94 protein-coding genes, 2 tRNA genes and 1 pseudogene (1 of these 97 running past the window's edge) are annotated in these 115,343 nt (G+C 48.7%); 38 read left to right on the top strand and 59 right to left on the bottom strand.

Features of this window, described 5'->3' with window-relative positions; genetic code table 11:
* The 3 genes from WJT86_RS11240 to ftsE form a co-directional block, all read right to left on the bottom strand.
* Positions 1-689, bottom strand: the 5' portion of a protein-coding gene (locus WJT86_RS11240) for a YdcF family protein (protein ID WP_346337670.1). Its footprint begins 55 nt before the window's first position; the window shows 689 of its 744 coding nt (coding positions 1-689); its start codon is at positions 687-689; its stop codon lies beyond the left edge, outside the window.
* Positions 690-813: 124 nt separating this feature from the next.
* Entirely contained in the window at positions 814-1,815 is a 1,002-nt protein-coding gene (locus WJT86_RS11235; RefSeq protein WP_346337669.1) for a cell division protein FtsX, read from the bottom strand.
* Positions 1,816-1,820: 5 nt separating this feature from the next.
* Positions 1,821-2,492 carry a cell division ATP-binding protein FtsE gene (ftsE, locus tag WJT86_RS11230; RefSeq protein ID WP_346337668.1) on the bottom strand — a complete coding sequence of 224 codons (672 nt, stop codon included), beginning with the start codon at positions 2,490-2,492 and terminating at the stop codon, positions 1,821-1,823.
* A gap of 317 nt (positions 2,493-2,809) precedes the next feature.
* Here ftsE and hpt point away from each other — a divergent pair, with 317 nt between their 5' ends.
* The 3 genes from hpt to WJT86_RS11215 all read left to right on the top strand — a co-directional run bounded on the left by hpt (position 2,810) and on the right by WJT86_RS11215 (position 5,016).
* Positions 2,810-3,376 carry a hypoxanthine phosphoribosyltransferase gene (gene hpt / locus WJT86_RS11225; RefSeq protein ID WP_346337667.1) on the top strand — a complete coding sequence of 189 codons (567 nt, stop codon included), beginning with the start codon at positions 2,810-2,812 and terminating at the stop codon, positions 3,374-3,376.
* Between the two features lies 1 nt (position 3,377).
* Positions 3,378-3,740, top strand: coding sequence for a response regulator (locus WJT86_RS11220; protein WP_346337666.1), 363 nt, complete (start codon positions 3,378-3,380; stop codon positions 3,738-3,740).
* 76 nt (positions 3,741-3,816) lie between these two features.
* The gene (locus WJT86_RS11215) at positions 3,817-5,016 is read left to right on the top strand and encodes a trans-sulfuration enzyme family protein (RefSeq protein WP_346337665.1); all 1,200 of its coding nucleotides are present in this window, start codon (positions 3,817-3,819) and stop codon (positions 5,014-5,016) included.
* A gap of 8 nt (positions 5,017-5,024) precedes the next feature.
* Here the strand turns inward: WJT86_RS11215 and WJT86_RS11210 are convergent, their stop codons facing one another.
* The gene (locus tag WJT86_RS11210; RefSeq protein WP_346337664.1) at positions 5,025-5,870 is read right to left on the bottom strand and encodes a YihY/virulence factor BrkB family protein; all 846 of its coding nucleotides are present in this window, start codon (positions 5,868-5,870) and stop codon (positions 5,025-5,027) included.
* 225 nt (positions 5,871-6,095) lie between these two features.
* Between WJT86_RS11210 and WJT86_RS11205 the strand changes: the two genes are divergently transcribed.
* Complete coding sequence (locus WJT86_RS11205; RefSeq protein ID WP_346337663.1) at positions 6,096-6,980, top strand: DMT family transporter; 885 nt, start codon at positions 6,096-6,098, stop codon at positions 6,978-6,980.
* Between the two features lie 45 nt (positions 6,981-7,025).
* On the opposite strand, the gene clpB is transcribed toward WJT86_RS11205, so the two are convergent.
* From clpB to purU, 6 genes are all read right to left on the bottom strand, one after another.
* A complete protein-coding gene (gene clpB, locus WJT86_RS11200; RefSeq protein ID WP_346337662.1) occupies positions 7,026-9,647 on the bottom strand; it encodes an ATP-dependent chaperone ClpB in 2,622 nt (873 codons plus the stop codon).
* A gap of 181 nt (positions 9,648-9,828) precedes the next feature.
* On the bottom strand, positions 9,829-10,824 hold the full coding sequence (locus WJT86_RS11195; protein WP_346337661.1) for a CobW family GTP-binding protein: 996 nt from the start codon (positions 10,822-10,824) through the stop codon (positions 9,829-9,831).
* 77 nt (positions 10,825-10,901) lie between these two features.
* A complete protein-coding gene (locus tag WJT86_RS11190; protein ID WP_346337660.1) occupies positions 10,902-11,099 on the bottom strand; it encodes a YbdD/YjiX family protein in 198 nt (65 codons plus the stop codon).
* A gap of 57 nt (positions 11,100-11,156) precedes the next feature.
* Positions 11,157-13,232, bottom strand: coding sequence for a carbon starvation CstA family protein (locus WJT86_RS11185; RefSeq protein WP_346337659.1), 2,076 nt, complete (start codon positions 13,230-13,232; stop codon positions 11,157-11,159).
* Between the two features lie 276 nt (positions 13,233-13,508).
* The gene (locus tag WJT86_RS11180) at positions 13,509-14,246 is read right to left on the bottom strand and encodes an outer membrane protein (protein WP_346337658.1); all 738 of its coding nucleotides are present in this window, start codon (positions 14,244-14,246) and stop codon (positions 13,509-13,511) included.
* Between the two features lie 263 nt (positions 14,247-14,509).
* Positions 14,510-15,367 (bottom strand): formyltetrahydrofolate deformylase, encoded by an 858-nt coding sequence (gene purU, locus WJT86_RS11175; protein WP_346337657.1) that lies wholly within the window; start codon positions 15,365-15,367, stop codon positions 14,510-14,512.
* A 195-nt stretch (positions 15,368-15,562) separates the two neighbouring features.
* On the opposite strand from purU, the gene msrP reads away from it, so the two are divergent.
* The 4 genes from msrP to WJT86_RS11155 all read left to right on the top strand — a co-directional run bounded on the left by msrP (position 15,563) and on the right by WJT86_RS11155 (position 19,004).
* Positions 15,563-16,510: a protein-methionine-sulfoxide reductase catalytic subunit MsrP gene (gene msrP / locus WJT86_RS11170; protein ID WP_346337656.1), complete on the top strand. Its 948-nt coding sequence runs from the start codon at positions 15,563-15,565 to the stop codon at positions 16,508-16,510.
* A 14-nt stretch (positions 16,511-16,524) separates the two neighbouring features.
* Positions 16,525-17,151: a protein-methionine-sulfoxide reductase heme-binding subunit MsrQ gene (locus WJT86_RS11165; RefSeq protein ID WP_346337655.1), complete on the top strand. Its 627-nt coding sequence runs from the start codon at positions 16,525-16,527 to the stop codon at positions 17,149-17,151.
* A 294-nt stretch (positions 17,152-17,445) separates the two neighbouring features.
* Positions 17,446-18,219 carry a L,D-transpeptidase gene (locus tag WJT86_RS11160; protein WP_346337654.1) on the top strand — a complete coding sequence of 258 codons (774 nt, stop codon included), beginning with the start codon at positions 17,446-17,448 and terminating at the stop codon, positions 18,217-18,219.
* Between the two features lie 254 nt (positions 18,220-18,473).
* Positions 18,474-19,004: a hypothetical protein gene (locus WJT86_RS11155; protein ID WP_346337653.1), complete on the top strand. Its 531-nt coding sequence runs from the start codon at positions 18,474-18,476 to the stop codon at positions 19,002-19,004.
* 47 nt (positions 19,005-19,051) lie between these two features.
* On the opposite strand, the gene WJT86_RS11150 is transcribed toward WJT86_RS11155, so the two are convergent.
* The 4 genes from WJT86_RS11150 to WJT86_RS11135 form a co-directional block, all read right to left on the bottom strand.
* Positions 19,052-19,474, bottom strand: coding sequence for a HutP family protein (locus WJT86_RS11150; protein ID WP_346337652.1), 423 nt, complete (start codon positions 19,472-19,474; stop codon positions 19,052-19,054).
* 387 nt (positions 19,475-19,861) lie between these two features.
* A complete protein-coding gene (gene madM / locus WJT86_RS11145; protein ID WP_346337651.1) occupies positions 19,862-20,632 on the bottom strand; it encodes a malonate transporter subunit MadM in 771 nt (256 codons plus the stop codon).
* Positions 20,633-20,635: 3 nt separating this feature from the next.
* A complete protein-coding gene (gene madL, locus WJT86_RS11140; RefSeq protein ID WP_346337650.1) occupies positions 20,636-21,010 on the bottom strand; it encodes a malonate transporter subunit MadL in 375 nt (124 codons plus the stop codon).
* 66 nt (positions 21,011-21,076) lie between these two features.
* The gene (locus WJT86_RS11135; protein ID WP_346337649.1) at positions 21,077-21,283 is read right to left on the bottom strand and encodes a biotin/lipoyl-containing protein; all 207 of its coding nucleotides are present in this window, start codon (positions 21,281-21,283) and stop codon (positions 21,077-21,079) included.
* A gap of 856 nt (positions 21,284-22,139) precedes the next feature.
* Between WJT86_RS11135 and WJT86_RS11130 the strand changes: the two genes are divergently transcribed.
* The 12 genes from WJT86_RS11130 to WJT86_RS11075 all read left to right on the top strand — a co-directional run bounded on the left by WJT86_RS11130 (position 22,140) and on the right by WJT86_RS11075 (position 42,277).
* The gene (locus WJT86_RS11130) at positions 22,140-23,075 is read left to right on the top strand and encodes a triphosphoribosyl-dephospho-CoA synthase (protein WP_346337648.1); all 936 of its coding nucleotides are present in this window, start codon (positions 22,140-22,142) and stop codon (positions 23,073-23,075) included.
* 183 nt (positions 23,076-23,258) lie between these two features.
* Positions 23,259-24,476 carry a Na+-transporting malonate decarboxylase, carboxybiotin decarboxylase subunit gene (madB, locus tag WJT86_RS11125; protein ID WP_346337647.1) on the top strand — a complete coding sequence of 406 codons (1,218 nt, stop codon included), beginning with the start codon at positions 23,259-23,261 and terminating at the stop codon, positions 24,474-24,476.
* Between the two features lie 78 nt (positions 24,477-24,554).
* Positions 24,555-25,331 (top strand): biotin--[acetyl-CoA-carboxylase] ligase, encoded by a 777-nt coding sequence (locus WJT86_RS11120; RefSeq protein WP_346337646.1) that lies wholly within the window; start codon positions 24,555-24,557, stop codon positions 25,329-25,331.
* Between the two features lie 12 nt (positions 25,332-25,343).
* Complete coding sequence (gene mdcA, locus WJT86_RS11115) at positions 25,344-27,011, top strand: malonate decarboxylase subunit alpha (protein ID WP_346337645.1); 1,668 nt, start codon at positions 25,344-25,346, stop codon at positions 27,009-27,011.
* A 14-nt stretch (positions 27,012-27,025) separates the two neighbouring features.
* Positions 27,026-27,346 (top strand): malonate decarboxylase acyl carrier protein, encoded by a 321-nt coding sequence (gene mdcC / locus WJT86_RS11110; protein ID WP_346337644.1) that lies wholly within the window; start codon positions 27,026-27,028, stop codon positions 27,344-27,346.
* A 17-nt stretch (positions 27,347-27,363) separates the two neighbouring features.
* Positions 27,364-28,326, top strand: a complete 963-nt coding sequence (locus WJT86_RS11105) for a biotin-independent malonate decarboxylase subunit beta (protein WP_346337643.1) — start codon at positions 27,364-27,366, stop codon at positions 28,324-28,326.
* Between the two features lie 12 nt (positions 28,327-28,338).
* Positions 28,339-29,226, top strand: a complete 888-nt coding sequence (mdcE, locus tag WJT86_RS11100; protein WP_346337642.1) for a biotin-independent malonate decarboxylase subunit gamma — start codon at positions 28,339-28,341, stop codon at positions 29,224-29,226.
* Positions 29,227-29,310: 84 nt separating this feature from the next.
* A complete protein-coding gene (locus WJT86_RS11095; protein ID WP_346337641.1) occupies positions 29,311-30,411 on the top strand; it encodes an acyl carrier protein in 1,101 nt (366 codons plus the stop codon).
* Positions 30,411-31,106, top strand: coding sequence for a malonate decarboxylase holo-[acyl-carrier-protein] synthase (gene mdcG, locus WJT86_RS11090; protein ID WP_346337640.1), 696 nt, complete (start codon positions 30,411-30,413; stop codon positions 31,104-31,106). Before WJT86_RS11095 ends, mdcG begins: the two co-directional genes overlap by 1 nt.
* Before the next feature lie 165 nt (positions 31,107-31,271).
* Complete coding sequence (locus WJT86_RS11085) at positions 31,272-34,406, top strand: autotransporter outer membrane beta-barrel domain-containing protein (protein WP_346337639.1); 3,135 nt, start codon at positions 31,272-31,274, stop codon at positions 34,404-34,406.
* Positions 34,407-34,699: 293 nt separating this feature from the next.
* Positions 34,700-38,134, top strand: a complete 3,435-nt coding sequence (locus tag WJT86_RS11080; RefSeq protein WP_346337637.1) for an autotransporter outer membrane beta-barrel domain-containing protein — start codon at positions 34,700-34,702, stop codon at positions 38,132-38,134.
* Between the two features lie 474 nt (positions 38,135-38,608).
* Entirely contained in the window at positions 38,609-42,277 is a 3,669-nt protein-coding gene (locus tag WJT86_RS11075; RefSeq protein ID WP_346337636.1) for an autotransporter outer membrane beta-barrel domain-containing protein, read from the top strand.
* 84 nt (positions 42,278-42,361) lie between these two features.
* Here the strand turns inward: WJT86_RS11075 and fghA are convergent, their stop codons facing one another.
* The 5 genes from fghA to WJT86_RS11050 all read right to left on the bottom strand — a co-directional run bounded on the left by fghA (position 42,362) and on the right by WJT86_RS11050 (position 46,350).
* A complete protein-coding gene (gene fghA, locus WJT86_RS11070) occupies positions 42,362-43,198 on the bottom strand; it encodes an S-formylglutathione hydrolase (protein ID WP_346337635.1) in 837 nt (278 codons plus the stop codon).
* A 10-nt stretch (positions 43,199-43,208) separates the two neighbouring features.
* The gene (locus tag WJT86_RS11065; protein WP_346337634.1) at positions 43,209-44,321 is read right to left on the bottom strand and encodes an S-(hydroxymethyl)glutathione dehydrogenase/class III alcohol dehydrogenase; all 1,113 of its coding nucleotides are present in this window, start codon (positions 44,319-44,321) and stop codon (positions 43,209-43,211) included.
* Positions 44,322-44,351: 30 nt separating this feature from the next.
* Positions 44,352-44,633: a metal-sensing transcriptional repressor gene (locus tag WJT86_RS11060; RefSeq protein ID WP_346337633.1), complete on the bottom strand. Its 282-nt coding sequence runs from the start codon at positions 44,631-44,633 to the stop codon at positions 44,352-44,354.
* Between the two features lie 148 nt (positions 44,634-44,781).
* Entirely contained in the window at positions 44,782-45,924 is a 1,143-nt protein-coding gene (locus WJT86_RS11055) for a vWA domain-containing protein (RefSeq protein ID WP_346337632.1), read from the bottom strand.
* Between the two features lie 349 nt (positions 45,925-46,273).
* Positions 46,274-46,350: transfer RNA gene (locus WJT86_RS11050), tRNA-Arg, on the bottom strand.
* 191 nt (positions 46,351-46,541) lie between these two features.
* Here WJT86_RS11050 and ilvD point away from each other — a divergent pair.
* From ilvD to WJT86_RS11035, 3 genes are all read left to right on the top strand, one after another.
* Complete coding sequence (ilvD, locus tag WJT86_RS11045; RefSeq protein WP_346337631.1) at positions 46,542-48,383, top strand: dihydroxy-acid dehydratase; 1,842 nt, start codon at positions 46,542-46,544, stop codon at positions 48,381-48,383.
* A 72-nt stretch (positions 48,384-48,455) separates the two neighbouring features.
* Positions 48,456-49,214 carry a thermonuclease family protein gene (locus WJT86_RS11040; RefSeq protein WP_346337630.1) on the top strand — a complete coding sequence of 253 codons (759 nt, stop codon included), beginning with the start codon at positions 48,456-48,458 and terminating at the stop codon, positions 49,212-49,214.
* A 123-nt stretch (positions 49,215-49,337) separates the two neighbouring features.
* Positions 49,338-50,855 carry a M48 family metalloprotease gene (locus WJT86_RS11035; protein ID WP_346337629.1) on the top strand — a complete coding sequence of 506 codons (1,518 nt, stop codon included), beginning with the start codon at positions 49,338-49,340 and terminating at the stop codon, positions 50,853-50,855.
* Between the two features lie 63 nt (positions 50,856-50,918).
* Here WJT86_RS11035 and WJT86_RS11030 read toward each other — a convergent pair whose 3' ends face one another.
* From WJT86_RS11030 to WJT86_RS11010, 5 genes are all read right to left on the bottom strand, one after another.
* Positions 50,919-51,791 (bottom strand): RNA polymerase factor sigma-32, encoded by an 873-nt coding sequence (locus tag WJT86_RS11030; RefSeq protein WP_346337628.1) that lies wholly within the window; start codon positions 51,789-51,791, stop codon positions 50,919-50,921.
* 342 nt (positions 51,792-52,133) lie between these two features.
* On the bottom strand, positions 52,134-52,715 hold the full coding sequence (locus tag WJT86_RS11025; RefSeq protein WP_346337627.1) for a CarD family transcriptional regulator: 582 nt from the start codon (positions 52,713-52,715) through the stop codon (positions 52,134-52,136).
* Between the two features lie 359 nt (positions 52,716-53,074).
* Positions 53,075-53,410, bottom strand: a complete 336-nt coding sequence (gene fdxA / locus WJT86_RS11020) for a ferredoxin FdxA (protein WP_346337626.1) — start codon at positions 53,408-53,410, stop codon at positions 53,075-53,077.
* A 195-nt stretch (positions 53,411-53,605) separates the two neighbouring features.
* Positions 53,606-53,866, bottom strand: a complete 261-nt coding sequence (locus tag WJT86_RS11015; RefSeq protein WP_346337625.1) for an RNA-binding S4 domain-containing protein — start codon at positions 53,864-53,866, stop codon at positions 53,606-53,608.
* Positions 53,867-53,879: 13 nt separating this feature from the next.
* Positions 53,880-56,843: a helicase-related protein gene (locus WJT86_RS11010; RefSeq protein ID WP_407066958.1), complete on the bottom strand. Its 2,964-nt coding sequence runs from the start codon at positions 56,841-56,843 to the stop codon at positions 53,880-53,882.
* 454 nt (positions 56,844-57,297) lie between these two features.
* Here WJT86_RS11010 and WJT86_RS11005 point away from each other — a divergent pair, with 454 nt between their 5' ends.
* Positions 57,298-60,363 (top strand): autotransporter family protein, encoded by a 3,066-nt coding sequence (locus WJT86_RS11005; RefSeq protein WP_346337624.1) that lies wholly within the window; start codon positions 57,298-57,300, stop codon positions 60,361-60,363.
* An 80-nt stretch (positions 60,364-60,443) separates the two neighbouring features.
* Here the strand turns inward: WJT86_RS11005 and WJT86_RS11000 are convergent, their stop codons facing one another.
* Positions 60,444-61,262, bottom strand: a complete 819-nt coding sequence (locus tag WJT86_RS11000; protein WP_346337623.1) for a DUF3108 domain-containing protein — start codon at positions 61,260-61,262, stop codon at positions 60,444-60,446.
* A gap of 237 nt (positions 61,263-61,499) precedes the next feature.
* Here WJT86_RS11000 and rpmB point away from each other — a divergent pair, with 237 nt between their 5' ends.
* Both rpmB and WJT86_RS10990 read left to right on the top strand, forming a co-directional pair.
* Positions 61,500-61,790: a 50S ribosomal protein L28 gene (rpmB, locus tag WJT86_RS10995; RefSeq protein ID WP_346337622.1), complete on the top strand. Its 291-nt coding sequence runs from the start codon at positions 61,500-61,502 to the stop codon at positions 61,788-61,790.
* Between the two features lie 78 nt (positions 61,791-61,868).
* The gene (locus WJT86_RS10990) at positions 61,869-62,519 is read left to right on the top strand and encodes a queuosine precursor transporter (RefSeq protein ID WP_346337621.1); all 651 of its coding nucleotides are present in this window, start codon (positions 61,869-61,871) and stop codon (positions 62,517-62,519) included.
* 5 nt (positions 62,520-62,524) lie between these two features.
* Here the strand turns inward: WJT86_RS10990 and cobT are convergent, their stop codons facing one another.
* The 3 genes from cobT to WJT86_RS10975 form a co-directional block, all read right to left on the bottom strand.
* Positions 62,525-64,414 (bottom strand): cobaltochelatase subunit CobT, encoded by a 1,890-nt coding sequence (gene cobT / locus WJT86_RS10985; RefSeq protein WP_346337620.1) that lies wholly within the window; start codon positions 64,412-64,414, stop codon positions 62,525-62,527.
* An 8-nt stretch (positions 64,415-64,422) separates the two neighbouring features.
* A complete protein-coding gene (cobS, locus tag WJT86_RS10980) occupies positions 64,423-65,409 on the bottom strand; it encodes a cobaltochelatase subunit CobS (protein WP_346337619.1) in 987 nt (328 codons plus the stop codon).
* Between the two features lie 134 nt (positions 65,410-65,543).
* Positions 65,544-66,173: a J domain-containing protein gene (locus WJT86_RS10975; protein WP_346337618.1), complete on the bottom strand. Its 630-nt coding sequence runs from the start codon at positions 66,171-66,173 to the stop codon at positions 65,544-65,546.
* Positions 66,174-66,307: 134 nt separating this feature from the next.
* Here WJT86_RS10975 and WJT86_RS10970 point away from each other — a divergent pair, with 134 nt between their 5' ends.
* The 5 genes from WJT86_RS10970 to putA all read left to right on the top strand — a co-directional run bounded on the left by WJT86_RS10970 (position 66,308) and on the right by putA (position 73,065).
* On the top strand, positions 66,308-66,586 hold the full coding sequence (locus tag WJT86_RS10970; RefSeq protein ID WP_346337617.1) for a BolA family protein: 279 nt from the start codon (positions 66,308-66,310) through the stop codon (positions 66,584-66,586).
* 164 nt (positions 66,587-66,750) lie between these two features.
* A complete protein-coding gene (locus WJT86_RS10965; protein WP_346337616.1) occupies positions 66,751-67,983 on the top strand; it encodes a D-alanyl-D-alanine carboxypeptidase family protein in 1,233 nt (410 codons plus the stop codon).
* Positions 67,984-68,033: 50 nt separating this feature from the next.
* Positions 68,034-69,197 (top strand): CobW family GTP-binding protein, encoded by a 1,164-nt coding sequence (locus WJT86_RS10960; protein ID WP_346337615.1) that lies wholly within the window; start codon positions 68,034-68,036, stop codon positions 69,195-69,197.
* 3 nt (positions 69,198-69,200) lie between these two features.
* Positions 69,201-69,821 (top strand): LysE family translocator, encoded by a 621-nt coding sequence (locus WJT86_RS10955; protein WP_346337613.1) that lies wholly within the window; start codon positions 69,201-69,203, stop codon positions 69,819-69,821.
* A gap of 115 nt (positions 69,822-69,936) precedes the next feature.
* A complete protein-coding gene (gene putA, locus WJT86_RS10950) occupies positions 69,937-73,065 on the top strand; it encodes a bifunctional proline dehydrogenase/L-glutamate gamma-semialdehyde dehydrogenase PutA (RefSeq protein WP_407066957.1) in 3,129 nt (1,042 codons plus the stop codon).
* Positions 73,066-73,122: 57 nt separating this feature from the next.
* On the opposite strand, the gene WJT86_RS10945 is transcribed toward putA, so the two are convergent.
* Positions 73,123-75,111, bottom strand: coding sequence for a YgiQ family radical SAM protein (locus WJT86_RS10945; protein ID WP_346337759.1), 1,989 nt, complete (start codon positions 75,109-75,111; stop codon positions 73,123-73,125).
* A gap of 252 nt (positions 75,112-75,363) precedes the next feature.
* Here WJT86_RS10945 and WJT86_RS10940 point away from each other — a divergent pair, with 252 nt between their 5' ends.
* Both WJT86_RS10940 and WJT86_RS10935 read left to right on the top strand, forming a co-directional pair.
* Positions 75,364-75,861, top strand: a complete 498-nt coding sequence (locus WJT86_RS10940; RefSeq protein WP_346337611.1) for a GFA family protein — start codon at positions 75,364-75,366, stop codon at positions 75,859-75,861.
* Between the two features lie 81 nt (positions 75,862-75,942).
* Positions 75,943-76,719 (top strand): acyl-CoA thioesterase, encoded by a 777-nt coding sequence (locus WJT86_RS10935; RefSeq protein ID WP_346337610.1) that lies wholly within the window; start codon positions 75,943-75,945, stop codon positions 76,717-76,719.
* A gap of 46 nt (positions 76,720-76,765) precedes the next feature.
* Here the strand turns inward: WJT86_RS10935 and WJT86_RS10930 are convergent, their stop codons facing one another.
* The 6 genes from WJT86_RS10930 to WJT86_RS10905 form a co-directional block, all read right to left on the bottom strand.
* Entirely contained in the window at positions 76,766-77,158 is a 393-nt protein-coding gene (locus tag WJT86_RS10930) for a F0F1 ATP synthase subunit epsilon (protein WP_346337609.1), read from the bottom strand.
* A 57-nt stretch (positions 77,159-77,215) separates the two neighbouring features.
* Positions 77,216-78,685, bottom strand: a complete 1,470-nt coding sequence (gene atpD / locus WJT86_RS10925) for a F0F1 ATP synthase subunit beta (protein ID WP_346337608.1) — start codon at positions 78,683-78,685, stop codon at positions 77,216-77,218.
* 23 nt (positions 78,686-78,708) lie between these two features.
* Positions 78,709-79,596, bottom strand: a complete 888-nt coding sequence (locus tag WJT86_RS10920; RefSeq protein WP_346337607.1) for a F0F1 ATP synthase subunit gamma — start codon at positions 79,594-79,596, stop codon at positions 78,709-78,711.
* Positions 79,597-79,627: 31 nt separating this feature from the next.
* Positions 79,628-81,157 (bottom strand): F0F1 ATP synthase subunit alpha, encoded by a 1,530-nt coding sequence (atpA, locus tag WJT86_RS10915; RefSeq protein WP_346337606.1) that lies wholly within the window; start codon positions 81,155-81,157, stop codon positions 79,628-79,630.
* On the bottom strand, positions 81,157-81,729 hold the full coding sequence (locus tag WJT86_RS10910) for a F0F1 ATP synthase subunit delta (protein ID WP_346337605.1): 573 nt from the start codon (positions 81,727-81,729) through the stop codon (positions 81,157-81,159). The genes atpA and WJT86_RS10910 overlap by 1 nt, the downstream gene beginning before the upstream one ends.
* 485 nt (positions 81,730-82,214) lie before the next feature.
* On the bottom strand, positions 82,215-84,377 hold the full coding sequence (locus WJT86_RS10905; protein WP_346337604.1) for a primosomal protein N': 2,163 nt from the start codon (positions 84,375-84,377) through the stop codon (positions 82,215-82,217).
* A gap of 89 nt (positions 84,378-84,466) precedes the next feature.
* Here WJT86_RS10905 and WJT86_RS10900 point away from each other — a divergent pair, with 89 nt between their 5' ends.
* Complete coding sequence (locus WJT86_RS10900) at positions 84,467-85,453, top strand: tyrosine recombinase XerC (protein WP_407066956.1); 987 nt, start codon at positions 84,467-84,469, stop codon at positions 85,451-85,453.
* Positions 85,454-85,596: 143 nt separating this feature from the next.
* Here the strand turns inward: WJT86_RS10900 and WJT86_RS10895 are convergent, their stop codons facing one another.
* From WJT86_RS10895 to WJT86_RS10855, 9 genes are all read right to left on the bottom strand, one after another.
* On the bottom strand, positions 85,597-85,986 hold the full coding sequence (locus WJT86_RS10895) for a hypothetical protein (RefSeq protein WP_346337603.1): 390 nt from the start codon (positions 85,984-85,986) through the stop codon (positions 85,597-85,599).
* A gap of 136 nt (positions 85,987-86,122) precedes the next feature.
* Positions 86,123-87,523, bottom strand: a complete 1,401-nt coding sequence (lpdA, locus tag WJT86_RS10890; protein ID WP_346337602.1) for a dihydrolipoyl dehydrogenase — start codon at positions 87,521-87,523, stop codon at positions 86,123-86,125.
* Between the two features lie 93 nt (positions 87,524-87,616).
* The gene (gene odhB, locus WJT86_RS10885) at positions 87,617-88,834 is read right to left on the bottom strand and encodes a 2-oxoglutarate dehydrogenase complex dihydrolipoyllysine-residue succinyltransferase (protein WP_346337601.1); all 1,218 of its coding nucleotides are present in this window, start codon (positions 88,832-88,834) and stop codon (positions 87,617-87,619) included.
* A gap of 78 nt (positions 88,835-88,912) precedes the next feature.
* On the bottom strand, positions 88,913-91,876 hold the full coding sequence (locus WJT86_RS10880) for a 2-oxoglutarate dehydrogenase E1 component (protein WP_346337600.1): 2,964 nt from the start codon (positions 91,874-91,876) through the stop codon (positions 88,913-88,915).
* Between the two features lie 140 nt (positions 91,877-92,016).
* The gene (gene sucD, locus WJT86_RS10875) at positions 92,017-92,901 is read right to left on the bottom strand and encodes a succinate--CoA ligase subunit alpha (RefSeq protein WP_346337599.1); all 885 of its coding nucleotides are present in this window, start codon (positions 92,899-92,901) and stop codon (positions 92,017-92,019) included.
* An 11-nt stretch (positions 92,902-92,912) separates the two neighbouring features.
* Positions 92,913-94,112, bottom strand: coding sequence for an ADP-forming succinate--CoA ligase subunit beta (sucC, locus tag WJT86_RS10870; protein WP_346337598.1), 1,200 nt, complete (start codon positions 94,110-94,112; stop codon positions 92,913-92,915).
* Between the two features lie 80 nt (positions 94,113-94,192).
* On the bottom strand, positions 94,193-95,155 hold the full coding sequence (mdh, locus tag WJT86_RS10865; protein ID WP_346337597.1) for a malate dehydrogenase: 963 nt from the start codon (positions 95,153-95,155) through the stop codon (positions 94,193-94,195).
* 357 nt (positions 95,156-95,512) lie between these two features.
* Positions 95,513-96,952: an MFS transporter gene (locus tag WJT86_RS10860; RefSeq protein ID WP_346337596.1), complete on the bottom strand. Its 1,440-nt coding sequence runs from the start codon at positions 96,950-96,952 to the stop codon at positions 95,513-95,515.
* Between the two features lie 67 nt (positions 96,953-97,019).
* A complete protein-coding gene (locus WJT86_RS10855; protein WP_346337595.1) occupies positions 97,020-98,189 on the bottom strand; it encodes a M20 aminoacylase family protein in 1,170 nt (389 codons plus the stop codon).
* 144 nt (positions 98,190-98,333) lie between these two features.
* Here WJT86_RS10855 and WJT86_RS10850 point away from each other — a divergent pair, with 144 nt between their 5' ends.
* Together WJT86_RS10850 and WJT86_RS10845 are read left to right on the top strand one after the other, a co-directional pair.
* Positions 98,334-100,751 carry a helix-turn-helix transcriptional regulator gene (locus WJT86_RS10850; RefSeq protein ID WP_346337594.1) on the top strand — a complete coding sequence of 806 codons (2,418 nt, stop codon included), beginning with the start codon at positions 98,334-98,336 and terminating at the stop codon, positions 100,749-100,751.
* A gap of 110 nt (positions 100,752-100,861) precedes the next feature.
* Positions 100,862-101,587 carry an META domain-containing protein gene (locus WJT86_RS10845; protein WP_346337593.1) on the top strand — a complete coding sequence of 242 codons (726 nt, stop codon included), beginning with the start codon at positions 100,862-100,864 and terminating at the stop codon, positions 101,585-101,587.
* An 11-nt stretch (positions 101,588-101,598) separates the two neighbouring features.
* On the opposite strand, the gene WJT86_RS10840 is transcribed toward WJT86_RS10845, so the two are convergent.
* The 12 genes from WJT86_RS10840 to WJT86_RS10785 all read right to left on the bottom strand — a co-directional run bounded on the left by WJT86_RS10840 (position 101,599) and on the right by WJT86_RS10785 (position 111,368).
* A complete protein-coding gene (locus WJT86_RS10840; RefSeq protein ID WP_346337592.1) occupies positions 101,599-102,252 on the bottom strand; it encodes a TetR/AcrR family transcriptional regulator in 654 nt (217 codons plus the stop codon).
* The gene (gene zapE, locus WJT86_RS10835) at positions 102,249-103,469 is read right to left on the bottom strand and encodes a cell division protein ZapE (protein WP_346337591.1); all 1,221 of its coding nucleotides are present in this window, start codon (positions 103,467-103,469) and stop codon (positions 102,249-102,251) included. The genes WJT86_RS10840 and zapE overlap by 4 nt, the downstream gene beginning before the upstream one ends.
* A 21-nt stretch (positions 103,470-103,490) precedes the next feature.
* A complete protein-coding gene (locus WJT86_RS10830; RefSeq protein ID WP_346337590.1) occupies positions 103,491-104,081 on the bottom strand; it encodes an AprI/Inh family metalloprotease inhibitor in 591 nt (196 codons plus the stop codon).
* A gap of 92 nt (positions 104,082-104,173) precedes the next feature.
* On the bottom strand, positions 104,174-104,701 hold the full coding sequence (locus tag WJT86_RS10825) for a hypothetical protein (RefSeq protein WP_346337589.1): 528 nt from the start codon (positions 104,699-104,701) through the stop codon (positions 104,174-104,176).
* Between the two features lie 171 nt (positions 104,702-104,872).
* A complete protein-coding gene (locus WJT86_RS10820; protein ID WP_346337588.1) occupies positions 104,873-105,664 on the bottom strand; it encodes a succinate dehydrogenase iron-sulfur subunit in 792 nt (263 codons plus the stop codon).
* A gap of 71 nt (positions 105,665-105,735) precedes the next feature.
* Positions 105,736-107,562, bottom strand: coding sequence for a succinate dehydrogenase flavoprotein subunit (gene sdhA, locus WJT86_RS10815; protein ID WP_346337587.1), 1,827 nt, complete (start codon positions 107,560-107,562; stop codon positions 105,736-105,738).
* Between the two features lie 10 nt (positions 107,563-107,572).
* A complete protein-coding gene (gene sdhD / locus WJT86_RS10810) occupies positions 107,573-108,004 on the bottom strand; it encodes a succinate dehydrogenase, hydrophobic membrane anchor protein (protein ID WP_346337586.1) in 432 nt (143 codons plus the stop codon).
* 11 nt (positions 108,005-108,015) lie between these two features.
* Complete coding sequence (sdhC, locus tag WJT86_RS10805; RefSeq protein ID WP_346337585.1) at positions 108,016-108,420, bottom strand: succinate dehydrogenase, cytochrome b556 subunit; 405 nt, start codon at positions 108,418-108,420, stop codon at positions 108,016-108,018.
* 360 nt (positions 108,421-108,780) lie between these two features.
* The gene (locus tag WJT86_RS10800; protein ID WP_346337584.1) at positions 108,781-109,803 is read right to left on the bottom strand and encodes a TraB/GumN family protein; all 1,023 of its coding nucleotides are present in this window, start codon (positions 109,801-109,803) and stop codon (positions 108,781-108,783) included.
* Between the two features lie 20 nt (positions 109,804-109,823).
* Entirely contained in the window at positions 109,824-110,714 is an 891-nt protein-coding gene (gene folD, locus WJT86_RS10795; protein WP_346337583.1) for a bifunctional methylenetetrahydrofolate dehydrogenase/methenyltetrahydrofolate cyclohydrolase FolD, read from the bottom strand.
* Positions 110,715-110,744: 30 nt separating this feature from the next.
* Positions 110,745-111,068 carry a DUF167 family protein gene (locus WJT86_RS10790; RefSeq protein WP_346337582.1) on the bottom strand — a complete coding sequence of 108 codons (324 nt, stop codon included), beginning with the start codon at positions 111,066-111,068 and terminating at the stop codon, positions 110,745-110,747.
* Between the two features lie 9 nt (positions 111,069-111,077).
* The gene (locus WJT86_RS10785; protein WP_346337581.1) at positions 111,078-111,368 is read right to left on the bottom strand and encodes a YggT family protein; all 291 of its coding nucleotides are present in this window, start codon (positions 111,366-111,368) and stop codon (positions 111,078-111,080) included.
* A gap of 227 nt (positions 111,369-111,595) precedes the next feature.
* Between WJT86_RS10785 and WJT86_RS10780 the strand changes: the two genes are divergently transcribed.
* Positions 111,596-111,671 (top strand) — tRNA-Ala (locus WJT86_RS10780).
* Positions 111,672-111,872: 201 nt separating this feature from the next.
* Here the strand turns inward: WJT86_RS10780 and WJT86_RS10775 are convergent.
* Entirely contained in the window at positions 111,873-112,502 is a 630-nt protein-coding gene (locus tag WJT86_RS10775) for a hypothetical protein (protein WP_346337580.1), read from the bottom strand.
* Between the two features lie 508 nt (positions 112,503-113,010).
* On the opposite strand from WJT86_RS10775, the pseudogene WJT86_RS10770 reads away from it, so the two are divergent.
* Positions 113,011-113,124: pseudogene (locus WJT86_RS10770) on the top strand (IS6 family transposase); the annotation flags it as partial.
* A gap of 158 nt (positions 113,125-113,282) precedes the next feature.
* On the opposite strand, the gene WJT86_RS10765 reads toward WJT86_RS10770, so the two are convergent.
* Together WJT86_RS10765 and WJT86_RS10760 are read right to left on the bottom strand one after the other, a co-directional pair.
* Entirely contained in the window at positions 113,283-113,624 is a 342-nt protein-coding gene (locus tag WJT86_RS10765) for a hypothetical protein (RefSeq protein WP_346337579.1), read from the bottom strand.
* A gap of 1 nt (position 113,625) precedes the next feature.
* Positions 113,626-115,343: hypothetical protein (locus WJT86_RS10760; RefSeq protein WP_407066955.1), on the bottom strand; the 1,718-nt coding region annotated here is incomplete at its 5' end.

Raw genomic sequence — 115,343 nt, 5'->3', positions numbered from 1 at the left:
GGTGATCTTTCAGGGTCTTTTTCAATCTTCGTTCGTCCCCATGCCACCAGATACTTCAGGTACTCACTGACGAGCAGACGCATGGTTGTCGCATCAGACCACCACCCTTCAGTCTTGATACTACCCGCCGCAACAGCATAAGGGATTTTTTCAAGCTTGGGCATTACATGACCAAGCTCCACCAATGTGCGTGGCATGTGATAGTTTGATGTTACGATAATCAGTGTTTTAAAACCATGCTCATTGGCCCAGTAACGCGCCTGAATTGCATTACCAATCGTATTGCGGGCACGGTAGTCCAGATCAACGCAACAAAGGAAAAGCGATGCATAAGACGGGTTCAGGCGGATAATCTCATCACGGGTCGTCTGCTCGTTAACACCGGAAATAAGCATACGTTTTGCGCCGCCACGCGCTAATATCTGCAAGGCCTCATCGATACGCTGCGCACCGCCCGTGAGGGTCACAACCGCATCACCTCTGACATCAGTATGCATATTGTAGCTTTGAACGGTACGGACATAGCCAAAAAAGCCAGCCACAATACCTATGAAAGCAATTGCAATAAGGGCAAGAAAAATACGCTTCAGCCAACGCATGATGTGCCATTGCCGTCGCCGCGGCGGGAGCCAGTGGGCACGCCATGACCAGCCAATAGGCTCGGTTGTCGAATGTTTATCTGAAAACATGACTGCCCTTAACGCTATCTCTCATAATGAATCTTAGATTAACAATAATTACGGCAACTCGTAGGCGTTAATTGTGAGTTATTCAAAAGAGACTGATACCTTTGTTAAAATTTTAGCTTCAATCTCAATTGGATGCAGTAAGGAAGTGCCGAACAGTTGCCCGTGACACCACAGCTGTAATACCAGAAACAATCAGGGCAACAATAATAATCGCCAAAATTCCCTGCCAGCCAAAGTCAAATGAACCGAAGAGAGCTTCAAGCTGTTCACCGGTTGCACTTGCCCGCCATATACTGCTGAGAAGACTGAAGCAAAGAACCATCACAATTGCTGCCACAGCCCCCATGGCGCTCCCCTTAAGAGACATTTTGAAAAAGCGCCGCTGGAATTCCCTGGCGATAAAATCGTCATTGGCTCCAACAAGATGGAGTACCTCCACAACCTCACGGTTCCCTGCCATTGTCCCGCGTGTCGCAAAGGCAACCGCAAGCCCAACCGCTCCAAGCACCAGAACCACCAGCATGATTCCGACACCAATGACCGTATTTGCCATTGTCGACAGTCGAGACATCCAAAGCGCATGATCATCAAGGGTTGTACCCGGTATCTGCTCCTGAAGCTGTTGGCGCAAATTCGTGAAATCCGGCGGGGCTCCACCGGCAAGTTCAAGAACAATCAGACGCGGAATAGGCAGATCATTGAAATCCAGACCAGTACCAAGCCAAGGCTCGAGCAGCCGCTCAGATTCCTCTTTTGTGAACGCTTGTGCTTTCTTAATACCCGGATACTGTGCCGCCAGATTTGTTGCAATCTGGACATCAGCATCAATATCACGCTGCGGAGCCGGCCGCACCTGAATGGTGACTTCACGAGATACCGCTGCACGCCATTCACTGGAGTTGGATGCAACGATCTGTGCCCCACCTGCACAAAGGGCAGCCAGAAATGTCATGATGGCAATAACAGCCATTAAAGCCCGACTACCAGCACTATCCACCGGCACTAAAGGTGCCCCACGACCAAGTGCAGGCCCGATTGGTTTTTCCCAGTCAGGACGCTTGTCCTTCTTGGGGTTACCTTCATCTGTGGTGGTTGTATTTCGATAGCGGGATCGGCGAAAATTCATGTCTTTCACCCGTCTATATGCAAATAACCATCGCCAAGCACAAGGCGACGGGCATCAACAAGATCCATCAACCCAAGATCATGGGTTGCAATAACAATTGATGTTCCCTGACGATTGAGCTCAACAAACAGCCGTAACAGACGTCGGGCCAGTGATGGATCAACGTTACCGGTTGGCTCATCGGCCAGAAGCATAGCAGGGCGAACAATCAAGGCACGCGCAATAGCAGCTCGCTGCTTCTCACCACCAGAGAGAACAGGCGGGAGAACATGCATTCTGTCCCCAAGACCAACCCAATGAAGAAGCTCAACAACCTCATTGCGGTAACTGGCTTCATCCTTACCCTGCACCCTTAAGGGCAGAGAAACATTCTCATAGGTTGTCAGATGATCCAGCAGCCTGAATTCCTGAAACACGACCCCCATTTTGCGCCTGACATCTGTCAGCTCATCATTGGAGATACGGGAAACATCTTTACCAAAGACGGAGATCAACCCACGGGTTGGCTTGATAGAGAGAAGAATCAAACGCAGAAGGGTTGTCTTGCCAGCGCCGGACGGCCCCGTCAGAAACTGGAATGAGTTGGGCGGAATTGAGAAACTCAGGTCACGCAGAACCTCGGGGCCCATACCATAACGTATGCCCACATTTTCAAATTGTACCGCTGGAGGTACCATTTTGAATTGATTCTCTTTGTAATCAGCCAACTCTTGTGCCAACCCATTTCTTTACCGAGCAAGGCTTAAACCCTGCCAAGCGTACTCAGATAACACGCACCCTATAATGAAAACCTTAACCATGGGTAACGTGTCTATTCGCTATAATATGCATATTGCCAGTAGATCATTAACGATTAGCCAACTATCATGCGATCTGTCGGCCAATATTCTGTTATCGACATCAAGGTTTTTCACCCAATCCTGTCTATTTCGTGGTAAGGAGCGGGCGGATTAGTTCCAAAACGATCTATCAGTAATTGCAGTGTGGAAAATTCATGACTTCGACTCCCCGTATCCGCGTTCTGTTTGATGAAGCAACTCTTGCAAAGCGCAATGATGAGCTTGCAAAGGAAATTGCTGCTGTTGAGCCGAAAGACCTTCTGGTTGTGGCTATTCTCAAGGGCAGCTTTATGTTCGCATCAGACCTGCTGCGCTCGCTGCACCGAGTCGGCTTGATGCCACAGGTCGAATTCGTTCACCTTTCAAGCTATCGTGATGGCACCACTTCATCTGGTCAGGTTGAGATTTTGCGTGACGTCCAAAGTTCTGTGAAGGGTCGTGACGTTCTGCTCGTCGATGACATTCTCGAATCTGGCCGGACACTGGTTTTTGCCAAAGATCTTCTGATGGCTCGCGGCGCAAACCGAGTCTTCTCAACTGTCCTGCTTGAAAAGCCAAATAAACGCGCCGTCAGCATTGGGGCAGATTTTGTCGGCTTCACCTGCCCTGATCTTTTCGTTGTCGGCTATGGCATGGATATCGCCCATTATTATCGGGAACTTCCATTCGTTGGCGTCGTTGATCACGTAGATCAAGAACCGGATATGTTCGGAGGAGCCTGAAATGGCACGCATCCTCCTGGTGGAGGATGAAGACCCGGTACGGGCCTTCGTCAAAAGAGCGCTTGAAACGGATGGCCATACGGTCCTTGAAGCTTCAGACGGAGAGGACGGTATAGACCTGTTCATCGCAGAAGGGGGGAAATTTGACCTCCTTCTGACAGATATCCGTATGCCTATTATGGACGGCATTGAGCTTGCACATATGGTTCGCCAGCAGAATGCACAAATTCCTATTCTGCTGATGACCGGCTTTGCCGAGCAAAGAGAACGTGCATCTTCCCTTTCCGGCATTGTAACCGATGTCCTGACAAAACCTTTTACACTGGTTGATTTGAAAAAGACGGTAAGCCTAATTCTGGGGTGACTTTTGTCACTGTTTCCGAGACGGGCTTTTCATACCTGTCATAGACAAGCTCCACAAACTCTCCTGGGAGAAATAAATGAGCCCTAAAGGAAACGATCAGAATAAACCCGAGCATCCCTTTCCAACAGAACGACCGGAAAAATGGTCAAAACGCTCCCTTGCAGCACAGGCGCTCGGCTCCATAGATCCAATTACCAAGGGCATTACTCCACCTATTCATCTATCCACGACCTATATCCGCGATGAGGACAATGGCTATTCCTCAGGATACGTTTATGGTCGCCCGGATAATGCAACCGTTCATGAGGCTGAAGCCGTTCTTGCAATGCTCGAAGATGCTGATGCGGGTGCAATATTATTCTCATCAGGCATGGCCGCAGCAACGGCAGTTTTTCAGGCACTTGAACCGGGAGACCACATCATTGCCCCCAAGGTGATGTATTGGGCTTTACGCCACTGGCTGGCAACAGAGGCGAAACGCTGGGGGCTTCTTGTTGACTTCGTGGATGTCGAGAATACTGACGCAGTCAAAGCAGCTATCCTTCCCAACAAGACAAAACTGATCTGGATTGAAACACCATCAAATCCGCTTTGGGGTATTACTGATATCGCAGCAACTGCGGATATCGCCCATAAAGCAGGAGCCAGACTTGCTGTCGATTCCACAACAGCTTCCCCCTATCATACCCGACCTCTCAACCTTGGTGCTGATATTGTCATGCACGCCGCGACAAAGGTTCTGAACGGGCACTCAGATGTCGTGGCCGGTGTCATTGCAGGAAAAGTGGCAGATACCTTTTTCGAGCGGATTAAAATGATCCGTAAAAGTCAGGGGGCGATTATCGGTCCCTTTGAGGCTTATCTGCTTTTACGCGGCATGCGCACCCTGCACGTCCGGCAGGCAACACAATCCATGAATGCAATGGTTCTCGCACAGAGGCTTGAACAGGACGCGGATATTGCAGTTGTACTGTACCCAGGCCTGCATTCCCATCCGGGGCATGAGGTTGCCCGAAAGCAGATGGAAAATGGCTTTGGCTATATGCTGTCCATTCGCCTGAAAGGTGGTGAACAGGCCGCTATAAAAACAGCAGCCCGTGTGCAGTTATGGAAACGCGCCACATCTTTAGGCGGCGTTGAAAGCCTGATTGAACATCGCGCATCCATTGAAGGTGCTGGCAGCCCCTGCCCACCAGACCTGTTACGCCTGTCTGTCGGTATTGAATCAGTTGATGATCTTTATACCGATCTGATCAGCGCAATACGGGCTAAATAAAACAACCCTTAATCCTGCTTTCGCGTGATATACGTTTTACGTGAAAGCAGCCCATTAATCTCACCACCAAAAATGAAAATAGCCGCGAGCATATTGACGAAAACCAGAACAACCATCGCTGTCGCAAGACTGCCATAGGTCGAGCTATAGGCTCCTGGATACAGGCTGAGATACCACCCAAACCCTATTCCAGCACAAAGCCATAAAACAAAGGTTGTGATAATTCCGGGCACAACGGAAAGAATACTCCTGTAACCTGCCGGAATAACCTTATGCGCCACAATCAAAGCCAGAATGATAATACCGGTGGCTGCCAAAAGGCGCGGACCAGCGTTCCATTGCGGTATAAAATCAGCAGCCTTCGGCCAGATATCTTCAATTGCCAACCAAAGTCGAGGCCCCATAACCAGTAAGAATGCAACAACAAGGAGCAGAACGGCACCTGCCAGCACATAACCGATTGATTCAAGACGAACCAGCCACCATGCCCGTTTCTCACGAACTCCATAGGCGCGGTTCATTCCAATACGCAGGGCTTCAACACCACTTGATGCAAAATAGATGGCAAAGATCACACCAAAAGTAACAACCCCAGCCCTGCTACCTGTCATGATGGCATGAATTTCATGAAGAATAGGCTCTGAGACAGCCTGAGGCCAGCCATCCATCATCAGGTCAATGGCCTGTGTTGCAAGCATTGTCTGCCCCACCAGACTGGCAATAGCTGTCAGCACGATCAGGAATGGAAATAAAGCCATCAGCAATGAAAGCGAAATATGGCTGGCGATCGCCCAGCCATCATGGCGATTAAACCGCAGAAAAGACAGCCAGATAATTGTCAGGATGCTGCGCATGATCTCCTCCATGGCGGCATCAGAAAAAACCAACCACTTACAAAATACTCATATAACAGGCAGTCTTAACGAACTGCATAATTGCAATATGCTATACATCTAGCGCAGTATTTTCAAACACTAGCCATGTTGCGGTGTATAAACCCCATCTCTTAAATCTTTTAGCTAGTATGCAGAACGATAAATCTGTTTCTACACTCCCTCATCATTCATGAGTGAACAAACATGCAATCTTCCGGGCCCGTCAAAGCTCTGGCTATGCCAATTCTCTTTGTAATCATCTGGGCCACAGGCTTTATTGTCGCCCGTCTGGTCGCACCACATATTGAGCCCCTGACCTTCATGCTCGGGCGCTATATGGGAGCAGGCATCGTTCTGGCAATCATTGCTATTATTCTTAAAGCCCCCTGGCCGGATAACAGACGCGATATACGCAACAGTATGATTGCGGGTATTCTGTTGCATGGCATTTATCTGGGAGGCGTTTTCTGGGCGGTAAAACACGGCATGCCCAGTGGCATTGCGGCCCTTGTTGCCGGGCTTCAGCCCATCGCAACAGCTGCTCTCGTCGGTCCGTTACTTGGCGAAAAAGTATCACGTAAGCAATGGTCGGGTGTTCTGATTGGATTATGTGGAGCCTGCCTCGTGATTGTTCCCAAACTGGGGGGACAAAATGGCTTTACATTCTCAGCATTGATTGTGTGCCTATGTGCAATGTTCTCAATTACTTTTGGTACGATCTGGCAGAAGAAAAACGGTGCCTCCATAAACCTTGTTACCAACACAGTCGTACAATATATAGCCGCATTCATTGTTACGTTACCTGTCGCCCTCATGACAGAAACCATGCAGTTTGAAATCACGACCGACCTTTTCCTTGGCTGGTTCTGGTCCGTATTCGGATTATCAATCGGGGCTATTCTGCTATTGCTGACCATGATCCGTAAAGGCGCAGTCGCAAGTGTGGCCAGCATCATTTATCTTGTACCACCAACATCAGCTCTCATGGCTTACTTTATTTTTAGAGAAGAGCTTTTACCGCTACAGATCGTCGGAATGGCAATTGCTGCAACAGGGGTTGCAATCGCCCTTAAAGGGCAGGCCAGGTAATAGAAAAATCCCCCAGCCGGTTGGTGGGGGATCTTTTTAACTCACTCAGTTAAGCATGGCATCAGAGGGCCGTTTCTCTCCAGAAACACCAACATTGCCAACCATCAGACCATCTTCACCGGCATGAACCTTAACAGTTGAGCCATCATAAACTGTTCCGGCCAATATCTGTTCAGCCAGTGGGTTCTGGACATACTTCTGAACGACACGTTTCAGTGGACGTGCGCCATAGGCAGGGTCATACCCTTTATCAGCGAGCCAGTTACGGCCACTCTCGTCAATATCAAGAATGATTTTGCGGTCATCAAGAAGACGCTGGAGGCGGGCAATCTGAATGTCGACAATCGCACCCATCTGCTCACGCTGCAGGCGGTGGAACAGGATGATGTCATCAACACGGTTAAGGAACTCTGGCCGGAAGTGCGAACGCACCACAGACATAACCTCTTCACGCACAACTTCAGAATCCTGACCTTCAGGCTGGTTCACAAGGTATTCAGCACCAAGGTTGGATGTCATGATGATCAGCGTATTGCGGAAGTCTACCGTTCTGCCCTGCCCGTCTGTCAGACGGCCATCATCAAGAACCTGTAACAAGACATTGAAGACATCAGGGTGCGCCTTCTCAATCTCGTCAAACAGTACAACCTGATACGGGCGACGCCGTACAGCTTCTGTCAGCGCTCCACCTTCTTCGTAACCCACATAACCGGGAGGTGCACCAATCAGACGCGCAACAGAATGCTTCTCCATATACTCCGACATGTCCATGCGGATCAGTGCTGTCTCGTCATCAAACAGGAAGGTTGCCAGCGCCTTGGTCAGCTCTGTCTTACCAACACCTGTCGGTCCGAGGAACATGAATGATCCGATTGGGCGATGCGGGTCTTGCAGACCAGCCCGGGCACGGCGCACCGCTGTCGAGACAGCCTCAACAGCCTCTTTCTGACCAATCACCCGTTTAGACAGACTATCTTCCATATGCAGAAGCTTTTCACGCTCACCTTCGAGCATCTTGTCAACCGGTACACCCGTCCAGCGTGAGACAACCTGCGCAATATCATCAGGTGTGACGGCAACTTCCATCATGCCACCTTTGCCTTCAGCCTGCTCTTCAAGCGTCTTCAGCTCTTTTTCCATGTCCGGAATAGCGCCGTAAGCCAGCTCGCCTGCCTTCTGGTACTGACCAAGACGCTGGGCCTGAGCCAGTTCATTACGTGCATCATCAAGCTTCTTTTTCAGCTCTGCAACACGTCCAAGAGCATCTTTCTCCGCAGTCCAGCGAGAGGTGATAGCCGCAGATTTTTCTTCCAGATCGGCCAGCTCTTTTTCAAGCTTTTGCAGACGATCCTTGGATGCAACATCATTCTCTTTTTTGAGGGCTTCACCTTCGATTTTTAGGCGGATGATGTCGCGATCGAGACTATCCAGTTCTTCCGGCTTTGAATCCACCTGCATCCGCAAACGTGAGGAAGCCTCATCAACAAGGTCGATCGCTTTATCCGGAAGGAAGCGGTCGGTAATATAGCGATTGGAAAGCGTTGCTGCAGCAACAAGCGCGCTGTCCGCAATACGGACACCGTGATGCTGTTCATACTTTTCCTTGATACCGCGCAGGATAGAAACCGTATCCTCAACGGTTGGCTCACTGACGAACACAGGCTGGAAACGACGTGCCAAGGCGGCGTCTTTCTCAACATGCTTGCGGTATTCATCCAGAGTTGTTGCACCGACGCAATGTAACTCACCACGGGCAAGTGCGGGCTTCAGAAGGTTCGATGCATCCATCGCGCCATCTGTTTTACCAGCACCCACCAGTGTGTGCATTTCATCAATGAAAAGGATGATATCACCATTGGCAGCCGTAACCTCCGAGAGAATGGCTTTCAAACGCTCTTCAAATTCACCCCGGTATTTGGCACCGGCAATCAGCGCACCCATATCCAGCGCAAGCAGCTGCTTATCACGCAGGCTTTCAGGCACGTCACCATTGATGATGCGTAAGGCCAGCCCTTCGACAATAGCCGTTTTACCAACGCCTGGCTCACCAATAAGTACGGGATTATTTTTTGTACGGCGGGAGAGAACCTGCACCGTGCGGCGGATTTCTTCATCACGACCGATGACAGGATCAAGCTTACCCTCACGGGCAGCTTCCGTCAGATCGCGGGCATATTTCTTCAACGCATCATAAGAGCTTTCAGCAGATGCGTTATCTGCCGTTCTGCCTTTACGCAGGGCATTGATAGCCGAGTTAAGGTTCTGCGGTGTAACACCGACAGCACTGAGAATACGGCCAGCCTCACTTTCCTTCTCCATCACCAGAGCCAGCAGAATGCGCTCAACAGTGACATAGGAATCGCCAGCCTTGTCAGCCAGTTTTTCAGCTGCATCGAACAGTTTTATCAGATCACGGCTTGCCTGCGGCTGTGAGGCGGCACCAGAAGCACTTGGCTGTTTCGCCAGCCACTCATTAATACTGTTCAGTGCCTGTCGGGATTGGCCACCAGCACGGTCAATCAAACCGGCCGCCAAACCTTCCGGATCATCAAGTAAAACTTTCAGAACATGTCCCGGTGTCAGTTGCGGATGTCCTTCACGTGAAGCAAGCATCTGAGCAGACTGAATGAACCCCTGAGCGCGTTCAGTATATTTTTCAAAATTCATAATTTCTTCCTTCCCAGTGCAAACCACGTCCCCACGGGCCCATAATCTGCATCTGTAGCAACAGACCTTATTCAAAGCGTCTGTACTAGAGATGGTCATTCGCTCTTCCCTCAACAAGAGGCAGAACGGATGAAATCAGGAATTTTTTGTTATACTTGGCACCTGCAAAAACGACTGAAAACTAGTGATCTTCGCAGGCGCGAAATCCTTCCCGGATATCCTTAACTGGCAGCTCGCGGCCGATGATAACCAGAGTTGAGCCACGTGTCTCTTCCGGTTGCCACTCTGAGCCATAATCGAAGCCAACCACCTTATGAACTCCTTGAACAATCAGACGGCGTGGCTCTCCGGCAATCGCGAAGATTCCTTTATAGCGCAGCATATCATTGCCAAAGCGTTCAATCGTTTCTTCCATGAAGTTGCCAATCAGACCGATATCCAGTTCACCAGCCTGATAAACCCGCGACTGAATGTTATCTTCCCATGAGTGCTCATTCTCATCATCCTGCGGTTTCTCAAGAAACGACGGGTCAACTTTCAGGGCATCATCCAGATTGAAGGCTGCCACATCAATCCAAGCGGCACGCGGCAAACGTCCATGATCTGCCTCGATAATTTCAGCACGGGCATTGATCTTGCGAAGACGTTCAACAAGCTTGGTTTTTGCCGCAGCATCTACGCGATCCACCTTTGTCAGAATAAGGCGATCTGCAAATCCAACCTGCGAAACAGCCACACGGTTTTCATCCATTTGCCGATTGGCGTGTTCGCAATCAACCAATGTCACAACAGCATCAAGTGCAATACGTTCACGCAGCTGCTCATCAACAAAGAAGGTCTGAACAACCGGCGCGGGATCGGCCAGACCCGTTGTTTCCAAAATCAGGCGATCAAACTTGAGTGTTCCCTGATCCCGGCGGCTCAAAAGGTCATGAAGTGCTTCCGTCAGCTCTCCTCTGACAGAACAGCAGATGCAACCACTCGAGAGTTCAATAATTTCAACACCAGTCTGTGGCTTAAGCAATGCGCTATCAATATTGACGGCACCAAACTCGTTCTCGACAATCGCAATCTTTTCTTCCGGGTGTTGCTCAAGAAGATAGTTGATCAATGTCGTTTTACCTGAACCAAGAAACCCGGTCAGAACAGTTACAGGTACGAGTTGCATGTCTGTCATCAGTTTATCCAAATAAAAAGGTGGCCTTTAACGGCCACCTTGAAAAACACGGGGTGACCCTTGCGGGATGCACCTGATCAGCAGCAGCGGCCGCCGTTTTTGCCACCATAACGCGCTTCCTGACGTTCGCGGAAAAACTCTTCATAAGTCATGTAAGGTTTATCCGGATGCTTAAGACGCATATGCTGAACATAGGTATCATAATCTGGAACCCCGACCATGAGACGGGCTGTCTGTCCGAGATAGCGTCCTGCTTTTGCAAGATTCTGGAACATTGCCTGTTACCTTCTAAGAGACGAGGGACCGGCATAACTGCCGGTCCCGGATTTAGTTTAAGAAATAGCCTTGGCACCTTCTGGCAGACGCTCATAAGGAACTTCTGCAGCGGTTGGCTTATTCTCTTTGTTGGCCTTCATAATAGCCAGAATACCATAGACTGTCACGCTCAGAACAATGAACATGAATACCAGCGTCAAGCCAGCATCAAGACGATTGTTGAAGATGATACGTTCCATATCGCCAGCATTCTTGGCCAGACCCATGACCTTACCTTCAGCCATCAAAGCTTTTGCGGCATCGGCAACGGCAAGGAAGCCAATCTTGGCATCTGCAGAAAAGACCTTGAGCCAGCCGGCAGACATCGTGGTGATAAGCAGCCAGGCTGTTGGAACCAGAGCGACCCAGACGTACTTAGCGCGTTTCATCTTAACGATAACAACCGCACAAAGGACGAGTGCCATAGCGGCAAGCATCTGGTTGGCAATACCGAACAATGGCCACAAGGTGTTAATACCACCAAGCGGATCAACCACACCCTGATACAGGAAGTAGCCCCATGCAGCCACGCAAAGGCCGGTTGCAAGAAGGTTCGCACCAAGGTTGTCTGTCTTCTTCAGAGCTGGAACGAAGGTACCCAGAAGATCCTGCAGCATAAAGCGGCCAGAACGTGTACCGGCATCCACAGCCGTCAGGATGAAGAGTGCTTCGAACAGAATGGCGAAGTGATACCAGAAGGCCATCATACCTTCACCAGCAATCACCTGATGCATGATATGCGCCATACCAACAGCAAGTGTTGGCGCACCACCGGCACGGGAGATGATGGAGTTTTCACCAACATCCTTAGCCATCTGTGTCAGCATGTCCGGTGTCAGCACAAAGCCCCAGCCGTTGATAACCTGGGCTACACTTTCCGGTGTTGTACCGATGAGTGCACCCGGGCTGTTCATGGCGAAGTAGATGCCTGGCTGAATAACCGAAGCAGCGACAAGAGCCATGATCGCAACGAAGGATTCCATGAGCATGCCGCCATAACCGATGAAACGGGCATGGGTTTCATTCTCAAGCATCTTCGGTGTTGTACCGGAAGAAATCAGAGCATGGAAACCAGAGACCGCACCACAGGCGATGGTGATGAACAGGAACGGGAACATGCTGCCTGTCCATGCCGGACCATGTGCGCTGGAAGCGAACTGTGTCAGAGCAGGCATTTCAAGGTTCGGACGAACAATCAGAATACCGATGGCCAGACCAACAATCGTACCAATCTTGAGGAAGGTCGACAGGTAGTCACGTGGGGCCAGCAGCAGCCAGACTGGTAGAACGGCGGCAACAAAGCCATAGCCGATCAGAATCCATGTCAGCTGAACACCGTTAAAGTGGAAGACCTGGCTCCATTCGGCACTATCATGCACCCAGCCACCAACGATAATGGCAGCAAGCAGCATAACCAGACCAATGAGCGATACTTCACCAATACGGCCCTGTCGAATGTAACGGGTATAGATACCCATAAACAGAGCTATCGGGATTGTGGCCATAACCGTGAATGTACCCCATGGGCTGTCGGCAAGAGCCTTAACAACAATCAGGGCAAGAACGGCCAGAATGATGATCATGATCATGAATGCACCGAACAGTGCAAGTACACCCGGGATAAAACCGAGTTCCATCTTCACAAGATCACCCAAGGAGCGACCATCACGACGCATGGAAACGAACAGAACCATGAAGTCCTGTACCGCACCGGCAAGCACAACACCGGCAATCAGCCAGAGCATGCCAGGAAGGTAACCCATCTGCGCTGCTAGCACAGGACCGACAAGCGGACCAGCACCGGCAATAGCGGCAAAGTGGTGACCGAACAAAACGTTTTTATTTGTTGGAACATAGTCAAGGCCGTCATTATGGCGCCAGGCCGGCGTCATACGCGTTGGATCAAGACCCATGACATTTTTTGCGATGTATAAACTGTAATAACGATAGGCGACGAGATAGATAGAAACTGCTGCGACGACAATCCAAAGAGCATTGATCGTCTCACCCCTATTTAATGCAACATAGCCAAGAGCAAAAGCTCCGACTACTGCAAGTAGGGCCCAACCGATATGGGATGCTATACGACCCATACTTACCCCTCCTAGTTACTGACCTGAAGAAATCCCCCCAGAAGACAATCACTTCCAACTGCAGAAGACCCTGCCAGAAGACAAGCAAGACAATTCAAATTTTTGAATATGCGCAAGTTATCATCTCCGAACAGGTTATTGTCAGAGTTACATATAGCCTGACATTCAAAAAGGTGCAAATAGCGCTAAGATATAAGTAAATATAAGATATTCAGAAAACCAAAAGCGGCGGGAATGACCCCACCGCTCTTGAAAATCATATATTTTGATTCTGGCTCAGAACTTGTAGTTCACACCAGCACGCAGAACCTGAAAACTCGGAGAGTCTTTAACAGTCATTGCGTTAAAGTTTGTACGGCCCTGCCATGTATGGCTTTTGTCAGAAAGGTCGATATAAGCATATTCGCCCTTAATGGTCAGGTTATTGGTAATGGCATATTCAACACCTGCGCCAAGGGTCCAGCCCCAACGCATGTCATCATTATTGCCACCAAGCTGATAAAAACCTGTCTGATATTCACTGTTCAGCTTAACCTTACCGTAAGCCAGACCACCAGTTGCAAAAACCAGGAACCGATCCGTTACAGCAAAACCGAGACGTGGGCGGATTGTACCGAACCAGCTTGTCTTGCTGGAAACAGAATATGTTTCAGCCTTGCCGGTATAGTTTCCGAAACCGGAGTCACGGCGTCTGAGGTTGGCCATATTCAGGTCAGCTTCAAGACCATAGACAATGCTACCGGACTGGAAGTTATAACCAATCTGCAGACCACCGGTAAAACCGTCGCTTTTCTTGCTTCCGCCGTAAGAAAGCGTACCGAAATGGTCGTTAATCTTGTTATCATCGCTGGTGTTCCAGCCATAGCCGGCATTCAGACCTGCGTAGAAACCAGCCCATGTAAAGGACTGTGCCGGAGCATAGTAATTGTTGTTGCTGCCGTATGGCAGGTCAGATGCGAATGCTGCGCTGCTCAGACCTGTTGCGGCAAGAAGAGTAACAAGCAAGCGTTTCATATCGCGGCTCCTTCTTTATCCTGTTGTACCATCTTCGATCTGGCAACCAGCCTTTTAGAGCATGGATATCAGCATTTGATATCCTTGATTGCGAGATCCATTCCAGCATTTGCCGGAATGAACGAAATCAAATCCCACTCACGGGTATACAGCCAAGATAAATGCCCTACCGGTAAACAGCGCCTTAACAGGACAGAGGAACTGACGCTTAAAGTTAATAGTTGGTTAATAAAGAAAGCCCCCGAAAACGGGGGCTCTTTGGATCAGGAAGAGAAGACAACCGTCTTTCGGCCATTCAGCAGAACCCTGCTCTCAACATGGTTTTTGACGGCACGAGCCAATACACGGCTCTCAATATCGCGTCCTGTTGCCAGAAGATCATCAGCACTCATGGCATGAGTCACACGCTGCGTTTCCTGTTCGATAATCGGCCCTTCATCAAGATCAGCCGTTACATAATGGGCCGTGGCACCAATCAGTTTCACACCACGGTCATAGGCCTGATGATAAGGCTTTGCCCCCTTGAAACTCGGCAGGAATGAATGATGAATATTAATCACCCGGCCAGAGAGTATGCGCGACAGATCATCAGAAAGAACCTGCATATAGCGTGCCAGAACCACAAGTTCGGCACCACTCTGCTCGATAATTTCCAGAAGCTTTGCTTCCTGTACCCTCTTGGTTTCAGCTTTCACGGGTAACAGATAATACGGAATGCCATTAAGCTCGGCAGTTGCGCGGCTGTCATCATGGTTGGAGACAATTGCGACGACCTCAGCCCCCAGCCAGCCAACCTTAATTTGGTAGAGAAGATGCAACATAGCATGGTCAAACTTTGAAACCATGATCAGTATCTTTGGCTTACGGGCACCGTTAATCAACTTGGTGGTCATGCCAAAATGTTGGGATGGCTGCGCGAGAGCACGCTCTATTTCCTCGTATGTAACACTTGGCGGGCATGTGAATGCAATACGCATGAAGAACTGGTTTGTCTGACGATCCCAGAACTGATTACTCTCGGCAATATTGGCGCCAATCTTGAATAGCTCTGTTGTAACGGCCGAAACAATTCCTGGCCGATCTTCACAAGAGAGTGTAAAAACAAAACTGTTATCGAACATTCTTATTCCCCAGAGCCCATAAACTGGCTTTTCTATAATCCAGAAGTCACTCTTAAACGTAAAAACCTACAGGGTGACTTGTTATGCTGTCGCACATAACTTGTCTATTGACCAAGTCTTTATGTTTGATGTCATTGATATATATTTCTAAAGAACATCGAAAATCTTAATTTTTAAATATGGATTGAGAAGATCATGGCCCACTTCAAAGACCATATACCGTCATCGGAAATTACACCGAAAGATATCTTCCTTAACAGGCGTTCCTTTATGGCAGCTGCAGGAGGTACTCTGGCAGCGGCAAGCATGGGCCTGTCTCCAAAACAGCTACATGCTGCTCAGATTGATGGAACATTACCCGCAACGCGCAATAAAGATTTTAGCGTAGATGTAACACCAACGGCCAAGAATATTATCAGTACCTATAATAATTATTACGAATTCGGGACGGATAAATCATCTCCGTCACGCTACGCGGAACGACTGGTGACACGACCATGGACTGTTGAGGTTACTGGCGAAGTTGAGACACCCAGAATATTTGACATTGATGACTTGCTGAAACTCCCGCTACAGGAGCGTGTCTATCGGTTCCGTTGTGTTGAGGCATGGTCAATGGTTGTACCGTGGATTGGTTTCGAATTCCGGGAACTTGCCAAGCTTGTGAACCCGACAAGCAAGGCAAAATACGTTGAATTCACAACTGTTGTCCAAAAAGAGAATATGACCGGCCTCCGCTATCCCATCATCGACTGGCCATACAAGGAAGGCCTGCGGATAGATGAAGCCATGCATCCCCTGACACTGCTCACCGTAGGCTTGTATGGTGATCTGCTTCCCAATCAGAATGGAGCACCTATTCGCCTGATCGTGCCTTGGAAATATGGGTTCAAAGGTGCGAAATCTATTGTTCGTATTGCATTCGTTGAGAAACAGCCCAAAACATCATGGGTGGAAATTCAGCCGCAGGAATATGGGTTTTATGCCAATGTGAACCCCGCCGTCAGTCATCCGCGCTGGAGCCAGCAATACGAACGGGCACTCCCTAATCTGTTTGCCTCGCAACCCACTCTGCCATTTAATGGATATGCTGATCAGGTAGCATCGCTTTATACAGGCATGGATTTATCAAAATATTATTGAGCATATCACCGAACATGAAGAAACCGGACATTATCGGAGTAACCAAACCAGTTGTCTTTCTTCTGGCATTACTTCCAGCCTTGAAGCTTGCAACAGAGTTGATATCTGCGTTCTACTTTCAAGCCCCACTTGATCTGGGTGCAAATCCTGCCCAGACAATTGAACATATCACTGGAGATTGGTGTATCAATTTTCTGATGCTCACGCTCCTTATCACGCCAGCAAGACGCCTGACCCACTGGAACTGGCTCATCAGATACAGGCGTATGTTTGGATTATTTGCCTTCTTTTATGGCGTACTTCATATCTTGGCTTATCTGGCTTTTGATAAGGTATTCCGTTTCAACGACATTATTCAGGATATTTTTCAACGTCCCTATATCACAGTCGGTATGGCCGCATTACTGCTGATGCTCCCGCTTGCCATCACCTCAACACGTGGCTGGATCAGACGTCTTGGGAAACAATGGACCAATCTGCACAAACTGGTTTATGTCAGTGCTACGCTGGGCGTTGTACATTACTGGTGGCTGGTTAAACGCGATATCACATGGCCCTTAATCTATGCGCTGATTCTCTTCATTTTACTTGGTAGTCGCTTCTGGTTTCATTTGCACAAGGCATCAAGAAAACAACAATAAACCATTTAATTATTTGATTTTATTTACAAATTAAGAAGCAGAATAAACCAAATTAACGATTAGCAAAATGTTTAGAAATAGAGACTAGACCGAAGACTAAGTTTTTGAATGCATTTCATTTAGATGACAAGCTTGAGCGAAATGCATTGTAACATATTTTTGTAAGCACGGGATGACCAGCCTTAGTGTAACAAGTCTGCTACACCACTAGGAATGATTAATTTCTTGCCACAGAAAAAACATGAATGGCTCTTAGCCAGCCATATTCTGCCAGTCGGCAGAGGGATGAAACAGATGTGTGAATTTAAGGAGACTGAGGTGACAGTCGCAACGTGTAAAACAAGTTCAATAAAAACGGTATTCCAGCGCCTCGTCGTTGCGGTTGGGTTACCTCTTCTTGCCGCTGCCTGTGCCTCTCCATCCCAGCAAACCGACCCTAACATGGTCAATGCTGATATGGCCCACCTTTATGCTGCGGTTCATGATAATGGCGTTGATGTCCCTGCAATTAATGTTGCAGAAATCAAGCGTCGTAATCTCCGTCAGATGGTTGATTACGAAACACGTGAGCCAACTGGCACCATTATCGTCGACCCACGTGCCCGCTTCCTCTACCTTGTTATGGGTGAAGGTAAAGCCATGCGTTATGGTATCGGCGTCGCTAAAGCTGGCCTGGCTTTTGAGGGCCGTGCCTATGTTGGCCGTAAGGCAACCTGGCCATCATGGACCCCAACCGCTGCAATGATCAAACGTGAGCCAAAACGCTATGGCCCGTATGCAGGTGGTCTCAAGGGTGGTATCGCCAATCCACTCGGTGCTCGTGCACTTTACCTCTACAAGGGTGGTTCAGACACCCTCTACCGTATCCACGGTACAAATGAGCCATGGTCAATTGGTGAACGTGTCTCCTCTGGCTGTATCCGTCTGTTCAATCAGGATATCCTTGATCTGTTCAGCCGCGTCCCAACCGGTACACGTGTCGTCGTTCTCGGCGCCGGCCCGGATGAGCCTGATGATGCAGAAGGTCACTATGTTGACGGCGGTATCTCTGAGACAGAAGCTCAGTAATATTGCATCAGCATAAAAAGGATAAAGAGCGGCCTTTCGGCCGCTTTTATTTTTTCAGAACAGTCATTTGATACCATAAAACTAATAATACCGGATCGAAGCTTGTTTTATAAGGGATAAACCTGTATAGGTTTTATTGTGAACTTGTGCTCAAGTATTATTCTTCAAGGTTACCGATTGTGATTATGTGACATGGTGAGCGGTAGGAGGAAACTTCTATGCTGGCTATGACTATCCGATCCGACGCAGTCCAAATGAATGATTGCGATGGTTGGGCTGAAGATTCAACACGTCCATCTCAGGATATTTTCCAGACAAGCAAAGATACACCGCGGCGTATTATCGTTGCGCTGACGAGTGGTGCCTATGGGAAAGCTGCCATTCTTGATGCCGTCATTATGGCAAAGGAAATTTCCGCAGAGCTCGTAGGAATTGCAACCATTGATGCCAAACGGCTCGACAATGTCGGGTTTATTCCGGCCGGTGGTAATTACTATGCTGCCAAACTCCGGTCTCAACTGCTTGAGCGCGCGAAGCTTGCCCTGGAAGAGACAGTCCAGTTTTTTAAGGAAACTGCGGCTCAGGCTCAGGTGAATTACTCCCTTTGCCGCCAGAATGGTGAGCCAACAGATATCCTGCAGAATTTTCAGCGCAAGGAAGATATGATTCTGGTTGGGCGCTTTGGCTGGTTTGACCACGGCGTATCACAGCAGAAGATTGATCCTATGCCCTTACTGGCAAAGAAAAATATCTTTCCGATTTTCTGCTCACCTCAACAGGGCTGATCATAACAAAAAAGCCGCTGACTAATCTGCAGCGGCTTTAAAATGCATCAAAGATGCATGATACCAAAACCACATCGCTCATGGTTGGTAAACGGTGACACGGCAGAGTCACCATAAGCTGCAACAGCAAGCCAGACCCCATCTGTGCAGATCGCAACTTTAACCTTTACACTGCTTGAGACAGAGGTTGTCTGCGGTGTGACCCCCTGCAAAGCTTCAAGAGCAGCATGTAAAACGGCATGCATTTGCCCTGGTGTCTTGCGGATGACGTTATTCTGGATAGCGGCATTCAGAATGTTACGCGTGAAGGTTTCATTGATCTTACCGCGCGTACCGGAAATAAATGTAACAGCAAGGCGGATATTATTGTTCCCGGCAAGGACATCTGCCTTAATTGTTTCTTCTTCACTCTCATCACTGAGTGCCGCAAGAATTGCAATTTTCCCGATACGTGTAAGCTTTATTTCCATCGCGTGCCCTTTCCGCGTTATGGGCGATTATTGCTGTGTTGTCGCAGGTGCCGGTATAATTGATTGACCCGTATATTTTTGATACGCAAGGCTGGCGAGGAAGCCCAAAAGAAGCAGAATAAGCAAAAACTTTTTATTGGCACGGCTAAAACTCCGATAAACCGGAGTACCCTGAACACTGAGTTTTCTCGTCTTCTTCGTCATATTTTCGCCGTTCCTACAAACGCTTGCCATTTCATTCGGCACAGACCCTATATGTAACTATAAATGAACTTCACACCTAAAACAATCGGATGCAACGCCACACCTTAGGCGCACAAATAACAAAAAAACTCTGGTAGCGAACTTAATCGCTACCAGAGTTTCAATTATCAGTTGTGGTATCTGTTAACCCATAATCGCCTTTGTAGCGAAGTAGAGAACAGATGGTACTAACAAGCAACCAAAGCCGGTATAGAAGGTTGCAACCACAGCACCATATGGAACCAGACGTGGATCCGTTGCAGCAAGACCTGCAGCCGTACCACTGGTTGTTCCCATCAGACCACCATAAACAATAGCTGTCTGAGGATTGTTGAGGCCAACAAGCGGAGCAACAAGAGGTGTCACAATCATGACCAGAATGGACTTGACCACACCAGCTGCAATGCTCATGGCAACAATATCAGAACCAACACCAAGTGCGGCGCCTGTTACAGGGCCAACGATGAAGGTAGCTGCGCCACCGCCAATTGTAGCCATTTCTTCTGCTGAGGTGTAACCGAACGCATAAGAAACAACAGCACCAACAACATAGGCAAGGATAATACCGATGAACAGAGCAAGGATGCCTGCCAGACCAGCCTTTTTAATTTCCGAGAGCTTGGCACCAAAAGCAGTAGAAATAATTGCGTAGTCACGCAACATGCTACCACCCATGACACCAACGCCACCGAACATGGCAACGTCTGCAAGACCCTTCTTACCGCCAGTGATTTCACCACCGATGTAAGCAAGAGCCAGACCAACGGCAATCGCAATAGCCGAGCCGTGAATACGGCCCTTCAGAACGATGTCGGAAAACTTGTAGCAAAGCCACATGACAACACCGACAAAGATGAAGGCCATTACAAGGCCATTGCTGATTAGAATTTTCTGAGCAATATTGATAAGTTCCATGATTTAGCCCTCCCAATCTTCTGATGGCTTAACCATCGCAGCAAGCGGGCGGACCAAAGCGAACATTACAACAACAGCACCAATGCCAGCGAGAATAGCACATGGGCCGCCTTTAATAGCAGCGACAACATTCTGGTTCATGGCCATAGCAACCACGATTGGAATGTACATGGCACTCCAGAACTTAATGCCAGAGTTTGCAGCATCAGTCATCCAGCCTTTTTTGTCAGCGTATTCTGACGCCAACATCAGGACAACCATGGCAAAACCGACACCACCAACGTCCGATGGCAGTCCAAGGGCATAGCCCAGTGTACTACCAATCCAGACACCGATGAACATACATGCACTTAATAGTGCTACCCCATAAATAGCCATTATCATCCTCCCAAGATGAAATGCCAAAAACTTGTGGGCCTGAAATCAGGCCCACAAGGTCAGAAATTATTCAATAACAGCGAGAACGTCGCCAGCACTGACGCGGTCACCAGCTGCCTTAATTTCCTTAACTGTACCAGCCTGAGGAGCACCAACTGGTGTCTTCATCTTCATGGCTTCAACGATCATGAGAACGGAGTTCTGCTCAACAGCATCACCGACCTTCACCTTAACTTCGTCAACTTTACCAGGCATACGAGCTTTGACTTCCATAGTCTTTCTCCTTAGTTCAAAAGGCTTTCGCCTCGTTTAATGGCAACAAGCCAATTCGAGTATCTTTGATACCCACGATCCGCCCCCACTGAAGGGAGACTGATATTTCAATATTTAGAGCAAACATAATCTTTGCACCCAAGAATGCAATAAACCGATCCAAACCGGAAAACGCATTAAGAAGCAAATTCTTATTGGGTACGAACTGACTGGAATGATTGGTATTGAGAACAGGCTTCCTATCCACAGTCGACAATGAAGAAAAAGAAACTCCTTCGACCAAACGGCATACCGAATGGGGGCTCTTTAACGTCAGAAAGCTTGGATACCGTAAGTCTCTGATACTATAAAGCACAGGAACCTCACGTCCTGCTGCTCACTTAATCACTATATCACAATCAGCACAAAACTTAATTTCACACGATCACAGGTACACAATATGCCTCTATTTGAATTTAGGCAATTACCTCCCGCTATGTAACCCAGAATTGGACGTGTGACAAATTAGCACACAAATAAACACTAAGAAAACACAATGTAACTATTTGATATTAAATGTTTTCCACCCCAAAATTCCCTTCAAAATTTACATTTTTATTTTGAAGAAAAAAATTCTAAATTAATTCTTAACCTACTGAAAAATAAAGGACATATTGTATGTGGCATATGTATCCACTGCTTTTCTTAAAAGCCAGATACTCGTTCAAAAAAAGACCGGACCTCTACAGCAGAATACTTGCTTTAAAAGTATTTAAAGGTCTATGATAGGAACGTGAATTAAAAGTGGTTCAGTGATCCTTATCTAGCTGCCGATTGTGATTATAGTGACATGGTGATGCGGTAGGAGAGTTCTCCTATGCTAACTATGCGGACAGAAAGTGCTTTAGGAAATATGGGCGAGCATCCAGCGTGCAACCGCCTTCTTTCTGTTGGCGAAGCCTTTCTCAGCGGTGTTCTACTTGAAGCCGGCACACATCCAAAGCCTGGCCTTGTTACACCCCGCTCCAATGGTGCACACAACGATATGACCCACATGACATTCATGGTTGGGTCTGCAGCTATTTCTCAGGCATTTTACTGTTGTGCAGATGCCGGATTCACCCACACAGCAGATTTCCCCACGCTCCTCCCCACGCTCCGCACAATCGGAAAGAGTTTTGAGAAGCACCTCTTAAACAAAACAAAGAACGTAAATACCCAAAGAGGCGCACTCTTTTTGGGAGGTTTGCTTTCAGGTGTTTCCGGGAAGTTGTTCCAGACAACCGAGAGCTCAACTCTTTCTCACCTAGACGTCTGTGCTGGCCTTTCAACCATGTGTGAAGGACTGGTAGAAAGAGAGCTTTCATCTCTGGAAGAAAACGTCGAACGCAAAGAAACTGCAGGCGAACAACTTTATAAACGTTATGGTGCACGGGGTGTTCGCGGCGAGGTTGAAGACGGCCTGCCCTCAATTATCAATGCAGGCATGCCTGCTCTCGTAAATGCCCTGGACAATGGACTATCATTGAATGATGCTTTTGCCCATACACTGATCAGCCTGCTGACAATGGTTGAAGACACCACAATTCTTTGGCGCCGTGGACCTGATTTCCTAAAATCAGCTCAGCAGGCGGCACAATCTGCTTTATCGCAGGGAGGCATGTTGACAGAAGCGGGAAGAAATACAGTTAGACAAATGGATATGAAGTTCTCGGCAGATAATTTCAGCCCGGGGGGCTGTGCCGATTTACTGGCTATGACAATAGCCTTGTACCTTCTCGAAAAAGGTAATTTTCCAAGAAAAATAATGTGATCAAGTAAAACATAAGAGTAGCAGAAATTAAAGACTAAGAGGAAAAAAATGGGACCTATTGAATATGCAGCCGTAACCTACGGCATGACCATCGTGATTTCCTTCGGGGTTATCGCGATCATTATTGGGATCAATAAAGTAGTTGGAAAATAACTACAGAAATTGCCGTAGAGGGCTATAAAAATGACAGATCAACTTGTTCAAATCTTTCCGGGAATAGCCACGCTATTCTATCAATCTCCAGTCATCGCATGTACGCGCGTTGGCTTGATTATTTTTGGGCTTATTCTTGCATATTATGGGTTTAAGAAAGTTCTTGAGCCACTTATCATGATCCCTATGGGTCTTGGTATGATTGCAATTAATGCTGGCGTTCTTTTCATGGACGCAAATGATCTCTCCAAGATCGGCAATATTATCCTTGATCCAATGGTGTCTGACCCAAGTGACTTGGTTAACATCATGCAGATCAACTTCCTGCAGCCAATTTACACATTGTCATTCAGTAATGCACTGATCGCCTGTATCGTGTTCATGGGTATCGGCGTGCTCAGCGAAATCAGCTTTATTCTGGTTCGCCCATGGGCATGTATGACAATCGCTCTCTTCGGTGAGCTTGGTACCTTCTTCGCTCTCGTCGTTGGTAAATGGATGGGCCTGAGCTCTGGTGCGGCTATCTCTGCTGCCATCATCGGTGGTGCCGACGGCCCAATGGTTCTCTTTGCATCTCTTATGCTTGCAAAAGACCTGTTCGTGCCGATCGCCGTTATTGCTTACCTGTACCTCTCCCTCACCTATGTCGGGTACCCATACCTGATTAAGATGATGGTTCCAGCCAAGTATCGTGGCGTTGACATGGAATTTGATGTTCCTGATGTCTCTAAGAAGACAAAGTTCCTGATGACTGTCATTCTGTGCGCTTTGCTTTGCCTTCTTCTGCCAGTTGCTTCTCCTTTGATCCTTTCATTCTTCATTGGCGTAGCTATCAAAGAAGCTGAAATTGAGCCTCTGCAGAACCTGCTTGAATCCACATTGCTCTATGGCGCAACCTTCTTCATGGGTCTGCTCCTCGGTGTTCTCTGTGATGCAAGCACACTCCTGAACGACACAGTCTTCAAGCTCGTCATCATCGGTGTTGTTGCTCTGGCAGTATCTGGTGTTGGTGGCCTGGTCGGTGGCTGGATCTTCTATTGGCTCACAAAGGGTAAATTTAACCCACTTGTTGGTATTGCCGGCGTTTCCTGTATGCCAACAACACCAAAGATTGCACAGAAGATCGCTATGGAGAACAACCCATACTGCATCATCATGCCAATCGCCATGGGCACATCCATCTGTGGTGTTATCACGACAGCCATCATCACCGGCGTGATGATCGCTACAAATGGCTGGCTGCTCTGATCAGCCCAGAGATTGACTAAAAGTGGTGCCCTACGGGGCCCCACTCCACCCCGCTGAATTATTCAGTTTGGATTAAAAATGAAGATCATTCGACATCAAGTTATTGATTCAACGAACCGGGAGGCAGCCAGATTGATTGCCACTGGTCAGTCGGGTGATTCAGTGATTGTTTCGGAGCGTCAGACAGCTGGACAGGGGCGCTATGATCGCAGATGGGAATCCCGCTCAAATCTGGGGTTACTGTTCTCTGCAATCCGTACAGTCAAAATCAATCTGGAAAATTTACCTCAAGCAACGCTGGTTGCCGCCGTTGCTGTCGCCGATGGTATTGAAGCCACCACAGGGCTGGCTCCCAAGGTGAAATGGCCAAATGATCTGCTGATCAATGGCCGAAAAATCTGCGGCATTCTGGTTGAGAACCCGGTTGGTTATTCGAATAACCGTGACGATGTTCACACCCTTGTTTTCGGTGTCGGCATCAATGTCTCCCAGCAAACAACGGATTTCTCTTCCGAACTGACAGATCGTGCAACCTCTCTCGCAATAGCGCTAGAAGGAAAAGAGATCGACAAGGTTCTCCTACTCGAAGCTGTCGTTCAGAAGCTTGATGAATGGTTAGCAGTTTGGTCCACTCAGGGTTTCACATCCATTCGTGATGCCTGGCTGAGCCGAAACTGTACTATTGGACAACGCATCCTCCTGTCAGATGCTGCAACCGCCGAATACGGTGAGGCCATTGGCCTTACACCCGACGGTGGCCTCAGCATCCGTTTTGACAGTGGCATTGTTCAGAATGTGGACGCGGGCGAAATCTCTTTTGCCCGTCAAGATGATCTCTCCGCCCCATTGAGATGAAGGGAAGTGAAGATGAGTAAAGTAAAAAGGAAATGGGATACTCTCAGAACTGAATACGAAGAGCGCATGAAAGATGCCATTCCTCTGCGTCGCAGAGGAAAGGAAATCGATGCTGCTGATACTGTTCAGCTTCTGGAAGCTGTCATCAGAGCTGGTGATAAGGTCAATCTGGAAGGTAACAACCAGAAGCAGGCTGACTTTCTTGCCGAATGCCTATCGAAAGTTGATATCTCCAAGATCAACGACCTTCACATGGTTCAGTCGGCTGCTCCGCTGCCGGTCTTCCTCGAACTCTTCGAGAAGGGCATCGCCAGCAAGCTCGACTTCGCCTATGCTGGCCCGATGGGTGGTAAGGTTGCTGAGTTTATCAACGAAGGTAAACTTAAGCTGGGTGCTATTCACACCTATCTCGAGCTTTTTGCCCGTTACTTCATCGACCTGACACCACGCGTGTCCATGGTCTGTGCCTATCAGGCTGACCGTGAAGGTAACCTCTACACAGGTTTCAACACCGAAGACACTCCGGTTGTTGTCGAGGCTGCCAAGTTCCGTCAGGGTATCGTTATTGCTCAGGCTAACGAAATCGTTGACAAACTGCCACGTGTTGACATTCCAGGCGACTGGGTCGACTTCGTTGTTGAATCTCCGAAGCCTTTCTATGTTGAGCCACTGTTTACACGTGATCCAGCTGCGATCACCGATTCCCAGATCCTGATGGCCATGATGGCTCTGAAAGGTATCTATAAGGAATATGGCATTCAGCGTCTCAACCACGGTATCGGCTTCTATACAGCTGCTATCGAACTTCTTCTGCCGACATACGGTGAAGAGCTGGGCCTAAAGGGTAAGATTTGTAACCACTTCGCCCTGAACCCCCACCCAACACTTATTCCAGCTATTGAATCTGGTTGGGTTGACTCAATTCACAGCTTCGGCGGTGAGCTTGGTATGGCCGATTATTGTGCCGCCCGTTCCGATGTCTTCTTCATCGGTCCAGATGGAACAATGCGTTCAAACCGCGCCTACAGCCAGACAGCTGGTCACTATGCCATCGACATGTTCATCGGCGGTACGCTCCAGATCGATAAATACGGTAACAGTAGTGCTGCTACAGCTACCCGTGTTGCCGGTTTCGGTGGCGCTCCAAACATGGGCTGTGATGCCAAGGGTCGTCGTCACGCAACGCCAGCATGGCTGAAGTGTGGTGAAGAATTTGGTCAGCAGGAAGAATACATCGGTACGATGCCACGCGGTAAGCGTCTCGTCGTTCAGATGGCAGAAACCTTCCTTGAGAAGATGCAGCCTGCATACGTTGATGAACTCGACGCTGTTAAGTTGCAGAAGAACGCTGGCCTCGATATGCCGCCAATCATGGTCTACTCCGATGACGTGACGCACATCATTTCTGAAGAAGGTATTGCCTTCCTTCATAAGTGCCGCGGCCTCGAAGAGCGCATGAACGCCATCCGTGGTGTTGCTGGTTACACAGAGATCGGTCTGCAGGCCAATCCGAAGATCACAAAAGACCTTCGCGAACGTGGCATTATCCAGACACCGGAAGATCTCGGTATCGATCGTGGCAGAGCCAACCGCTCGCTGCTCGCAGCTAAGAACGTGAAGGAACTGGTTGAGTGGTCTGATGGCCTCTACAACCCACCTGCACGCTTCAGAAATTGGTAAGCTAGAGGTTTGAAATGGCTAAACAGTTATTAACATTCAACTTTGAATATAAAGCCGACAATCCGAAAGGTCTGCCGGTTGGTCAGTCGCACTATGGTGTCGTCGGTTCCGGCGATATGGAAGTGCTCATTGAAAAGAAGGATCAGGGCGGAAAGGCCACCTTCACAGTCGTAACTCCGGTTTCTGGCTTTGAAGAAGTCTGGAAGCGCGTTCTTGAGCGTTTCGTGATGGACACACAGATTGGTGACGTCCACTTCGAAATCAATGACAACAACGCCACACCGGTTGTCGTGTCAATGCGTATGCGTCAGGCATTGGCCGAGATTTCAGGCTAAGCGTGAAAGGTTTGACAATGAAAAATTGGAAAGAACTACAGGAACGCAGCTTCTTCGATTCCAATGCACGTACCCGTGCTTATGGTCTCGTAGATGAAGGCACCTTCACAGAGCTCGCTGGCCCGTTTGATCGTCTCAGCAGCCCTCACCTGCCTCTGATGGGCGAAGCCATCGAAGCTGATGATGGTATCGTTACAGGCGTTGGCCTCATCGGCAAGCGTCCGGTTTTCGTTGCCTCCCAGGAAGGCAAGTTCATCGGTGGTGCTGTTGGTGAAGTCCACGGTGCCAAGCTCGTCAACACAATCCGCCTTGCGCTTGAAAGCTACGAGAAGATCGCAGCTAAGCATGGTGGAACATGCCCAGAAGACAAGCGCCCTGCTGCTGTCATCTCCTTTGAAACAGGTGGTGTCCGTCTGCATGAATCTAACGCCGGTCTTCTCGCTCACGCTGAGCTTATGGATCAAATCCAGGCTTGCCGTGGCAAGGTTCCAGTGATTGCCGTTATCGGCAGCCGCGTTGGTGCCTTCGGTGGTATGGGCTTCGTAGCAGCTGCAACAGACGTCATCATCATGAGCCAGTTCGGTCGTATTGGTCTGACAGGACCAGAAGTTATCGAACAAGAAATGGGTAAAGACGAGTTTGACTCTTCTGACCGTGCTCTCGTTTACCGCACAACAGGCGGCAAGCATAAGTACATCATGGGTGATGCAAACTTCCTCGTTGAAGACTCAATCGGCGCATTCCATACGCAGCTTGCTGATGTATTGGCTCAGCCATACTCCAGCATTCCTGCCATGGAACGCATCGGCACCCTGCCACTGATCGAGAAGCAGCTGAAGGGCGTTGCCCTTTCTGTCGAACTGAAGCCAAAGGATTCGAAAGACGTATGGAAATACGCCGGTAACGAAAATCCAGACGCTCTGATCGATATGAACGTCAGCGACTTCTTGAAGAACGTCAAACGTCTGCAGCTCGGCTGAGGAGATTAAGTTATGGAATTGGAAACAATGATGGGTCAAGGGCGTCTCGCCATTGACATGATTTTGGATCCGGGTTCATTCACCGAGAATACTGTCGGCGCATGGACCAACACTGATCCTGAGTTCGGCCCTGGTGCCGTTGTTGGAACAGCAAAGCTTGATGGTGAAACTGTAACGGTTATCGCCAGCGATGCTATGGCTGCCAACATGAAGTTCCCGGTTGTTTACGCTGGTATTATTGGTCTTGAGGAAGGTTATAAGATGGCTAAGGCTGTCTATAACACAATCGAAGCCGATAAAGACAAGCCTCTTGACCAGAAGCGTCCGCTTGTTCTCATCGTCGACACCCCCGGTAACGGTCCTGGCAAGCAGGAAGAAATCTTCGGAATGAACAAGTCCACCGGTGCCTATCAGCTGGCACTGGCAGAAGCCCGTCGCGTCGGTCATCCGATTGTCGCTATCGTGGTTGGACGCGCCATTTCCGGTGCCTTCCTTTGCCATGGTCTTCAGGCTGACCACATCATCTCGCTGTCAAGCAAGTACCACACAATGATCCACGTTATGCCGATCACCAGTGTGGCACGTATTACACGTCTCGACATCGAGTTCTTGGAATCGCTTGCTAAAGACAATCCTGTCTTTGCTGCAGGTCCAGAGTTCTTCTACCGCCTCGGTGGTGTTGAAGAAATCGTGGAAAATATTCCAGACATGCGTGACGCTGTTATCAAGCACGTCAAGGAAGTCCGCGCGCTTAAGCTCGCTGGCAAAAATGACGAGCTCGGCCCATGGGGTCGTGGCAAGCTTGGTGCAGAGCGCAATGGCCGTCCAGCCCGCGCTAAGGCAATCGAAGTGATGAATAAAGAATTCGCTTCGGTCGAAGACAAATATCTGTCTGCATGATATGAATAAACATCCGGCCCCAACACGGGGCCGGATGCCTTTTAAGCGACCTCAGTAGAGTAAAACCCGATTAAGGAGCGCAGAATGTCCAAACAGTTAGAAGAGCTTGAACAGTTCGTTGATGAGTTTGGAACCGCCCCAACTCTCCCAGAGGTTCCGCGCCGTACCCTTGCCGATAAAGGCATTGCCGGGCCAACAGCGGCCCATATTATTGAAGAATTACACACCCCATTCAATCTCGCCTATCTGACCTTCACAACAGGTTCGACTGCCTTCCAGAATATCGTTGGTGTAACGCATGCCGAGATTGAATCACGGGTTAAAGCCGCTCTAAAAGCTTTTGAGCTCGCAGGGCTGCCGAAAGGCGCTCGCGCTCTTATCACCTATGCTCCACTTGTGAATGTTTTCCCTGTCCATTCCTTACGCGAACACGAAATGGAATGGGACTTCCTGAAACGTTCCAGTCGTGATGCCTTTGTTGTTTCACTTTGCAAGGACAAACCAAAGCTTGTCGTTGGAGAGTCCAGCTTTATCCGTGCAGCTCTGACAGATGCCAAGAACCTTGGTTTTGAATCTGAAATTCCACGTGACGTCATTGTCTTTGCCGCTGGCACACCTCTTGATCTGGACCTGATTGAGACCGCCCAGCCTTATGGCTGGCAGATTCACGACATCTACGGCTGTCAGGAGTTTGGCTGGCTGACCCTTGATGGTGTCCCGCTGCGCAATGACATTACATTCGCCCCTTCTCCTGCCGGCGAACAGTTCAAGGAACTGGTTGTTGGTGGCCTGCCACTGGCTGACAGTTTCCCTGTCGGAACAAGTGGCCACGTGTGTAATCAGGAAGGCAAGATCATTACCTATCGCCGTGAGCGCACAAATCCGGAATATGAAGTCTACATCAAGGCAACGACACTTGCCTCAGCCGTCTCCATTGACCGTGTTGCCCGCACGATCCTGCGCATTAAGAGCCGTGTTGTGAAAGTTGACCCGAATGTTCAGGTCAATGCACCTCACACCATTTTGGAACTGGTACCGAGCATTACAAAGCGGGATGAAGTGCCACCTGTTGTCATGACGATTGAAGGGCCGGAGAAAACAGAATTCTTTGATCTGATGGTCAAGGCTCAGCTTGACCTGCAACAGACCGCGAAGACTGATCCGACATGGGTCAAGCAGCGCTAATGACAGACTATGCACGGCATACATTAATTGATGTAACGGATGCGGGAAGAGAACGTATCTTACGTGAGCTCCTCCCCAATCCGGAAACCCGTGCGACCCTTGCGCAGCTTGAAGAAACACTGCTGCCATCCCAAAATGGCACACGTATTCCAGGGATTGTCCGCCGTGATCCAGAGGCTCTGGCTCAAAGGTTTGTGCCCATCGGCTTTTCATCCTGTACGCGTTATAATGGCGACCGTTTACGCCTCGCCGCCGCGGTTAGACCCGATGAAATACTGAAGGTCACGACACCTTTTGAAATTCCACCATCAACAACACCAAGAACAGCCGCTCTCGCGGCTTATCAGGCTCTTTATAATGAGGCACAGCAGCAGCATGTGCGCTTGGGGTTATGGGGCTCAACGGCAATGGAACTTTATACCGGCCTGCCCTATTCCAAAGAAGACTCTGATCTTGATCTCCTGATCAGCCTTGCTCCGCTTTCTATTCTTAATGATATGCTGGAACAGGCTAAAACCACGGAAGAGAGATTTAGCCTTCGTATTGATTTTGAACTCTCCCTCCCAAACGGCTATGGTATTCACCTGAAAGAACTATTGCTCACCGAGAATAAAGGACTAGTCGGCAAGGGAATGAATGACGTAGCAATTATTAAAAGAGAAGAAATTCTGGCACTACTAAATAGCCAAAAATAAATACAAAAATTCAAATTAACTTCAAATAATTATAATAAAATCAAAAAAAATATTCATATCTGAAATCATCCATGTTAAAATTATGGAAATAAGTAGGATAGTTTTCTAATGAAAATTATAATCACAATAATAATAAAATTTATAACCATTATTAAAGAGGGGGATATGCTTATTTCTAAACGTTGCTATTTATATGCAAGTATTGCTGCTATCGCTATAATGGCAGGTTCATCTTCACTGCATGCTCAAGTCTATGTTGATACTGATGAGACAGTTCCTGGAACTCACAGTTCACCATGGAACATCGGCAACACGCTTTCTATCGGTTACACCTCTACTGGATCGATGATGGTTTTGGGTAGCGGTAAAGTTTCAAATACAGATGGGTATATCGGTCACAATGCAGGCTCAGCGGGGGCGGTTACGGTCACAGGAACCGGTTCTCAGTGGACCAATTACGGCAGGCTTTTTATCGGATATTCCGGCACAGCTTCTCTGACCATCTCCGATAGCGCTATGGTCTCAGCAGGAACGCTCGTGGAAATCGCGACAGATGCAACTTCTAGTGGGACAGTTAAAGTCATCGGCAGCGGTTCCCAATTAGTCAGTGGGGGTGTCATATTGGTCGGACGCTTCGGCAAGGGAACACTGACTATCTCTGATGGCGCGCTAGCCTCAGGCACGCAGGCGACTATCGCAGCAGAAACAGGCTCCAGTGGCAGTGCCATTGAAGTCACCGGATCCGGCTCGCAACTGATTCTCAGCAAAGAATTATTTGTCGGAGTAAATGGTAATGCTCATCTGACAATCTCCGTTGGTGGGCTGGTTTCAAATACAATTGGGTATATCGGTGGAAATCCCGGCTCTAACAGTATTGCTGAAGTTACCGGAACTGGCTCACAGTGGCTCAATAGCAATGAAATTTATGTCGGACGCATGGGTAATGGATCCCTGACTATCTCCAATGGCGGGGTAGTCTCAAATGTATTTGGTTTTATTTCATATGAAACCGGTTCTTCCGGCAATGTTATTGTTACCGGAGCCGGCGCCCAGTGGATCAACAGTAATGCCTTATATGTCGGGCGCTCCGGTATAGGAAATCTAACAATTGCTAACGGTGGGCTGGTCTCAAATTTATACGGATACATCGGAACATTTGCCGGCTCCAGCGGGACTGTTATCGTCACCGGCGCAGGATCACAATGGATTAACAGTGATAATCTCGCTGTCGGGCAGTTCAGTAACGGGTATGTAAATATCTCTGATGGTGGCCTTGTTTCAAATGCAATCGGTTATATTGGATCATTTGTCAGTTCAAACAGTAGCGTTGAAGTCACAGGTGCAGGTTCGCAATGGATCAATAGCGGCACCTTATATGTTGGCCTTTCCGGTACAGGATCTCTGACTATCTCCGATGGTAGCACTGTCAAGACAACAGAGGCCCATCTTGCTGAGTATGCAGGCTCTTCAGGTGTGATCAATATTGGTGCGGAAGCAGGTATTCCAGCTCTTGCGCCGGGATCTCTTGATACACCTTCCCTTGTCTTCGGCGATGGTGATGGCACCCTTGTCTTCAATCACACCGATACCTCTGGCAGTTATCATTTTGCAGCAGCCATCAGTGGCACAGGGCAGGTTGACCACTACAGCGGTACAACCATTATGGATGGAGCAACCACCTACGCAGGGCCAACAACGCTCTATGGCGGGATAATGGTTGCTGGAAACACTAATGTCTTCAGCCCGAACTCGGATTATAATGTCTACAGTGGCGCTGCTCTGGACTTCGCTGGACACAATCAGACTATTCTTAGTCTGACCAATACCGGAATTATCCGGATGAATGGTTCCCCTGGCACAGTGCTGACTGTAACAGATACCTACACCAGCAATGGCGGATCCATTCTGATGAACACAGTACTCGGTGCTGATAACTCAGTAACTGATCGTCTTGTTGCAGGCAGCGTTGTCATGGGCAGCGGCGCAACCAGCCTTTTCATTAGCAATGTGGGCGGCCTTGGAGCCCTGACAACGGGTAACGGCATTATGCTGGTCAAGGTACAGGATGCAAGCAACTCTGCTGCTGATGCGTTCCAGCTTGGAAACCGTGCTGCAGCCGGAGCCTATGAGTATACCTTGCATCACAATGGCATCGAAACAGATAATAGTGACGGGAACTGGTACCTGCGCAGTACAATGTCTAATAGTTCTGGCGGACATGATGGAACAGTAGAAGTCCCGAACTACCGTCCGGAGGTACCACTGGCCGCCTCTGTCCCACCGGTTGCCATCGAATATGGCTACGCCATGCTCGGCACCATGCATGAGCGCATCGGCGATGGTTTTGCCGTACGACCAGAACCGGTTTTTGAAGAGCGTATCGTCCGCGGCAAGAACGGCAAACGTCAAGTCATCAGAACTGAGATCCGGCAGTCTGCCAATAACCAGAAGTGGTTTGGCGGCGCCTGGGGCCGTCTGATCGGAGATCGCGGTTTTCGTGATGCCGGCAGTTTTGAACGCCACGGCCCAAGCTACAACTACACCTTCTCGGGTCTTCAGGCTGGTCTTGATATCTATGGCCGGGAAACAGAAGCAGGAACAGACAAGGTTGGTATCTACTTCGGCTACGGCAATATTGACACCCATGTGAAGGGTGCCTACGGCGGTAAGGCTGGTAACGTGGATATGGATGCCTATACCATCGGTGCCTACTGGACCCACAGAGCCACTCAGGGCTGGTACACGGATGCCGTCATTCAGGGTACCTGGTATTCAGCCGATGCCACATCTGTTTATGGCCAGAAGCTCACACCAGACGGCTTCGGTTTCATCGCCTCACTTGAGGGTGGCTACAGCTTCAACCTTGGTAATGGCCTGACGATTGAGCCACAGGCTCAGCTGGCCTATCAGACAATGTCATTCGACAATATCTCGGATGCTTATGGCCGGTTCTATCTCGATAACAGTGACAGCCTGCGCGGGCGTTTGGGTGTACGCATCGCCAAAGACTGGGATACATCCGGCACAACCTCATTGCAGTCCCTCACCACCTGGGTCAGAGCCAATGTGTGGCATGAGTTTATGGGGAACAGCAAGACCACAACAACGGATGCCTATGGGCTAAACGGTGTGACGATCCCGTCTAACCTCGGTGGAACATGGGCAGAGATTGGTGCCGGTATCACGGCACAGTTTACAGACAACGTCTCGCTGTTTGCCACAGGTGCCTACAGCCATTCACTGGACAACAAGGGCCGGGAAGCATGGAACGGACGTCTTGGCATCAATGTGAAGTGGTAAGATATTAGAGTGCGTATTCATATGCTTTGACGAACGATTCATTGAATATAAAAAGACATAAATTTTATAAATAATAACAAAAATATGACCCTTCCTTCAATCTGAAAGGAAGGGTTTATTTTTTTAAAAAACAATCACTTAAACAATAAAATCATTAAAGAATTAGATATTTTTTAAATTTAAAAATTTAATATTATAAAAAATTATTATACTTTCATAAAATAATTGTTTTATAACATTACATACGAATTTATAACATCACTGAAATACAGAGAATTCTTCAGGAGTGGGGTATGAAAATTTTCAATCATCGTGGCTGGTATACAGGAATTGCTATTGCCGCAATACTAGCCGGATCATCTTCTTTACAGGCTCAGGTTTACATCAATACTGATGAGACAGTTCCAGGAACACAGACTTCCCCACTACATATTGGCAACTGGCTTTATATTGGGCATACGGCAAATGGTTCATTAACAATTTCAAATGCTGCTATTGTTACCGATACTTGGGGTTCTATTGGTCACAATACAGGCACTTCAGGTACTGTTACTATCACAGGAGCCGGGTCCCAATGGATTAACAGTGATGGCGTTTATGTTGGGTTTAATGGTGATGGAAATCTGACAGTTTCCAATGGCGCCAAGGTTTCAAATACAGGTGGATATATAGGTTACAATGCAGGTTCTTCGGGCACCGCAACCGTTACTGGCACAGGGTCCCAGTGGGTTAATGACGGCATTTTGTATGTCGGTCTTTATGGTGATGGATATCTGACAGTTTCTAACGGTGGTTCAGTCACAAATCACAATGGCACTATTGGAGCGGATTCAGGCTCCACAGGTAAAGCTATTGTAACGGGTGTCGGTTCCCAATGGGTAAGTAGCGGGAATTTATCCGCCGGTCTTTATGGAGAAGGTCACCTGACAGTCTCGGCTGGTGGTCTGGTTTCAAGTGACGTGGGGTATGTTGGTAGAGATGGTGGCTCATCGGGCATAGTTGAAGTAACCGGCAGTGGCTCCACATGGAACAATATATATGGTCTGTATACAGGACTTACCGGAACTGGCTCTCTGACTATTTCTGATGGCGGTCTGGTCACAAATGCACATGGGTATATTGGCCACGATGCCGGATCATCAGGATCTGTCTCTGTAACTGGCCCCGGATCTCAGTGGCTTAATAATAATAGTTTGACTGTCGGACGTTCCGGTTCCGGATCACTAGTCATATCCGCGGGGGGACAGGTCTCAAATACATACGGGATCATTGGCCACGATGCCGGATCATCAGGATCTGTCTCAGTAATCGGCCCTGGCTCTCAATGGTCTATCAGTCTCTATTCTTTTATCGGATCTTCCGGTACAGGCTCTCTGAGCATCTCTGATGGCGGTCTGGTTACATCAAATACAACATTTACGTATATCGGAGCTCAGGCAGGCTCCATCGGAACCGTTGAAATTAAAGGAAACGGTTCGACATGGACGTCAAGCGGCACAATAGATGTCGGCCAGTACGGTACTGGATCTATGACTATTTCAGATGGTGGCTTACTTTCATCGAATGTATATTCGAATATCGGAACTTATTCCGGTGCCCACGGTACGGTCAGAGTTACCGGAAACGGTTCCCAGTGGCTCAATAATGGTGGCTTGTTCGTTGGATATTTCGGGACCGGCAATATGATTGTATCAGATGGCGGTTTGGTCTCAAATACATTCGTACGCATGGGGGCGAACCCATCCAGCGCAAGCACGGTTCTGGTCACTGGCATGAACTCTCGCTGGATTAATAGTGGCAACCTGTCTGTTGGATTTTCTGGATCAGCAAGCCTTACTGTTTCCAATAGTGGTGCTGTCAGCGCAACAACCGTTTATGTTGCCGAAGATAGTGGGTCATCAGGCATCATCAATATTGGTGCGGCAGCAGGTATTCCAGCTGTTGCTCCGGGGGCCCTTGATACACCTTCTCTTGTTTTCGGTAATGGTGATGGCACTCTTGTTTTCAACCACACTGATACTTCTGGCAGCTATCATTTTAGCCCTGTTATCAGCGGAGCTGGTCAGGTTAATCATTATAACGGTACAACCGTTATGGATGGTGCAAGTACCTATGCAGGGCCTACAATAGTTTATGGCGGCACAATAGTGGCCAATAATACCAATGTTTTCAGCCTAAACTCAGACTACGACATTCGTGACGGTGCAATTCTTAATCTTGCAGGTTATGATCAGACAATTCTAAGTATGGCAAATGCTGGTATCATTCAGATCAAAGGTATTCCCGGTACAACCCTTACTGTAACAAATACCTACACCAGCAATGGCGGCTCCATTCTCATGAACACAGTACTCGGTGCTGATAACTCAGTAACTGATCGTCTTGTTGCAGGCAGCGTTGTCATGGGCAGCGGCGCAACCAGCCTCCTGATTACCAATCTGGGTGGGCTTGGTGCATTGACTACTGGTAATGGTATCAAGGTTGTTGAAGTACTTGATGCAAGTAACTCTCCGTCAGGCGCCTTCCAGCTTGGCAGTCGTGCAGCTACCGGCGCTTATGAGTATACCCTTCATCAGAATGGCAAAGGTGCCGATAGCAGCGATGGCAACTGGTACCTGCGCAGTACGGTAACAATTCCTGGTGACAATGGTGGAACAGTAGAAGTCCCGAACTACCGTCCGGAGGTACCACTGGCCGCCTCTGTCCCACCGGTTGCCATTGAATATGGTTATGCCATGCTCGGCACCATGCATGAGCGTATCGGCGATGGTCTTACCGTACGACCAGAACCGGTTTTTGAAGAGCGTATCGTCCGCGGCAAGAACGGCAAACGTCAGGTCATCAGAACTGAGGCCCGGCAGTCTGCCAATAACCAGAAGTGGTTTGGCGGCGCCTGGGGCCGTCTGATCGGAGATCGCGGTTTTCGTGATGCCGGCAGCTTTGAACGCCACGGCCCAAGCTACAACTATACCTTCTCGGGTCTTCAGGCCGGCCTCGATATCTATGGCCGGGAAACAGAGGCAGGAACAGATAAGGTTGGTATCTACTTCGGCTACGGCAATATTGACGCCCATGTGAAGGGTGCCTACGGCGGTAAGGCTGGTAACGTGGATATGGATGCCTATACCATCGGTGCCTACTGGACCCACAAAGCCACTCAGGGCTGGTACACGGATGCCGTCATTCAGGGTACCTGGTATTCAGCCGATGCCACATCTGTTTATGGACAGAAGCTCAAGCCAGACGGCTTCGGCTTCATCGCCTCACTTGAAGGTGGCTACAGCTTCAACCTTGGTAATGGCCTCACGATTGAGCCACAGGCTCAGCTGGCCTATCAGACAATGTCATTCGACAATATCTCGGATGCTTATGGCCGGTTCTATCTCGATAACAGTGATAGCCTGCGCGGGCGTTTAGGCGTACGCATCGCCAAAAACTGGGATACATCCGGCACAGCCTCATTGCAGTCCCTCACCACCTGGGTCAGAGCCAATGTGTGGCATGAGTTTATGGGGAACAGCAAGACCACAACAACTGATGCCTATGGGCTAAACGGTGTGACAATCCCGTCTAACCTTGGTGGAACATGGGCAGAGATTGGTGCCGGTATCACGGCACAGTTTACGGACAACGTCTCGCTGTTTGCCACAGGTGCCTACAGCCATTCACTGGACAACAAGGGCCGGGAAGCATGGAACGGACGTCTTGGCATCAATGTGAAGTGGTAACCGGACAGCTGAATATCCTTTAGTCAGCTGTTCCATATGTTTCAAAAAGTAATGATCTGACCCAGCAACGGATAGATTCTGATGGGTCAGGTCAGACGGCAAACTCATAAAAATCGAGACCATTAAGTGGAAGCTTATCACCGTCTAAAGCAGGCGGTAGCAATGGTTATGGGAACAAATGGCAAGCCATCTTTGAACAAAGTGGGTCAATCAAGGTATTCACTACGCAGGGCTAATAAGGTCAAACCCACCTCTAAACCTGAATTCAAAACTGAACCCCTAAAGAAATCATTCTCCTGTCTATATGCAGACTAATCCATAATTTATAATATACATTGCAATTAATAAAATTAATACAATTTCATCTTGTATAGAAGATTATAAATACAATTGAAATGCAAGTAATTCTCTGCTAACCCAACGTCAGCAAATATAGTCAAAATTTCCTATACCAATTTAAATTGGGGGCACATTATGAATATGGTAAAACCTGAAAAGGTTCATTCTAGCGCACGTTTTTTTGATTCGCGTGGAAAGCTCGCTATAAGTACAACCGCTTTGGCAACTTACCTGCTTTGCGGTATGGCAATGCCTGCATCCGCTCAACAGTACGTCTGTAACGGTGTAACGACAGCCTTAACCGATGCTCAGTCCTGCGCATCAACCGGTAATGTGACGGCTTCAGTTGATAATATTACCATAACTGCAAATGGAGCAACATTTCTGTATGTCAGATCATCCGATGCCGATGCAACTCTGACGGTAAACAACACGAATTTAACAACAGATGGCTCATCACATGGGTACTATGTGGTTGCTAATGGTACTGTCGGAGATACATCTCTCTACCTGACCGGAACGAATAATATTGTTCTTGGGACATCAAAAGATACAGCAGTTCTTGTATCTAACTCCAGCGGAACGGCACCAACAGGTGACCTCTTGCTGAATGTAACCGGTACCTTGAACATTACAAACAATGGGGCCATCAGCAATGTCGAAATGGACGGGATGGAAATCTCAAATGGTGGCTCAGGCAATGCATACCTTTCCCATACGGGAAATGGCATAATCCAGACCTATCGGGGAAGTGCTGTCCTACTTAAATTAACGGCAACAAGCTCTGGAAACGGCACAATCCTGCTTGGCAAAGACGTTCGGCTGAAAGTTGATAATACCGGCACGACTAATGGCAACAATTCCGGTATTCGTGCGAGTGCATTAAGCACGGGCAACATAGATATTAACAGTGCTGCTACAATTGATACGACAGGCACTGGTTCTCACGGTATCTATGCAACCTCTACAATTGCTGGCGGTGGGAAACTTAACATTCTTAATACTGGTAACATAACTGTTTCCGGCGATAGTTCCCATAATATCCGTGCAACCACCGTTGATGGCAATGTTACTATCGAAGCTCATGGAGTGCTCATCAACAACGGCCAATCAACAGGAAACAGCGCCGGTGTGCGCAATTCCGGTATTAATGCCGAATCGAGCGGTGCCGGGAATATACTAATCAAGGGTGATGCGACAATCTCCCTAACCAGCGAAGATGGTCCTAATTTATCAGCTGGTATTACCGCATATTCATACCAGTCAGGAAATGTTGACGTTATTTATTCAGGCAACATCTCTTCTCAATCGAAATATGACAGTAGCGGAATACGTGTCCATGCAGTTGATGGTTCTACCAATATTGAATATACGGGCGGTACTATTCACGTAAAGGGTGACAATGGCGATGCTCTTTATGCAAGTGCCTTTGGAGCTGGAGCAGCTTCTGTTACTGCAAAAAACAGTACGCTGATCACTGAGGCGAATAATGGACAGGGTGGATCTGCATTCGCTATTGCAGCAAGCACCAATTTCAGTGACGCCACCGTAACCGTTATAAATTCCACTCTTGAAGTTGATGGCGCTTCATATGCCATTTTCGCACACGGCAATTATCAGGCTCTTTCCGGTGGCGGCATCGGCAAAGTTACGGTCGACGTTGATAGTGGATCAACACTGACCTCAAACGGCTCATCAGGCGGCGGCATCCGTGCAATCAATACCACTGGTGCAATCGATATTGTTCATAACGGAACCACAACCGTATATGGCGGAGGTGTAGGAGCAGGTATTTCAGCAACAGGTACTGGCCAGATTGAAATTGCCAATGGTGGTACGATCCATGGTGGCTGGGCCAATTTACAGGCAAACAATGCGGCTGTTATAATGGATGGTGGAGAGCAGACACTCTCAAACACCGGAACGCTTGATGCTCTGGCAGATCGGGCCGTCCGCAGTACTGCGGCCAATACATTCTCCTTAGACAACAGCGGTACCATGATCGGTACGGTTAATGTCTTACAGAATGCTGCTGCAGCACCTGCAACAGTCAACTTTGCCAACTCCGGCACATGGGATATGCGCAGTTTCGCAGATACTGATGGTGATCTGGTCCGTGACAGCTATGCTGTTGCTGTCAGCAATCTCGGTGAAAGCGGCATCAACACCGTTACCAATACAGGTACAATCCGTGTTCTCGGTGATGAAGGTCTCGCAGCAACTGTCGATACAGCAAACATGTATCTGCCAGAAGCAAACGGCTTTAACACTGTTGCCACTGGTGGCCCTGCTCAGGCTCATATTCTGGGTGTTGCTGACTTCACCAACAATGGCATCATTGACCTCACTGCCAATGGAGTTGCCGGTGATGTTCTCGTCATCTCCGGTGGTCAGACAGCTGGCGTCAACGGCAACGGTAACTTCGTGACCGGCGGCTCACTCAACATCAACACGGTTCTAAACGAAGGCGGGGCAAACTCACAGTCTGACGTTCTCGTCGTTGATAACGTCGTCAACAGCGGCTCTGCCACCGTCGTCAATGTCACGGCAACAGGTAATGGCGCTGAGACAATCGGCAATGGTATCCTTGTTGTAGATGTTCTCGGTACACGTTCTGATGCTGATGCATTCGTGCTTGGCAACCGTGTTGTTGGTGGCCTGTATGAATATGGCCTTAAGCAGGCAGGCTCTAACTGGTACCTCCAGAACGATGGTCTGCGTGATGAAGTTGTTGTCACAACAGAAACACCACGTAGCATCATTGAGCTTGGTTCTTCGATGATTGCGTCAGCCTCTGTTCGTGCCAGCAGCATGACATTCCGTGGCCCATATAATCTCTATGGCGGCTTCAGCCCTTACAGCTCATGCTGGAATGCTGATCCGGAAGACAAGCTGAAGCGCAAGTCTGGCAAGAAGGACCTCAATGACTGGTGTCACCGCGTTGAAGAGAACCAGAAGGGTCACTTCAACAGCGTATGGGCTCGTGCCTTCGGTGCAACCGGCAAGCAGGGTTCTTACAACTATGACAAGAACGGCGCCCGGACAAACTGGAGCCAGCAGGGTATGCAGGTCGGTGTTGACCTCTACGGTGTTGAGCGCAAGGACGGCTCTGGCGACATTCTCGGTGTCTACTTCAGCTATGGCCGGAATGACACCAACGTAAAGAACGTCAATGGCAAGTTCGGCCAGATCGGTTCTGTTGACTTCCAGGCCTATTCTGTTGGCGCTTACTGGACACACCTTAGCGCTTCCGGCTGGTATGTCGATACCGTCCTTCAGGGCACGATCTACGATCTGGACCAGAGCGTAACCCGCGGTCGTCAGGCCTCAACAAATGGTTATGGCTTTGCAGCATCGCTTGAAGGTGGCTACAAGTTTGATCTGGGCAATGGCTTCGTACTAGAGCCACAGGCACAGGCCATCTGGCAGTTCATCAGCCTTGATAGCTTCAATGATGGCTATGGCATCACAGCGATGGACGACATCAATGACTTCCGCGCCCGTATTGGTGCAAAGCTTGGTTATACATTCAAAGGCGAAACACCAATCACCGTCTGGGGCCTGGCAAACATCTGGAAGGACTTCTCTTCCAAGAGCAGCACAGCCTTCTACAACTATAATGGCTCACTTCAGGGCATCGTGAAGGCTCCACTGGATGACAGCTGGTTTGAACTCGGTCTGGGCGTTTCCGGCCAGATCACCAAGGATCTCAGCCTGACAGCAGAGGGTTCTTACAATCAGGGCCTCAACAACTCTGACCGCACATCATGGCAGGGCTCTATCGGTGTTCGCTACACCTGGTAAACCTGCTAGCGGTAATCGCTAAAAAACAAAGCCTCTGGAGATAAAAATCTCCAGAGGCTTTTTTATTAGGTTAGCTTAAAATAATTAAGCCAGACGCTCGGCATGCCATTTTATGTGGTCAGCCATAAAGGTTGAAATAAACAGGTAAGAGTGATCATAGCCCTCACGCATATTGAGCGTCAGAGGAATATCGGCTTTCTGGCATGCCTCTTCAAGCAACCATGGTTTCAGACCATTCTCAAGAAACGGATCAGCGCTTCCCTGATCAACCAGTAACTCATTTACCCGGAAACCATCTTCAATCAGCAAAGTTGCATCATATGCGCGCCAGAAGGCCTCATCAGCCCCCAGATATTTTTCAAAGGCAGGACGTGACCAGTCAGCAGTTGAAGGCTGTACGATAGGGGCAAAAGCTGAAACTGAGCCAAAATGTCCCGGATTTTTCAGGGCAAGCGTTATGGCACCATGACCACCCATAGAATGCCCAAATATGCCCTGCCTTTCAAAGTCGAGAGCAAATCCGCCCGCTTTCAGGACTTCAGGCAGTTCTGACAATATGTAGCGTTGCATATTGTAATTGCGCGCGAATGGCTGTTCGGTTGCATCAAGATAAAAGCCTGCGCCCTGACCGAACTGCCAGTTATCCTTTTCATCAGGAATGGCATCTCCACGGGGGCTGGTATCTGGACAGACAAGCGCCACACCAAGTTCAGCAGCGATATGTCTGTATTCACCTTTATCCATGACATTCTGATGCGTGCATGTCAGACCTGACAGATACCACAGAACCGGAACTTTTCTCGTCTCCGCCTGAGGTGGCAGAAAGATTGCAAAGGTCATGTCACAGTGACATGCCTGTGAGGGATGCGAATAAACATATTGCATCCCTCCAAAGGCTTTGACGGCAGAAATTTTCTTCATTCTGGAAGCCTCAATAGACAATAACAGATCGGATGGACTTACCTTCATGCATCAGGTCAAACGCCGTATTAATGTCTTCAAGACCCATCGTATGCGTAATCAGATCATCAATATTGATCTTGCCATCCATGTACCAGTCAACAATCTTCGGCACATCCGTACGTCCACGGGCACCACCAAAGGCAGACCCTTTCCAGACCCGGCCTGTGACAAGCTGGAATGGACGTGTTGCAATTTCCTTGCCAGCTTCCGCAACACCGATGATGATGGATTCACCCCAGCCACGATGACAGCATTCAAGCGCCTGACGCATCACATCAACATTTCCCGTAGCATCAAATGAGTAATCGGCGCCGCCATCTGTTAAATCCTGAACAGCCTGCACAACCTTATCGCTACCAATCTCAAGCGGATTAATAAAATCCGTCATGCCGAATTTTTTGGCGATCTCCACTTTGGCCGGATTAATATCAATACCGATAATTTTATCAGCCCCGACCATCCGGGCGCCCTGAATAACGTTTAGCCCAATACCACCTAAGCCAAACACCACCACATTCGAGCCCGGGCGAACTTTGGCCGTATATAAGACGGCACCTATTCCCGTTGTTACGCCACAGCCAATGTAGCAGATCTTATCAAACGGCGCATCTTCCCGAACCTTCGCAAGAGCAATTTCCGGCAGAACCGTAAAATTGGAAAACGTGGAGCAGCCCATGTAGTGGAAGATTTCACCGTTATCACATGAGAAACGGGTTGTTCTGTCAGGCATCAGGCCCTGCCCCTGTGTTGTTCTGATCGACGTACACAGGTTGGACCGTTGCGAAAGGCATGTTTTACATTGGCGGCATTCAGGTGTGTAAAGCGGAATAACGTGATCACCAACCTTGAGAGATGTCACACCAGCCCCAACTTCACGCACAATACCGGCACCCTCATGGCCAAGAATAGCAGGAAACTTGCCTTCAGAATCCAGACCGGCGAGTGTGTAAGCATCAGTATGGCAAACGCCTGTCGCCATAATCTCTACGAGAACTTCACCGGCCTTCGGGCCACCAATCTCAATAGTCTCAATGGATAAAGGCTGGTTTGCCGCCCATGCGACTGCTGCTTTGGTTTTCATTATGGTGTTTCCTTTATCATTCAGAACTGATTACTTCAGATAGGCCCGCAGGATTTTAACGATATCATCCATCTGGTCATCCATGACGGATGGATGTGCTGGATCCTGCTGAGATGTTACGGTTTCACGTAAATGTATTTCGAGCACTTCTGCCATCAAGCCACCAGCGGCACCGCGCATGGCTGCAATCTGCTGCAGAAGAAGCCGACATTCCGTCCCTGCTTCAACAGCCCGTTCCAGCGCCTCGATCTGACCTTTAATACGGCGAAGCCGCACAACCGTGCGCTTCTTATCTTCAACTGAGTATGGCATTTACTCTCCTCATACCTCTACTCACATACTGGTGGGAGTATGTCAATATACTGGTAGGAGTATATGGAACTTCAAGAATACTGATAAGTGGAATTGCATAAAATAAAGCCTCTGGAGATATTCTTTCCTGAGGCTTTATCTTGGCTGCTTATTTGCCTTTAATCTGCTCTGAAAGCATCTTCTCGACAACCGTATCAAAGCTGTCCTTTGTTTTACCAGCTTTCTGCATTTTGGCCTTTTGTTCAAGGACATAAGCATCGCGCTTTTCAACTTTTTCCTTCAGCGTCTTTGCTAATTCAATACGCTTGGCATTCTGTTCCTGAATAAAGATAGCACGCTTCTCGACATCCATCTTTTGCATCACTTCCGGCAGTTCCTGTTCCGGAATGGTTTCAAGTTTGAGACCTTTATTCATGTCTGCAACAAGATCACCTTTACCCGTTACAACAGCGGCTCCTTTACTGCTTTTATTGACGTATTTTGACATCTCAGCAGCAGATGATTTGGTAGCGGCACGATAGGCATCCTTTTTATTCTCAACGGCCACTTTCCGCGTTTTTGTACCATAAGCAAGAACCGTATTATTGAGAGCAGCCTGTACCTGAATAATCTCATCATCATAAGGCGTTTCAATATCGACAACCTTACCACCATCTTGCGGAATTGCGATGTATTTGCCATTGCCAAGCTTAGCAATTTCTTTCCAGTAGCGGGTTGTTTCTGTTGTGCCATCAACTTGAATGGCATTAACGATAATCCCCTTCTGGGTCGCGTCTTTTAATACAACCGGGTACTTGCGATCATGCTTGTAATCCATATGGGGTGGCTCATCACCAACAAGAAAGATTATGCGTTTGACATTCTGCTGACTACTCTCGCTCGTCCAATCCTGCTTGGTAACAGCAACATCAAGCGCTTCATTGACAGATTCAGGAGCATCACCTCCCCCATCAGCTTCAAAAGTGAGGAGGTTTGCATAAATACCCTGAATGTCAGTCGTCAGATTAAATGACTTGGTGACATAGTCATCACCAATATCCCGATAAGCCACTAATCCCATTTTGATTTTTGCATCAGGGTTTTGATCAACAATCGTATTGGCAATCGACCAGATCTTACGCTTGGCGCCTTCAATCAGCCCATTCATTGAGCCTGTCGTATCAAGTACAAATACGACTTCAACGCCATTAACCTGAGCAGAATTGTTAGCAGGTTCAGAATGCGCTGGACCTGAGAGAATAACACTGCCAGTCAGCACGGATAAAAGATAAACCTTCTTGATAAATTGCATATATTTTGCCTCCACATGATCCGTTCTTATGGGAATAAGATTGAGCTGAATTGTAGCAGAAAATTATTTTCCAGTATTTTTTCACAAAAATTAAAAGTAAATTAATCCCGCATTCAAGATATTTTGTCATTGTAGGTCGTAATTTCTTTTTCTGATGGTCAACAGAGGAATTGCAGGAATTTGCACAAGAGCAAGATACTCCGTCATTTTGGCAATTTTTCCGTGAGCCATCCTTCATATGTCTAATCTGATATGCCGCCATAATGCGTGAGGGCGGTTCTTCATTTTGTCTTCTCTTAATGAAATCCGTGACTGTCTCAAAGAAAATTTAGCCAATATTCTGTAAAATTGGCGATCCCGGGAAGACTCGAACTTCCGACCTTCGGTTTAGGAAACCGCTGCTCTGTCCTGCTGAGCTACGGGACCGCATAAGCGGCAAGAGGCACGCCCCCGGCACGAACCGGATGAGAAAGCGTCTAGCACGACATAAACCCTCATGCCAATAGCTTCAGCTATTGCGACGATTAATTACAGGAAACGCCGTAATCAGGCCTGACAGTCGTCACAAAATTGTGTAGAAAGGGTCCAATCAAGAATTTTTATTTCAAGAGATGATTATGCCACAATATCGTTCACGTACTTCCACCCACGGTCGTAATATGGCTGGTGCCCGCGGTCTCTGGCGCGCCACTGGCATGAAGAATGAGGATTTTGGCAAGCCGATTATTGCCATTGCGAACTCCTTCACCCAGTTCGTGCCCGGCCATGTTCATCTCAAGGATATGGGCCAGCTTGTTGCCCGTGAAGTTGAAAAGGCCGGTGGTGTTGCCAAGGAATTCAATACCATTGCTGTCGATGACGGCATCGCCATGGGCCATGACGGCATGCTCTACAGCCTGCCATCCCGCGAGATCATTGCTGACTCTGTCGAATATATGGTCAATGCCCATTGTGCTGACGCCCTGATCTGTATTTCCAACTGTGACAAGATCACACCCGGCATGCTGATGGCCTCACTGCGCCTCAATATTCCAACGATCTTCGTCTCAGGCGGCCCGATGGAAGCCGGTAAGGTCAACTGGCGCGGCAAAACCCGTGCCGTCGATTTGATTGATGCCATGGTTGCCGCAGCCGATGACAGCGTCTCGGATGAAGAAGTTCAGGAAATGGAGGCGAATGCCTGTCCAACCTGCGGTTCCTGCTCCGGTATGTTTACCGCCAATTCCATGAACTGCCTGACAGAAGCGCTTGGCCTTGCCCTTCCCGGCAACGGCACTGTTGTTGCAACCCATGCTGACCGTAAGCGTCTGTTTGTGGAAGCCGGCCATCTGATCGTTGATCTGGCCCGCCGTTATTATGAGCAGGATGATACATCCGTACTGCCCCGTTCGATTGCCACATTTGCAGCTTTTGAAAACGCCATGGCACTTGACATTTCCATGGGTGGTTCAACCAATACGGTTCTCCATCTGCTGGCAGCAGCTCACGAAGGTGAAGTCGACTTCACAATGAAGGATATCGACCGCCTGTCACGTAAAGTTCCCGTACTCTGCAAAGTCGCCCCTGCGGTTGCAAACGTCCACGTGGAAGATGTTCACCGTGCAGGTGGCATCATGGGTATTCTGGGCGAGCTGGATCGTGCAGGATTGCTTGATACATCTGTACCAACAGTCCATGAAAAAACCATGCGCGATGCCCTGAACCGCTGGGATGTCAAACTGACAAACAGCGAAACAGTCGGCACTTTCTTCCGCGCCGCACCCGGAGGCATCCGCACTACGGTCGCTTTTAGTCAGGAACGTCGTTATGACGAGCTCGATACTGACCGCACAAAAGGTGTAATCCGCAGTAAAGAGCATGCCTTCTCGCAAGATGGCGGCCTCGCAGTTCTGTACGGCAATCTGGCCGAAGATGGCTGTATTGTTAAAACAGCGGGTGTTGATGACAGCATTCTCACCTTCAACGGCCCTGCCCGGGTCTTTGAAAGTCAGGATGCAGCTGTCAAAGCCATTCTCGGAAATGAAATCAAGGCTGGTGACATTGTCGTCATCATCTACGAAGGCCCACGTGGCGGCCCGGGTATGCAGGAAATGCTTTACCCAACCAGTTACCTGAAATCCAAAGGACTTGGTAAAGCCTGTGCTCTCATCACAGATGGTCGTTTCTCAGGCGGATCTTCCGGGCTCTCAATCGGCCACGTCTCACCGGAGGCTGCTGAAGGTGGCCTGATTGGTCTCGTGAAAGATGGTGACGAGATTGAGATTGATATTCCACGCCGTGTCATCAATCTCAATGTCGCGAAAGATGAACTTGATCGTCGCCAGGCTGAAATGGAAGCGCGCGGCAAACAGGCATGGAAGCCTGAGAAGCGTGACCGCAAAGTCTCAACAGCTCTGAAAGCCTATGCTGCCATGACAACCAGTGCAGCCAAGGGCGCTGTCCGTATTGTTCCGGAGTGAGCATTGTCCGACAGGTTTAAAGTAATCTCAAAATCCGCGCCGAAGTCCTTTTTGACGCGGATTTTTATTGGAATGATCGGGCTTATTCTGACAGCCCAGTCTGCCTTTGCGGCAACCCAGATCAGGAATAACAAGGCCTGCTTTGACAAGGAAATAACCACTCAGGTTGTTGGCTGGAATAAATACGGCGACTTAATGCTCTCCTCAGGACAGACTGTGTATCTGGCCGATGTCATTATTCCACAATGGAAAGGCCGGAATAACCGCAGGTTTCAGGAGATCAGCAAGCTGTTTGGAAAAACAGTTATTGTTAAACTGCAAAGCAAGCCTGATCGGTGGAAACGATACATGGCAGCCGTTTCCCATAATAACGATGACATCGCCCATAAACTTGTCAGAAAAGGGCAGGCCATTGTTTCAGCACGCGAGAAAACGCGCCTGTGTACACCACAGCTGCTTGAGTCAGAGAAGGAAGCCAGGGAAGGCAAGTTTGGCCTCTGGGCGACAAACAGCTTCACACCGATTGCAGCAACAGACATCCAGACTCTAAAGGAAAAAAACGGCCAGTTTGTTTTGGTATACGGCACCATCATCAATATCGGTGAACGTAAAAACTGGACCTATCTGAATTTTGGCACCAACTGGAAAAATGATCTGGCCGCCATGATACCCGCCGGAATATGGGGCAAGCTGAAAGAAACCGGCCTATCTGTAAATGAGATAAAAGGCAGAACAGTTTTGTTACGGGGAACTGTAAAATTTTCTGATCATTGGGGCCCCTCAATCGAGATTCAGGCAACTGAGCTGTTACAACTGGATGGCGGCGTGTAAAATCACACAAAAAATGAGATAAAAGCGCAACTATTTTAATGTTTGTATACAGGTCATATATTATAGCCAGAATGAAGGTGGAGATGGTATGAATTATGTTCCATTATCCAGCTTATGCCCTATATGGGTATTCTAGGGATTTCTGATTTCTCAGATAATTCAATAGTGATCATCGGGAAGAAACAGTCGGGCGCGTTGTTAGTCGGTATGGTTGGTGTTCTGAAAACGACATTCAAGTATGGCGTATCAGCACTTGTGCTGTGTCTTTTGGCTGCCTGCTCTACTAATGGCAAAATATCTTTGCCAGCAAATACCCCACGCACGCTTGGAGCTTTCTCAGACAGTTCCAGAGATCATGCACGACTTGTTGCAGCCTTCGGAGGTGAGTATAATTATCCACCTGCCAAACGTATGCTGGAAAATATTGTCCAGCGGCTTGTACGTGCCTCAGACAGACCCGACAGATCCTATAAAGTTACAATTCTGAATTCTCCTATTGCCAACGCCTTTGCGCTGCCATCCGGGCATCTTTATGTAACCCGGGGCCTCTTAAGCGTTGCCAATAATTCCTCTGAAATTGCAGCCGTCCTCTCTCATGAGATGGCCCATGTCACACTGAACCACGCTGAAGCACGGACTGAACTGCAGGCACGCTCTTCTCTGGTACAGCGGGTCAACACAGAAGTATTAAGCGACCCGGCAGCAGGCCGCATGGTCAAGACACGCAGTAAAGTCAGTCTCGCAAGCTTTTCCCGGTCTCAGGAAATTGAGGCGGATGAAGTTGGGATCAAGACACTGGCTGCAGCAGGTTTTGACCCTTATGGTGCAGCAGGCTTTCTGGCGAATCTCAGCCGTTCAGTAAACAGTACGGCTAAATCCAAAACTTCACCTGACATGCTTGCGACCCACCCAAGCACGGCAGATCGTATTCGGCGTGCTTTGACAGAAGCCAAAAAATTCTCAAGTCCACGTGCACAGGGGACAGATCGTTCAACGTATCTGTCTGCAATCAATGGCATTGCCTTTGGTGACGATCCTTCCGATGGCATTGTACGTGGCAGACGATTTGTTCATGCACGCTTTGGCGTGACATTTGATGCTCCTGAAGGCTTTTCGCTTGAAAATACTTCTCGCGCAGTACTCGGTGCCTCAAGCAATGGTACCTACAAGCTGCTTTTTGATGCCGTCGAAAGCCGTTCAGGCCAATCCCTTGAGGATGTTCTGCGCAATACGTGGAACGAAACGATTGAAACGGATTCCATCACAAATATCACAATCAATGGGTTGCCAGCTGCAACAGCTTCTTCCCGCAGTGCGGAATGGAACTTCCGTCTGGCAGCCGTTCAGATTGGAGATACCGTCTTCCGGTTAATCATTGCAGCCCCAACCAATACCGGTGATATTGACCGCGTCTTTAACCAGTCGCTGGGCACGCTACGCCAAATCAATAGTGATGAGGCCCGTCGTATTAGCCCGCTGCACATCAAGATTGTTACCGCCCGGGCGGGTGATACGCCTGAAAGCCTTGCCTCAATGATGATTGTAACAGATCGCCCTCTGGAGCGGTTTGCCGCTCTTAACGGCATTTCAACATCAACAGCGCTTCAGGCTGGAGCTGAATACAAGATTATCGCTGATTAAAAAATGCGCCGCAGAATTTCCACGGCGCACCCCGTCATGAGATTAAGTGACAGCAATAATCTCTCAGACGAAAGCTCCAACTGCCTTTGGATGGCGCTCAACTAATGCACGCCGCAGTTTTTCCAGTGCCCGGTTCTCAATCTGACGAACACGTTCCTTGGAAATCCCAAGATCATCACCAAGCAGTTCAAGTGTTACCTGATCATCCTGCAGGCGACGGGCCCTCAAGATACGCAGTTCACGCTCATTAAGAACATCAAGTGCATGATCCAGCCACTCGGCGCGGCGTTCGCTATCAATTGAATCGGAGACTGATTCATCCGGAAGCGGGCTGCCATCGACCAGAAATTCAATACGTTCTGAATTAGTACCGGAATCGCTATCCATCACCGGAGCGTTAAGCGACGTATCGGGCGCTGACAATCTTGCATCCATCAAAGCAACATCACTGCTGGAAACGCCAATAGCCAGAGCAATCGCATTATGGGCCTCGTCAGAGACAAGTTCATTCTGTCCCTGTGCCAAACGTGCCCTCAGGCGGCGCAGGTTGAAGAAGAGTGTCTTCTGGGCAGAGCTGGTACCACCACGAACAATTGACCAGTTACGAAGAATATAGTCCTGAATTGATGCCCGTATCCACCACGTGGCATAAGTTGAGAAGCGAACTTCCCGCTCTGGCTCAAAACGTGCTGCAGCTTCCAGCAAGCCCACGTGACCTTCCTGAACAAGATCAGACATTGGCAGACCGTAGTGCTTGAATTTGGCAGCGATTGAGATCACCAGACGCATGTGGGCATAGGCAAGGCGGTGCAGAGCAACTTCATCATGATTGTCTTTCCATAAGACGGCAAGCTGCCGCTCTTCATCACGCTCAAGAAAAGGAGCATCCATGGCTGCTCTGATAAACTGGCGTCCGACTCCTGGTACTCCACCCATGGTAACCTCCACTCATCACAACATCGACTGAGTAGGAACGGCCCAGGACAGAGAAAGTTCACTCGAATTTAAGACTTTTTTTTATTCAATTGTGGGCCCGTGCTGATTCACACAAAGCGATTATTTTTCTCATTTTTCGACATAATCTTATGGAACCACATGAATTATTTTAGCTTTTCTGCGTCAGATATTTCACAATTCATGAGAAAAGAAATAAAACAGCCTGATTGATCTAAGGTAGGCATTTTAAAAACCTGACCTATATTTTTCACCCGCGGATATAAAAAGACCCCGGCTTTAATAAAACCGGGGTCTTTTTATTAAAAGATTATTATCAGGAAATTATGCAGCTGCTTCTTCCTGATCTTCAGACGTATCTGCTTCACCCTCAGCAGCCTTTACGCGACGTGGAGACTTGGCAAGACGGCCTTCAATCAGAGCAAGAGCTTCTGTTGCTGTTACCTTGTTAACGGCAGCGACTTCGCTGACAACGCGCTCAAGGGCAGCCTCATAAAGCTGACGCTCGCTGTAAGACTGCTCAGGCTGTGCTTCAGAGCGATACAAGTCACGAACAACCTCTGCCACTGAAACGAGATCACCTGAATTGATCTTTGCTTCATATTCCTGCGCACGGCGCGACCACATGGTGCGCTTAATGCGTGCACGTCCAGACAGAACAACGAGAACTTTCTCAACATGCTCTGGCTCCGCCAGCTTACGCATGCCAACACTGGCAGCTTTAGCGGTTGGAACACGAAGAACCATTTTATCTTTTTCGAAAGAAACAACAAAAAGTTCCAGTTTGAAACCAGCAACTTCCTGCTCTTCGATAGCCATGATGTGACCTACGCCATGAGCCGGGTAGACAATCGCTTCGCCGGTCTTGAAACCTCCGCGTGGTGAGGTCTTCTTAGTGGTCGTCATGTTATCGGGGCCTCCTACCTTGCCCTCAATGTCAGAAACATTCGGGCTAAATCTTCCGGCATGAACCGGCGAGACAAAAAACAAAGGCTCAGACGAAACACGTCTCGTCTGATGCCGCGCTCAAGTCAGTTGCAAGTGGAATTCCACACATCATCCCTATCGATAACATAGTTAGAGCCATAATGCCCCTGCCTACCTTTCTGACAGTCGCTTTACGGGATGTTGTACGCAGGATGCGCAATTGACAGTAAAGGAGACCCTATCACAAAAAAGCTAATAAAGCAAAAGAAAACGCGCTCTCCGCGAAAGATCGTTAGCGGAGAGTAAACTGTAACATTCTGATTTTTATAGTTTGTTGCTTAGTCGCCATCACCTGGCTTATTGGAGAAATGCTCTATTTTATTAGGCTTTCCATCCCATTCAGCCGCATCCGGCAACGGGTCTTTCTTCTGTGTCAGGTTAGGCCAGATACGGGCCATATCAGCATTAAGCTTCAGCCAGCTCTCTGTATCCGGTTCAGTATCCGGACGAATGGCATCTGCCGGGCATTCTGGTTCACAAACGCCACAATCAATACACTCATCCGGATGGATAACGAGCATATTCTCGCCTTCGTAGAAACAGTCAACAGGACAGACCTCAACGCAATCCGTATATTTGCACTTAATGCAATTGTCGGTAACGATATAGGTCATCTTCATCTCCCCGCGACTACAAACCAGACAGAACGCATAACATATTTCATGTTTTACTTCTGTGTACCGTGTCACAGCATAAACTGCTGATTAGAATGCCTCTAACGCCTGAGGCTGCCTGATGCAAGCCCTAGATGTCAGCTAGTTGCTGTTGCTTCAACAACAACAATGAATATTGCTAATGAAATCTGAAAACTATTTACTTTTGAAGAGTAGGCCTGCTTCTTTTGCAGGGCCCCGGCGAAGACCTGGCGCAAGCACTTCAATAACAAGCGTTGTTCGCGGCAATGCAATTGTTAAAACATCGCCCGGGCTTATTGCATAGGCGGCCTGCGTAATGCGTACCCCATTAACCCGCACATGCCCATCCAAGATAAAACGTGTTGCAAGGGTACGCGACTTGATAATTCGCGCGTACCACAGCCACTTATCCAGACGTTGCTGACCTTCACGCATCCGGCCCCAGGCCTCAGGATTTATTATCCTGAAGCTGGTTCTTCAATGCCAGAAGCTTTGCAAATGGAGAATTCGGATCCGGTTCCCGGTCACGACGGTTATCCTGTTTGCGTTCAAACGATTTATTATCGCGTGGCCCGGCTTTCTTGTCAGAACGCTTCGGCCCACGGCGATCCCGGTCGGGGCGGGAGAACTTCTGTCCTTCACCCTCACGGCGTTCACCACGGTTCTGATCACTACGCTGACCGCGGCGCTGATTGTTCTGCCGCTGGCCCTGACGCTGCTGACCATCATTAAAGCGTTGCTGATGCCAGATTTCAATCGTAGCAGGCTCAGCCGGAACTTCAGCGGAAGCATCTGCAGCCTCGGAAGCCGTTGCTTCTGTCTGCTCTGCAACAACAGGCGTATCTTCAGCAACCGCCTGTTCAACAGGAGCTTCATCTGTAGCAACAGGTTCTTCCTTAGCCGCATCAGCAGCCTGAACTATTACACCCGGAATTGGAGCCGACGGAATGAGCGCAACTGTAATCGCTGCCCCTTCACGGGTTTCGGACGTATATCCAAGGGATTTCAGAATTGACGAGAATTCTTCACCAGCGCAGCCAACAAGTGATGTCATGGCAACGGTGACAACGAAGCCATTGCCATCAGCTGCACCAGCCGGTGGCTCACCGGGTGTTACACCCGGACGGTAGGCAATCGCCGGACGAATAAGATCAGCAAGACGTTCGAGAATATCAACACGAACAGCTCTCGTCCCACAAATGCGGAAGCCTGCTGAAAGGTAGAGACCTACAGCAATTTCCGGATCCATAGGAATAGATGTCCGGCCAGAGCTTGCAAGAAGTGCAATCTCGTCAATACCCTTCTGGTCAAGGCCGCCGTTCTTGAGAGCCCATAGCTGGGTTGCCAGTGTTCTGGGAGCCGGCTTCAGAAGAGCAGGCAGATAAATATGATAGGCACCAAAGCGGACACCAAGCTTACGCAGAATACCACGGGCATCCTGATCAAGACTGCGAACATCCTGCAGAACTTTACTGCGCTCAAGAACACCAAGTGTTTCTGAAAGCTGGAAACCAATTCCCTTGGCAATCCCTGTCAGCTCTGCTGCGTCTTCAAGCTGCATAGCAGGGCCAAGCAGACGAACGATGTAAGCCTTCAGCCATGCGCGCAGGCGAATTTCAATCTTCTCACGGGCCGGGCCGGAAAGCTGATCATCTGCAATGATACGAACATGCGGTTCATAAAGTTTTTCACCAGCTTCCAGCTTGGCAACCGGCTCACCAGTCCAGCGAATAGTGCCATCATTAGCAATAACCAATGAGGCATCTGCTGCAGCCGAAAAGCGTTCAGCTCTGGCCTCAATCTCGCTTGCTAAAGCTTTTTCAGCAGCATTTCGCAATGTTTTGGCTTCAACCGTATCGGCCAGTGATTCCGGCACGAACTGAAAACCATGAATATGACCAACGTGTTGACCTTCAACGGTCACTTCACCAGCAGTTGATATTTGCGCTTCGAGCATTGTGTTCTCTCTAAGGCGTCGCATAAGAAAGCTTGTTCGTCTGTCGACAAAACGTTGAGCAAGCCTCTCATGCAAGGCATCCGATAAATTGTCCTCTACCAGACGGGCGACGCTCTGCCAATGTTCCGGATCCTTTAACCAGTCCGGCCTATTGGCGACGAAGCTCCATGTCCTTACCTGTGCAATACGGTTCGACAGGGTATCTATATCGCCATCTGTCCGATCAACCAAGGCCAATTGACGAGAAAACCACTCTTCAGGCACAAACTCTTCATCCATAATGAAGCGATAAAGGGTTCCGATTAGGTCTGCATGCCCTTGTGAAGACACTTTTCTGTAATCCGGAACCTGACATATTTCCCACAGTCTTTTGACAGCAGCAGGTGTTGAGGCCATCTGACGGATATCATTTTCCTGAAAAACATTTTCCAGTGCGATCACATCTTCATTATCAGGTGCAAGGACGAGCCCGCGCTCATTCGGTGAACGGCCGAGGGAGGCACGCAGGTTGACCAGACTGGAGAAATCCAGATCAGGATTACGCCATTGCAATATCTGAACCGGATCAAATTTATGGCTTTCCAGCGCTTCAACAATTTCAGGCTCAAAAGGCGGGCAACGGCCTGCTGTTCCGAAGGTTCCATCACGCATATATCGTCCAGCGCGCCCTGCAATCTGAGCCAGTTCAGCCGGAAAAAGCTTGCGAAACTTAAACCCATCAAATTTACGGTCTGCAGCAAAAGCCACATGCTCAATGTCGAGATTCAACCCCATCCCGATTGCATCGGTTGCAACGAGATAATCGACTTCTCCCGATTGATAGAGCTCGACCTGAGCATTTCTTGTACGCGGAGAAAGAGCACCAAGCACCACAGCCGCACCACCTCTCTGGCGGCGGATCAGCTCAGCAATCGTGTAAACTTCTTCAACTGAAAAAGCGACAATGGCCGACCTTCTCGGCAAGCGGGAAATCTTCTTTTCACCCGTAAAGCTAAGTGTGGATAATCTTGGCCGCGTGGTAATCTGGATGCCCGGAATGAGCTTTTCCAGAATCGGCCGCATGGTTTCAGAACCAATCAGAAGAGTTTCCTCTGCTCCACGCTGGTTCAGAATCCTGTCTGTGAAAACATGACCACGATCAAAATCTGAGGCTAACTGAATTTCATCAATCGCGACAAAAGCGAGTTTAAGGTCACGCGGCATCGCTTCAACCGTCGACACCCAATAGCGCGGTCGGTCTGGCTTTATTTTTTCTTCACCAGTGATCAGTGCAACATTATGTTCACCAACCTTCTCAACAACCCGCTGATAAACTTCACGGGCCAGCAGGCGCAAAGGCAGCCCGATCATTCCGCTACCACGGGCCAGCATCCGTTCAATGGCGAGGTGGGTTTTACCTGTATTGGTTGGTCCCAGAACAGCCGTTACATTCTGCCCCCTAAGAGCTGACGGCAATGAGCGTACAACATTAACAGCTGCCCCACTCTGTGAAGCCTTAATACGCTCTGTTGCAGGTACGGGTCTTCCACGCCTAGGCCCCTTTTCATTCCCTAAAGCGTTCTTTTTTAGTTTCTCAATATATTCAGGAGGGAAAAGATGCTTCACCAGCAATATCCAAATTTTAAATCAGACAAACAGACATCAGAAATAGATTATTTGGTCAAGGAAAAAAGTCTTCTCTAATATTATGAAAATTTAAGTATATACAAAAACTTATAAAAATAGTTGCTTTAAGAAACTAAATTCTATCCATATCGAAAAAAGCATATCACAAAAAAAATTAAATTATATAATCAGATAATATAAAAGAAAAAAATATTGATATATTTAAAAATAAAATATATTTTAATAAAAAAAAATCATCCAAATAATTTTTAACATAAAGTTCTAATATTTAGTGGGGTATCCTATGGGCAGATATATCAAGAAGCGCTCTTTGCGTACAGTACAAACTTATAAGTCAACATTGTTAGCCGGAACAGCAGTACTATCTCTTTTAATACCTTCAGCAGTATTGGCAGATACATGTACAGCAACAACCTGCGTTTCGTCTTCAACTTCAACAAATACAGCGACAGCGACTGGTGGTGCAGATCTGACATTTCAGAACAGCGTCAATATTTCGACTGGTTCTGTCGCACTCAATGCGGATTCATCCAAAATAACATTCAACCAGAATGTGGATTTTGTTGCGAGCTCAGCAATAGGTAATTCCTACTGGCTTCAATCATTGAACAGTACAATTGATGTGAAAGGCAATATGGATGTCACGGCAACGTCGACATCAACAAATCCTTTTCTGCAGCTCAGCAGTACAACATTCAATGTGGATGGAAACCTGACTTTCAATGTCACAGCTAAGTCCAACGGTACTCCAGCTGGCAGCATTAACTACATACTCGTCCAGAACGGAAGTGTCCTGAATGTTGCAGGACATACGCAGATTGATGGTTCTAACGCGAGCGATCAGACCAGCATTCTCATGAATCCGAACGGCACGCTCAACTTCAGTACCCTGACCATTGACATGGGCACGGTAACAAGAGCGAAAGCAGGCAACCTTTCAGGGGTTCTCACATCAACCGGGGCAACTGTTATCAAGGGTGGTGAGTGGTCTCAGGCTATCTGGGCCAGCAACGTTTCTACAACCAGTCTTGGAGAAAGCACCGTTACGGCTGATCAGCTGAGAGCAACTTATGCAGATAAGCCCATTATCGTAAATATTGGCGCTGATGCCACTATTGATACCGGCCGTGCTGTCACTATAATCTCAGCCGCCGATTCGCTTGTCCTTATCAAAGGCCAGATATACAGCACCCATAACAGTGACAATACCGTAGTTTACGGAAATTCACGAAGTGATGAGGTCCGTATTCAGGGCAATGCTTATGTTGAAGGCTGGATCGAGACTGGCGCTGGAGATGATTCCCTTTACATTGAATCAGGGCAGTTCATTGGCTCTCTTGATGCCGGCACCGGCAATGATAAATTTGTCATAACAGGCGGCTCAGCAACCACAACCAATGGTTTCTATATGGGCTCCGGCAATGACCACTTTGAGATTTCCGGCGGTAAGATTGCCGGTGCGGTCTTCATGGGCTTTGCAAATGTCGATACCGGTCATAATACAGCCCTGATCACAGGCACAGCCGATATTTCCGAACTGGTACGGCTGGACGGTGGCGCGAATGGTCTGGATGCAAATGCCACAGCGTCGCTGACAATCGACAACTATAACTTGTCAGGTTACATGTCCATGACGCTCGACGACCTGAGCAAAGGTGTCAATCTGGTCAACTGGACGGAAATGAACATTGTCAACGGCAGTACCCTGACACTGACAAGCTCTGCTCTGTTCTTCCGGATGAGTAATCCGGCCGTTGAGAACGTTCTGAATATTGATGCAACATCGACTGTCACCAATTCAGATATTTCTCCTGCTACCCAGACCATCGCAGCGAGTGTTTTCAATGCGGGCACAATGCGGCTGGACGGTAATTCGGTTGCTGGTGACAAATGGACAATCAGAGGCAACTACACCGGTATGAATGGCACACTGATGCTTGATACCGTATTGGGTGATGACAGCTCTCTAACCGACCTTCTGTACATCACAGGCGATGTCGCCGGTATGACAAACGTCGTCATCAACAACAGAGGCGGCCTTGGAGCCCTGACAACAGGCGACGGTATCAAGATCATTGAAATTGATGGCGCATCTCCTTCTGATGCCTTTGCTCTCCGGAGTGATTACACCTATCAGGGAACGCCGGTTGTGGTTGGTGGCGCCTATGTCTACTCACTTAACCATAATGGTGTTACCAATACGTCAGATGGTAACTGGTACCTGCGCTCTGTCTTCGATGTGCCGGATCCGGTCGATCCTCCACCAACTGATCCAGATCCAACACCAGATCCGGACCCGAAGCTTCCTGATACCGGAGGGCCATCTGTTGTCCCACCAACCAAACCAACGCCAGTTTATCAGCCAGGCGTACCAATCTATGAGGTCTATCCTCAGGTGCTGCTGGCAATGAACCGTCTTGGTACTTTGGAACAGCGTGTTGGTAACCGCATGTGGTCCGTCAACAAGCCTGGCACCGCAACATCACAACAGGCAGGGAATGTTGTAGAAGACCGTGGCCTCTGGATACGCCTTGAAGGCTCAACCAGCCATATCAACCCGGCAAAGTCTACCTCTCAGGCTCACTATGATCTGGATATGCTCCGGGCTCAGATTGGTCTTGATTTCCTTGCTGCTGAAAATGAGAAAGGCAAGTTGATTGGCGGTGTCTACTTCCAGTATGTCCATGCCAATTCTGATATCCGCTCTCGTTTCGGTTCCGGCAAGATAAAATCAGACGGATATGGTCTGGGCGGTACACTGACCTGGTATGGCAACAACGATGTCTATGTGGACGGTGTTGCGCAGGTCATGTGGTATGACACAGATATCACCTCTGATACTCTGGGACGCAAAGAGGTCAGCGGCAACAAGGGTACCGGCTATGCACTGAGCATTGAAGCAGGCAGAAAGATTAAGCTGAATGAAGAGTGGACTATGACGCCACAGATTCAGCTCTCTTATAACGCTGTCGACTTTAAAAAATTCCAGGATGCTTATGGTGCCGTTGTCCGTCAGAAAGACAGCGACTCTCTCACAGCACGTCTTGGTGTGGCCTTCAGCCGCGAGAATGAATGGAGATCAGAACAGGGTGACCTGCGACGTCTGAAAACATACGGCATTGCCAACCTCTATTATGAATTCCTTGATGGAACAGAGGTCTCGGTTACCAATGTCAATTTCCGGAATCGTTCAGATCGCTTCTGGGGTGGCATCGGAGCCGGTGTGTCGTACAACTGGAATGATGACGCCTACTCCCTTTACGGCGAAGTAGACGCCCGCACTTCCTTCTCTGACTTTGGAAGCAGCTACGCTCTTAATGGAACAATCGGCTTCAGAGCCAAGTTCTGACATCATTTATGAGATTATTCAGCCCCTGTCAGGGTATATCCTGACAGGGGCTGTTTTTATATGTAACGCTGAATTCTCATTTACTCAGAAGTAACGTTCCACTGTTCTGCCTGCAGTGTAGCCATACCGGCAGCGGTTCTGACAGAAACACGCAGAGGCAGCATGTAGCCCGTTCCCTGTATTGGGGCGAGCCAGACAGACATATCTTTATTATGCATCATGTAACGAATAATCCGTCTGGCCGGGCGATGCCCTGCAAGCGGGACATAACGGACATTACAGACCAGAACCTGCCCCTTATATCCTCCAATATCAGCCTGACGCATACCCGCGTAGCTCATGACAATATCAAGTCTTGAACCACCATCAAAAACCGGAATTGTACGATTACAGTCTTTTTCTGAAAGTTCATTACCTCGCATTGGCATCAAGGTGGCACTCAGAGGATCAAGAACAGCCCTCTTATGTTGCGTTAACAGCTGAACCCTACCCGGCTTATCATCCATGGGCGGTTCCATACTTAATGTGGTGACATTGCCATTACGCGTATCAATCCTGACAACTTTCTGGCTTTTACCTAATCGAACCGATGCCTGAAAAATAGAATTGGCAACGGGATTAAGAGTATTCTTTTGCCCTATAATCGAACGTAAAGACCCATTTGCCACTGCTCCGCCTTTACCGCTGGCGAACAAACCGACAAGACCAACCAGTTTTCCCGTGGCCTGTATTTCATAGGATGAACCATGAATGGCACTTGAGACATCCAGTTGCCCCACAGGCAGCCCCATAATGCTTGCGCCATATCGAACCTTGAATGAGGCAGCCTGAGCTCCTCCGACCGCAGCCAGAGATGCTCCTAAAGCCAAAATGCTTGTCCATTTAATGGGTTGTTTCACAAATGGTCCTCTCGTGATTCCCTTAAAGATAGTACCGACTTTTCCACTTTACGAGCAGCAAGAGTCTTTTTTACGAAGATTCAGAGAGTTTTTATGCGATATTTGTTGACTAGGACCTGAATATTTCCTATAGCCAGCGGACTTCAAAGACTTTAGCAGTCTCCCCATTTGCACGCTTTCAATAGATTGAAGGCTTTTCATGTATGGCGGGACTTCGTAGAAAACAGGATGTAGATCATGTCGCGCCGTTGCGAATTGACCGGCAAAGCCGTTCTTAGTGGCCACCTTGTAAGCCACTCGAACCGCAAGACAAAGCGGAAGTTCCTGCCGAACCTCTGCAACGTCACGCTTCAGTCTGAAACTCTTCAGCGCTCCGTGCGCTTCCGCATTGCTGCAGCTTCGCTGCGCAGTGTTGAGCACCGCGGTGGTCTGGATGCTTTCTTGATCAAGGCTCGCGATGGTGAGCTTTCTCAGGGTGCACGCCAGCTTAAGCGCGAGATTGAAAAGAAGATGGCTGCTGCCAGCTAATTGGCTAAAGCAGTAACATCATGCTATGGGGCGGCTGATGCCGCCCTTTTGCATTTATATGGGTAACCGGAAATTGAAATGACAGCTACAGGAACAACAAAGCCTTTTATTTCAACCCGCGAGCTACTGCTTGCAGTGGTTGTCATGACGCTTGTCGTTCTGGCTTCAAATATTCTGGTTCAGTATCCAATTCACGCCATTGGGGCTGGTGAATGGCTGACATGGGGCGCAATCAGCTACCCATTTGCTTTTCTCGTCAATGATCTCTCCAACCGCCGCTTTGGCCCTGCCGGAGCACGTCGTGTTGTTTATGTAGGCTTCGTTGCTGCTGTACTGATCTCCATCGTACTGGCAACTCCACGCATCGCCATTGCCTCCGGCTCAGCATTTCTGTTCTCACAGCTGCTTGATATCTTTGTATTCCAGAAGATGCGCCGCAGAGCCTGGTGGCTTCAGCCTTTTGTTGCCTCTCTCGTTGCATCAGCGCTGGATACGGCAATCTTCTTCTCGTTTGCCTTCTATTGCGGCCCGTTATTTGGAACCGATGCCACCATCTCCAGCTTACTTGGGGCAGCAGGCATTGCTGACCAGTGTCAGGTTCTTCCATGGACCCAGCTGGCAATTGCAGATTATGGGATGAAGGTCATTCTGGCTGCTATTGCGATATTGCCATACGGCGCACTGATCACATTCATCAAGCCAATGAGACCTCAGAACGGCTCAGTCTGATTGCATCAATATCCGCGTTTGCGCACACGCCGGGAGGGTTCAGCGGGAGTATCGCTGAAAAGCTCGGCGAGCTTTTCCATCATTACACCACCAAGCTCTTCAGCATCCACAATGGTTACGGCACGCTGGTAATAGCGTGTCACATCATGACCAATACCGATTGCGGTCAATTCAACAGATGAGCGCAGTTCAATATCTTCGATCACCGCCCGCAGATGCTTTTCCAGATAATTGCCCGGATTGACTGAAAGTGTTGAATCATCAACCGGCGCACCATCTGAAATAACCATCAGAATACGTCTCTGCTCAGAACGCGCCAATAACCTGCGATGAGCCCAATCCAGAGCCTCGCCATCAATATTTTCTTTCAGCAACCCTTCACGCATCATCAGACCGAGGTTCTTTCGGGCACGGCGCCATGGAGAATCGGCTGACTTATATATGATATGGCGCAGGTCATTCAGACGGCCCGGATTTGATGGCTTACCTGCTTCAAGCCATTTTTCACGAGCGTGCCCGCCCTTCCATGTCTTGGTTGTAAATCCGAGAATCTCAACCTTCACACCGCAACGCTCAAGCGTACGCGCCAGAATATCAGCACAGGTTGCGGCAACCGTAATCGGCCGGCCACGCATCGAGCCTGAGTTATCGATCAACAGCGTCACAACCGTATCACGGAAATTGGTATCGAGCTCCTGCTTGAAAGAAAGCGCCTGAAACGGATCCGTGACCACACGTGTCAACCGGGCCGGGTCAAGCATGCCTTCTTCAAGGTCGAACTCCCATGACCGGTTCTGCTGTGCCAGAAGACGGCGCTGCAAACGGTTCGCCAGACGTCCGACAAGACCCTGCAGATGCGCGAGCTGTTTATCGAGGTAGCTACGCAGCCGCTCCAGCTCTTCCGCATCACAAAGCTCTTCAGCTGTTGTGGTTTCGTCAAACTCAGTCGTGAAGACGTGGTAATTGATATTCTGAACGTCGTTGGCACGGCTTGGTGGGCGCCAGCTCTCGGATGGGCTTTCCGCACTGTCGACATCCATCTCGTTCTCGGTTTCACCGAGAGGAGCATCATCACTTTCAGAACTGCCTTCTTCCGTATCGTTTTCGGCTTCTTCCTGTGTCTCTATATCGCCGCGCGTTGTTTCATTGGGATCTTCTTCGTCACCATCAGAAATTTCGTCCTGCTCATCCCCTTCCTGATCTTCATCAGGGTCATCTCGGGTGTCATTTTCAAGAAGTTCGTCGCCAATACTCAGGGTATGCAGGATATCCCGGACAAGACGGCCATAATCACTCTGCTTTTCAACAGTGCCGGCGAGCTCATCCAGAACCTGTCCAACCTGCTGTTCCAAGGAAGAGCGCCACAGCTCAACAATCTGATTTGCGGCTTCAGGCGGTTTTTGCCCCGTCAGACGCTCCCGGACCAAAAGAGCCAAGGCATCTTCAATCGGGGCCTCTTCCTGCGTTGAAACAGGCTGCTGTTTGCTCCTGAGTGTATATTTATCTTCCAACATGGCCGTCAGATTGGCAGCCGTTCCCGCGAGCCTACGCGTACCAAGGGCCTCAACACGAGCCTGCTCAACCGCATCAAAAACCGCCCGGGCCAATGGATCAGCAGGTGCCAGCTTCTGATGTGTCGCCGTATCATGACAGGCAAGGCGTAAAGCCAGCGAGTCAGCATAGCCTCGAAGAACCGCCACATCCTGTGCACTCATTTGCCGAGGGGGCTCTGGCAAACGAACAATCTGCCCTGTAACAGCCGCACGTTCTGCTGAATATCCAATCTCCAGATCAGGCTGTTGTGCCATCGTGCGCAGACAGGAAGCTACAGCCCTTTTAAAAGGCTCGGCAGGTGGTTCCTGTTTTCCTGCTGCAATACGATTGGAGATGGTCATTTATAATCTCAGGAGAGCGCGATATTCGCAGCTGACTGTGGCAATTCCTTACCGAAAGAGCGTTGATAGAATTCGGCAACCAAGGCCTGTTCCAGATCATCACACTTATTCAGGAAGGTAATTCTGAAGGCAAAGCCAACATCTTTGAAGATATCGGCGTTTTCAGCCCATGTGATGACGGTACGAGGAGACATTACGGTCGACAAATCGCCATTTATAAAGGCTGAGCGGGTCATATCAGCGACACGCACCATCTTATCGACAATAGCCCGGCCTTCATCATTCTGGAAATGCGGGGCCTTGGACAGGATAATCTCGACTTCCCGGTCATGAGGCAGATAGTTCAGGGTTGTTACGATAGACCAGCGATCCATCTGCCCTTGGTTGATCTGCTGCGTACCATGATAAAGGCCGGACGTATCTCCAAGACCAACCGTATTGGCGGTCGCAAACAGGCGGAATGCCGGATGAGGTCGAATAACCCGCTTCTGATCAAGCAGCGTTAAACGACCGGATTGCTCAAGGACACGCTGGATCACAAACATGACATCCGGGCGACCGGCATCATACTCATCAAAAACAAGTGCAATGTTATTCTGTAAAGCCCAGGGCAAAATACCATCCTTGAACTCGGTGATCTGCATACCATCCTGTAAAACGATGGCGTCCTTACCCACGAGGTCAATACGGGAGACATGACTATCCAGATTAATACGGACACAAGGCCAGTTCAGGCGGGCGGCAACCTGCTCAATATGCGTGGATTTACCCGTTCCGTGATAACCGGAAATCATGACACGGCGGTTAAACGTGAAACCCGCCAGAATTGCCAGTGTCGTCTCTTTATCAAAGAGATAATCCGGGTCGATATCCGGCACATGCTCATTCGCAACAGAATAAGCCGGAACTTCCATATCACTGTCGATACCGAATACCTTTCGGGCCAATACCTTCTTATCCGGCAAATTTGCACTGGCTTCGGCTGACATCGACATCTGAAAATCCCTTCTCAAAACCACATGATCCGCACGCAGTTCATGACTGCATTATCTTTATTCATATATCACAGACAGGCTATTCACAATTTGGCTGTGATCTCTTTTATTGGTTTAAATCGACACACCAGAAATCAGCACATTCCTGCTGTCTTGAGGATATCATGAGCACGAATGATATCCCGCAGGCGCTCTTCGAAAGATCGGTCACCGCCGTTGGCATCAGGGTGAAAACGCTTCACAAGCTGCTTGTACTGTGCCTTGATTGCAGCCGCATCGGCAGTGCTGTCCAACCCCATAACATCAAGAGCTTTACGCACAGGTGCCGTCAGGCGCTTCTTTTTCGGTTCTGCAGGCTTTTTCGGTTGAGCGGTATTAAAGTTTTCGCCACGCAGAACACCCAAGGGATCAAAATATTCCCAATCACGGGCAATCTGCTCACCATTTGGGCCTTCAGGCTTTTGATTCTTGCGAACCCCCATCGACCAGGTCGGGCGATGGCCAATGACAGAATTCTTCTGATAGGCCTGCACAGCATCATCTGTCATGCCATCAAAATAATTATAGGTCGCATTATATTCCCGCACGTGATCCATGCAGAAACGCCAGTACTTCCCTTCATTGCCGCGCCCCTTTGGAGCACGATACAAGCCTGGCTGCGAACACCCGGGGTGTTCACAATTTGGCTCGCTATCCTTCCGGGCCGTCTTCGCAGATCCCGATTTAATTCTGATGCGATCAAATAATGGTGAGTTCAAATTCATAATTCTACAATTATGCTCATTTCAGTTCATCAAACCAAGGGAAATTTATATCTCCCAACCATGTTTTTGCCCTTGACAGAGCGCACGTAACACCAAACTCTTAGCCACCCAATCATGTAGCTCAAGGAAACAGAATGCCAACAACAGGCAAACAATCCCGCAAAGACTGGATTACAGAAAAGCTAACAGCCAAGTTTCAACCACAGCATCTCGTTGTAACGGATGATTCCCAAAAACACGAAGGCCATAGCGGCTGGCGTGAGGGTGGTGAAACACATTACAGTATAGATATCGTATCTGAAGCCTTCAAAGGCAAGAGCAGAGTTGAAATACATCGCATGATCAACGATGTATTATCAGAAGCCTTCTCCAGCGGGCTACATGCTTTAGCAGTTAAGGCAAAAGCGCCTTAAGCCATTAACAACCAAAAATTACATGTAGAGAATTACAGGACGTTCGTTCTGTGATATAAGCTGATTTATGATTTGGGATCAAAGTTATGCCCAAATTCCGGCGCATCAGTTGCCTCGCAGCTGTCAGATTAAGCGCCAGACAGTTATTATCTGAAAGGTTTGGAATGCCCCAGTTACTGAAACAGTTTGTTTCCCGGTCTTTTGTATTGCTCACAACAGTTCTGGTTTTTACGGGTATTTCCATTCGTAGTAATGCCAACCCAGCAATTGTCATTGACGTTGATAGCGGGCGCGTTCTCTATTCTGATCAGGCAACGGATCCTTGGTATCCTGCATCCATTACCAAACTCATGACAGCCTATGTCGCGATGAAGGCTGTCCGGGATGGCAGGCTGAATATGGATAGCCTTCTGACAGTGTCACAGGCATCCGCAAAACTGCCACCATCAAAGATGGGGTTTAAGCCCGGCAGCAATATTCGTCTGGATAATGCTCTCAAGATTATTATGGTCAAATCAGCCAATGATGTTGCCAATACCATTGCAGAAGGCGTTGGCGGCACAACTGATAATTTCGTTGCCATGATGAATCAGCAGGCACAGCGGCTTGGTATGTACAGTACCCGTTTTGTTAACCCGCATGGCCTCCCGGACAACCGTCAGCAGACATCGGCACGGGACATGGCCATTCTGGGTCGAACAATGATCCTTGAATTCCCTGAATATAATTATCTGTTCCACATTGGTGCCATCCAGTATGGCAAGCGTGTCATGTATAACACCAATGGCCTGATTGGCCGTTATGCTGGCGCTGATGGCATGAAGACAGGTTTTATCTGCGCATCCGGGTTTAATGTAGTTGCAACAGCAACACGCGGCAACACGCAACTTCTGACAGTTGTCCTTGGTGCACATTCTGCCAATGAAAGAACACTCCAGGCCGCCTATCTGTTTGACAAAGGTTTTTCATCCAGTGGTTTCATGAGTTCATCTCTTGATTCATTACCGGCATCAAGCTCAGTCACTCCCCCCAATCTTCGGTCACAAATTTGCGACAAGAGTGGCCCACTGGCTGAGGATGAAGATGGTGCCATTACCACAAATGGTAATTCTGACAGTTTCGCTGCAACAGCATCATTTGGCTCAGGCACAATGGCCTATGCAGATTCGGCATCGGCTAAAGTAACCCTTGGCAAACGCGCCAAAGCCATTCCTGAAAAGGTCTGGCTGGGGATGACACCATCAAGTGTCCCTGAAGAGCCTGACGTTGCGAAAAAGCCCAAGGCAAAGCCACTGAAGGGCGCTGCTCCTGCTAAGAAAACAGCACAGGCCAAGCAGGGAACTACAAAACTTGCTATTCCACCTGTTCACGCGAAGCCCCCGGCCCGCCCGAAGTAAAGGCGGGTTCAGCTTTACACCACTGGCTCCATTTTCACTCTGGTTAAATCATGCAAGAAGCACCTAAAGGCCAACCGGTGAAAGCTCCGGCTCCTATTCCACTCTCCATCATCACAGGTTTTCTTGGAGCAGGGAAAACAACTCTTCTGAATTATCTGCTGCAAGACCCTGATCTTGCCGATACTGTCGTGATCATGAATGAATTCGGCGAGATTGGTCTCGACCATCTGCTTGTCGAAACCATTGATGAAAACATGGTTTTGCTTTCAGCAGGTTGTTTGTGCTGCAGTGTTCGCGGCGACCTGATCAACACATTGGAAGACCTGCTGCGCAAGCGGGATAATAACCGGATCATGCCTTTCAAGCGGGTGATCATTGAAACAACAGGTCTGGCTGATCCTGCACCGATTCTCCATGCCGTGCTTTATCACCCCTATCTTTCACTGCGCTATTCTGTGGCTGAAGTCATTACCGTCATTGATGCGGTTAATGCAGAGAATACCATTTCCAGTCATCTGGAAGCCTTACGGCAGGTTGCAATTGCCGACAAGCTCCTGCTGACAAAAACAGATCTTGTAGATAGCACTGAAACACTTTCAAACTTGCGCTCGCGCCTTAACGCTATCAATCCGGCTGGAACCCTTTGTGAAGCCGTTAATGGTATCATCCCGGCAAAAGCTCTTATTGGTGATGGTCTTTTCAGTATTGAGGGCAAAATCTCAGATGTTGAGCAGTGGCTCAAAACTGATGCTGTTGAGGCAGCAGAACGCCACCAGCATGGTCATACTCACCACCACGGGCATGATCATGAGCACGATCACCATCATCATGATGTTAACCGTCACGATGCCCACATCCGTGCTTTCTGCCTGACCAGTGACAAACCCGTCAGACAGGCATCCTTTCAGATGTTCCTTGACCTTCTGCATGCAACGCAGGGGCCAAACCTGCTACGCATAAAAGGCCTGATCTGCATCGCTGAGCACCCTGAAAAACCGATTGTCATTCACGGTGTGCAACATGTTTTACATGTACCAGCCGTTCTGCCAAACTGGCCTAGTGATGACCACCGCAGCCGCATCGTTTTCATTGTAAAAGACATTGAACGTAGCGTTATTGATGGCTTATGGAATGCTTTTCAGGGTATTCCGGGCATCGATCAACCAGATGCAGCTGCACTAACCGACAACCCATTATCACTACGGCGAGAGTAAATCATGGATTACACCTATCAGTTACTGACACTTGCCGGTGTTATGTTGGTGGCCTGTATCAGCCCCGGGCCTGATTTTATTGCCGTTACCGCACAATCACTCTCCAATCGCAGATCAGGCCTTGCAACAGCACTTGGTGTTGCAACAGGCTGTCTTGTTTGGGCGACACTTGCGGTCTTTGGGTTAGGCGTCATCCTATCCAAACTTGTCTGGCTTTATGATGTCATCCGATATTTCGGCGCTGCTTATCTGATTTACCTCGGTGTCATGACTTTTCTCAGCCTGCGGAAAAAAACATCCGAGATTTCACTTCATAAAGAACACAGCCTTTCATTCCTGCAGGCCTATCGCAGAGGGCTTCTTGTAAACCTGACAAACCCTAAGTCTGTCGCCTTCTTTGGCAGCCTTTTTGTAACCGTCATTCCGGCGCACGCTCCTGTCTGGGTATACGGGGCAACTCTTATAATCGTCAGTATTGTTGCAGCCTGCTGGTTCTGCACGCTTGCAACCCTTTTCTCAAACGGGCATGTGCGCAGCACCTATCTGAAACTGCGGAAACCATTTGATGCTGCAATGGGTGGCGTCCTTGTTGCCCTGGGCACAAAACTCGCCATCGATCATTAGTCTAAGTCATCTATTTCAGCGTAAAATTGCACTATCATATAGAGGCATGTGAAAATGTGCCTCTATGAAAACGAGGCAGATCACGACCATTCCGTTTCCGGAGGACATACCGATCATGCCAGAAACTGGCTTTCCCGTTTTCCAGGCTCCTTATGCTCCTGATGACATTACTTTTGTCCGCTCTCTACTGGCAGATGCGGAGCATGCTCCGGAAAATACCTCGCAGGGTCGTCAAAGGGTCAATGCACTTTCGGAAAAACTCATTACGGCCATCCGCACACAATCCAGCAAGATTGGTGGCGTAGAAGAACTCTTACACGAGTACTCCCTTTCAACCCGCGAAGGTCTTGCACTCATGGTGCTTGCTGAAGCACTTCTGCGTGTTCCGGATTCCTACACGGCAGACCGCCTGCTTGAAGATAAACTTGGGCAAGGTAATTTTGGAGATCATGAAGCCCGCTCATCAACGATTTTGATGGCGGCCTCCAACTGGGCACTTGGTATTTCTTCAAAAATCATCCAGCCGGGAGAAACACCGGCTGGCATTATGCAATCTCTGGTTAAACGCATCGGCTTGCCAACGGTCCGTACGGCAGCCCGTCAGGCCATGAAGGTTATGGGCAACCATTTCGTTTTCGGCCAGACAATTGAAGAAGGGCTGAAGCGCAGTCAGGGCCCACAGGAACGTTCATTCCGTTTCTCTTTCGATATGTTAGGTGAAGGCGCGCGCACAGCCGATGATGCTCTGCGCTACTTCAAAAGCTATTCAGCTGCCATTGAAGCCATTGCACGTCATGCTGGGCCAAGCCAGCCCGGCATCGACATGTCGCGCCCCGGCATATCCGTTAAACTTTCCGGCCTGCACCCACATTACACCGCCATGAGTGAAAAACGGGTTCTTGATGAAATGATCCCCGGTCTGGTGGCTTTGGCCAAACAGGCCAAAGATCATAATCTGGGCTTCACCATTGATGCTGAAGAGGCTGATCGCCTCGAAATCTCACTTGATATTATCAGTCGTGTGGCCTCTGCTCCCGAAATTCGTGGCAGTGAATGGGCAGGGTTTGGTCTGGCCATACAGGCCTATCAGAAACGGGCTGGTGAGGTCATTGATTTCATTGCTGATCTTGCACACCGTCTGGCAATGCCAATGACCATTCGGCTCGTGAAAGGTGCCTACTGGGATACTGAGATTAAACGTGCGCAGGAACGTGGTCTAAGAGACTATCCGGTCTTTACCCGTAAGGCTGTAACAGACCTTCATTACCTGCACTGCGCCCGAAAACTCCTGTCCTTGCGCCCATCCATCTTCCCACAATTTGCAACCCACAATGCCCAGACAGTTGCCAGCATTCTCGAAATTGCAGGTGACACTAAAGGTTTTGAGTTCCAGCGCTTACATGGCATGGGAGACGCACTGTACAAAAGTCTCAAAGCACTGAAACCGGATGTTGCCTGCCGAACCTATGCTCCTGTCGGCCCCCACCGCGATCTGCTCGCCTATCTGGTCAGACGTATTCTGGAGAACGGGGCCAATACTTCATTCGTTGCCACAGCAGCAGATACCAATATTCCCGTTGCTCAGCTTCTGAAATCGCCTGTAGAGATCATCGGCAAGGCTGAAAATGCACGCCATCCAAAGTTACCTCGGCCTCCATTTATTTATGGGACAGATCGGATCAACTCTCTTGGCATAGAGTTAGGATGCCGCGCATCACGGGAAACAATCCATAAGCAGCTGAATAACAGCGCAAGCGTTGCGTATAAAGCCGCTCCAATTCTCGACACGACCATAGCAGATTCCACGCCTGTATCTGTTATCAGCCCAATTGATGCAAAAACCATTGTCGGTGAAGTGTCCAACAGTACGGTACAGGATGTCAGGGCCGCAGTCGAAGTTGCACGAAAAGGTTTTACAGGCTGGAGTAAAACACCTGTTGCAAAGCGCGCGGATATACTGAAAGCGGCCTCAGAGCTGATGGAAGAGCGACGCGCCTGCTTCTTCCATCTCTTGCAGACAGAAGCGGGTAAAACCATTGACGACGCTATTTCCGAAGTTCGGGAAGCTGTCGATTTTCTCAGATACTACGCAACTCAGGCTTGCGAACTTCAAGGGGTGCCAACTCTTCTGCCAAGCCCAACAGGCGAGAGTAATAGGCTGCTGATCCGGCCAAGAGGTACCTTCGTAGCCATTTCACCGTGGAACTTCCCCCTTGCCATCCTCATCGGGCAGATTGCAGCCGCTCTTGTGACGGGTAACGCGGTTATTGCCAAGCCTGCAGAGCAAACACCTCTCATTGCGGCTGAAGCTGTTAAGCTGCTGCATGAGGCAGGCGTACCCGTATCGGCACTGCAACTGGTCACGGGAGATGGTGCCATTGGCGCGGCTCTTGTCGCACAACCGGGTATTGATGGTGTGGTTTTCACAGGTTCAGTTGAGGCTGCCCGTAAAATCAATCAATCATTGGCAGAAAAGGATGGGCCGATTGTTCCGGTCATCGCAGAGACAGGTGGCCTTAATGCGATGATCGTCGACGCAACGGCCCTGCCTGAACAGGTCTGTGATGATGTCATCTCATCAGCTTTCCGTTCAGCTGGACAGAGATGCTCCGCTCTTCGCATCCTTTGCCTTCAGGAAGACATCGCAGACAAAGTACTTGATCTCATTATCGGTGCAGCCAAACAGTTGACAGTTGGAGATCCGAGAGACTTTGCAACCGATATTGGCCCTATCATTGATGAGGAGGCCAAAACCCGGATTGAAGCCTATCTTGCTCATGATACGGCTGGCAGTAAACTGGTTTATGCGGGAGAAGCACCTAAACAGGGAACCTATATTGCCCCACATATCATTGAACTGAAACGCGTCAGAGATCTGAAACAGGAGATATTCGGGCCAGTCCTGCATGTCGTCCGCTTCAAGAATGACAGGCTGAAAGATGTCATCAATGATATTGCCCAAAGCGGTTATGGTCTAACCCTCGGTATCCATTCCCGCATTGACGGTTTTGCCGAACATATCAGCAAACAGCTTGCTGTCGGCAATATCTATATTAACCGGAATATTATTGGTGCTGTTGTCGGCACCCAGCCCTTCGGCGGTAGCGGATTATCAGGCACAGGGCCAAAGGCTGGTGGCCCACATTACTTAAGCCGTTTCACCATTGAGCAGACGATCACCATCAATACCGCCGCGGCTGGTGGGAATGCTGCCCTGATGGCACTGGATGAATCAGACGACTGATGGAGCGCAAACAATAAACCCCAGAAGAAGATATCGCTTCCGGGGTTTATGATTATTTTATCTCGACTTTAGTGGCCGTGAAGAAGGACGGTCTCTGACAATTGGTAAACCATTATGGGTTGTCAGGAAGCGTTGCTGCCCGTGTTTACGACCAACACGTTTACCCTCTCCGCCACTTTTGCCTGTACCCGCAGGCTGCCATGTCGGAATAAGATGATTTTTGCCATTACCGATCAGGTCTTCACGCCCCATGCGTTTCAGGGCTTCCCGCAACAGCGGCCAGTTTTCGGCATCATGATAACGCAGGAAGGCCTTATGAAGCTGGCGTTGTTTCAACCCTTTAGGCGTAAACACCTCTTCCTTGTCATCCGCAAACAGGCTCTTTAGCGGATTCTTGCCTGTATGATACATGGCACTTGCGGTTGCCATCGGGCTTGGCAGGAAGGCCTGAACCTGATCGGCTCTGAAGCCGTTTTTCTTAAGCCAGAGCGCAAGATTGAGCATATCTTCATCCGTTGTACCCGGATGTGCCGCAATAAAATACGGAATGAGATACTGCTCTTTACCAGCCGCTTTTGTCGCTTTGGCAAACAGCTCCTTGAAGCGGTCGTAAGCACCAATACCCGGTTTCATCATTTTTGAAAGCGGGCCACTCTCTGTATGCTCAGGTGCGATCTTCAGATAACCACCAACGTGATGGGCTGCGAGCTCCTTGACGTATTCAGGATTTTTAACGGCCAGATCATAACGCAGACCTGAAGCGATCAGAATTTTCTTGATACCCGGCAGTTCACGAGCCCGTTTATAGAGACGGGTCAACGGCGAATGGTCAGTATTCAGCTGCGGGCAGATATCTGGATAAACACACGATGGTTTTCGACAGTGTTTCTGGACATCGGGTGACTTACAGGCCAGTCGATACATGTTAGCCGTTGGGCCACCAAGATCAGAGATTGTCCCTGTAAAGCCGGGGGTTTTATCGCGAATAGCCTCAATCTCATCAATGATGGATTGTTCAGAGCGGTTCTGGATGACGCGCCCTTCATGCTCAGTAATGGAGCAGAACGTACAGCCACCAAAGCAGCCGCGCATAATATTGACCGAGAAGCGGATCATCTCATAGGCAGGAATACGGGCATTGCCATAAGCGGGATGCGGTACACGGGCAAAAGGCAGGCCGAAAACCGCATCCATTTCATCTGTTGCCAGTGGAAATGGTGGTGGGTTCAGCCAGACATCCCTGTCACCATGTTTCTGAACAAGGGCACGGGCATTTCCGGGGTTTGTTTCACGGTGTACCAGTCGCGAGGCATGTGCATAGGCCGTCTTGTCATTTACGACATCTTCAAAAGATGGCATGCGCAAAACTGTACGGTCTTTATCAGGTGTCTGCGCAGAAGGTTCTGCCGCATGGCTATCAACTTCCAGCCAGCCTTCCGGTAACGGCTCACTGGCCTTACGAGTGAATGCAGTCCCCCGGATATCCTTCATATCCTTGACGGCTTCACCTTTGGCAGCCCGGTGGGCAATTTCAGCAATCGCACGCTCGCCATTACCGTAAACGAGGATATCAGCTTTAGCGTCCAGAAGGATGGACCGACGAACCTTATCTGACCAATAGTCATAATGAGCCGTACGGCGGAGTGAAGCTTCAATGCCACCAAGTACGATTGGGGCATCACTATAAGCCTCACGGGCACGCTGCGAATAAACAATGCTCGCGCGATCTGGTCGCTTACCACCCTCATTATTTGGGGTATAGGCGTCATTATGCCGGATTTTCCGATCAGACGTATAACGGTTGACCATGGAATCCATATTTCCGGCGGCAATACCGAAAAAGAGATTTGGTTTTCCTAACGCCTTAAAAGCATCAGCATTGTGCCATTCTGGCTGGGCAATGATACCAACGCGAAAACCCTGCGCCTCAAGAAAACGTCCGATGATTGCCATGCCAAAGCTTGGGTGATCCACATAGGCATCACCTGTAATCATGATGATGTCACATGAATCCCAGCCAAGCATGTTCATCTCTTCCCTGCTCATTGGCAGGAAAGGAGCAACCCCAAAACGTTTCGCCCAATACGGACGATATGAAAATAATTTTACAGGCGCTCTTGAGCCCTGATTGGCAGATGTTTTTGTTTGCAAGGAATTTCTCGCCCTAATGGAACAGCACCTGCATAAAAGCATACCGTGGCGAAAGCAAGACATGCAGCATAAAGCTTAATTGCATACCTCAATCAAATGCGTTTCTTTTGAACTTAAGAATGCACAAGATAATAGATGAGGAACGACATGCCGATAACCTGCACAGACGGATCAGCAGAATATCATGAGGGTGGCTGCAGCTGCGGACAGATACGCTACCGCCTGAAAGCCCCGCCACTTTTTACCAACTGCTGCCACTGCACCTGGTGCCAGCGTGAAACAGGCTCTGCTTTTGTCATCAATTCCTTGATTGAGAATGATTATCTTGAAGTCGTACAAGGAGTTCCTAATAAAATTGAAATACCAACCTTGAGTGGTAAAAGCCAAACAATTGCGCGGTGCCCTAATTGTCAGGTGGCCTTATGGAGCCACTATACACACAAGCACATCGCTTTCATTCGAACAGGTACTTTGGATTATCCGCAGAATATCGAACCGGGTGCGCATATCTATATCTCAACCAAACAGCCTTGGGTGAAACTCCCTGAAACAACGCCAGCTTTTGAAGGCTATTATAGCACCCGTGAGCTGTGGCCTGAGAAAAGTCTTGAACGGCTTGCAGCGGTTCGTGATAAGAAGGCATAAAACCAACCGGGCGCAACTCATGGTAGATTTGTTAGCCCTCCAGCTACTTATCAAACCACAAAGATATCAGGAGAGTATCTGATGCATGAGGGCGCTTTACCTCAACAGGCCCTGACCCGTCTGATGGACATTGTCTTCCCCGGAGACACCAACCATCACGGAACCCTTTTTGCCGGTAACGGGCTTGCTTACATGAATAAAGCTGCCTTCATTTCAGCATTGCGGCACACACATATTGATATGGTGATGAGCGCTGTCGATGATATTCGTTTTAAGGCGCCCGCACGTCTCGGCGATATTATTGAAGTAACGGGCCGTGTGATCAGGGCAGACCAGAAATCTTTGGATGTTAAAGTTGACCTCATTGCAGAAGCCCCATTAACAGGCAAGCGTCATCTTTGTGGCAGCGGAACCTTCAACATGGTTCCTGTTGAAGAGCAGCATAAGCAGATCACCACATTATCTGCACCTATAGTAACGACACCAGCAGATGAGCTTCAGACCTCAGAGATTGTCTTTCCAGAACAATCCAGCCCTTTTGGTGGCCCCTATGGGGGCAATATACTGGCAGCCATGGGTAAAACCGCATTCGTTGCAGCAACCAGATATTGCCGAAAAACGATTGTCATGGCCTCATCACCACGCGTCAATTTTGAGAGCAAATTTCAAAAGGGCGAAGTCGTTGAACTGAACCCGCGTATTGTGGCAACAGGCAGGACATCCATAACAATTGAAATTGACTTACAGGCCGAAGATCTGAAAACCGGCTCCAGACGCCAATGCGGACATGGTACATTTATCATGGTGGCCATCGATGAAAACCACCAGCCAACACCAGTCCAGCCTGTCAGAAAATAAAAAAAGCCGGGCTATCAACCCGGCTTTTCAGATGATTTCGTAGAACTTAGTGGAACTCAGCCTGAATGGTCAGAAGCTGAGCAAGAGCCATTTCGGCAACATGCTTCATATCTTCCGGAGCATCACCCAGTTCCTGACGTGCAGTTTCTACTTCCTTGTCGAAGACGTCCTTATTCAGCTCATCTTCGTTGAAAGCACGCTCTGCCAAAACTGTCAGGCCATTTGGGCTGACATCAGCAAAACCGCCACGAACCAGAATACGGGTTGTCTTGCCACCCGTCGACAGAACCAGAAAGCCGGTTGTCAGGGCTGTCATGACAGGCGAATGAGCTGCGAGAATTGTCATCTCGCCCTCGGTCGCCGGGAGGACGACCTGGTCGACTTCGCCAGAAAAGAGCACACGCTCAGGCGAAACGAGTTCGAAATGCAAGGTAGCCATTAGCTCGCGGTCCTCAAATCAAGTGGCGGCAGCGGATAATCCGCTGCCATCATTACATTACGCAGCTTCTGCAGCCAGACGCTGAGCCTTCTCGATAGCTTCCTCAATGGAACCAACCATGTAGAACGCGGCTTCCGGCAGGTGATCGTAATCACCGTTGACCAGACCCTTGAAGCTCTTAATGGTGTCTTCGAGTGAAACCAGCTTGCCAGGAGAACCTGTGAAGATTTCAGCAACGTGGAATGGCTGAGACAGGAAGCGCTCAATACGACGTGCGCGGCCAACAACCAGCTTATCGTCTTCGGAGAGTTCATCCATACCAAGAATGGCGATGATGTCCTGCAGGCCCTTATAGCGCTGAAGTGTTTCCTGCACCTGACGGGCAACCTGATAATGCTCTTCACCAACGATGCGTGGGTCAAGCATACGGGATGTGGAGTCGAGCGGGTCAACAGCTGGGTAAATACCCTTTTCCGAGATCGCACGGGACAACACGGTTGTCGCATCAAGGTGGGCGAACGATGCCGCAGGAGCTGGATCGGTCAAGTCGTCTGCTGGGACGTAAATAGCCTGAACCGAGGTAATAGAACCCTTGGTTGTGGTTGTAATACGTTCCTGCAGAGCACCCATGTCTGTTGCAAGCGTTGGCTGATATCCCACAGCAGAAGGAATACGGCCAAGCAGCGCCGACACTTCAGAACCAGCCTGAGTAAAGCGGAAGATGTTATCAACGAAGAACAGAACGTCCTGACCCTGATCACGGAAGTTTTCAGCGACCGTCAGGCCTGTCAGAGCAACACGTGCGCGCGCTCCCGGAGGTTCGTTCATCTGACCATAAACCAGTGCGCACTTGGAACCGGCGGTAGAACCCTTGTTCTCCTTCGGATCAACATTCACCTTGGATTCGATCATTTCGTGGTAAAGGTCGTTACCTTCACGGGTACGTTCACCAACACCAGCGAACACGGAGTAACCACCGTGAGCCTTAGCAACGTTGTTGATGAGCTCCATGATGAGAACTGTCTTACCGACGCCCGCACCACCGAACAGACCAATCTTACCACCCTTGGCGTAAGGAGCGAGAAGATCGACAACCTTAATACCGGTGACAAGAATCTGAGCTTCTGTTGACTGCTCAGCGTAGCTTGGAGCTTCCTGGTGAATAGCGCGAAGGGTCTTACCCTTGATCGGGCCAGCTTCGTCAACCGGCTCACCAATCACGTTCATGATACGGCCGAGTGTTTCATCACCAACCGGAACAGAAATTGGAGCGCCTGTATCATGGACTTCCTGCCCACGGACGAGACCTTCAGACACGTCCATAGCAATACAGCGAACTGTGTTCTCACCTAGCTGCTGTGCAACTTCGAGAACCAGACGGTTGCCCTGGTTTGTTGTTTCAAGAGCGTTCAGAATCTCAGGCAGATGCCCGTCGAACTGAACGTCGACAACGGCACCGATCACCTGAGTGACGCGGCCTACCTTACCTGTCTTGGAAGACGCGACAGCGGTTGCTTTCTTGGCCATGGGTAATCCCTCTAGAGATTTGGTCAGAGCGCTTCAGCGCCCGAGATGATTTCAACAAGTTCGGTGGTGATCTTAGCCTGACGTGTTCTGTTATAGAGAATCGTCTGTTTTCTGATCATTTCGCCAGCATTTCGTGTCGCTGAATCCATGGCACTCATGCGAGAGCCCTGTTCAGAAGCTGCATTTTCAAGCAGCGCGCGAAAAATCTGGATGGTAATATTACGCGGCAAAAGCGATGTCAGAATATCAGCCTCACTTGGCTCATACTCATAAACCGCTCCACTGCTTTCCTTAGGCTTCGCATCCGCGGCAGCCGGAACCTCAGCCGGGATCAGCTGCTGGGCAGTTGGAATCTGCTGCAGAACCGTCCGGAATTTGGCGTAGAAAAGCGTAGCGACATCAAATTCACCTGCAGCAAACATGCCAAGAACCTTCTTGGCAATTTCATCCGCATTGGCAAAACCAACCTGACGGACAGCACGCAAGTCGAATTTTTCGACCACATAACTTTCGAACTGACGGCGCATGGCTTCATAGCCCTTCTTGCCGACAAAAATGATCTTGACTGTTTTACCAGCAGCCAAAAGCTTTTCAGCATGATCACGGGCCAGACGTGCGATTGATGAGTTAAATGCACCACATAAACCACGTTCTGCGGTGCAGATAATCAAAAGATGCGTCTTGTCTGAGCCAGTACCAGCCAAAAGGCGGGGCGTATCAGGACCAACGGTGACACCGGAAGCCAGATCGCTCAATACCTGCTCCATACGCTCTGCATAAGGACGCGCAGCCTCAACCGCAGTCTGGGCACGCCGCAGTTTTGCGGCGGCAACCATCTGCATGGCCTTGGTAATTTTCTGCGTGGCCTTGACCGAAGCGATACGGGTTCGCAGGTCTTTTAAGCTCGCCATTGCGTGCTCCTCATCTCAAACCGGCTCCGGATCAGGCAAATGCCTTAGCGACATCTTCAACGACAGTCTTCAGCTTGGCAGCTGTATCGTCGGAGAGATCGTTGGAGGTGCGGATTGCTTCGAGGATATCGGAGTGCTTGCTACGCAGAGCGCCCAGAAGAGCCTGCTCGAAAGCACTGACCTTATCCAGTGGCAGCGGATCAAGATAACCGTTAATACCGGCGTAGATCACACAGACCTGTTCTTCCGTCTTCAGCGGGGAAAACTGTGGCTGCTTCAGAAGCTCTGTCAGACGTGAACCACGGTTCAGCAAGCGCTGGGTTGTGGCATCAAGGTCAGAACCGAACTGGGCAAAGGCAGCCATTTCGCGATACTGGGCAAGCTCACCCTTAATCTTACCGGCAACCTTCTTCATGGCTTTTGTCTGAGCAGACGAACCCACGCGTGAAACCGACAGACCAACGTTCAGAGCCGGACGAATACCCTGATAGAACAGATCGGTTTCAAGGAAGATCTGACCATCGGTAATCGAAATAACGTTTGTCGGAATATAGGCCGACACGTCGTTCGCCTGTGTCTCGATAATAGGCAGAGCTGTCAGGGAGCCAGACTTATATTCTTCGTTCAGCTTCGCTGCACGTTCCAGAAGACGGGAGTGCAGATAGAAAACGTCACCTGGGTAAGCTTCACGTCCTGGAGGACGGCGAAGAAGCAGGGACATCTGACGATAAGCAACAGCCTGCTTGGAAAGGTCATCATAGAAGATAACCGCATGCATGCCGTTGTCGCGGAAATATTCACCCATCGCACAGCCAGCGAATGGTGCGATGTACTGCATTGGAGCAGGATCGGAAGCCGTTGCAGCGATAACGATGGAGTATTCGAGAGCACCGTTTTCTTCCAGTGTCTTCACGAACTGGGCAACGGTTGAGCGCTTCTGACCAACAGCAACGTAGATGCAGTAGAGCTTCTTGCTTTCGTCATCACCCTGGTTCAGAGGCTTCTGGTTCAGGATGGTATCCAGAACGATGGCACTCTTACCTGTCTGACGGTCACCAATGACAAGCTCACGCTGGCCACGACCAATCGGGATCAAAGCATCGATGGCCTTGAGACCTGTCGACATTGGCTCATGAACCGACTTACGCGGGATAATGCCAGGGGCCTTAACGTCAACGCGACGACGTTCTTTTGTCTTGATCGGGCCTTTGCCGTCAATTGGATTACCAAGAGCGTCAACAACACGACCGAGCAGAGCCTTGCCAACCGGAACGTCCACGATGGAACCAGTACGCTTAACGGTCTGACCTTCCTGAATTTCACGGTCAGAACCGAACACGACGACACCGACGTTATCGAGTTCGAGGTTAAGGGCCATACCGCGGACACCGCTCTCGAATTCGACCATTTCACCGGCCTCGACCTTATCAAGGCCGTAGCAACGGGCGATACCGTCACCAATTGAGAGAACCTGACCGACCTCGGTTACTTCGGCTTCAGAACCGAAACCCTTGATCTGCTCTTTAAGAATTGAAGAAATTTCAGCGGCACGAATGTCCATCAGCGGACCTCTTTCATCGCAAGACGAATGGAATTGAGTTTAGTGCGGACAGAAGCGTCCACCATGCGGCTGCCCATCTTGACGATGAGCCCACCAATAAGGTTGGGGTCGATTTTGAGATCGACTTCAACATCGGCTTTCGCCGTTTCTTTAAGCGCGGCCTTGATTGAGGCGAGTGTCTTTGCAGAAGGCTCTTCAGCCATTGCAACCTCAGCCCGGACAATGCCCTTGCTGGTCATAACCAGATCGCGATAAATCTTGAAGACATCCGGCAGTGTGAAAAGGCGGCCTTTTCGTGCAACCAGACGAATGAAGTTTGCAGCGTCGCCTTTCATCTTGGCTTTATCAAGAATAGCGCCGATCGCTTTTTCCTGCTGCTCAGCCGTGAAAACCGGGCTGCGGACCAATCGCCTCAAATCTTCGCTTTCCTGCATGAAACCATCAAAGCGGTTCAATTCCGCTTCAATTTTGTCAACTGACTTGGTTTCCTGCGCAAGCTGAAAAAGCGCCAAGGCATAGCGCCCAGCCACTGTGGCAATGATTGATCCCGTATCTGAACCGTGTTGAGCCACCGAATATCTCTCACAGTCTTTAAAAATCATCAGAATTTCTTTGGAGACCAAAGGCAATCATCAGATGATATGGGTTAACGCAGCGCTGATAGACCAGCATCTGCTTGAAAGCGTGACCGAGTTAGCATGTGATTGACCAAGGCGCAAGGCGAGTCACACAGTGAAAATTCATATCTTTCATTTTCAGCTGGCTATCAATGTCATTTTTACGCATCAAAACAACCATAAGAAGCAGCATAAATAATGATACAAAATGTCCTAAAATCCATTATTGGACACGTTGAAAACATAAGAATTCCCTATGATTTCGAGTTCTTTTGGTGACTTACTTCCTTCTATGATGACGAGCCTCAACAATGTTAGTACTGCATTGTAAGTAATTATTTTTACTATCCATATGCTCGACGAAAGTCTGCCTTTTGACCAACGAGATTTCATCCGGCCTTTGGATAAGTCAGCCAGAAAACTTAATAGACAGATCAGCATCAAAAGAAACTTTGAGGGTCAATATCAATGGTAACCCTTACATTTCCTTTTGGCTTCTCCGTGCGCTCAATCCACTCACGAAGGTATGCCTGTATCTGGACTGCCCGTTCGGTTTTTACCAACAGTCGATAGCGGTAGCGCCCCCGCAGCTGAAACAATGGAGCCTCAGCTGGCCCAAGCACCATCACCCCAGCGGGAGGCTGAGAGGAACGTGCTAATAAACGTGCGTGAGCTTCAGCTGCTTCCCGCTCACGGGCTGTAACAATCAACGCAGCCAGCCGCCCGAATGGGGGTAATACGGCATATTCCCGAACCCGCGATTCTTCCCGATAAAAACGGTCAGCATCTCCTGAAATCAAAGCAGAGATAACAGGATGCTCCGGCTGATAAGTCTGCACCAGAGCACGTCCTGCCCGCTCACCACGGCCAGCACGGCCGGTAACCTGTTGCAACAATTGGAATGTACGCTCAGATGCCCGGGGATCACCAGATGTCAGGCCAACATCTGCGTCAATAACTCCGACCAGTGTCATTCCCGGGAAATTATGACCTTTGGCAACCAGCTGCGTCCCGATAACAATCGGGAACTCTCCTGCCGCTACGGCCTCGAGCTCCTGACGCATACGTTCAGTCCCGCCCGGCATGTCAGAAGACAATACGATTCGACGGACATCAGGGAAAATTTCCGCAACTTCCTCAGCAATCCGCTCAACCCCTGGCCCGCAAGACGTCAGAGAATCGACAGTACCGCATTCAATACAATTATCCGGTCGGCGCTCCACATGACCGCAATGATGACATACCAATGCCCGGCGATATTTATGTTCAACAAGCCATGTCGAGCAATTTGGACATTCATATCGATGCCCGCATGAACGACATAACGTTAAAGGCGCGTAACCTCGTCTATTGAGGAACAGAAGCGCCTGCTCACCAGCGGCAACCGTTTCCCTGATCGCATTGAGCAATGGTTCCGAAAGCCACCTGCCAGCAAGTGGCTGGTTTTTCCGTAAATCTATCGGTGTAATTTTAGGAAGAATACGTCCACCAAACCGCTCTGGAAGATGAACGCGTCCATAGCGACCACGCTCTGCATTAACCCGGGTTTCAATTGAAGGTGTCGCAGATGCCAGAATGACCGGGCATTGTTCAATACGTCCGCGCACAACTGCCATATCACGGGCGTGATAATGGACGCCATCTTCCTGCTTATAGGCGGCTTCGTGCTCTTCGTCGACAACAATCAGGCCAAGTTCCTTGAAGGGCAGGAAAAGTGCGGAGCGGGCACCCGCTATAACCCTCGCCTCTCCCGATGCAGTCGCCGCATATAGGCGTTCACGTTTACGCCCACCAACACCAGAGTGCCATGTTGAAGGACGCACCCCAAAGCGACGGGAAAACCGATCAAGAAATTGCGCCGTCAGCGCAATTTCCGGCAGTAAAATCAATGTCTGCTTTCCGCGTGCAATCGCTTCCGCAACTGCCTCAAAATAAACTTCCGTTTTTCCCGAACCCGTCACACCTTCCAGAAGCGTAACACTTGCCTTGGCTTTAGTGACTTCGGCCCTCAGATAATCTGCAGCTTTTTTCTGTTCAGGTGACAGCTCAGGAACAGCAAAATCAGGCTTTGGCTCATCAGCAATAGGCGGCGGCGCCATTGCTAGAGTCTCCAGTGTTCCTTCATCAATCAGCCCATCAATCACACTCGTTGAGACGGCAGCCATATCTGCAAGGGCACGCTTTGTATGAAGCATGCCACCCTCTGCAGCTTCAAGCACACGTTGCCGCGCAGCCGTCATACGCGCAGGCGGAGGACCAGCCAGACGAACGCCTAAACGGATATTATCAACGCGATCAAGTTCTGGTGGCCGTAATGCAAGCGCCAGACAGGAGCCTCGTGGTGCAAGTGTGTACCATGCTATCCAGTCGAGAAACTTCCGTAAATTCTCAGAAAAATTCGGAGCATCAACACGTTTGGAAATGGGTTTCAGTTTGGCCGGGTCACCTTCAAACAGACGCCAGACCACACCGAATGTCTCACGCACGCCAAGCGGGGCGAGCACAACATCACCTTCCGCCAGAGAAATATGCGCAGGCACGACATAGCTGTATGGCTTGTCGAGCGCGAGGGGCATAAGAATCTCGGCGATTATCTGTTTCATTCGTACTTATTCAACCAAATGGTGCAACAATATCAATCCAAGTTCTGTTGTTTTAACAAGCAAGACCTGTTTTTTCGTAAGCGAGAGCCATGTCAAAAGGTATAGAAAAAGCTGAAAATCACTATGAAACACTGGCTTTCATGCCGGGTAACCGTGCGATTCAGAATCTTGCCTATAACTGGTTGCAGCTTTTAGGCAAGCAAAGACGCCTGTCACCAAAAACAATTGAGGCTTATGCCCGTGATCTCAGGCAGTTTTTAGGGTTTTTATGCGCACATCTGGGCGAAGAAATTACAATTGAAGGCTTTATCAATTTAAAGCCCCTTGATATTCGTGCCTTCCTTGCAGACCGCCGTAAGGGCGATATTCAAAGCCGCTCCATCATGCGCCAGCTGGCAGCTCTACGGTCATTCGCCCGCTTTGCCGAGCGAGAGGGGCACGGCATTGCCTCCGCGTTCTCTGCAATTTCAAGTCCGAAAACCCCACAAAACCTACCCCGCCCCCTTGCCCCTCAGACTGCCAAGGCTATGACAGAAACAGAGCTGAGAGCAGGAGAAGAACGGGAACAATGGATTCTGGCAAGAGACGCCGCCGTTCTCAGCCTGTTGTATGGTTCTGGTCTACGTATTTCCGAGGCCTTACAGATCAAACGACAGGATGCACCTATCGGGAAGATAGACACCATTACGGTTATTGGAAAAGGCGGTAAGACACGAAGCGTTCCTGTCATTCCGACAGTCCAGAAGGCTATTGAAAGCTATCTTGAGAGCTGCCCCTATACACTCAGCCCAACTGGTCCTCTTTTTGTCGGGGCACGCGGCGGCGCACTCTCTCCAAGGATTATCCAGCTTGCAGTGCAAAGAATGCGCGGGGCTTTGGGGCTACCTGAAAGCGCAACCCCTCACGCCTTACGTCATTCTTTTGCAACCCATCTGTTATCACGTGGTGGCGACTTACGTGGCATTCAGGAACTACTGGGCCACGCATCTTTATCGACAACACAGCTCTACACAAAAGTAGACGCCGCCCGCCTGATGAGCGCCTTTGAATCAGCCCATCCGCGCGCTGCGAAATAATCTATTTATTTTATACTGTGCACATGATGTGAGAAATTTTTAAATTAAGAGACACCTAAAATTTAAAACATTACCCGGCATGAAAAATGCCACCCAAACAGGTGGCATTCTTAGTAAAATAATTGAGTGTATCTAGATGCGATTTAATTCGCCCCAACGCCCCAGCGCCGCTCATTCTGAGCATCACTTAATGTATAATTCTTAACAACGCCACGACTGTCAAAAAGGATAACGACACTTTTCGATTTCACATCGGCACCCCGTGTAAAGTAATTGACGACAGGCACAAAGTTCTCAACTTTAGCTGTCGCAACTTCATGAGTATAAGTCCAAATTTCATTACCTGCATCGGTAAAGCTAACAGAAGAAGGATCTCCGATCTGCGCGCGGACATCTGCTTTTGTGGTTCTACCTTTAACTATTTTGCTATCAAGCGTATGAACTGTTTCGCCACGGATGGCTTCATTACCGCTGGATGCACATCCGGCAAGTGTCGCGGCTAGCATAAGTACCAGTAAATGAATGGATTTCATTTCATTCCCCTTTGTTGATCTGGCGGTAGTAATTATTTCCAACAAAGAAGTAAATAAAAATTTTCTTTAAAGCTTTTGAATGAAACCAAAACACCATCCCGAAGGATGGTGTTTCTAATGTTATATCGAGCATAAATCACATATGAATTGCACGCTTCTCAACTGAAAGCGCAGCTTCCTTAACTGCTTCCGATAAAGTCGGGTGAGCATGGCAGCTGCGGGCAATATCTTCAGAGGATGCGCTAAATTCCATCGCAATAACAGCTTCATGGATCAGCTCACCGGCATTCGCACCAATGATATGAACACCCAGCACACGATCTGTTGTGCTGTCAGCCAGAATTTTAACGAAGCCATCTGTTGTCTGGTTCACCTTGGCACGACCATTGGCTGTGAAGGGGAACTTGCCAACATTATAGCTGACACCTGCAGCCTTCAGCTCTTCTTCGGTTTTACCGACAGAGGCAACTTCTGGAGCCGTATACACAACGCCTGGAATGACGTCGTAGTTAACGTGTCCATGCTTGCCGGCAATAATTTCAGCAACAGCTACGCCTTCATCCTCAGCCTTGTGAGCAAGCATTGGGCCGGCAATCACGTCACCAATAGCATAGATGCCTGTCACATTCGTTGAGAAACGTGCATCGGTCAGAATACGACCGCGATCGTCTTTCTGAACACCAACATCCTCAAGGCCAAGCCCAGCTGTATAAGGAATACGACCTGTCGCAACCAGAACGACATCAGCGTCCAGGGTTTCAGCATCACCACCTGCAACCGGTTCCATGGTAATCTTGGCAGATTTGCCATTGTTTTCAACCTTGGTCACCTTTGTTGCCAGCTTGAAGGTCATACCCTGCTTGGACAGGATACGCTGGAAGTTCTTGGAAACTTCACCATCCATACCCGGCAGAATACGATCAAGGAATTCGACAACAACGACTTCAGCACCGAGACGGCGCCAGACTGAGCCGATTTCAAGACCAATAACACCAGCCCCGATAACGACCATCTTCTTCGGCACTTTTGGCAAATCGAGTGCACCGGTTGAAGAGACGACAACCTTCTCATCAAGCTCAATACCTGGCAGACGGGCAACGTCAGAACCCGTTGCAATAACAACGTTCTTCGCACCAATCATCTGGTTCTTGCCATCATCAGATGTGATTTCAATCTGGCCAACGGCTGCAATACGACCAACGCCATGGAAGGTATCGATCTTATTCTTCTTCAGAAGATACTCGACACCCTTGACGTTGCCATCAATGCCCTCAGCCTTGTAGGCCTGAAGCTTCTTGACATCGACAGAAAGCGGGCCGGTGGAGATACCGTAGCCTGCAAATTTTTCAGCAGCTTCTTCATAGGCATGAGAGGCATGCAGCAATGCTTTGGAAGGAATGCAGCCGACATTCAGGCATGTGCCGCCAAAGGTACTGCGCTTTTCAACAACGGCGGTCTTGAGCCCAAGCTGAGCTGCACGAATAGCGCAAACATAACCGCCAGGCCCTGTTCCGATGACAACGAGATCATAAGACATGATTGGTGGCCCTTTCAAAAATCAAAATCAGAAGAAGAAGGGGAAGTTTCCTTCCCCTCAAGATCACACGCTCACTAAGAGCACATGGCTAAATCAGAGTTCAAGAACCAGACGTGCTGGATCTTCCAGAGCTTCCTTGATGCGAACAAGGAATGTCACAGCTTCCTTACCATCAACAATACGGTGATCGTATGACAGAGCCAGATACATCATCGGACGGATAACAATCTGACCGTTCCGGACAACCGGGCGCTCTTCAATGCGGTGCATGCCGAGAATACCGGACTGCGGAGCATTCAGGATCGGTGTCGACATCAGGGAGCCGTAGATACCACCATTGGTAATGGTGAATGTACCACCCTGCATTTCGTCGATCTTCAGCTGACCATCACGGGCCCGCTTACCAAAGTCTGCAATCTTCTGCTCAATACCGGCAACCGAGAGCTGATCAGCATCGCGCACAACCGGAACAACCAGACCCTTCTCCGTACCGACAGCAATACCGAGGTGGTAGTAGTTCTTGTAGATGAGATCCTGACCATCAATCTCGGCATTAACAGCCGGGACATCCTTCAGAGCCTGTACACAGGCCTTGACGAAAAGGCCCATGAAGCCAAGCTTTGTACCGTACTTCTTTTCAAAAACGGTTTTGTATTCAGCGCGAAGGTTCATGACTGCGCTCATATCAACATCATTGAATGTTGTGAGCATGGCTGCCGTATTCTGGGCATCCTTCAGACGACGGGCAATTGTCTGACGCAGCTTGGTCATACGAACGCGTTCTTCACGCGATGCATCATCGAGAGCAGATGGGGCGCGGACCTGTACAGGAGCAACCGATACCGGAGCACCACCGCCAACCAGTGTTGTCAGCATATCGCCCTTCGTGACACGGCCATCTTTACCAGAACCGGCAACAGCAGCTGGATTAATGCCTGTCTCAGCCGCAATACGATTAACGGCAGGGCCGTTATTCTTGTCTGCTGCAGGAGCAGGTGTCGGGGCAGTGGCTGGAGCAGTAGGAGCTGGAGCCGGTGCAGAAGCGGCAGGAGCAGCCGAAGCGCTAGCGGCGCCACCTTCCTGCAGAGAGCCAAGCAGAGCACCCGGCTCAACCGTATCACCGTCTTTGGCTACGATATCACCAAGAATACCAGCAGCCGGGGCGTTTACTTCCAATGTGACCTTATCGGTTTCAAGCTCAACAATTGGCTCATCAGCCTTCACCAGATCACCCGGTTTCTTGAACCACTTACCAACGGTTGCTTCACTTACGGATTCGCCGAGGGTCGGCACACGAATTTCAATAGCCATAATTACCTACTGCCATGTTTCAGTGAGTCTGGCTCACTTTTTACTAAACGCGAAAAGCAGGGCGATAACGCCCTGCGATTAAACAGTGAACGCCTCGTCGAGGAATGCCTGCAGCTGTTGAAGATGCTTGGACATCAAGCCCGTTGCAGTGGCGGCAGATGCTGAACGGCCAACATAACGTGGACGATCAACTTTCATGCCAGCTGTCTTGATTGCCCATTCCAGATAAGGCTCTACGAATGTCCATGAACCCATGTTCTTAGGTTCTTCCTGACACCAGACAACATCGGCCTTCTTGAAGCGGGAGAGCTCATTGGTGATCGACTTAACCGGGAACGGATAAAGCTGCTCGGCACGCAGGATATAAATATCATTAATGCCACGCTTTTCACGGTCTTCCAGCAGGTCATAATAAACCTTACCGGAGCAGATGATGACGCGACTGATCTTGTCATCACGAACCAGTTTGGTTGTCGTCTCACGACCTGTCTCTGCATCATCGCGCAGAACACGGTGGAAGGATGTGCCCTCAGCCATATCTGCAAGGGTCGAAACTGCACGCTTATGACGTAACAGCGACTTCGGTGTCATCAGAACCAGCGGCTTACGGAAGTCGCGTTTCACCTGACGGCGCAGAATATGGAAGTAGTTTGCTGGCGTCGTGCAGTTTGCTACCTGCATATTATCTTCAGCACACATCTGAAGATAACGTTCCAGACGAGCGGAAGAGTGCTCTGGGCCCTGCCCTTCATAACCGTGCGGCAGAAGGCAAACGAGACCAGACATACGCAGCCACTTACGTTCACCAGCAGAGATAAACTGGTCAAAGACCACCTGAGCCCCGTTAGCGAAGTCACCGAACTGTGCTTCCCAGCAGGTCAGGGTATTTGGTTCAGCCAGTGAGTAGCCGTATTCAAAACCAAGAACGGCTTCTTCAGAAAGCATTGAATTAATGACTTCATAACGGGACTGATCAGGACTGATATGGTTGAGCGGTGTGTAACGCTCTTCATTTTCCTGATCGGTCAGAACAGTATGGCGCTGAGAAAAGGTTCCGCGTTCACAATCCTGACCGGACAGACGAACCGGGTTTCCTTCTGCAACCAGAGAGCCAAAAGCCAAAGCTTCGCCCATGGCCCAGTCGATACCCTCTCCGCTTTCCATCATCTTCTTGCGGTTATCAAGGAAGCGCTGGATGGTACGGTGAACGTTGAAGCCTTCTGGAACTTCCGTGATCTTGCGGCCAATATCCCGCAGTGTATCAACAGCAACACCAGTCAGGCCACGCCGTGGATCATTGGCATCTTCACGAACAGCCTTAAGACCTGCCCAACGGCCATCAAGCCAGTCAGCTTTATTTGGCTTATAGGTCTGAGCTGCTTCAAACTCAGCTTCAAGCTTGGCACGGAATTGTTCTTTGGCCTCAGTAACCTCAGCCTCAGTAACCAGCCCTTCTTCAATCAGACGCTTGCTGTAAAGTTCCAGTGTTGATGGATGGTTGCGAATGCGACGATACATCAATGGCTGGGTAAATGCCGGCTCGTCACCTTCGTTATGACCAAAGCGACGGTAGCAGAACATATCAACCACAACAGGCTTCTGGAAGCGCTGGCGATATTCTGTTGCAACCTTGGCTGCGTAAGTCACAGCTTCCGGATCATCACCATTACAATGGAAGATCGGGGCTTCAACCATCTTGGCCACATCTGACGGATAAGGCGAAGAACGGGAGAACCGCGGATCAGTTGTAAAGCCGATCTGGTTATTGATGATGAAGTGAAGTGAGCCACCTGTACGGTGACCACGCAAACCTGAAAGGCCCAGACATTCCGCGACCACACCCTGACCTGCGAAAGCTGCATCACCATGGATCAGCAGAGGCATGACAGCCGTACGCTGCTCTGGCTGGCAACCATGCTGATCCTGCTTGGCCCGGGTTTTGCCAAGAACAACCGGATCAACAATCTCAAGGTGAGATGGGTTAGCTGTCAGTGACAGGTGAACGTTATTGCCATCAAAAGCACGATCACTGGAAGCACCAAGGTGGTACTTCACGTCACCGGACCCTTCAACTTCATCAGGTGCAAATGAACCGCCCTTGAACTCATTGAAGATCGCACGGTGTGGCTTGCCCATCACCTGAGACAACACGTTCAGACGGCCGCGGTGGGCCATACCGAGAACGATTTCCTCTGTACCCAGAGCACCGCCACGCTTGATGATCTGCTCAAGTGCCGGGATCATGGCTTCACCGCCATCAAGGCCGAAACGCTTTGTACCGGTGTACTTCAGATCAAGAAACTTCTCAAAGCCTTCAGCTTCGATCAGCTTGTTGAGAATGGCCTTCTTGCCATTATCAGTAAATTCGATTTCCTTGTTTGGACCTTCAATACGCTCCTGAATCCAGGCCTTTTCGACCGGATCAGAGATATGCATGAATTCAACGCCAAGGGTCTGACAATATGTACGCTGCAAAATAGCGACGATATCGCGAACAGTGCCGAACTCCATACCCAGAACGTGATCTAGGAAGATTTTGCGGTCATAGTCAGCTTCAGTGAAGCCATAATTTGACGGATGCAGTTCACCTTCGTCAGGTGGTGTCGCCAGATTGAGCGGATCAAGATTGGCGTGAAGATGGCCACGCATGCGGTAAGCGCGGATCATCATCAGGGCATGCATGGAATCAAGCGTTGCCTGCTGGACATTAGAATCCGCAACCTCAACGCCCTTTTCCTGAGACTTGCTCTTGATCTTGTCGCTAACGGCTTTCTGCATTTCCTGCCAGCCGCCACCAAGGGCTGCTGTCAGCTCATCGTTAGCTGTCACAGGCCAGTTCGCCTGCTGCCAGGAAGCACCCTGAGCATTGCGAACGGCAAGGCCACTATCATCTTTCAGGGCTTTAAAAAATTCCTGCCACTCATCATCAACTGATGATGGATTCTGCTGGTAACGGGCATAGGCATCTTCGAGATAGCTGGCATTGGCACCATACAGAAATGCCGTTTGCGCAAATGCCTTATTCTCATCCTGGCGCGACATCTTTACTCTCCTCCCGCTTCCCGAAAGGCGGAAACGGCGGGTCATTGAATTTCAGCCGCAATGTCTCAGGTTGTTCCTGGACTTTGCTTGGAAACCGGCCGATCGTAATCGGCCAGATTTTTTATCTCAATAGAAGAGCCTCAGCCCTTCAGAACCTCTACCAGAGTCTTGCCGATACGAGCCGGAGACGGAGAAACCTTAATACCGGCTGCTTCCATCGCCTTGATCTTATCTTCGGCACCGCCCTTACCACCAGAAATGATGGCGCCTGCGTGACCCATACGGCGGCCCGGAGGAGCTGTACGACCCGCAATAAAGCCAACCATTGGCTTCTTGCGACCCTTCTTGGCTTCACGGGCAATGAACTCAGCTGCGTCTTCTTCAGCTGAACCACCGATTTCACCGATCATGACAATTGATTCTGTCTTTGGATCGGACAGGAACATGTCGAGAATCTCGATAAACTCGGTACCCTTAACAGGGTCACCACCGATACCGACAGCGGTTGTCTGGCCAAGGCCTTCCATCGATGTCTGGTAAACAGCTTCATAGGTCAGCGTACCTGAACGGGAGATGATGCCGACAGAACCTGAGCGGAAGATATTGCCCGGCATAATGCCGATCTTGCATTCGCCAGCCGTCATAACACCCGGGCAGTTTGGCCCAATCAGACGGGACTTGGAACCTGCAAGAGCGCGCTTTACGCGAACCATATCAAGAACCGGAATACCTTCTGTGATACAGACGATCAGCGGAATCTCAGCTTCAATCGCTTCACAGATTGCATCAGCAGCACCTGGAGGTGGAACATAGATAACGGATGCATCAGCACCTGTTTTATCGCGAGCTTCAAACACGCTCTCAAAAACCGGCAGGCCAAGATGAGTTGACCCACCTTTACCCGGAGATACGCCACCAACCATCTGTGTACCATAGGCAATTGCCTGTTCGGAATGGAAGGTCCCGTTCTTGCCGGTGAAGCCCTGACAGATGACCTTGGTGTTTTTATCAATCAGAATGGACATCAGCCTACCTCTTACTTTCCACCGCGAACGGCAGCGACAATCTTCTGGGCGGCATCATCGAGATCATCAGCCGGAATAACATTCAGGCCGGAATCACGGATAATCTGCTTACCCTCTTCAACATTAGTACCTTCAAGGCGAACCACGAGTGGAACCTGAAGACCAACAGCCTTAACGGCTGCAATCACACCACGAGCGATAACATCACACTTCATGATGCCGCCGAAGATGTTGACGAGAATACCCTTCACATTCGGATCAGCTGTGATGATCTTGAAAGCGGCTGTCACTTTCTCTTCGGAAGCACCACCGCCAACGTCGAGGAAGTTTGCTGGCTCTTCGCCATAAAGCTTGATGATATCGAGGGTTGCCATAGCCAGGCCCGCACCATTGACCATGCAGCCGATTGTGCCATCAAGTGCAATATAGGCGAGATCATATTTTGAAGCTTCGATTTCCTTCTCGTCTTCTTCCGTCAGGTCACGCAGTTCCATGACATCCGGGTGACGGTAGAGAGAGTTGGAATCGAACGAGACCTTGGCATCAAGGCACTTCAGGTTCTGATCTTTTGTGACGATCAGAGGATTGATCTCAAGCATTTCCATGTCTTTGGCGACAAAGGCAGCATAGAGCTTAGCCGTCAGTGCAACAGCCTGCTTTGCCAGATCACCCTTGAGCCCAAGAGCTTCAGCAACGCGACGGCCATGCAGAGGCATAATGCCTGTTGCCGGATCGACGGAGAAAGACACAATCTTCTCAGGTGTTGAATGAGCAACTTCTTCAATGTCCATTCCGCCTTCTGTCGAGACGACAAAAGCAATGCGGCTGGTTTCACGATCAACCAGCATGGACAGATAAAATTCGGCCTCGATATCAGAACCATCTTCAATATAGAGACGGTTAACCTGCTTACCGGCCGGGCCGGTCTGGACTGTAACGAGCGTATTGCCGAGCATTTCCTTGGCAAACTGCTTTACTTCGTCAATTGACTTGGCAAGACGGACACCGCCCTTTTCGCCAGCAGCAGCTTCCTTGAACTTGCCCTTACCGCGACCACCAGCGTGGATCTGCGACTTTACAACCCAAAGGGGACCTCCGAGCTTGTTAGCGGCAGCTTCTGCCTCATCTGCGGAGAAAATTGGCACACCGGCTGAAACCGGAGCCCCAAATTCCTTCAACAGGGCTTTAGCCTGATATTCATGTATATTCATATTGGGTCGTCCCCTTCTTACAACTTCAAATCTTCCGGTAGGAATTTAAGGGAAGGTATTAAGCCTTCCCCCTTAAAAACTTATTTCAAAGCCGGGTTAATTTCCTTACAGGCGTGGATCAGACCTTCAACGGATGCGAGAGACTTGGCGAACATGTCCTTCTCTTCTGCGTTGAACTTAACCTCGACGATACGCTCGACACCCTTGGCACCGATAACGACTGGCACGCCAACGAACATGTCTTTCACGCCATACTCACCACTCAGGTGAGCAGCACATGGTAGAACGCGCTTCTGATCTTTCAGATAAGCTTCTGCCATTGAGACGGCTGAAGCAGCGGGTGCATAGAAGGCAGAACCAGTCTTGAGCAGGTTGACGATCTCGCCACCGCCCTTACGGGTGCGCTCAACAATTGCGTCGATCTTTTCTTTGGTTGTCCAGCCCATGTCGACCAGATCAGGCAGTGGAATACCTGCAACTGTCGAATAGCGAACCAGCGGCACCATGTCATCGCCGTGACCACCAAGAACAAACGCGCTGACATCCTTTGCAGATACGCCGAATTCTTCTGTCAGGAAGTGGCGGAAACGTGCTGAGTCGAGAACGCCTGCCATACCCACAATCTTGTTTGGCTTCAGGTTGGCAAACTTCTGCAGCGCCCAAACCATCGCATCAAGCGGGTTGGTGATGCAGATAACAAAAGCATCAGGTGCATACTGCTTGATGCCAGCGCCAACGCTTTCCATAACTTTAAGATTGATACCGACGAGATCGTCGCGGCTCATGCCAGGCTTACGCGGAACACCGGCTGTTACGATAATAACGTCTGCGCCCTTGATAGCAGCATAATCACTTGAGCCTTTGAAGTTGGCATCGAAGCCATCAACCGGTGCAGATTCGGCGATATCAAGGCCTTTGCCCTGCGGCACGCCATCAGCGATATCGAACAAAACAACATCGCCCAACTCTTTCAAACCAATCAAATGAGCCAGTGTGCCACCGATCTGGCCTGCTCCAATAAGTGCAATTTTACGACGTGCCATGGTATTGACCTCTTGAGTTAAGCGACACAACTGCCGCATGATCGCTGGTTCTTTGACTCAATAATCAAACCTCTTCAAGGACATGATCGTGCGTCACCTCACGTGATCTGCGACATTTTGGCCTGTCTTTGTTGGGATAATTTTACTATTCTCTTATAATTCAACGGATTATCCGTTTAACAACGATAAATGGCCTAAGCCAAAAGACCTATTACATTTTTCCAAAAATGTAACATGTCTGCAAAAATCATAGAGAAAAGAGCGGTCAAACTGTGCGTAAGTAATAAAATAAGGCACGATAAAATAAAAAAGCCGGGTCAGCTTTCGCCAACCCGGCCAGTAATCAGAAAGTCAGTGTTATCGATTCATGCCCGCATTCTTCGGAACCATGAAGAAGATCGATAAGACAGACAGGACACAGAAGCCAACATTGACCCAGAGACCTATCGCAGCAGCGAACTGGATATCGCCAGTTGCCTTCAGAGCCGTATAGACAGCAGCTGAAATCGCAACACCGAATGCACCACCCAGAGAACTAGCCATCTTATAGATACCTGATGCCACACCAACACGATCAGCAGGAGCGTTAGAGATAGCTGTATCTGTTGATGGTGTTGCGTACAGGCCAAGACCCAGACCGAACATCATGTAGCCAACGAAGACTGCAACAACATAGATGGTCTGTGGCAGGAATGTCAGCGCCATCAATGCAACACCCGTTCCCGTCACGATGGTACCCCAGAGCATAGGCTTTCTTGCACCAACCTTCTGGAGAATCTTCTCACCAACACGGATCATGCAGAGGATGACGATCAGGTAACCGATAGACAGCATGCCTGTCTGGAATGGTGTGAAATTCAAACCCTGCTGAACATAGGAATTGGCAACAATCAATGTACCGGCAACAGCGTTCAGCATGAAGTTGGAGAAAGATGCACCACTGTAAGGCATGTTCTTGAAGAGAGAGAAGTCGATGAAGGCCTTTGTCTTGAGGCGGAACTCAACAATAAAGAAGATGACAACAGCAGCGGCAAACAACCCAATCAGACCAAGTGTTGTTGAGCTGGTCCAGCCGAAGCTTCCACCCTTTGTGATGACGAGGTTCAGCGAGACAAGTGCAACAACGAAGCAGACCAGACCAGAGTAGTCGAACTTTTGTGTTTCTTTAGAACCTTCTGCCTTGCTTTCCGGAACACCGTAAATCAGCAGCATACCAACAACAGCACAGACGATGGAAAGAATGAAGATCCACTGCCAGCCCATATAGGTTGCAATAGCACCACCTGCGAGCGAACAGACACCAGAACCACCCCATGAACCGATCGACCAGAAGCTCAAGGCTCTCTGACGGTCCGCACCTTCATAATAGGTCTTAATCAGAGCAAGCGTTGCCGGCATGATGAAAGCAGCCGAGAGACCCTGAATAATCCGGCCCAGCGCAAACAGATATTCATCTTTTGCAAGGATCAGACACAAAGAACCAATGATGCTTAGAATAAAACCAAGATAGGTAAACTTCACACGGCCAACACGGTCAGCAAGACCACCGGCCACCACAATGAAGCAACCTGAGAACAATGCTGTCAAACTGATCGCCAGATTGAGAGATTCCAAAGGAATATTTGTTGTTCTCTGGAGATCTGGAACAATATTTACAACCGACTGAGCGAACAGCCAGAATGTGATTACCCCCAACACGATACCAAAGAGGAATTTGTCATTCGCCTTAAATGTAGACGCCCCTACAAGTTGCGAAGCATTATCTGCCGTCAGTACGGACTTATCTTGTTTTGCCATTGGCAATTTCCTTTACGAATGCAATGAAAACGCCCCCCGCACATAGCGCGAGGGGACGAAGCACCAATTATTTTTTCAGATATTGCTCGGTTAATGCTGCCCAATAAGACGCTGCAGGAACAATGCAATCGTCATTAAAATCGTAGGCAGGATTATGAACATTTGCGAAGCCTGGCTCATCACCAGCTCCGATAAGCATGTAGCTTCCATTTGGGTTAGCTTCGAGCATGAATGCGAAGTCTTCACTACCCATGAAGAGTGGTGATTCATGCACTTTTTCTGAACCGACAAACCCTTCTGCAACACTCCGTGCAAAAGCAGTCATTTCTTCGCCGTTTACGAGAACCGGGCTACCGTTGACGTGCGTAATTTTAACTTCTGCGCCAAAGCCATGAGCCTGTGCGGTTGCAATATCAGTAATGCGTTTCAGCATAAGCTGACGAACGTCATTATTAAGGGCGCGAACACTTAACTTCATCAATGCACTGGCATTAACAACGTTAGGTGCATCACCAGACTGGATACATCCAATCGTCACCACAGCAGCTTCAAGCGGTGTGACATTTCGAGATACGATTGTCTGCAATGCTGTACCGATGTGGCAGGCGACAACTGTCGCATCAATTCCACGCTCCGGCATCGCACCATGTGCACCCTTACCGATGATCTCAATATGAATGGTGTCGGATGATGCCATCATCGGACCGGCACGGAAATAGAAGTGCCCAGCCTTCATGCCTGGCATATTGTGCATGCCAAAAATGGCATCGCACGGAAACTTCTTGAACAGGCCATCATCAACCATGACCTTGCCACCATAGAGAAGCTCTTCAGCTGGCTGGAAGAACAGGTGCAGGGTGCCATCGAACTGACGCGTTTCAGCAAGATACTTAGCAGCACTCAGGAGAATGGTTGTATGTCCATCATGGCCACAGCCATGGAACTTGCCTTCAACCTTACTGGACCATGGCTTACCGGATGCTTCAACAATCGGAAGGGCATCCATATCTGCGCGAATACCAATAACCCGGTCGCTGGTACCAACTTTTAACGTCCCAACCACACCGGTTTTTGCCAGACCGCGATTAACTTCATAACCCCACTGTGTCAGCTTTTCTGCAACAATATTGCTGGTCTCGACTTCTTCGAAACCCAACTCAGGATTTTGATGCAGTTTACGGCGAAGATCGATAAATTCACTTTCAGTCTTTTTAATCGTGTCAATAATTGCGTTCATTCGAACCTCCTCGTCCATTTCCAGACCTTAGAGATTCAGAAGAGATGAAAAAATGCCATTTTTTGGCATATTAGTGTACAAAATTAACAAGACAGCATATAAGACAACGAGAAATTAAAAACAGATCATGGAAAAGTGCTCATTATGGAATATGCAATAGACTACACTCTCAATGTCCAGTCTCTTGAGCACTTGAACAGCCCCGGACTTGCCGGCCTGACTCTTCTTTACATGATCCGGGGAAACGCAACCCTGCACATGAAAGACCAGATCTATGCCATCGGCAAAGACAGTCTATTCGTCATCAACCACAATGTACCTTTTGCACTTGCGAGCGAGAAAAACAGCCTGTTTCTCACTTTAACGATTTCATCAAATTATATTTTCAAAAACTATGAAGATTACTTTCGGTATGAATATTACATCCCGAATAAAGAAGATGCTTCACACATCAAGAACTACACGGAAAACCTGAAAGCCATTTTATCCAGAATTGCCATTATAAACTTCAATCCGGAGAATTTTCTGCGCAAGCTTGAGATTAACCGTCTCACTTCTGAGCTGCTGCTCATTATCATTTCATATTTCAAAGTGAAAACGGACACGCGTTCAGGTACCCAGAAAAAGTATAGCAAGGTCGTTACACAAGCGATCAAGGAAATACGCGAAAACTATAATGGCAAACTGAGATTACGCGACATTGCTAAAAGTGCCCATGTCTCATCAGCCTATCTTTCAAAAATATTCAAGGATGAGGTTGGCACAGGCTTTTCAGAATATGTAGAGCATATCCGTTTTGAAAATGCGCTCCACAGCCTCATGTATACGAATGATCCTATTTATCTCATTTCTGAAACAAACGGGTTTTCAAGTACACGCAAATTCATTGATCACTTTAAAAGTATATACCAGACAACACCGCATAAATACCGGGCTCAGTTCAAACAGGGCCAACCACCTTTGCTGGATACATCCGTGCAGGCAAATGATAGCCTGTCTCTTTATACACCGGCACCCGGTGGCAATGGCTCTTCCGAGCCAGACACAGAAACACTTCCTGTCTTACTTGCAGATACATTCTCGCAGCTGACGGAAAACGTTCTGGACCGGGATTACCCGCATGCCAATCGCTCCTTCTATTCACCAATTGAAACCGTCACCTTTGAAGCAAAACAGCAGCAAAATAATCCACCTGTTCAACATTGTGATCATGTCATCTTCGTCGGAGACATTGATGAGATACAGAAGAAGCACGTCCAGCAACAGCTGATAGAATTAAAGCGGATTAATGCTGTCAATTATATAGAGATATGGGATCCTGTTGCCGAGATCAGCGACCCGGATGAGATTGAAACGGATGAGCCCGTTATTTCCATCACCCCCTATGATCGCTATCGGTTACCTTTCAATTTCATAAGAAACGAGGATATTCCTGTTCTTATGCGTATTGATTATGGCAAGGTTGTACCGGATGCGGCGCGCTACCGTGAAAAGCTTTCACATTTTCTGAAACACTGCAGTACGAAATACGGCGCTGATTATATGCAGCGCTGGATTTTCATTATTAATAATGACGATCAGGAAGCCCTAGAAACAGCATCTTTCAGACATCAATACAAAGAGCTGCGGAGCTGCATTAAGAAGCTCCTTCCGAACGCACAGGTTGGCCTTCATTACCTGTTCGACATGGAAGCTGATATCAGGCAATCCTCTTTCTTGAGCGAGAACTTGGGAGAGCTTCTTGATGTCATCAGTTTCGATGCCATCTATGACTATGAGAAAAGAAGCCCAAATCCAACCCTTGCTCTGGAAGAGTTCAAGTCATTCGTTCAGCGGAAGACAGAATATGTCAGGCGCTATCTCAAATACCATAAAGTTTCCAGCGCCCTTATTTTAAGAAAATGGAACACCCTGACGGGCACAACCCGCTACAGCAATGCGAAATATTTTAGAGGAGCCCTGATTTTTAACGCAATTACCTCTCTGGCTCAGGATGTTCGCTATATAACGATGACATTGAACACTGAGATCTTTCCTGAAGTTTCCCCATTCCTGGGAAAAGGAAAAATCAGTGTTTCCGGCATCGCAATCTATTTTATGAATCTTGAGAAACGGCCTCTCTATTTCGTCCTGCAATTTAGCAGAAGGCTGCAAGGGACCTTATTAGCCCGAACCGCAGATTATATTCTGACAGAAACAGATTTTGGCTATCAGCTCGTTCTTCTCAATCCGACGATCTTTGACCCGTTTCTTTCTGTTCAGAAGGACACAACCCTTCAGTATAATCTCAGGCGGGAATTCATCATTAATGGGATTAAGTCAGGACAATACTACATTAAAAAATATGTTTTAAGCCAGCAGAACGGTGCTCTTTATCAGTATTATGAGCGCTTCCCGACAAAATATGGCAGAGATTACGAAGTTGAAGAATACCTGAACACCTATGTTCATCCCTACTTCAGTGTGTATGATCAAATAATAGGCGATGATCAGCTCGTACTGATTGAAGAATTTGACATCAATGCCGTTCATTTTTTTGAACTTCATAAGATATCAACCTGATATCAGCAATTACGATAAGTGCAGAAAAATCTTGGAAAACCGACCAACCAGCCTATATCGGACATAAAGCCTTTTATAGAATCTTACGGAGCCATTGGAGCCTCAAAACAATGTTTCAGTCTATTGCCCAGAAATTCATTTTAGCAGCCTCATGTCTGTTTCTTCCACTGACTGCAAGCTATGCTTCACCGTCTGCAATCTCTGGTGAATGGCAGGTTGAGAAAATCTCTACTGAAAATGTTACGGCTGATATTGAAACAACCCTGAACATTACAGAAGATGGCAAAGTCAACGGTTCCGGTGGCTGTAACCGCTATGTTGGCTCGGCAGATATCCAAGATGATACCATTTCTTTCAGCCAGATGGCGTCCACCAGAATGGCCTGTATGGAACCGGCAATGGCCCGGGAACAGACATACCTTAAAGCACTGGAGACAGTTAAAGGCTGGAAGATAGAAGATGGAAAGCTCGTCCTGATCGATAGTGAAAAGAAGCCCGTCATTGTTCTTCATAAGCTCGAAAAGCAGACCTCAATTACCATTGAAGTTCCAGGTAATATTGAAGTTAACCGCACCACAGCCACTTATACATGTGGGGACGTGCCAGTGGATGTTACCTACATCAATGCAGACCCCCACGCCCTTGCTGTCCTGAGTGTCAAAAACAAGACCGTAATCATGTCCAATGTTATTGCCGCATCAGGTGCAAAATATGCTGGTGGCCAATATACTTGGTGGACACAGAAAGAAGGCGCTGAATTTTACGATCTCACCTCTGGTGACAAGGCCAAGCCTGTAAACTGCATAGAAACAGGTACAACATCTTCTCTGGACTAAGCCAGAGTCTCTTAGATGTAATTGCTGCGCAGCGCCCGCAGAATAACGTGTATGATGACATCAAGGCGACGATCAAACATCTCCCGTGGCATCTGGCTATCCATGCGAATTGCGACGGGATGAATAAAACGACTTGCCGTATCAGTTATAAATGTTGCTGCATTCTCCCGGTCACGTATCTCAAATACAGAAGATGCCATTCCCTCATCCAGAACCCTGACAACGAGTTGCTTGAGACGCGCCCTGAAACGTCGGTAAATAACCCGGGAACCGGCCGCCGCATCGGCATAGACTTCAAAAAGATTTCTGTTCTCAACCATCAAATCCCGCTGCGCATGGGCAACAATACTCAGAAGGTTCTCAAGCTTGTCATCAACCGGATCCGGCCCATCGGCAATTGAAGCAATTGTTGCCTCAAGACCTTTCAGCCACTGAGCCGCAATGGCATCAATTAAAGCTGACTTGGATTGGAAATATCGGTACACATTTGCATGCGTCATACCTGCCGCTTCTGCAACGCTAACCACCGTCACCGAATGCCGTCCACCTGTACGAAGCCTGTCGGAAGCAATGGCAAGTAACCGGGCATCTACTGCCAGATGTGAATAGATATCAGCTTGCATCGCTGGCAGTTCATCGGGAACAGCCACCGGCTCATTGCTCATGTTTCCACCAACCCAGTCGAGACTTCTGAGGTATGCAGCGTATCATCATGCGGAAGCTGGAGATATTCCGTTGACTGCATTTCAATCAGACGTGAAACGGTCCGGTCAAACTCAAAAGCTTCAATACCCTGCTCTGCCTGATAAAGTGAAATAACCGGCACCTGCAATGAGGCCAGAAGCTTTACCTTGCGCTCATACAGCGTATCAATGAGAAGAATAAATCGCTTCGCCTCATTGCGGTTTTCAATTCCCATCTGCGGAATATCATCAAGGATGATGGTATGGAAATTACGGGCAACCTCTATGTAATCAGCTGCGGCCAGAGGCTTGGCGCATAAATCAGCAAACTCGAACCGGGCAACACCGTGGCTTGCCGCAGGTACAAAAATGTCATGCCCTTTGAAGGTTAGGGTTTTAGACTCACCTTTTTTACGGCCCGTCAGACTTTGGAATGCACGATCCAGTGCCTCATGTGCCTGCGCATCATTTGGAATATGAAAGACTGTTTCACCGCCCAGTTTTTCAAGCCGGAAGTCTGTTCGTGAGGACAGAACATAAACATTCATCCGTTCTTGCAGTAACGAAATGAACGGGAGAAACAGAGCCCGGTTCAATCCGTCTTTATAAAGATTTTCCGGTTCAACGTTTGATGTTGCAACAACAACAATATTTCTCTGAAACAGGACAGTGAACAACCGCCCCAGGATCATCGCATCAGCGATATCGGTAACAGCAAATTCATCAAAGCAGAGAACGTCTGCTTCGTCCGCCAGTTCATTGGCGACATGTGGAATAGGATCATCACCCTTCAACTTGCCATCTTTGAGAAGCTGACGCGTTTTATGAATACGACTATGGGCATCAGCCATAAAGTCATTAAAATGAACCCGGCGTTTTGACTTGGTTGGCACTGCATCAAAGAACAGATCCATCAGCATGGTTTTACCACGCCCGACAGAACCCCAGATATAAAGACCTTTGATAACTTCTGGCTGCTCTTTACGACCAAACAGATTCTGGAAAAATCCACCCGATGCAGGGCGTCTCTCACCCAGCTTTTGAACCAATGCATCCATTAAAGGCAAAAGCTCAGACTGGGCAGAATCCCAGCCAATCTTTCCTGCCTTCACCAGAGCATTATAACGGGAAGAAACCTGTCCGGTTGCAGCAACTGGTTCCACTCCTGCTGCTGCAACTTCAGTATTGTTACCTGACATCAATACGCTCGCAGTTTTCTGTTAGCGAGACATAGACAGAGGTGCGCCAGACTTGGTCAAAGCACCATCCATATTGCTGCCTTGCGCGCGCAGCCGTGCAGCCATCGTGCCACCGGTCTGGTAAAGATAGACTTCACCATCGCGGAAATCCCAGGCCGAGATTTTTGCAAGATCTTTATTGGTACAGCCAGAGGTTGATGCCTTGTAGAGATCAAGCGTTGGTGTGCTGGACAGAACAACGCGGCAGGATGAGCCCGTTGCGTCTTTCGCAGTCCATCCACCAACCATGCCAAACCGGCTTGCTGGCTGGGCTGGGGCAGATGTGACAGGAGGCAGAGCTGCGGTATTGGTTCCCCCCATACCCATGCCACCTGAGCCATCCATTCCGTATCCCGTTTGCCCACTGCCATCGAGCGGAGACAAAGGCTCAGAACTGATTGAACCAGAAGGGATTGCTTCAACAGCCTCTGGCTGCGAATAGCTTTGTTGGCCACCGCCACGAGACGAGCCGAAACGCTGGGATGAGCAGGCTGCAAGTGTCAGTGCTACTCCCAATACCAGACCAGCCTTAAAAAGCTGCTGTGTTGTGTTGTTCTTAACCTGTAACATCATTATTCATCCTGCAATTTACAGAGCCCATAAGCAGCGTAAAAAACTGCAATTGTTAAATATCTAACGCACTTACACTTACAAACAATCAAGCCTTAAGCAGCAATAACGCCAAGTTTATCAGCAAGCTGCTTCAGACAGACAGCCTGTAATTCCGTTGGTCCACCGTGACTATCTGCAACCCGAACAGCCATATCATAAACATCCTGCTTCTGAGACTGGTCCAGATCACCAACCCAGATACGGGCAAAGCGGATTATCAGATTTGACGGGTCGGTTACAGAAGATGCAGCTGCCAGAGCAAAATTATAAAGCTCGTCAACCCGAGTCACACCCATGACATTTGCAACTTCCTGTTTAATCTGACCGGCAACTTCATCATCAAGCTGGTTTTCAGCCTGAGCCAGTGAGACCAGGAAAGTTGTTGTTGCAGAAACCGGATCATTGACCATTGTCACTGGCGATGAAACCTGTTGGGGAACAGGCCTTTGACCGACACCTGCGCGCTGGCCCCGCGAGCCAACCTGACGGATGTCACCACTGCCCTGTGACGGGCGGCGCAAAAACAGGTACCAGAATAAAAAAGCCCCAAGCGCTGCGAACAAAGCCGTATAAAATGGCATAACCCTACCCTGATTATTACAATTGCCTCTATCTGTAATGCATTTATGCAATTAGCGAAAGAAGTTGGCATAAAGATAGCTGACCTCTCGCACATTTAATGTGACTTATCCGTGACACTTCATACAAAAAACCCGCCATCTAGGCGGGTTTTTATGGTTCCTGAACTGATTTCAGTTTTCTTTTGCGACCATCATCTTCTTGATTTCAGCAATCGCATGTGCCGGGTTTAGACCTTTCGGACATGTATTGGCACAGTTCATGATTGTCAGACAGCGGTACAGCTTGAAGGAATCATTCAGATCATCAAGACGTGAGCCTGTTTCCTCATCGCGGCTATCAATCAGCCAACGATATGCCTGCAGCAGAGCTGCTGGGCCAAGGAAGCGGTCACCGTTCCACCAGTAGCTCGGGCATGATGTCGAGCAGCTAGCGCAAAGGATACATTCATAAAGGCCATCAAGCTTTGCCCGATCGGAAGGAACCTGCAAACGCTCCTTCTCCGGATCAGGAGAGCGTGTCTGAAGCCAGGGCTTGATCTCTGCGTGCTGTACGAAGAAGTTCGTCAGATCCGGAATAAGATCTTTCAGAACCGGCATATGCGGAAGCGGGCGAACATTGACACGACCCAGCTTATCAGCCTCAACGTCATCAATACCATGTGTACAGGCCAACATATTGAACCCATTGATATTCATGGCACAAGAGCCACAAATACCTTCACGGCAGGAGCGACGCAGTGTCAGCGTTGAGTCCACATTGTCCTTGATCCAAAGCAGGGCATCAAGAACCATTGGTCCGCAATCATCGCGATCGACATAGTAGGTGTCATAACGCGGATTGGCATCATCATCCGGATCCCAGCGGTAAATCTTGAATTCCTGAATGCGCGTTGCGCCTTCAGGCTTTGGCCAGACTTTACCTTCCTTGACGACTGAATTCTTGGGAAGATTGATTTCAACCATGATCAATCCTGTCCTTTTCCTGAGCTGGTGACGTGCTGATTAAAAGATCAGCAGGAGCCCACCAGATAAAATCAATAAACGCGGGCGCGTGGTTCGACGTACTCGACCTCATCGGTCATGGTGTAATTATGAACCGGACGGTCATCGAGTTTGACTGTCTGCTTCTCTCCATCGACCCAAGCCAAGCTATGCTTCATCCAGTTCATGTCATCACGCTCTGCGAAGTCCTCACGGGCATGCGCACCACGTGATTCCGTACGGGCTGCGGCACATTCCATGGTGACAACAGCCTGAGACATCAGATTGTCGAGCTCCATGGCTTCCATCAGGTCTGTATTCCAGATCAGGGAGTGATCACTGACCTTGATATCTGCAGAGTTCTTCCAGACATCATGGATCAGCTTCTTGCCCTCTTCGAGAACTTCACCGGTACGGAACACGGCGCAGTTATTCTGCATCACGTGCTGCATTTCCTTACGGTGATGTGATGTCGGGTGTGCGCCCGATGCATAACGGAAACGATCAAGACGGGAGAGCGCAAGCTCATCCATCTTCGTATCCAGCTTAGGGTGCGGCGCATTTGGCTTCAGGATTTCAGCACAACGCAGACCAGCTGCACGGCCGAAGACAACCAGATCGATCAGTGAGTTGGAGCCAAGACGGTTGGCACCATGAACCGAGACACAGCTCGCTTCACCAATTGCCATCAGGCCCGGGACAACCGCATCAGGATTGCCATCCTTCTTCGTAACAACTTCACCATGATAGTTGGTTGGAATACCACCCATATTGTAGTGAACCGTTGGCAGAACCGGGATTGGCTCCTTGGTTACATCAACGCCGGCAAAAATCTTGGCGCTTTCGGAAATACCCGGCAGGCGCTCATGAATGATTGCAGGATCAAGATGATCAATATGAAGGAAGATATGATCCTTCTTCTTACCAACACCACGACCGGCACGAATTTCCATCGTCATTGAACGGGAAACAACGTCACGGGAGGCAAGGTCCTTCGCGGATGGTGCATAACGCTCCATGAAGCGCTCACCTTCGCTATTGGTCAGATAGGCACCTTCACCACGCGCACCCTCAGTGATCAGACAGCCGGAACCGTAGATACCTGTTGGGTGGAACTGGACGAATTCCATATCCTGCAGCGGCAGACCAGCGCGCAGAACCATAGCATTGCCATCACCCGTACAGGTATGCGCTGATGTACAGGAGAAATAAGCGCGGCCATAACCACCTGTTGCCAGAATGGTCATATGGGAACGGAAGCGGTGCAGCTCACCGGTTGCCAGTTCAAGAGCAATCACACCGCGACAATGACCATCGTCATCCATCAGCAGATCAATAGCGAAATACTCAATAAAGAACTGGGTATCGTGCTTCAGAGCCTGACCATAGAGCGTATGCAGCATGGCATGCCCTGTACGGTCAGCAGCAGCACAGGTACGCTGTGCAGGCGGCCCCTTGCCGAATTCAGTTGTCATACCACCGAAGGGGCGCTGATAGATGCGGCCATCTTCGGTACGGGAGAACGGCACACCCCAGTGCTCAAGTTCATAAACCGCAGCAGGCGCATGACGCACGAGGTACTCAATCGAGTCCTGATCGCCCAGCCAGTCCGAGCCCTTGACGGTATCGAACATATGCCACTGCCAGCTGTCGGGACCCATGTTACCAAGCGAAGCGGCAACACCGCCCTGAGCGGCAACTGTGTGCGAACGTGTCGGGAAAACCTTTGAGATACAGGCGGTATTCAGACCAGCCTGAGAACATCCAACCGTTGCCCGCAGGCCAGCACCACCAGCACCGACAACGACAACGTCAAAGGTATGATCGATAACAGGGTAAGCCCTGCCGTTGATCGAGTATGTATTGCTCTGAGAAGCCATCGCCCTGCCCTTAGTACGTAATTGTCTGAAGCATCATGGAAAACAGGATGAGCCGAACCATTGCATATGCAATCATGATTGCAACAACGGCACAGAATGCATCGTTAAAAACGAGCATTGTGTAGCGAACCTTTTTGGTCGGCACGTAATCTTCAAGGATCTGCTGCAATCCGTAACGCATATGCGCAATCATCAGGAAGCAGGTCAGGCCAAGAAGGATTGTAATCCATGGCTTGGAAAGAATAGCAACCATTCCGCCCGGACCCTTACCGGCCGCATAGGCGAAAACGAAGATGCAGAAGATAACCAGCGGCAGACCGATAATGGTCAGGATACGCTGCGTCCACCAGTGCTTGCTGCCATGGACGGCCTTACCCAGAGTTTTGCCACTTGGACCAAAAACCGAAAAACGCGGGCCAGCGGATTTAACGTCATTTGCCATGAGAGCCTCCGTTAGCGCGTGAGCATGAAACCGACAACCCAGAGAAGGAGTGTCAGTGTTGTGGAACCAACCAGGGTATAGATCGCCATATTGCGACGGCTGACGGGGTCAAAGCCCTTGCCCATATCCCAGATGAAGTGGCGAATGCCACCAAGCAGATGGTGGATCAGCCCCCATGAAAAACCGAACGGGACAATCCAGCCGATAATGTTCGACACGAGCCAATAGGCCAGCTCATTGGTGCTCGGCGTTGTCAGCAGCACCAGCCACAGGGCAAACAGCCCCATGCCGAAGTACAGCGCAAAACCTGTCGCACGGTGAAAACCGGACATGACCATGGTCCATGACCAGCCATAAATCTGAATATGGGGGGACAGCGGCCTTTGTCTGGACGCTTTATCTCCTGCCTGAGCCATTGTTTTTTGCTCCCGTTCAAGCAGCCTGCGGCGGTCGAAATCCGCCAAACTCTTCAAGCGGGTCGTACCGGATTCATCGATGAACAGCAATCCATCGAACAGGCTTCAGTAACAAAACGTAAGGATTGTAACCAACTCAAGTGAGTTAATCACACAACCTGCGCCCAGTTTCCCTGACACCTCAGACACATTGCAAAATAACAAAACTGAGATGCCAAAAAACCTGGCTGATTTGAGAATATTTTACCCCAAACCAGATAAGAACATAGCCTACATTAGACTAATTTACAATTAATCTAAACAAGGAAAGAGCACCTGCAAAGATATCGATAGAACTAGCTTTAACTTAATGGCAATTACTTAATTAATATCTATTCGCTCTATTTTATAGCCCTGCTCTTCCAACAATTTTAAAAGCCCGTACTCACCTGGTAAATGCCCAGCCCCCACAGCAACAAAAACACTTTTGTCTTTTAGCAAAGGGAGCAAGCGATCAACCATAATAGCATTCCGAACATTGAGCAGCTTTTCCATAATTTCTTCGGGATAATGCCCGTATTTCTCCACGAAAAGAGGATGATCCAATTCCATTATAGCAATCAATTTTCCAATATCATCACTCAGATACAGCTGTTTTGCTGTTTCCAATAAATCTGACGAATAAGGAAACGCCCTGATCTGTGATCGCAACATCTCTTGCTGGATGTGAAGAGGGACATCATTAAGTAATTTTAATTGCTCGCTTATTTTTTCCAGCCCAACGACACGGCGTCCTGCCTGCCGAGTTGCATGCGCAAGACTGTCATCAACACCGGGGGTAATTTTAGGGTCAGGAAATTTACCACAAGGCATTGAGGCAAGCTGCAAAGCCACATTTACCGGCCGGGATACCAACATTAATGATACCGAGCTGAAACTATCTTCTTTAACATAATTCTTAAGCTTCAACTGCTCCTCAGCACTCAGAAAATCTAACGGACGCTCACCACTTTCAGCCAAAGACCAGAACATGATTTCTTCCGGATTTTCATCCGACAAATCCATATCTTCAAAGCCGATCTGCCCGATCTGAGCTAGCTCAAGCGCCGTTAACTCAGTCTCATTAAGAGCCGCAAGAATCTTTGGGTTTAGTGGAATATAACGCTCATCATGAACATGGATCGTCCCTAGAACATACGAGGGCCTTTGCCCATCTTTCGTAATTTTGAAAAACTTTCCTTTAGTAAATGGCATTTGGACAGAACGCGCTTCTATCGCCTGAATGATTTCAGGATGCTTTTTTTGCCATTCAGAAAATAGAGACTTACCGACACACTCAGCCTTTGCCTGCGTTACCAGTCCAGCCAGTACCAGCAAGCTGCACAGCAGCCTTATAGTATTCATATTCTGCCCCTAAATTTTGTTTACATTTCCGGAGTTTTGATACCCCGTCGCACACAGGCTGCGACAACCGTATTACGCAGCAGACAGGCGATTGTCATTGGTCCGACGCCACCGGGAACCGGAGTAATGTAACCGGCATGCTCAGCAGCCTCTGCATAAGCAACATCACCGACCAGACGGGTTTTACCCTCACCCTTTTCAGGAGCGGGAATACGATTAATCCCGACATCAATCACAATAGCGCCGGGCTTGACCCAATCACCCCGGATCATTTCCGGACGCCCGACGGCTGCCACCAGAATATCAGCCTGACGACAGACTTCCGGTAAATCCCGGGTCTTTGAGTGGGCAACGGTTACGGTACAGCTTTCGGCAATCAGCAGCTGCGCCATCGGCTTACCCACAATATTGGAGCGGCCCACCACTACGGCATTCAAACCGGCAAGCTCTGGCTGAACCGATTTAATCAGCAGCAGAGAGCCATACGGCGTACAGGGAACAAGAGCCGGCAGACCGGTTGCCAGACGCCCGGCATTAACCGGGTGGAAGCCATCGACATCCTTTTCAGGCACAATCGTCTCAAGCACCTTCTGGGCATCAATATGAGCCGGCAGAGGAAGCTGCACCAGAATGCCATCAACCTGATCATCATAATTCAGTTTTTCAACCAGCGCCAAAAGAACTGTCTCACTGGTATCAGCCGGCAGGACATGCTCAAAAGACGCCATCCCAACTTCCTGTGTCTGTTTGGCTTTATTGCGCACGTACACCTGACTGGCCGGATCTTCCCCCACCAGAACAACAGCTAATCCCGGACGGGCATTCTGCGCTGACAGTTCACTGACGGCTGTTGCAACACGCTGGCGCAGACCTTCTGCAAAATTCTTTCCATCGATAATTTTTGCCGTCATATCCTCGCCCTATCGTTTGAATTTATGAAATTACGAACTGGTGATTGTCTGTAGCACCTCCATGAGAGCTGCACCATCACCTTGTATATGAAATAGCTTAAGTCTGGCCGTTGCCCCTGACTTCAGGGAAACAGCGGATGCCGGACATTTCAGAGATTTTGCCAGCAACTTGCGAACCGCATCATTGGCCGCACCATCTTCCGGCACCACCCGCACCCTGACTTTTAGAACCTTGCGCCCGTCTGAGAGACTTTCGACCCCGTCAATCGCATCACGCCCGCCCCGCGGGGTGACACGCACACGCAACTCAATACCTTCAGAGATTGCCTGCCAGGGAAGAGCTTGATCCGTCATAACTTAAGTTCAGAAGACGTTAGGATAAATGTAACGCACGATAATGTTCTGGAGCAGCATAATGCCCAGCAGCAGGATAACCGGAGAAATATCAATGCCGCCAAGATTTGGCAGAAAACTCCGAATAGGCCGCAAGACCGGCTCGGTTACCGCACAGAGAAAATTCCAGATACCGCGAACAACCTGATTATGAAAATTGACGATATTGAACGCCAGCAGCCAGCTGAAGATTGCCATTGCGAAGACTATGTACACATAGATGCTGAGAGCAAAGAGAATGACATCAAGAATTGCGCGCATTTATCTATCCATCGGTTTAACCAGATCAGAAAGGCCATCCGGTAATCTGTACCTAAACTCAGAGAAACAATTATTGCCCTCTCTGTAGCATCTAATGCCCTTAGGCCGGAAGAACAACCTGTATCAGCATAAATTAATAACGAACCACAAACCTGCTGCCGTATATGCGCACTTAATAAAGCAAGATTGACAGAAAATGCCACCCTTCTTAAAAATCAAAAGCAGCCGGGGCTGTAGCTCAGATGGGAGAGCGCTGCAATCGCACTGCAGAGGTCAGGGGTTCAACTCCCCTCAGCTCCACCAAGATACCGCTTTAAATGTATAAAGTCAGGCGGATTATGCCTGGGGTTGTCCTTAAATCTGAACAGCAGTTTGAAATGCTTATTTTAGTAAAGTGAAACTTTCAAAACCGATTCAAACGCGCCTATAACTTTAAATGCGACAGAACCCAAAATCACCGCTTTAAACTCTACTCAATCCGGTTTGGACGCTTGGACGGGACAACTATTTAATTCTATGTATATCGATATAATGCTTAAATTTAAATTTAACAATTTTATTACTCAAATCAAATATCAAAATTTTTTCGATCTTTTCACTATTAATGTATGCATTAATTGCAATTTTATTATTGCATGATCTGGTTCCATTTATATTATAAAATTCATTACTTTCAGAATCTTTTGCCTCAACAAACATAATGCCGTCTTGATTAAAAGAAACATGATACTCAGACCAAAAATCTTCATCATCTATTACATAAACATTTACAATTTTTCCTTTTAATGTATATGTTCGTTTGAGTGAAAAGGACGATTTTGCTACATATGAGAAGCAACCTTCTAATAAATTAATATTTTTTGTTAAATTTAATGTATACTTATTAATTCGACCGATAGATGGAAACATAGTCTCAAACAAGAGAGAATTTTTAATAAATCTGATATTACTTATTTTTAGCTTTTCCTCCTTATCATCTATAATATCATCGTCATCGTAAAGAATTAGAAGCCCAAGAGAGGCATAATTTTTTGTAATATCTTTTATAATAATCTCGCGGTTAGCAACATCATTATCAAACGACCAGCGTCCCTCAAACCATTCTTTTTTTGGAAACTCTAAGGCATTACACAATTTACCTTCCTCCCATCTTTATCCGCCAATATTCATCAAAGCCTGGTGGTTTATTTTTTATAACTGTTTTACCGTTAGAATCTTTCATTCTAATTTTATTAGGATCATTAGGATCAGGTGTCATCTTCTTAAACTGGTTACCAGTTCCAGCTGCATCGCTAGCCCAATTTCGTTCCCCAATCCCCCTATTATTTACCTCTACTCTCTAATACTGTTCCTCCAATACCCCAAGCTCCACTAGTAGCACCTACAATACCTTGAGCGGCCGTAAGAGCCTCAGCTTGTGTCATTGGACGCGAGGTACCATTCGGATATGTTATTGTACCCCCAATGACCGAATAGCCCTCTTGACTTCCACCAATTGTAGTTGCCGTAAGATTAATAGATTGCGTTGATCCATCCGATTTTTTGATTGTAAGCGTTCCTGAAGGGTTCTGTCGCATTAATTGATCTGCAACGTCCCCCACTCATAACACAGGGAGTTTAATTTTCTCCGTTATGAGTTGCAATGTTCAAATATCGACGCTTCCAGCCATCTGTTATTTTACTCTGTATGCGATGGTATCTGGCTTATTGTTTATCACTTCGCAATCTTGAGGTGATGATCCAAGAGCATGGAATAATTGAGACAATTCAGATGATGTGGCGAGGACAGGCGGATTAAGCCCGAAGTGCACCCTTAAAGCTCAAACAGCAGTTTGAACTACTCATTCCGGTACAGTGAAACCGCTCAACCATCTCAAACTGTATTGTCAGTTTCAAATGCGACAGAATCAATCTTCAGATACCATTCTCACGAAAAGCTTTCTCAATAGCATCGATAAAGCGGTTCATTCCTCTAGAGTATTTCTTTCTATTTAACTTATATAATGATGTCCTACTTACTATGAAAGGCCGACTATCAGAAGAATACGGAAACTCTATAGATATCTTCTCTCTTTTGTCCGTAATTATAGAATATATTTCTTCTGTTTGAGATGGCGTCCAACTAAAGCAATAGGCATATTTAATTTCTGGCATTTCAGACACTATAAATTCATACAATTTACTCCCCTCATTTTTATAAAGTATATTTTTAATATACTCAGATTTATGAAGTTTTATTTCATTTAAATCAGACATTTTAAAACCATTTAACACCATTTACTTGAACACCAGGAAAAGCCGTAATTAAATTACCTTTACTATCTGTGAAAATAGTAATTGTATTTGTAGATTTCCCTGTTAAATAATCAACTCCAACTCCACTAGAATGACTATATTGTCTAACATACAAAATTCCATGTTCTGTAGAAAATGAAGTACCAACAATTGGGCTATTTCTTGCATCTGCTTGTAAAACAGAACGTAGCTCATTTTGACTTATAGAGAATTGACTTTTATTACTTTTTCCTGAGTAATGAACTTCTACAACATGTGTCCAACCATTATCAGAATTACCTGTTCTAAGGTTGATTCTAGAGGCAACTCTTCCTGGAACTATGATTCCAGATTTATTATCAGTTAAACTTTTTAAAAGTCTTTTACCTCCAACAATAACCGACGTAGCCGCAATACTTACAGTTGAAACCAGTTTAAGATCAGAAATCTGCTGATTAGATAAACCTTTTGACTCTCCCCATTCGTCGATAATAGCAGCCAGTTTTTGCGCTGCATCATCAGAACCGTTTTCTATAGCTTGCTCAAGTTTTTTATACTCTGCCTCTCCTAGAATAGATTCGAGCAAAGTCTTTCTGACAGCACCACTTAATTCTGCCGTCATCATAGCGGCATTCTGGAAGCCCTGATCACTTAAAGCATCTCTCAAGGCATCCGCTAATCCAGAAATAGCCTTCATAGATTCTTGATCGATACTACCCTTACTAGTCATTACATTTGCAACTGCAAGGGTTAATATTTTTACACAAGTTGCCCATTCGGAAGCAGAAAGCTCTCGATAGTTTCCGTTATTATCAAGGAAGCCACACCCTGTTGAACTTGCATGGGCTGTAGTGACAAAGAATTCCAGAATGTTGAAGCCTGTTGTTCCCCCTCCATTACACCCAAGAACCCGTTTCAAATCTACTTTTCCAGAAAAAATATCCTGAACCGTTTGGTCAACATTTGCTTTTTGTTCGGAAGAGAGAGCAGATTTAAGAATTATTTCTTTTGCAGCATCTGCTATTGATTTATCAATATAACTAACTCCCTGCGCGGCTTCATATAAAGATTCCCTAATGTTATTAGGAAGTTCCTCAAAACCGTTTGAGGCCGCACTCTCTAATTTCTTTAGATTATTCCTTGTCGTCTCAAATTCAGAAGCAATCTCTTCAATAGCACTAGATGAGACATAGAAATCTACGCCTGAGCTTTCATCTTTCGTGATTTCCTGAGCCTTCTCAACATCACGGTTAAGAGCCGCAACATCCTGCTTTTGATCCTCCTGATTACGAATAGTGATTTCACCTTCACCAACCGTTGCATGATTAACCTGTTCACGGTCACGATCGGAGACAGAGCCAGAAATTGAGCCACCTGATGGTTTACCCGTTGCCGGATCATTACTGATACCAACATTCACATTCATTGATGAAGCTGTGTCATGATCAACAATATCAGAGAACCCAAGAGTTCCGGTATCAAGGGTCAGATTACCTGTTTCAGAGTTAATCACCGCACCATCAATCTGGGTATGATTGCCAACTGTGATGTTGAGATTATCTCCAGCATAGATTCCTGTCTGCTCCGTCACCCATGCCTTGTCGCTTGTCGAGTTTCCGCCACCTGCATTAAGCGAACCTGATACGCCATAACCAATGGTCAGCGAGCCACCGACATTCATGGATGAGCCATCAGAATGGG

The sequence above is a fragment of the Hohaiivirga grylli genome, from assembly GCF_039655745.1.
GTDB lineage: Bacteria > Pseudomonadota > Alphaproteobacteria > Rhizobiales > Beijerinckiaceae > Hohaiivirga > Hohaiivirga grylli.
This window is presented reverse-complemented; position numbering and strand designations above follow the sequence as displayed.

Excerpts from the sequence above, each read along its gene's own strand:
- WJT86_RS11220 (WP_346337666.1), top strand. The coding sequence starts at position 3,378 with ATGGCACGCATCCTCCTGGTGGAGGATGAAGACCCGGTACGGGCCTTC.
- msrP (WP_346337656.1), top strand. The coding sequence starts at position 15,563 with ATGGCCCACTTCAAAGACCATATACCGTCATCGGAAATTACACCGAAA.
- WJT86_RS11055 (WP_346337632.1), bottom strand. The coding sequence starts at position 45,924 with ATGCAATTTATCAAGAAGGTTTATCTTTTATCCGTGCTGACTGGCAGT.
- WJT86_RS10975 (WP_346337618.1), bottom strand. The coding sequence starts at position 66,173 with ATGAATTTGAACTCACCATTATTTGATCGCATCAGAATTAAATCGGGA.
- WJT86_RS10920 (WP_346337607.1), bottom strand. The coding sequence starts at position 79,596 with ATGGCGAGCTTAAAAGACCTGCGAACCCGTATCGCTTCGGTCAAGGCC.
- WJT86_RS10965 (WP_346337616.1), top strand. The coding sequence starts at position 66,751 with ATGCCCCAGTTACTGAAACAGTTTGTTTCCCGGTCTTTTGTATTGCTC.
- purU (WP_346337657.1), bottom strand. The coding sequence starts at position 15,367 with ATGTTCGATAACAGTTTTGTTTTTACACTCTCTTGTGAAGATCGGCCA.
- WJT86_RS10855 (WP_346337595.1), bottom strand. The coding sequence starts at position 98,189 with ATGAACGCAATTATTGACACGATTAAAAAGACTGAAAGTGAATTTATC.
- cobS (WP_346337619.1), bottom strand. The coding sequence starts at position 65,409 with ATGTCGATGTCAGCCGAAGCCAGTGCAAATTTGCCGGATAAGAAGGTA.
- lpdA (WP_346337602.1), bottom strand. The coding sequence starts at position 87,523 with ATGTCTTATGATCTCGTTGTCATCGGAACAGGGCCTGGCGGTTATGTT.
- WJT86_RS11005 (WP_346337624.1), top strand. The coding sequence starts at position 57,298 with ATGGGCAGATATATCAAGAAGCGCTCTTTGCGTACAGTACAAACTTAT.
- WJT86_RS10840 (WP_346337592.1), bottom strand. The coding sequence starts at position 102,252 with ATGAGCAATGAGCCGGTGGCTGTTCCCGATGAACTGCCAGCGATGCAA.
- WJT86_RS10820 (WP_346337588.1), bottom strand. The coding sequence starts at position 105,664 with ATGGTTGAAATCAATCTTCCCAAGAATTCAGTCGTCAAGGAAGGTAAA.
- WJT86_RS11205 (WP_346337663.1), top strand. The coding sequence starts at position 6,096 with ATGCAATCTTCCGGGCCCGTCAAAGCTCTGGCTATGCCAATTCTCTTT.
- madM (WP_346337651.1), bottom strand. The coding sequence starts at position 20,632 with ATGGAACTTATCAATATTGCTCAGAAAATTCTAATCAGCAATGGCCTT.
- WJT86_RS10970 (WP_346337617.1), top strand. The coding sequence starts at position 66,308 with ATGCCAACAACAGGCAAACAATCCCGCAAAGACTGGATTACAGAAAAG.
- WJT86_RS11185 (WP_346337659.1), bottom strand. The coding sequence starts at position 13,232 with ATGGGTCGTATAGCATCCCATATCGGTTGGGCCCTACTTGCAGTAGTC.
- WJT86_RS11105 (WP_346337643.1), top strand. The coding sequence starts at position 27,364 with ATGAAAAATTGGAAAGAACTACAGGAACGCAGCTTCTTCGATTCCAAT.
- WJT86_RS11030 (WP_346337628.1), bottom strand. The coding sequence starts at position 51,791 with ATGGGTGGAGTACCAGGAGTCGGACGCCAGTTTATCAGAGCAGCCATG.
- WJT86_RS10860 (WP_346337596.1), bottom strand. The coding sequence starts at position 96,952 with ATGGCAAAACAAGATAAGTCCGTACTGACGGCAGATAATGCTTCGCAA.
- fghA (WP_346337635.1), bottom strand. The coding sequence starts at position 43,198 with ATGAAGAAAATTTCTGCCGTCAAAGCCTTTGGAGGGATGCAATATGTT.
- WJT86_RS10905 (WP_346337604.1), bottom strand. The coding sequence starts at position 84,377 with ATGAAACAGATAATCGCCGAGATTCTTATGCCCCTCGCGCTCGACAAG.
- WJT86_RS11180 (WP_346337658.1), bottom strand. The coding sequence starts at position 14,246 with ATGAAACGCTTGCTTGTTACTCTTCTTGCCGCAACAGGTCTGAGCAGC.
- WJT86_RS10955 (WP_346337613.1), top strand. The coding sequence starts at position 69,201 with ATGGATTACACCTATCAGTTACTGACACTTGCCGGTGTTATGTTGGTG.
- WJT86_RS11195 (WP_346337661.1), bottom strand. The coding sequence starts at position 10,824 with ATGACAGACATGCAACTCGTACCTGTAACTGTTCTGACCGGGTTTCTT.
- sdhD (WP_346337586.1), bottom strand. The coding sequence starts at position 108,004 with ATGGCAAATGACGTTAAATCCGCTGGCCCGCGTTTTTCGGTTTTTGGT.
- madL (WP_346337650.1), bottom strand. The coding sequence starts at position 21,010 with ATGGCTATTTATGGGGTAGCACTATTAAGTGCATGTATGTTCATCGGT.
- WJT86_RS11015 (WP_346337625.1), bottom strand. The coding sequence starts at position 53,866 with ATGCGTGAAGGTCAGCAACGTCTGGATAAGTGGCTGTGGTACGCGCGA.
- WJT86_RS11215 (WP_346337665.1), top strand. The coding sequence starts at position 3,817 with ATGAGCCCTAAAGGAAACGATCAGAATAAACCCGAGCATCCCTTTCCA.
- rpmB (WP_346337622.1), top strand. The coding sequence starts at position 61,500 with ATGTCGCGCCGTTGCGAATTGACCGGCAAAGCCGTTCTTAGTGGCCAC.
- WJT86_RS11160 (WP_346337654.1), top strand. The coding sequence starts at position 17,446 with ATGTGTGAATTTAAGGAGACTGAGGTGACAGTCGCAACGTGTAAAACA.
- WJT86_RS11060 (WP_346337633.1), bottom strand. The coding sequence starts at position 44,633 with ATGCCATACTCAGTTGAAGATAAGAAGCGCACGGTTGTGCGGCTTCGC.
- WJT86_RS10930 (WP_346337609.1), bottom strand. The coding sequence starts at position 77,158 with ATGGCTACCTTGCATTTCGAACTCGTTTCGCCTGAGCGTGTGCTCTTT.
- WJT86_RS11085 (WP_346337639.1), top strand. The coding sequence starts at position 31,272 with ATGCTTATTTCTAAACGTTGCTATTTATATGCAAGTATTGCTGCTATC.
- clpB (WP_346337662.1), bottom strand. The coding sequence starts at position 9,647 with ATGAATTTTGAAAAATATACTGAACGCGCTCAGGGGTTCATTCAGTCT.
- mdcE (WP_346337642.1), top strand. The coding sequence starts at position 28,339 with ATGGAATTGGAAACAATGATGGGTCAAGGGCGTCTCGCCATTGACATG.
- mdcA (WP_346337645.1), top strand. The coding sequence starts at position 25,344 with ATGAGTAAAGTAAAAAGGAAATGGGATACTCTCAGAACTGAATACGAA.
- putA (WP_407066957.1), top strand. The coding sequence starts at position 69,937 with ATGCCAGAAACTGGCTTTCCCGTTTTCCAGGCTCCTTATGCTCCTGAT.
- WJT86_RS11120 (WP_346337646.1), top strand. The coding sequence starts at position 24,555 with ATGAAGATCATTCGACATCAAGTTATTGATTCAACGAACCGGGAGGCA.
- atpA (WP_346337606.1), bottom strand. The coding sequence starts at position 81,157 with ATGGACATTCGTGCCGCTGAAATTTCTTCAATTCTTAAAGAGCAGATC.
- WJT86_RS11035 (WP_346337629.1), top strand. The coding sequence starts at position 49,338 with ATGGGTATTCTAGGGATTTCTGATTTCTCAGATAATTCAATAGTGATC.
- WJT86_RS10790 (WP_346337582.1), bottom strand. The coding sequence starts at position 111,068 with ATGACGGATCAAGCTCTTCCCTGGCAGGCAATCTCTGAAGGTATTGAG.
- sdhA (WP_346337587.1), bottom strand. The coding sequence starts at position 107,562 with ATGGCTTCTCAGAGCAATACATACTCGATCAACGGCAGGGCTTACCCT.
- WJT86_RS10800 (WP_346337584.1), bottom strand. The coding sequence starts at position 109,803 with ATGAATACTATAAGGCTGCTGTGCAGCTTGCTGGTACTGGCTGGACTG.
- WJT86_RS11210 (WP_346337664.1), bottom strand. The coding sequence starts at position 5,870 with ATGCGCAGCATCCTGACAATTATCTGGCTGTCTTTTCTGCGGTTTAAT.
- WJT86_RS10895 (WP_346337603.1), bottom strand. The coding sequence starts at position 85,986 with ATGAAATCCATTCATTTACTGGTACTTATGCTAGCCGCGACACTTGCC.
- odhB (WP_346337601.1), bottom strand. The coding sequence starts at position 88,834 with ATGGCTATTGAAATTCGTGTGCCGACCCTCGGCGAATCCGTAAGTGAA.
- WJT86_RS11130 (WP_346337648.1), top strand. The coding sequence starts at position 22,140 with ATGCTAACTATGCGGACAGAAAGTGCTTTAGGAAATATGGGCGAGCAT.
- folD (WP_346337583.1), bottom strand. The coding sequence starts at position 110,714 with ATGACGGCAAAAATTATCGATGGAAAGAATTTTGCAGAAGGTCTGCGC.
- WJT86_RS10940 (WP_346337611.1), top strand. The coding sequence starts at position 75,364 with ATGCCGATAACCTGCACAGACGGATCAGCAGAATATCATGAGGGTGGC.
- mdh (WP_346337597.1), bottom strand. The coding sequence starts at position 95,155 with ATGGCACGTCGTAAAATTGCACTTATTGGAGCAGGCCAGATCGGTGGC.
- hpt (WP_346337667.1), top strand. The coding sequence starts at position 2,810 with ATGACTTCGACTCCCCGTATCCGCGTTCTGTTTGATGAAGCAACTCTT.
- WJT86_RS10785 (WP_346337581.1), bottom strand. The coding sequence starts at position 111,368 with ATGCGCGCAATTCTTGATGTCATTCTCTTTGCTCTCAGCATCTATGTG.
- WJT86_RS10945 (WP_346337759.1), bottom strand. The coding sequence starts at position 75,111 with ATGAGCAGGGAAGAGATGAACATGCTTGGCTGGGATTCATGTGACATC.
- WJT86_RS11235 (WP_346337669.1), bottom strand. The coding sequence starts at position 1,815 with ATGAATTTTCGCCGATCCCGCTATCGAAATACAACCACCACAGATGAA.
- WJT86_RS10845 (WP_346337593.1), top strand. The coding sequence starts at position 100,862 with ATGTTTCAGTCTATTGCCCAGAAATTCATTTTAGCAGCCTCATGTCTG.
- WJT86_RS10765 (WP_346337579.1), bottom strand. The coding sequence starts at position 113,624 with ATGTCTGATTTAAATGAAATAAAACTTCATAAATCTGAGTATATTAAA.
- sucD (WP_346337599.1), bottom strand. The coding sequence starts at position 92,901 with ATGTCCATTCTGATTGATAAAAACACCAAGGTCATCTGTCAGGGCTTC.
- WJT86_RS11025 (WP_346337627.1), bottom strand. The coding sequence starts at position 52,715 with ATGACGACCACTAAGAAGACCTCACCACGCGGAGGTTTCAAGACCGGC.
- WJT86_RS10935 (WP_346337610.1), top strand. The coding sequence starts at position 75,943 with ATGCATGAGGGCGCTTTACCTCAACAGGCCCTGACCCGTCTGATGGAC.
- WJT86_RS11075 (WP_346337636.1), top strand. The coding sequence starts at position 38,609 with ATGAATATGGTAAAACCTGAAAAGGTTCATTCTAGCGCACGTTTTTTT.
- WJT86_RS10900 (WP_407066956.1), top strand. The coding sequence starts at position 84,467 with ATGTCAAAAGGTATAGAAAAAGCTGAAAATCACTATGAAACACTGGCT.
- sucC (WP_346337598.1), bottom strand. The coding sequence starts at position 94,112 with ATGAATATACATGAATATCAGGCTAAAGCCCTGTTGAAGGAATTTGGG.
- WJT86_RS10850 (WP_346337594.1), top strand. The coding sequence starts at position 98,334 with ATGGAATATGCAATAGACTACACTCTCAATGTCCAGTCTCTTGAGCAC.
- WJT86_RS11155 (WP_346337653.1), top strand. The coding sequence starts at position 18,474 with ATGAATGATTGCGATGGTTGGGCTGAAGATTCAACACGTCCATCTCAG.
- WJT86_RS11040 (WP_346337630.1), top strand. The coding sequence starts at position 48,456 with ATGATCGGGCTTATTCTGACAGCCCAGTCTGCCTTTGCGGCAACCCAG.
- fdxA (WP_346337626.1), bottom strand. The coding sequence starts at position 53,410 with ATGACCTATATCGTTACCGACAATTGCATTAAGTGCAAATATACGGAT.
- WJT86_RS11095 (WP_346337641.1), top strand. The coding sequence starts at position 29,311 with ATGTCCAAACAGTTAGAAGAGCTTGAACAGTTCGTTGATGAGTTTGGA.
- WJT86_RS11165 (WP_346337655.1), top strand. The coding sequence starts at position 16,525 with ATGAAGAAACCGGACATTATCGGAGTAACCAAACCAGTTGTCTTTCTT.
- ftsE (WP_346337668.1), bottom strand. The coding sequence starts at position 2,492 with ATGGTACCTCCAGCGGTACAATTTGAAAATGTGGGCATACGTTATGGT.
- WJT86_RS10990 (WP_346337621.1), top strand. The coding sequence starts at position 61,869 with ATGACAGCTACAGGAACAACAAAGCCTTTTATTTCAACCCGCGAGCTA.
- WJT86_RS10825 (WP_346337589.1), bottom strand. The coding sequence starts at position 104,701 with ATGCCATTTTATACGGCTTTGTTCGCAGCGCTTGGGGCTTTTTTATTC.
- sdhC (WP_346337585.1), bottom strand. The coding sequence starts at position 108,420 with ATGGCTCAGGCAGGAGATAAAGCGTCCAGACAAAGGCCGCTGTCCCCC.
- WJT86_RS11080 (WP_346337637.1), top strand. The coding sequence starts at position 34,700 with ATGAAAATTTTCAATCATCGTGGCTGGTATACAGGAATTGCTATTGCC.
- cobT (WP_346337620.1), bottom strand. The coding sequence starts at position 64,414 with ATGACCATCTCCAATCGTATTGCAGCAGGAAAACAGGAACCACCTGCC.
- mdcC (WP_346337644.1), top strand. The coding sequence starts at position 27,026 with ATGGCTAAACAGTTATTAACATTCAACTTTGAATATAAAGCCGACAAT.
- mdcG (WP_346337640.1), top strand. The coding sequence starts at position 30,411 with ATGACAGACTATGCACGGCATACATTAATTGATGTAACGGATGCGGGA.
- WJT86_RS11065 (WP_346337634.1), bottom strand. The coding sequence starts at position 44,321 with ATGAAAACCAAAGCAGCAGTCGCATGGGCGGCAAACCAGCCTTTATCC.
- WJT86_RS10830 (WP_346337590.1), bottom strand. The coding sequence starts at position 104,081 with ATGATGTTACAGGTTAAGAACAACACAACACAGCAGCTTTTTAAGGCT.
- WJT86_RS10960 (WP_346337615.1), top strand. The coding sequence starts at position 68,034 with ATGCAAGAAGCACCTAAAGGCCAACCGGTGAAAGCTCCGGCTCCTATT.
- zapE (WP_346337591.1), bottom strand. The coding sequence starts at position 103,469 with ATGTCAGGTAACAATACTGAAGTTGCAGCAGCAGGAGTGGAACCAGTT.
- WJT86_RS11135 (WP_346337649.1), bottom strand. The coding sequence starts at position 21,283 with ATGGAAGTCAAAGCTCGTATGCCTGGTAAAGTTGACGAAGTTAAGGTG.
- ilvD (WP_346337631.1), top strand. The coding sequence starts at position 46,542 with ATGCCACAATATCGTTCACGTACTTCCACCCACGGTCGTAATATGGCT.
- WJT86_RS10880 (WP_346337600.1), bottom strand. The coding sequence starts at position 91,876 with ATGTCGCGCCAGGATGAGAATAAGGCATTTGCGCAAACGGCATTTCTG.
- WJT86_RS11190 (WP_346337660.1), bottom strand. The coding sequence starts at position 11,099 with ATGTTCCAGAATCTTGCAAAAGCAGGACGCTATCTCGGACAGACAGCC.
- madB (WP_346337647.1), top strand. The coding sequence starts at position 23,259 with ATGACAGATCAACTTGTTCAAATCTTTCCGGGAATAGCCACGCTATTC.
- atpD (WP_346337608.1), bottom strand. The coding sequence starts at position 78,685 with ATGGCCAAGAAAGCAACCGCTGTCGCGTCTTCCAAGACAGGTAAGGTA.
- WJT86_RS11150 (WP_346337652.1), bottom strand. The coding sequence starts at position 19,474 with ATGGAAATAAAGCTTACACGTATCGGGAAAATTGCAATTCTTGCGGCA.